At 65.8% G+C, this 110618-nt stretch carries 111 protein-coding genes and 2 pseudogenes; 62 read left to right on the top strand and 51 right to left on the bottom strand.

The genetic code is table 11. The annotated features are described in order from the left end of the window. Nucleotides 1-335, bottom strand: a pseudogene (locus tag AC27VE_RS14015) (MFS transporter); the annotation flags it as partial. A 203-nt stretch (nucleotides 336-538) separates the two neighbouring features. Between AC27VE_RS14015 and AC27VE_RS14010 the strand changes: the two are divergent. Then, nucleotides 539-1702, top strand: coding sequence for an ABC transporter substrate-binding protein (locus tag AC27VE_RS14010; RefSeq protein ID WP_488704201.1), 1164 nt, complete (start codon nucleotides 539-541; stop codon nucleotides 1700-1702). Nucleotides 1703-1747: 45 nt separating this feature from the next. On the opposite strand, the gene AC27VE_RS14005 is transcribed toward AC27VE_RS14010, so the two are convergent. Next, nucleotides 1748-3208 carry a glutamate-cysteine ligase family protein gene (locus tag AC27VE_RS14005; protein WP_488704202.1) on the bottom strand — a complete coding sequence of 487 codons (1461 nt, stop codon included), beginning with the start codon at nucleotides 3206-3208 and terminating at the stop codon, nucleotides 1748-1750. A 276-nt stretch (nucleotides 3209-3484) separates the two neighbouring features. On the opposite strand from AC27VE_RS14005, the gene AC27VE_RS14000 reads away from it, so the two are divergent. The 5 genes from AC27VE_RS14000 (at nucleotide 3485) to AC27VE_RS13980 (ending at nucleotide 8151) form a co-directional block, all read left to right on the top strand. Beyond that, a complete protein-coding gene (locus tag AC27VE_RS14000) occupies nucleotides 3485-3928 on the top strand; it encodes a type III secretion system chaperone (protein ID WP_488704200.1) in 444 nt (147 codons plus the stop codon). Nucleotides 3929-4161: 233 nt separating this feature from the next. After that, nucleotides 4162-5214 carry a hypothetical protein gene (locus AC27VE_RS13995; RefSeq protein ID WP_488704199.1) on the top strand — a complete coding sequence of 351 codons (1053 nt, stop codon included), beginning with the start codon at nucleotides 4162-4164 and terminating at the stop codon, nucleotides 5212-5214. A gap of 80 nt (nucleotides 5215-5294) precedes the next feature. Beyond that, entirely contained in the window at nucleotides 5295-5756 is a 462-nt protein-coding gene (locus AC27VE_RS13990) for a type III secretion system chaperone (protein WP_488704198.1), read from the top strand. Between the two features lie 21 nt (nucleotides 5757-5777). Beyond that, complete coding sequence (locus tag AC27VE_RS13985; protein ID WP_488704197.1) at nucleotides 5778-7043, top strand: hypothetical protein; 1266 nt, start codon at nucleotides 5778-5780, stop codon at nucleotides 7041-7043. A gap of 121 nt (nucleotides 7044-7164) precedes the next feature. Continuing rightward, a complete protein-coding gene (locus AC27VE_RS13980; protein WP_488704196.1) occupies nucleotides 7165-8151 on the top strand; it encodes a hypothetical protein in 987 nt (328 codons plus the stop codon). 172 nt (nucleotides 8152-8323) lie between these two features. On the opposite strand, the gene AC27VE_RS13975 is transcribed toward AC27VE_RS13980, so the two are convergent. The 8 genes from AC27VE_RS13975 to sctW are packed head-to-tail and all read right to left on the bottom strand — an operon-like array spanning nucleotide 8324 to nucleotide 14626. Then, complete coding sequence (locus AC27VE_RS13975) at nucleotides 8324-8575, bottom strand: EscF/YscF/HrpA family type III secretion system needle major subunit (protein WP_488704195.1); 252 nt, start codon at nucleotides 8573-8575, stop codon at nucleotides 8324-8326. Between the two features lie 40 nt (nucleotides 8576-8615). Further along, complete coding sequence (locus AC27VE_RS13970) at nucleotides 8616-8873, bottom strand: hypothetical protein (RefSeq protein WP_488704194.1); 258 nt, start codon at nucleotides 8871-8873, stop codon at nucleotides 8616-8618. A gap of 33 nt (nucleotides 8874-8906) precedes the next feature. After that, entirely contained in the window at nucleotides 8907-10229 is a 1323-nt protein-coding gene (gene sctD, locus AC27VE_RS13965) for a type III secretion system inner membrane ring subunit SctD (protein WP_488704193.1), read from the bottom strand. Then, on the bottom strand, nucleotides 10226-12319 hold the full coding sequence (gene sctV / locus AC27VE_RS13960) for a type III secretion system export apparatus subunit SctV (RefSeq protein WP_488704192.1): 2094 nt from the start codon (nucleotides 12317-12319) through the stop codon (nucleotides 10226-10228). Before sctV ends, sctD begins: the two co-directional genes overlap by 4 nt. Then, nucleotides 12312-12680 carry a type III secretion apparatus assembly chaperone SctY gene (sctY, locus tag AC27VE_RS13955; protein WP_488704191.1) on the bottom strand — a complete coding sequence of 123 codons (369 nt, stop codon included), beginning with the start codon at nucleotides 12678-12680 and terminating at the stop codon, nucleotides 12312-12314. The genes sctV and sctY overlap by 8 nt, the downstream gene beginning before the upstream one ends. After that, a complete protein-coding gene (gene sctX / locus AC27VE_RS13950) occupies nucleotides 12677-13075 on the bottom strand; it encodes a type III secretion apparatus assembly protein SctX (RefSeq protein WP_488704190.1) in 399 nt (132 codons plus the stop codon). The genes sctY and sctX overlap by 4 nt, the downstream gene beginning before the upstream one ends. A gap of 37 nt (nucleotides 13076-13112) precedes the next feature. Next, the gene (locus tag AC27VE_RS13945) at nucleotides 13113-13481 is read right to left on the bottom strand and encodes a hypothetical protein (RefSeq protein WP_488704189.1); all 369 of its coding nucleotides are present in this window, start codon (nucleotides 13479-13481) and stop codon (nucleotides 13113-13115) included. Further along, nucleotides 13478-14626, bottom strand: coding sequence for a type III secretion system gatekeeper subunit SctW (gene sctW / locus AC27VE_RS13940; protein WP_488704188.1), 1149 nt, complete (start codon nucleotides 14624-14626; stop codon nucleotides 13478-13480). The genes AC27VE_RS13945 and sctW overlap by 4 nt, the downstream gene beginning before the upstream one ends. Before the next feature lie 174 nt (nucleotides 14627-14800). Here sctW and AC27VE_RS13935 point away from each other — a divergent pair, with 174 nt between their 5' ends. The 23 genes from AC27VE_RS13935 (at nucleotide 14801) to sctC (ending at nucleotide 34104) form a co-directional block, all read left to right on the top strand. Next, nucleotides 14801-17500, top strand: coding sequence for an inositol phosphate phosphatase SopB (locus AC27VE_RS13935; protein ID WP_488704187.1), 2700 nt, complete (start codon nucleotides 14801-14803; stop codon nucleotides 17498-17500). Nucleotides 17501-17544: 44 nt separating this feature from the next. Next, nucleotides 17545-18015 carry a type III secretion system chaperone gene (locus AC27VE_RS13930; protein WP_488704186.1) on the top strand — a complete coding sequence of 157 codons (471 nt, stop codon included), beginning with the start codon at nucleotides 17545-17547 and terminating at the stop codon, nucleotides 18013-18015. A gap of 108 nt (nucleotides 18016-18123) precedes the next feature. Continuing rightward, entirely contained in the window at nucleotides 18124-18717 is a 594-nt protein-coding gene (locus AC27VE_RS13925; RefSeq protein WP_488704185.1) for a hypothetical protein, read from the top strand. A 1-nt stretch (nucleotide 18718) separates the two neighbouring features. Beyond that, on the top strand, nucleotides 18719-19024 hold the full coding sequence (locus AC27VE_RS13920) for a hypothetical protein (protein WP_488704184.1): 306 nt from the start codon (nucleotides 18719-18721) through the stop codon (nucleotides 19022-19024). A 43-nt stretch (nucleotides 19025-19067) separates the two neighbouring features. Further along, complete coding sequence (locus AC27VE_RS13915) at nucleotides 19068-19568, top strand: SycD/LcrH family type III secretion system chaperone (protein ID WP_488704183.1); 501 nt, start codon at nucleotides 19068-19070, stop codon at nucleotides 19566-19568. Between the two features lie 10 nt (nucleotides 19569-19578). Further along, nucleotides 19579-20481 carry a hypothetical protein gene (locus tag AC27VE_RS13910; protein WP_488704182.1) on the top strand — a complete coding sequence of 301 codons (903 nt, stop codon included), beginning with the start codon at nucleotides 19579-19581 and terminating at the stop codon, nucleotides 20479-20481. 35 nt (nucleotides 20482-20516) lie between these two features. After that, entirely contained in the window at nucleotides 20517-21746 is a 1230-nt protein-coding gene (gene sctE, locus AC27VE_RS13905) for a type III secretion system translocon subunit SseC family protein (RefSeq protein ID WP_488704181.1), read from the top strand. Nucleotides 21747-21774: 28 nt separating this feature from the next. Next, nucleotides 21775-22260: a SycD/LcrH family type III secretion system chaperone gene (locus tag AC27VE_RS13900; protein ID WP_488704180.1), complete on the top strand. Its 486-nt coding sequence runs from the start codon at nucleotides 21775-21777 to the stop codon at nucleotides 22258-22260. Between the two features lie 4 nt (nucleotides 22261-22264). Further along, nucleotides 22265-22678, top strand: coding sequence for a hypothetical protein (locus AC27VE_RS13895; RefSeq protein WP_488704179.1), 414 nt, complete (start codon nucleotides 22265-22267; stop codon nucleotides 22676-22678). A gap of 17 nt (nucleotides 22679-22695) precedes the next feature. Continuing rightward, nucleotides 22696-23130 carry a type III secretion system inner rod subunit SctI gene (sctI, locus tag AC27VE_RS13890; RefSeq protein ID WP_488704178.1) on the top strand — a complete coding sequence of 145 codons (435 nt, stop codon included), beginning with the start codon at nucleotides 22696-22698 and terminating at the stop codon, nucleotides 23128-23130. Continuing rightward, on the top strand, nucleotides 23130-23984 hold the full coding sequence (gene sctJ / locus AC27VE_RS13885) for a type III secretion system inner membrane ring lipoprotein SctJ (protein WP_488704177.1): 855 nt from the start codon (nucleotides 23130-23132) through the stop codon (nucleotides 23982-23984). Before sctI ends, sctJ begins: the two co-directional genes overlap by 1 nt. Beyond that, nucleotides 23981-24631 (top strand): SctK family type III secretion system sorting platform protein, encoded by a 651-nt coding sequence (locus AC27VE_RS13880; protein WP_488704176.1) that lies wholly within the window; start codon nucleotides 23981-23983, stop codon nucleotides 24629-24631. The genes sctJ and AC27VE_RS13880 overlap by 4 nt, the downstream gene beginning before the upstream one ends. After that, nucleotides 24601-25239 (top strand): HrpE/YscL family type III secretion apparatus protein, encoded by a 639-nt coding sequence (locus tag AC27VE_RS13875; protein WP_488704175.1) that lies wholly within the window; start codon nucleotides 24601-24603, stop codon nucleotides 25237-25239. Before AC27VE_RS13880 ends, AC27VE_RS13875 begins: the two co-directional genes overlap by 31 nt. Continuing rightward, nucleotides 25236-26609 (top strand): type III secretion system ATPase SctN, encoded by a 1374-nt coding sequence (sctN, locus tag AC27VE_RS13870; RefSeq protein WP_488704174.1) that lies wholly within the window; start codon nucleotides 25236-25238, stop codon nucleotides 26607-26609. Before AC27VE_RS13875 ends, sctN begins: the two co-directional genes overlap by 4 nt. 13 nt (nucleotides 26610-26622) lie before the next feature. Continuing rightward, the gene (sctO, locus tag AC27VE_RS13865) at nucleotides 26623-27141 is read left to right on the top strand and encodes a type III secretion system stalk subunit SctO (protein WP_488704173.1); all 519 of its coding nucleotides are present in this window, start codon (nucleotides 26623-26625) and stop codon (nucleotides 27139-27141) included. Further along, entirely contained in the window at nucleotides 27128-27703 is a 576-nt protein-coding gene (locus AC27VE_RS13860; protein ID WP_488704172.1) for a hypothetical protein, read from the top strand. Before sctO ends, AC27VE_RS13860 begins: the two co-directional genes overlap by 14 nt. Nucleotides 27704-27709: 6 nt before the next feature. After that, on the top strand, nucleotides 27710-28882 hold the full coding sequence (gene sctQ / locus AC27VE_RS13855) for a type III secretion system cytoplasmic ring protein SctQ (RefSeq protein ID WP_488704171.1): 1173 nt from the start codon (nucleotides 27710-27712) through the stop codon (nucleotides 28880-28882). Continuing rightward, on the top strand, nucleotides 28879-29571 hold the full coding sequence (gene sctR, locus AC27VE_RS13850) for a type III secretion system export apparatus subunit SctR (protein ID WP_488704170.1): 693 nt from the start codon (nucleotides 28879-28881) through the stop codon (nucleotides 29569-29571). The genes sctQ and sctR overlap by 4 nt, the downstream gene beginning before the upstream one ends. Before the next feature lie 9 nt (nucleotides 29572-29580). Beyond that, nucleotides 29581-29847: a type III secretion system export apparatus subunit SctS gene (sctS, locus tag AC27VE_RS13845; protein ID WP_488704169.1), complete on the top strand. Its 267-nt coding sequence runs from the start codon at nucleotides 29581-29583 to the stop codon at nucleotides 29845-29847. A 19-nt stretch (nucleotides 29848-29866) separates the two neighbouring features. Then, entirely contained in the window at nucleotides 29867-30667 is an 801-nt protein-coding gene (gene sctT, locus AC27VE_RS13840) for a type III secretion system export apparatus subunit SctT (protein WP_488704168.1), read from the top strand. Beyond that, nucleotides 30664-31725, top strand: coding sequence for a type III secretion system export apparatus subunit SctU (gene sctU / locus AC27VE_RS13835; protein ID WP_488704167.1), 1062 nt, complete (start codon nucleotides 30664-30666; stop codon nucleotides 31723-31725). The genes sctT and sctU overlap by 4 nt, the downstream gene beginning before the upstream one ends. Beyond that, nucleotides 31718-32128 (top strand): type III secretion system chaperone family protein, encoded by a 411-nt coding sequence (locus tag AC27VE_RS13830; protein WP_488704166.1) that lies wholly within the window; start codon nucleotides 31718-31720, stop codon nucleotides 32126-32128. The genes sctU and AC27VE_RS13830 overlap by 8 nt, the downstream gene beginning before the upstream one ends. Further along, nucleotides 32125-34104 (top strand): type III secretion system outer membrane ring subunit SctC, encoded by a 1980-nt coding sequence (gene sctC, locus AC27VE_RS13825; RefSeq protein WP_488704165.1) that lies wholly within the window; start codon nucleotides 32125-32127, stop codon nucleotides 34102-34104. The genes AC27VE_RS13830 and sctC overlap by 4 nt, the downstream gene beginning before the upstream one ends. 35 nt (nucleotides 34105-34139) lie before the next feature. On the opposite strand, the gene AC27VE_RS13820 is transcribed toward sctC, so the two are convergent. The 6 genes from AC27VE_RS13820 to AC27VE_RS13795 all read right to left on the bottom strand — a co-directional run bounded on the left by AC27VE_RS13820 (nucleotide 34140) and on the right by AC27VE_RS13795 (nucleotide 41092). Continuing rightward, nucleotides 34140-34745 (bottom strand): RNA polymerase sigma factor, encoded by a 606-nt coding sequence (locus tag AC27VE_RS13820; RefSeq protein WP_488704164.1) that lies wholly within the window; start codon nucleotides 34743-34745, stop codon nucleotides 34140-34142. Between the two features lie 339 nt (nucleotides 34746-35084). Continuing rightward, the gene (locus AC27VE_RS13815; protein ID WP_488704163.1) at nucleotides 35085-35756 is read right to left on the bottom strand and encodes a response regulator; all 672 of its coding nucleotides are present in this window, start codon (nucleotides 35754-35756) and stop codon (nucleotides 35085-35087) included. Between the two features lie 522 nt (nucleotides 35757-36278). Further along, a complete protein-coding gene (locus AC27VE_RS13810; RefSeq protein WP_488704162.1) occupies nucleotides 36279-37499 on the bottom strand; it encodes an ABC transporter substrate-binding protein in 1221 nt (406 codons plus the stop codon). Then, nucleotides 37496-39502: a SpoIIE family protein phosphatase gene (locus AC27VE_RS13805; protein WP_488704161.1), complete on the bottom strand. Its 2007-nt coding sequence runs from the start codon at nucleotides 39500-39502 to the stop codon at nucleotides 37496-37498. Before AC27VE_RS13805 ends, AC27VE_RS13810 begins: the two co-directional genes overlap by 4 nt. 8 nt (nucleotides 39503-39510) lie before the next feature. Further along, a complete protein-coding gene (gene alr / locus AC27VE_RS13800; RefSeq protein ID WP_488704160.1) occupies nucleotides 39511-40620 on the bottom strand; it encodes an alanine racemase in 1110 nt (369 codons plus the stop codon). Nucleotides 40621-40678: 58 nt separating this feature from the next. After that, nucleotides 40679-41092, bottom strand: coding sequence for an ATP-binding protein (locus AC27VE_RS13795; protein WP_488704159.1), 414 nt, complete (start codon nucleotides 41090-41092; stop codon nucleotides 40679-40681). Nucleotides 41093-41267: 175 nt separating this feature from the next. Here AC27VE_RS13795 and AC27VE_RS13790 point away from each other — a divergent pair, with 175 nt between their 5' ends. From AC27VE_RS13790 to AC27VE_RS13765, 6 genes are all read left to right on the top strand, one after another. Then, nucleotides 41268-41633, top strand: a complete 366-nt coding sequence (locus AC27VE_RS13790; protein WP_488704158.1) for an STAS domain-containing protein — start codon at nucleotides 41268-41270, stop codon at nucleotides 41631-41633. 1 nt (nucleotide 41634) lies between these two features. Next, nucleotides 41635-43779 (top strand): hypothetical protein, encoded by a 2145-nt coding sequence (locus tag AC27VE_RS13785; RefSeq protein WP_488704157.1) that lies wholly within the window; start codon nucleotides 41635-41637, stop codon nucleotides 43777-43779. Then, a complete protein-coding gene (locus AC27VE_RS13780; protein ID WP_488704156.1) occupies nucleotides 43776-45197 on the top strand; it encodes a hypothetical protein in 1422 nt (473 codons plus the stop codon). Before AC27VE_RS13785 ends, AC27VE_RS13780 begins: the two co-directional genes overlap by 4 nt. 115 nt (nucleotides 45198-45312) lie before the next feature. Beyond that, entirely contained in the window at nucleotides 45313-47388 is a 2076-nt protein-coding gene (locus tag AC27VE_RS13775) for a hypothetical protein (protein ID WP_488704155.1), read from the top strand. Between the two features lie 42 nt (nucleotides 47389-47430). Continuing rightward, the gene (locus tag AC27VE_RS13770) at nucleotides 47431-47895 is read left to right on the top strand and encodes a type III secretion system chaperone (RefSeq protein WP_488704154.1); all 465 of its coding nucleotides are present in this window, start codon (nucleotides 47431-47433) and stop codon (nucleotides 47893-47895) included. A 28-nt stretch (nucleotides 47896-47923) separates the two neighbouring features. After that, complete coding sequence (locus AC27VE_RS13765) at nucleotides 47924-48313, top strand: type III secretion system chaperone (protein ID WP_488704153.1); 390 nt, start codon at nucleotides 47924-47926, stop codon at nucleotides 48311-48313. A gap of 342 nt (nucleotides 48314-48655) precedes the next feature. Here AC27VE_RS13765 and AC27VE_RS13760 read toward each other — a convergent pair whose 3' ends face one another. Together AC27VE_RS13760 and AC27VE_RS13755 are read right to left on the bottom strand one after the other, a co-directional pair. Continuing rightward, nucleotides 48656-49675, bottom strand: a complete 1020-nt coding sequence (locus AC27VE_RS13760; RefSeq protein WP_488704152.1) for a glycosyltransferase family 9 protein — start codon at nucleotides 49673-49675, stop codon at nucleotides 48656-48658. Between the two features lie 237 nt (nucleotides 49676-49912). Then, a complete protein-coding gene (locus tag AC27VE_RS13755; protein ID WP_488704151.1) occupies nucleotides 49913-50134 on the bottom strand; it encodes a hypothetical protein in 222 nt (73 codons plus the stop codon). Between the two features lie 172 nt (nucleotides 50135-50306). On the opposite strand from AC27VE_RS13755, the gene AC27VE_RS13750 reads away from it, so the two are divergent. Both AC27VE_RS13750 and AC27VE_RS13745 read left to right on the top strand, forming a co-directional pair. Further along, a complete protein-coding gene (locus tag AC27VE_RS13750) occupies nucleotides 50307-51335 on the top strand; it encodes a MerR family transcriptional regulator (protein ID WP_488704150.1) in 1029 nt (342 codons plus the stop codon). Between the two features lie 166 nt (nucleotides 51336-51501). Further along, nucleotides 51502-52500: a tripartite tricarboxylate transporter substrate binding protein gene (locus AC27VE_RS13745; RefSeq protein ID WP_488704149.1), complete on the top strand. Its 999-nt coding sequence runs from the start codon at nucleotides 51502-51504 to the stop codon at nucleotides 52498-52500. Between the two features lie 57 nt (nucleotides 52501-52557). Here the strand turns inward: AC27VE_RS13745 and AC27VE_RS13740 are convergent, their stop codons facing one another. After that, nucleotides 52558-53160, bottom strand: a complete 603-nt coding sequence (locus tag AC27VE_RS13740) for a hypothetical protein (RefSeq protein WP_427960488.1) — start codon at nucleotides 53158-53160, stop codon at nucleotides 52558-52560. 160 nt (nucleotides 53161-53320) lie between these two features. Between AC27VE_RS13740 and AC27VE_RS13735 the strand changes: the two genes are divergently transcribed. Both AC27VE_RS13735 and AC27VE_RS13730 read left to right on the top strand, forming a co-directional pair. Beyond that, nucleotides 53321-54148, top strand: a complete 828-nt coding sequence (locus AC27VE_RS13735; RefSeq protein ID WP_427960486.1) for a YggS family pyridoxal phosphate-dependent enzyme — start codon at nucleotides 53321-53323, stop codon at nucleotides 54146-54148. Nucleotides 54149-54210: 62 nt separating this feature from the next. Continuing rightward, nucleotides 54211-54912 (top strand): glutamine amidotransferase, encoded by a 702-nt coding sequence (locus AC27VE_RS13730; RefSeq protein WP_488704148.1) that lies wholly within the window; start codon nucleotides 54211-54213, stop codon nucleotides 54910-54912. A 74-nt stretch (nucleotides 54913-54986) separates the two neighbouring features. On the opposite strand, the gene AC27VE_RS13725 is transcribed toward AC27VE_RS13730, so the two are convergent. After that, on the bottom strand, nucleotides 54987-57251 hold the full coding sequence (locus AC27VE_RS13725; protein ID WP_427960482.1) for an Orn/Lys/Arg family decarboxylase: 2265 nt from the start codon (nucleotides 57249-57251) through the stop codon (nucleotides 54987-54989). 207 nt (nucleotides 57252-57458) lie between these two features. Beyond that, nucleotides 57459-58754 carry a MocR-like B6 salvage transcription factor PtsJ gene (gene ptsJ / locus AC27VE_RS13720; protein ID WP_488704147.1) on the bottom strand — a complete coding sequence of 432 codons (1296 nt, stop codon included), beginning with the start codon at nucleotides 58752-58754 and terminating at the stop codon, nucleotides 57459-57461. Nucleotides 58755-59070: 316 nt separating this feature from the next. Between ptsJ and bamE the strand changes: the two genes are divergently transcribed. Next, nucleotides 59071-59397 carry an outer membrane protein assembly factor BamE domain-containing protein gene (gene bamE / locus AC27VE_RS13715; protein ID WP_488704146.1) on the top strand — a complete coding sequence of 109 codons (327 nt, stop codon included), beginning with the start codon at nucleotides 59071-59073 and terminating at the stop codon, nucleotides 59395-59397. Between the two features lie 28 nt (nucleotides 59398-59425). Here the strand turns inward: bamE and AC27VE_RS13710 are convergent, their stop codons facing one another. From AC27VE_RS13710 to AC27VE_RS13695, 4 genes are all read right to left on the bottom strand, one after another. Further along, nucleotides 59426-60337 (bottom strand): DNA/RNA non-specific endonuclease, encoded by a 912-nt coding sequence (locus AC27VE_RS13710; protein WP_488704145.1) that lies wholly within the window; start codon nucleotides 60335-60337, stop codon nucleotides 59426-59428. Between the two features lie 81 nt (nucleotides 60338-60418). Continuing rightward, on the bottom strand, nucleotides 60419-61021 hold the full coding sequence (locus tag AC27VE_RS13705; RefSeq protein ID WP_006227829.1) for a LysE/ArgO family amino acid transporter: 603 nt from the start codon (nucleotides 61019-61021) through the stop codon (nucleotides 60419-60421). 111 nt (nucleotides 61022-61132) lie between these two features. After that, a complete protein-coding gene (locus AC27VE_RS13700; RefSeq protein ID WP_488704144.1) occupies nucleotides 61133-61384 on the bottom strand; it encodes a hypothetical protein in 252 nt (83 codons plus the stop codon). Nucleotides 61385-61588: 204 nt separating this feature from the next. Further along, nucleotides 61589-61813: an HP1242/YdcH family protein gene (locus tag AC27VE_RS13695; protein WP_427960500.1), complete on the bottom strand. Its 225-nt coding sequence runs from the start codon at nucleotides 61811-61813 to the stop codon at nucleotides 61589-61591. Nucleotides 61814-62064: 251 nt separating this feature from the next. Between AC27VE_RS13695 and AC27VE_RS13690 the strand changes: the two genes are divergently transcribed. Next, entirely contained in the window at nucleotides 62065-63213 is a 1149-nt protein-coding gene (locus AC27VE_RS13690; protein WP_488704143.1) for a sterol desaturase family protein, read from the top strand. Between the two features lie 39 nt (nucleotides 63214-63252). Here AC27VE_RS13690 and AC27VE_RS13685 read toward each other — a convergent pair whose 3' ends face one another. From AC27VE_RS13685 to AC27VE_RS13660, 6 genes are all read right to left on the bottom strand, one after another. Further along, nucleotides 63253-63981 carry an anti-sigma factor gene (locus AC27VE_RS13685; protein ID WP_488704142.1) on the bottom strand — a complete coding sequence of 243 codons (729 nt, stop codon included), beginning with the start codon at nucleotides 63979-63981 and terminating at the stop codon, nucleotides 63253-63255. Next, a complete protein-coding gene (locus tag AC27VE_RS13680; protein WP_035214233.1) occupies nucleotides 63978-64547 on the bottom strand; it encodes a sigma-70 family RNA polymerase sigma factor in 570 nt (189 codons plus the stop codon). The genes AC27VE_RS13685 and AC27VE_RS13680 overlap by 4 nt, the downstream gene beginning before the upstream one ends. 130 nt (nucleotides 64548-64677) lie before the next feature. Further along, nucleotides 64678-65241 carry a DUF3455 domain-containing protein gene (locus AC27VE_RS13675; RefSeq protein WP_315138304.1) on the bottom strand — a complete coding sequence of 188 codons (564 nt, stop codon included), beginning with the start codon at nucleotides 65239-65241 and terminating at the stop codon, nucleotides 64678-64680. A gap of 139 nt (nucleotides 65242-65380) precedes the next feature. Next, complete coding sequence (gene ycaC, locus AC27VE_RS13670) at nucleotides 65381-66007, bottom strand: isochorismate family cysteine hydrolase YcaC (RefSeq protein ID WP_006227836.1); 627 nt, start codon at nucleotides 66005-66007, stop codon at nucleotides 65381-65383. A gap of 129 nt (nucleotides 66008-66136) precedes the next feature. Continuing rightward, entirely contained in the window at nucleotides 66137-67108 is a 972-nt protein-coding gene (locus AC27VE_RS13665) for a LysR substrate-binding domain-containing protein (protein ID WP_488704141.1), read from the bottom strand. Nucleotides 67109-67215: 107 nt separating this feature from the next. After that, nucleotides 67216-68181: an AraC family transcriptional regulator gene (locus AC27VE_RS13660; RefSeq protein WP_035214235.1), complete on the bottom strand. Its 966-nt coding sequence runs from the start codon at nucleotides 68179-68181 to the stop codon at nucleotides 67216-67218. A gap of 314 nt (nucleotides 68182-68495) precedes the next feature. On the opposite strand from AC27VE_RS13660, the gene AC27VE_RS13655 reads away from it, so the two are divergent. From AC27VE_RS13655 to AC27VE_RS13645, 3 genes and pseudogenes are all read left to right on the top strand, one after another. After that, nucleotides 68496-69542, top strand: a complete 1047-nt coding sequence (locus AC27VE_RS13655; RefSeq protein WP_006227839.1) for an aldo/keto reductase — start codon at nucleotides 68496-68498, stop codon at nucleotides 69540-69542. A gap of 165 nt (nucleotides 69543-69707) precedes the next feature. Further along, the gene (locus AC27VE_RS13650) at nucleotides 69708-70937 is read left to right on the top strand and encodes an SMI1/KNR4 family protein (protein WP_488704140.1); all 1230 of its coding nucleotides are present in this window, start codon (nucleotides 69708-69710) and stop codon (nucleotides 70935-70937) included. A gap of 31 nt (nucleotides 70938-70968) precedes the next feature. After that, nucleotides 70969-71767, top strand: a pseudogene (locus tag AC27VE_RS13645) (YoaK family protein); the annotation flags it as partial. Here AC27VE_RS13645 and AC27VE_RS13640 read toward each other — a convergent pair. From AC27VE_RS13640 to AC27VE_RS13630, 3 genes are all read right to left on the bottom strand, one after another. Then, nucleotides 71736-72506: a hypothetical protein gene (locus AC27VE_RS13640; protein ID WP_427960449.1), complete on the bottom strand. Its 771-nt coding sequence runs from the start codon at nucleotides 72504-72506 to the stop codon at nucleotides 71736-71738. The pseudogene AC27VE_RS13645 and the gene AC27VE_RS13640 overlap by 32 nt on opposite strands. A 7-nt stretch (nucleotides 72507-72513) precedes the next feature. After that, a complete protein-coding gene (locus AC27VE_RS13635) occupies nucleotides 72514-73251 on the bottom strand; it encodes a tetratricopeptide repeat protein (RefSeq protein WP_488704139.1) in 738 nt (245 codons plus the stop codon). A 120-nt stretch (nucleotides 73252-73371) separates the two neighbouring features. Continuing rightward, the gene (locus tag AC27VE_RS13630) at nucleotides 73372-73920 is read right to left on the bottom strand and encodes a fasciclin domain-containing protein (RefSeq protein ID WP_315138293.1); all 549 of its coding nucleotides are present in this window, start codon (nucleotides 73918-73920) and stop codon (nucleotides 73372-73374) included. Nucleotides 73921-74216: 296 nt separating this feature from the next. On the opposite strand from AC27VE_RS13630, the gene AC27VE_RS13625 reads away from it, so the two are divergent. After that, the gene (locus tag AC27VE_RS13625; protein ID WP_006227844.1) at nucleotides 74217-74870 is read left to right on the top strand and encodes a thiopurine S-methyltransferase; all 654 of its coding nucleotides are present in this window, start codon (nucleotides 74217-74219) and stop codon (nucleotides 74868-74870) included. Nucleotides 74871-74939: 69 nt separating this feature from the next. Here the strand turns inward: AC27VE_RS13625 and AC27VE_RS13620 are convergent, their stop codons facing one another. The 6 genes from AC27VE_RS13620 to AC27VE_RS13595 all read right to left on the bottom strand — a co-directional run bounded on the left by AC27VE_RS13620 (nucleotide 74940) and on the right by AC27VE_RS13595 (nucleotide 81407). Then, nucleotides 74940-75707, bottom strand: a complete 768-nt coding sequence (locus AC27VE_RS13620) for an SDR family oxidoreductase (protein WP_006227845.1) — start codon at nucleotides 75705-75707, stop codon at nucleotides 74940-74942. Further along, entirely contained in the window at nucleotides 75704-76699 is a 996-nt protein-coding gene (locus tag AC27VE_RS13615; protein ID WP_488704138.1) for an NAD(P)H-quinone oxidoreductase, read from the bottom strand. Before AC27VE_RS13615 ends, AC27VE_RS13620 begins: the two co-directional genes overlap by 4 nt. Before the next feature lie 19 nt (nucleotides 76700-76718). Then, nucleotides 76719-77423 carry an ABC transporter ATP-binding protein gene (locus AC27VE_RS13610; RefSeq protein ID WP_006227847.1) on the bottom strand — a complete coding sequence of 235 codons (705 nt, stop codon included), beginning with the start codon at nucleotides 77421-77423 and terminating at the stop codon, nucleotides 76719-76721. Then, on the bottom strand, nucleotides 77416-79197 hold the full coding sequence (locus tag AC27VE_RS13605; protein ID WP_088591292.1) for a branched-chain amino acid ABC transporter ATP-binding protein/permease: 1782 nt from the start codon (nucleotides 79195-79197) through the stop codon (nucleotides 77416-77418). The genes AC27VE_RS13610 and AC27VE_RS13605 overlap by 8 nt, the downstream gene beginning before the upstream one ends. A gap of 22 nt (nucleotides 79198-79219) precedes the next feature. Further along, nucleotides 79220-80086: a branched-chain amino acid ABC transporter permease gene (locus AC27VE_RS13600; protein WP_006227849.1), complete on the bottom strand. Its 867-nt coding sequence runs from the start codon at nucleotides 80084-80086 to the stop codon at nucleotides 79220-79222. Between the two features lie 121 nt (nucleotides 80087-80207). Further along, nucleotides 80208-81407, bottom strand: a complete 1200-nt coding sequence (locus AC27VE_RS13595; protein WP_006227850.1) for an ABC transporter substrate-binding protein — start codon at nucleotides 81405-81407, stop codon at nucleotides 80208-80210. A gap of 332 nt (nucleotides 81408-81739) precedes the next feature. Here AC27VE_RS13595 and AC27VE_RS13590 point away from each other — a divergent pair, with 332 nt between their 5' ends. The 3 genes from AC27VE_RS13590 to kce are packed head-to-tail and all read left to right on the top strand — an operon-like array spanning nucleotide 81740 to nucleotide 84406. Continuing rightward, nucleotides 81740-82522, top strand: coding sequence for an SDR family oxidoreductase (locus tag AC27VE_RS13590; protein WP_006227851.1), 783 nt, complete (start codon nucleotides 81740-81742; stop codon nucleotides 82520-82522). Then, nucleotides 82522-83478, top strand: coding sequence for a 3-hydroxyacyl-CoA dehydrogenase (locus AC27VE_RS13585; RefSeq protein WP_088591291.1), 957 nt, complete (start codon nucleotides 82522-82524; stop codon nucleotides 83476-83478). The genes AC27VE_RS13590 and AC27VE_RS13585 overlap by 1 nt, the downstream gene beginning before the upstream one ends. Further along, on the top strand, nucleotides 83471-84406 hold the full coding sequence (kce, locus tag AC27VE_RS13580; protein WP_280027986.1) for a 3,5-dioxohexanoate:acetyl-CoA acetone transferase: 936 nt from the start codon (nucleotides 83471-83473) through the stop codon (nucleotides 84404-84406). The genes AC27VE_RS13585 and kce overlap by 8 nt, the downstream gene beginning before the upstream one ends. Before the next feature lie 37 nt (nucleotides 84407-84443). On the opposite strand, the gene AC27VE_RS13575 is transcribed toward kce, so the two are convergent. Beyond that, nucleotides 84444-85514, bottom strand: coding sequence for a glycerol dehydrogenase (locus tag AC27VE_RS13575; RefSeq protein ID WP_488704137.1), 1071 nt, complete (start codon nucleotides 85512-85514; stop codon nucleotides 84444-84446). Nucleotides 85515-85523: 9 nt separating this feature from the next. Further along, nucleotides 85524-86228: a GntR family transcriptional regulator gene (locus AC27VE_RS13570; RefSeq protein ID WP_006227855.1), complete on the bottom strand. Its 705-nt coding sequence runs from the start codon at nucleotides 86226-86228 to the stop codon at nucleotides 85524-85526. Between the two features lie 124 nt (nucleotides 86229-86352). On the opposite strand from AC27VE_RS13570, the gene AC27VE_RS13565 reads away from it, so the two are divergent. The 4 genes from AC27VE_RS13565 to AC27VE_RS13550 are packed head-to-tail and all read left to right on the top strand — an operon-like array spanning nucleotide 86353 to nucleotide 90664. Next, complete coding sequence (locus AC27VE_RS13565; RefSeq protein WP_088591288.1) at nucleotides 86353-87210, top strand: transketolase; 858 nt, start codon at nucleotides 86353-86355, stop codon at nucleotides 87208-87210. Further along, nucleotides 87211-88209 (top strand): transketolase family protein, encoded by a 999-nt coding sequence (locus tag AC27VE_RS13560; protein WP_427960432.1) that lies wholly within the window; start codon nucleotides 87211-87213, stop codon nucleotides 88207-88209. A gap of 14 nt (nucleotides 88210-88223) precedes the next feature. Further along, the gene (locus AC27VE_RS13555; RefSeq protein ID WP_006227858.1) at nucleotides 88224-89027 is read left to right on the top strand and encodes a shikimate dehydrogenase family protein; all 804 of its coding nucleotides are present in this window, start codon (nucleotides 88224-88226) and stop codon (nucleotides 89025-89027) included. 35 nt (nucleotides 89028-89062) lie between these two features. Continuing rightward, on the top strand, nucleotides 89063-90664 hold the full coding sequence (locus AC27VE_RS13550) for a GMC family oxidoreductase (RefSeq protein WP_488704136.1): 1602 nt from the start codon (nucleotides 89063-89065) through the stop codon (nucleotides 90662-90664). 197 nt (nucleotides 90665-90861) lie between these two features. On the opposite strand, the gene AC27VE_RS13545 is transcribed toward AC27VE_RS13550, so the two are convergent. Genes AC27VE_RS13545 through AC27VE_RS13525 form a run of 5 tightly spaced genes read right to left on the bottom strand, consistent with a single transcriptional unit; the run spans nucleotide 90862 to nucleotide 95683 of the window. Continuing rightward, nucleotides 90862-91875: a proline racemase family protein gene (locus AC27VE_RS13545; RefSeq protein ID WP_006227860.1), complete on the bottom strand. Its 1014-nt coding sequence runs from the start codon at nucleotides 91873-91875 to the stop codon at nucleotides 90862-90864. A 53-nt stretch (nucleotides 91876-91928) separates the two neighbouring features. Continuing rightward, nucleotides 91929-92720 carry an ABC transporter permease gene (locus AC27VE_RS13540; protein ID WP_006227861.1) on the bottom strand — a complete coding sequence of 264 codons (792 nt, stop codon included), beginning with the start codon at nucleotides 92718-92720 and terminating at the stop codon, nucleotides 91929-91931. Further along, nucleotides 92717-93565, bottom strand: a complete 849-nt coding sequence (locus tag AC27VE_RS13535; protein WP_280027979.1) for an ABC transporter permease — start codon at nucleotides 93563-93565, stop codon at nucleotides 92717-92719. Before AC27VE_RS13535 ends, AC27VE_RS13540 begins: the two co-directional genes overlap by 4 nt. After that, nucleotides 93562-94614, bottom strand: coding sequence for an ABC transporter ATP-binding protein (locus AC27VE_RS13530; protein WP_427957458.1), 1053 nt, complete (start codon nucleotides 94612-94614; stop codon nucleotides 93562-93564). The genes AC27VE_RS13535 and AC27VE_RS13530 overlap by 4 nt, the downstream gene beginning before the upstream one ends. 16 nt (nucleotides 94615-94630) lie before the next feature. Next, complete coding sequence (locus tag AC27VE_RS13525) at nucleotides 94631-95683, bottom strand: ABC transporter substrate-binding protein (protein WP_427957457.1); 1053 nt, start codon at nucleotides 95681-95683, stop codon at nucleotides 94631-94633. A gap of 154 nt (nucleotides 95684-95837) precedes the next feature. Here AC27VE_RS13525 and AC27VE_RS13520 point away from each other — a divergent pair, with 154 nt between their 5' ends. The 6 genes from AC27VE_RS13520 to AC27VE_RS13495 all read left to right on the top strand — a co-directional run bounded on the left by AC27VE_RS13520 (nucleotide 95838) and on the right by AC27VE_RS13495 (nucleotide 101004). Next, on the top strand, nucleotides 95838-96920 hold the full coding sequence (locus AC27VE_RS13520; protein ID WP_488704135.1) for a GlxA family transcriptional regulator: 1083 nt from the start codon (nucleotides 95838-95840) through the stop codon (nucleotides 96918-96920). A 25-nt stretch (nucleotides 96921-96945) separates the two neighbouring features. Then, a complete protein-coding gene (locus tag AC27VE_RS13515) occupies nucleotides 96946-97656 on the top strand; it encodes a glutathione S-transferase (protein ID WP_488704134.1) in 711 nt (236 codons plus the stop codon). A gap of 517 nt (nucleotides 97657-98173) precedes the next feature. Next, entirely contained in the window at nucleotides 98174-99658 is a 1485-nt protein-coding gene (locus AC27VE_RS13510; protein WP_488704133.1) for a methyl-accepting chemotaxis protein, read from the top strand. Nucleotides 99659-99769: 111 nt separating this feature from the next. After that, the gene (locus tag AC27VE_RS13505) at nucleotides 99770-99994 is read left to right on the top strand and encodes a DUF1653 domain-containing protein (protein WP_488704132.1); all 225 of its coding nucleotides are present in this window, start codon (nucleotides 99770-99772) and stop codon (nucleotides 99992-99994) included. 5 nt (nucleotides 99995-99999) lie between these two features. Then, nucleotides 100000-100617, top strand: coding sequence for a 3'-5' exonuclease (locus AC27VE_RS13500; RefSeq protein WP_315138255.1), 618 nt, complete (start codon nucleotides 100000-100002; stop codon nucleotides 100615-100617). Nucleotides 100618-100644: 27 nt separating this feature from the next. Further along, nucleotides 100645-101004 (top strand): nucleotide pyrophosphohydrolase, encoded by a 360-nt coding sequence (locus tag AC27VE_RS13495; protein WP_488704131.1) that lies wholly within the window; start codon nucleotides 100645-100647, stop codon nucleotides 101002-101004. A 3-nt stretch (nucleotides 101005-101007) separates the two neighbouring features. Here AC27VE_RS13495 and AC27VE_RS13490 read toward each other — a convergent pair whose 3' ends face one another. Next, entirely contained in the window at nucleotides 101008-101298 is a 291-nt protein-coding gene (locus tag AC27VE_RS13490; protein ID WP_088591279.1) for an antibiotic biosynthesis monooxygenase family protein, read from the bottom strand. Between the two features lie 97 nt (nucleotides 101299-101395). On the opposite strand from AC27VE_RS13490, the gene AC27VE_RS13485 reads away from it, so the two are divergent. From AC27VE_RS13485 to AC27VE_RS13475, 3 genes are all read left to right on the top strand, one after another. Further along, nucleotides 101396-101791: a hypothetical protein gene (locus AC27VE_RS13485; protein WP_488704130.1), complete on the top strand. Its 396-nt coding sequence runs from the start codon at nucleotides 101396-101398 to the stop codon at nucleotides 101789-101791. A gap of 388 nt (nucleotides 101792-102179) precedes the next feature. Next, the gene (locus AC27VE_RS13480) at nucleotides 102180-102656 is read left to right on the top strand and encodes a hypothetical protein (protein ID WP_488704129.1); all 477 of its coding nucleotides are present in this window, start codon (nucleotides 102180-102182) and stop codon (nucleotides 102654-102656) included. Nucleotides 102657-102700: 44 nt separating this feature from the next. Continuing rightward, entirely contained in the window at nucleotides 102701-103396 is a 696-nt protein-coding gene (locus tag AC27VE_RS13475; protein WP_488704128.1) for a hypothetical protein, read from the top strand. A 19-nt stretch (nucleotides 103397-103415) separates the two neighbouring features. Here AC27VE_RS13475 and AC27VE_RS13470 read toward each other — a convergent pair whose 3' ends face one another. Together AC27VE_RS13470 and AC27VE_RS13465 are read right to left on the bottom strand one after the other, a co-directional pair. Beyond that, complete coding sequence (locus AC27VE_RS13470; RefSeq protein WP_427955783.1) at nucleotides 103416-105827, bottom strand: DUF3772 domain-containing protein; 2412 nt, start codon at nucleotides 105825-105827, stop codon at nucleotides 103416-103418. 225 nt (nucleotides 105828-106052) lie between these two features. Next, on the bottom strand, nucleotides 106053-106979 hold the full coding sequence (locus AC27VE_RS13465) for a LysR family transcriptional regulator (protein WP_427955781.1): 927 nt from the start codon (nucleotides 106977-106979) through the stop codon (nucleotides 106053-106055). A 249-nt stretch (nucleotides 106980-107228) separates the two neighbouring features. On the opposite strand from AC27VE_RS13465, the gene scpC reads away from it, so the two are divergent. Continuing rightward, nucleotides 107229-108746 carry a succinyl-CoA:acetate CoA-transferase ScpC gene (gene scpC / locus AC27VE_RS13460; protein WP_424624305.1) on the top strand — a complete coding sequence of 506 codons (1518 nt, stop codon included), beginning with the start codon at nucleotides 107229-107231 and terminating at the stop codon, nucleotides 108744-108746. A 128-nt stretch (nucleotides 108747-108874) separates the two neighbouring features. Here the strand turns inward: scpC and AC27VE_RS13455 are convergent, their stop codons facing one another. Then, nucleotides 108875-109828 carry a LysR substrate-binding domain-containing protein gene (locus AC27VE_RS13455; protein ID WP_488704127.1) on the bottom strand — a complete coding sequence of 318 codons (954 nt, stop codon included), beginning with the start codon at nucleotides 109826-109828 and terminating at the stop codon, nucleotides 108875-108877. Nucleotides 109829-110618: the final 790 nt, after the last annotated feature.

Raw genomic sequence — 110618 nt, 5'->3', positions numbered from 1 at the left:
TCGCGGCCATCGAGCAGATGGACGGCCGCACCGCCCAGATGCGCGGTCGCCTGCACGCTGTCGTGTAGATGCTGGGCCAGGCCGAAGTACTGGCCCAGCGGCTTGCCCAGGCGCACCCCGTTTTCGATGCGTCCGCCGATCTGCCGCGCGGCCACTTCCAGGCGGTCGGCGGTCATGTCGGTGATCTGGCGGTTCAAGGCCGACAGGCTGAGCACGCCGATGAGCGCCTGCGCCAGCAGCAGCATGGCCAGGCAGCCCAGCGTCATCGGCAGCGCGGGCCGGGCGCGCGTCTTGCGCCACAGCCGGCGCAGCAGGTGTCGCGCGCGCCTCAGCATGACATGACCGCGCGCGCGAGCATGTGAGGGCAGGGGAGGTGAGAAGTGGCGGGCATGGTGTCGTTCGTCCGTATCGTCGTTTCGCATGTCTGGATTTGAGTGACGGTTTGACGAATCCGGGTTCCGTCCGCGCAGCGGAGCGCCAGGGAACCGGGGCGAACCAGGCGTGACTCAGAGGGCCTCGCCCCTTCTTCGGACCGAAAATGATCCTGCGCTTCCTGCTTGCCGCGCTGCTCTGCCTGCCCCATCCCGCCTGGCCTCAGAATGGGCCGCGAGACCAGGGCGGGTCGCCGCAGACCGCCTTTTTCCCAACCGAGCCCGTGGCCAAGGCGAACGGCGCAAGATGGCGCATCGGCTACTACGAAAGCGGCGACTACGACGACTACCCGCGGATATTGCGCGCGATCGCCGCCGGGCTGGAGGAGCTGGGCTGGATCAGCATGCCGGCGATTCCGCAGAACCTGGGTGGCCGCGAGCTCTGGCAGTTCCTGTCGCGCAACGCGCGCAGCCAGACCATCGAGTTCGTCGGCGACGCCTATTGGAAGCCGGCCAATTTCGACGAGGCCTCGCGTCCGGCCGTCAGGCATCAGGTGGGCGTGCGCCTGGTCCAGGGCCAGGACATCGATCTGGTCATCGCCATGGGCACCTGGGCCGGGCAGGACATGACCGCGCTGGGCGCGCCAGTGCCCACCATCGTCGCGTCCACCAGCGACGCGGTCGGCTCGCGCATCGTCGCCAGCGCCCAGGACAGCGGGCTGGAGAACATGCACGCGCGCGTTCAGCCGGAGCGCTATCAGCGGCAGCTGCGGCTGTTCCACGAGATCGTCGGCTTCCGCAAGCTGGGCCTGGTCTACGAGGACAGCCCTTCGGGACGAAGCTACGCAGCGGTCGACGCGGTGCGGCAGATCGCGATGGAGAAGGGTTTTTCCGTGCACGCCTGCGACGCGCGTTCCAGCGGCGTCAGCGCGCGCGAGGCCACCGCCAATGTCCTGCATTGCTACCAGGAACTGGAAGGGCGCGTGGATGCCGTGTATGTCACCGTGAGCTGGGGGCTGACGCCGGCGGCCGCGGCGCAGCTAGGGCGGATCCTGCGCGAGGCGAAGATCCCTAGCTTCTCCATGCTCGGCTCCGAGGAAGTGCGCGCCGGCCTGTTGATGAGCCTGGCGCAGGCGGATTACTCCTACGTCGGGCGCTTCCATGCGGAGACCATGGCCCGCATTTTCAACGGTGCCAAGCCGCGCCAATTGACCCAGGTGTGGGTGGATCCGGCCAAGATCGCGCTGAATCTGGAAACGGCCCGCCTCATCGGCTTCGAGCCCACGGTGGACATGCTGCTGGCGGCGGACGAGGTCTACGAGACGCGCTGAGCGCCGGTCCGCCGCGAGATCCGGCGGCAGGCGCGCGGCCTGTGGTCAGGACGGGATGTCCAGGGCGCGCCAGCGCGCCAGCAGGGCGAGGCGGGCGGCGGCGTCGCCGCCGGAACGCCACAGCCGCAGCATGCGGTCGGCGCCGGTGCTGCGCGTGGCCACGCAATGGCGCGCATAGGCCAGCCAGGGCCGGTCCTCGGACGCCAATCCATCGTGGGCGACCTGGACCACGTCTCGCGCCAAGGCATGGACGGCATCGTCGGCCAGCGCATCGCGGATGGCGGCCTGGCGCAGGGCGCGCAATCTGTGCCAGCCCCAGTCGCGCATCAGCGCTTCGGCCTGGGCCAGATTGCGCAGCAGGCCCAGCTGCAGCGCCGAGGGCGCCAGAGGCGCGCTGCGCGCGATGCCGGCGCCGGCTTCGTCGGCCAGCTGACGGTCCGGAAACACCGCGCCGGGCGCGCGGCCTTCGATGTAGCCTTGCGCGCCCAGGCGCTCGAACAGGATCTCCAGGCCACCCGGCCGGTCCCACATTTCGAGCAGCTCGCGCAGGTCCAGCGGCGCGTCGAGTCGGTAGCGCCAGCGCGCGTCCAGGAAGTGGGCGAACTGCGAATAGACGAAGTGCGCGCCCTCGGGCGCCAGCAACGATTCCCGGCCCGTCGCGCCGTCGCGCGCGGACCAGCGCGGCGCCGCAAGAAAGCGGGCCAGGCAGGGCCCGCCGCGCAGATAGAGTGGCGTGGCGCGCTTGTAGTCCTGCGGCGACGTGGCCGGCAGCGCGCGACTGGCGGTGGCCGGGCCGAACATCCAGCGGAAATGGTCGCCCAGGTCTTCGAACGGCTGGGGCGGCAGCTGCTGCAGGTAATGATCGCCGGCGTAGCGCGCGTGGCGGAACATGCGGTCCCACATGGTCAGCCGGTTTTCCTTCAGGCCGGTTTCACGGCCGGCCTGCAGCGGGCTGTTGGCGAACAGCGCGATGGCCGCGGGCGCCAGGCCCAGGATCACGTTCAGGGCGCGGCAGGCCAGCGCCGTCGGCACCGAGGTGCAGGGGCTGTTCTGCGCCTTGGCGTCGATGCCCACGCGATGCAGCCATCCGCGATGGCTCACCAGCTCGTCGTAGATGGGGCGCGGCGCGCGTACCTGGCGATACCAATCGGCATCCAGCGTGCAGGCAGGATGTTCCGATGCATTGAGCAGCACGGCATCCTCGGCGGCCAGCGCGGCCTGGACGTCGGCAAGTTCCCGCCATACCTGGCCGGCCAGCCGGTCCAGGCCGCCGGCCATGCCGGCGACCGGCGCGAACGAGGTTTCCAGCAGATTGAAGCCATTGTCCACGCCGCTGACGCCATGCGCGCCGAGCACCGCCATGCCGCGTCCATCCTGCTCCAAGATGCGCACCGTTTCGGCCCGGCCGCGTTTCAGGTGGGCCAGCGTGTTGAAGTACCTGGCGACGGGGTGGCTCAGGCCGGAGCCGCGGTGCGCGACGACCATTTCCATTTCCAGGCCGAGCATGGCGCCGGGCGCCGGTCTGGACGGCCCGTCCGTGTCGACGGGCGGCGTCTTGGTCCTGGGCGGGCAGGGGAAGGCGTGGATCATCGGGTGGCCTGTTCGGAGTGTCAGCACCTTGTGTCGCATCGCGCGGGCCGGAGTTCCCGATGCCATCGCGCGCGCGGGAAGGAACCGGAGCGCCGCCGGGGTTACACAGCGGCGGCATTTACTCAACGGCTCGCGTCGCCCAGGCGCGCGGACCTTGCCGACGAGTCCCTTCCCTTCTTACGGAGCTGCTCCATGGATGTGCATACCCTTGTTTCCCTGCTTGGCGAGCGTACCGGAACGCCGCTGGCCCTGGCCGAAGACGGAACCCTGACGCTCATGTTCGAGAACGACGTGGAAGTCACGATGGAGTACGACGATGACCTGAACGTGCTTCAGCTCTATGCGGTGATCGGCGAGGATCCCCTTGACGACGATATCCGCCTGGCGCTGTACGGCACCCTGCTGGAAGCCAACATGGCCGCGGGCGGCATCTCGGGCGGTACCCTGGCGCTGGATGACGACAGCGGCGAACTGCTGCTGACGCGCGAGATCGACCTGGCCGTGGCGGACCTGGACCATCTGGCCAACGCCACGGAAGCCATGGCCGAAACCGCCGTGCAATGGCGCGACATCCTGGATACGCCCCTGCAGGGCGAGGGCGAGGACGAGTACAGCGAAACCGACGCCACGGCCTGATCGCGAACCGCGCGAGCGGGGAGGCGGACCCTTCGCCGTCCCTCAACGTGTCGCGCGCGACGGCAGGCGGGAACTGCTGGCGCCTGGGCGGTCACTCAGGAAATGCGTATACGACAGTTGCGCAACGGAAAGCCGCCATGGACGCCTTGGCTCGACGCGCGGCGCCGGTTTTTCTTTCCCTGTCGGAACACCGGGTTCAGACGAGTGGATGACCCGACCATAGAGACGAAAAAATGACGAACATATCGACTTTGCATGCCGCCCAACTGATGGCGCGCGATGACAATCAGAGCTTCGCCGCGACGCCGATGGGCACGCTGGGGAATCTGAAGTTCCAGCTGAGCGGAGGCACCCAGGCGCGAAGCCCCGAAGGCGCTTTCAGAAAGTTCATCATGGCGCTGAAGAAGGCTCCCAGCGTGATCTTCAGTTCGGCCGCGGAGCGTGCCGCGATTCGAGAGAAGGGGCAGGAACTGCACGCGATGAAGCGTTGCGGCCATCTCTTCGGTAAGCTCACCGCGGACATGGCCGAGCCCAGGAATGCGGCCAGCGTGGCAAAGACGCTGGCCCGCATGGGCGCGTCGGTGCAGCAGGGCCAGGGCGCGAAGGCGGCCTGGGGGCCGATGCTGGAAAAAACGCTGGGCCTTGTCACGGATCAGGACCGGCAGGACGTCCTGGCCGGGGTGCTGGCGATGAAGGATGCCTGCGCCAAGCCCGGCGGCGTCGCGCTGACCAACGCCGGCATGATGATCCTGGGCCACATCGAGCGCACGCTGGTGACCGAGGGCGGTGCGAAGGGCGCCGGCCAGGCCGGAACCGCTGGCGCCGCATCCGCCGTGGCCAACACGCTCGCCAACAGCGCGACGCAAAAGTTGCCCGCCGTCAAGTTCACCCAGACGGATACCGGTTCGCCCGTGATGCCGTCGAAGCCGTCCCCGCTTAACCTGTCCCAATCCGCCGTGACGCCTCCGCCGATTCCGCCGCGCCCGCCCGGCTTTGTTCCCACGCCGCGCATGAAACCGGCGGGCCCCTCGCCGACGGTTCCCCCGCGTCCGGCCAGCCATACTTCCACGCCGACGGTCAAGTCCACTGACGCCAAGCCGTCCGGCGCGGAAACCGTGCTCCAGAAATCGGTCCCCAGCCAGAAGTCGCGGGTCGCGGATATCGTCAGGCAGATCACCGAGGCGGCCCTGAAGGAACAGGAAAAGGCCGCCTCCTCGGGAATCAAGACGCCCGGTAGCGTCGCTCCCCGCGCCGGCGTCAGCGCGACGCCCGTTCGCGTGAAGTAGCGGGCCAGCCTCGCCAGGGGAAGCCCTGGCGGGGCTGCCGGCGCCTATCGCTATACACAACCCAACCGGAGTGACGCCGCATGGACGTGCACACCCTAGTCTCCCTGCTCGGCGACCGCGCCGGGCTTCCCTTGAGCCTGAGCGAAGCAGGCACGCTGGCGCTGCAATTCGAGAACGACGTGATCCTGAACCTGGAGCATGCGTCCTCCGAAGGCGCGCTGCATCTCTATGTCATCGTGGGAGAGGACCCTTATGACGACGAAGAGCGCCTCGCCCTGTATGGCGACATGCTGGAGGCGAATCTTTTCTGCCACGACACGGGTGGCGGCTCGCTGGGGCTGGACGACGCGACGGGCGAGATCCTGCTGACCCGTCGCGTCGAGCTGGTGGTGGCCGACGTGGGCTACCTGTCTGAAGCCATTGAAACGCTGGTGGCCGCTGCCATGCAATGGAAATCCAAGATAGCCGGCGCGGCGATGTCGGACGAGGCGGTCGCGCTGGCGGGCCCGGCGGAGCCACTTCCTTTCACCATGCGTGCCTGAGCGTTGTAAGGAGATCAAGCAATGACCGGAATTTCCACCCTGCATGCGGCCTCGCTGTTGCGCCGGCATGACATGAAACTGGATTCCCATGGCGTGATGGGCACGCTGGGAAACCTGAAGTTCGCCACTGTCGGCGGCACGGCGCCGTCCCGGCGCGCGCGCTTCCTCGACAGGATCCAGACCCGCCTGGGAGGGCTGAAGGATGTGCTGTTCAGTACGCCGGAGCGGCGCGCGGAGATACGCGCACGAGGCGAGGCGCTGCGCGCCGAGAAGCGTTGCGGCCACTTGTTCGGCAAGCTGACGGCGCCCATGGCCGACAGCGCCAATGTCGCCAGCGTGGACAAGACGCTGCGCCGCATGACGGGCATGATGTCGGCTCAGGACGTAGATGGGAAATGGCGCGGGCCGTTGCAGGACGGGCTCAAGAAGGTCAATGCGAAGGACCTGGAGGCGATGCGGGACGGCCTGCTGGATCTGGAGCAGGCCTATCCGGTCTCGGTTGGCCTGCCGCCGGACAATGTCCGCGCTCTGCTCGTCTTGCTCAAGAGCACGCTCTTCCACGATGAGGCCACGACCGCCGGGGCCAGTCTCGTCCCCACGAAGGCGACTACGGAGCCATCGGTATCAGCGTCCACACCCACGTCCATACCCACGCCCAAGCCCATATCCGCACAGGCGCCGGGCGCGCCGGGCGATGGCGCCGGGCCGAATCCACCGCAGTCGCTGATTCCGCCGCCGCCGCCGCCGCCTCCTCCTTCCTTCGCGAAGTCTTCGGCGCAGAAGCCGGAGTCGTTCTCGGGACCGGACCAGGCGGCTGCCGAAAGAAGCCACAACGATGTGCTAGCGGACGCCATCCGCAATCCGCAGCTGCGCAAGGCCACGCCGTCTCCGGACGAGGCGGGCGCGAAGCGTAGCCATGCGGACGCGCTCCTGGACGCCATCCGCAATCCCCAGCTCAAGTCCCACGAGCAGACGGACGAAATCGTCAAGAAGATCGTCGAGAAGGACAAGGCAAAGGTAGACGTGGCCAAGGACAAGGCGCTCACGCCCGAGCAGAAGAAGTTCGGCGGCCTGCATGGCGGGCTGATGGACGAGATCAAGGGCAGCGAAGGCCTCAGCCCTTCCCAGCTGAAGGCGCGTACCAAGAAGAGCATCATCGGCAGTCCGGAGATTCAGGTGTCGAAAGCCCCTTCCGGGCCCAAGCCCGAAAGCGCATCCGCGAAGCGTGAGGAACTGGGATCGCCGGTCGCTTCGGCCATCCGGCCGGGGACGACGCGCGTTTCCTGAGGGCCGCCGCGCCTGCCCGCGGGCGCGGCGTCTTTTCCTGAATCCATGTCCTGAACCACCCGCCATGTTCTTCCGGCCTCGCGGCCGGGCGGGCATGGCGCACTTTCATTGGAGCGCTCCAGTGCGTATCGATTCGGCCCTTCTTTCGAAAACCTTTTCCGAGACATTGCACAAGGCCGGCGATGCGCCGTTGGGCAAGATCGGCTCGCTGCACTATTCCCGGGCGCAGGATCCGGCTCCGCGCACCGAAGGCGGGTTCAGGAAGTGGGTGCTGGCCAAGCTGTCCCCGCTGCGGGAGGTGGCGTTGTCGCCACAGGCGCGGGCCGAAAGCCAGGTCTGCCGGCAGACCAGGACGCTCAATCGCGACGTCGGCAATCTGCTGGCGCTGATGACCCGGCCTGGCGGTCAGGAACGCGGCGTGGGCGAGGTCGCGGACCAGGCGGCCGTCGTGCTCAAGCACGCCTCCGCCTTGTCCCGCAAGACGGGACGCAACGAGCTCGAGATGCTCGACCAGGTCCTGAAGCGGCACGTCCAGGAGCTGGGCAATCCCAAGCACGGGCTGGGCGACGTATTCGCGGAGCTGGGGAGTGGCATGATGCAAAACCGCGGGCTGGCGGGCGCCTTGCGGGAACGCAGTCCGGCGCTGGCTGACGGGCTCATGACGGCGCTGGCCAGGCACTTGCAGACGAACGTCAACGGCGCGCTGGCGAAGACGCTGTTCAAGGAGCCGCTGCAAGAGCTGTGCGGCCGGATGGAAGACAAGAAGCACCTGTCCAGGCAAATGCTCCTGAACGGCACGCTGGACAAGCTGAACGATGCGATGGGCCAGAAGATCGGCGATATCAGCGATGCGGACTTCCTGGTCCTTGCGGTCAAGGACATGAGCCGCGCGGAGCAGCGCGACCTGCGCCGCAATCTGCTGGAGCCGGGAGTCCTGTCTGAATCTGAGGCGTTCAGGAACATGATCGATACCGCGATTCCGCCCGCCAAGGACCCTCGGGGCAGCCCGCAGGAGTGGCGCGATCGTTCCACGGCGATGCTCCAGGCGCTGGAGTCGGCCCTGGCGTCAACCCAGCCGTCATGGGCGCGCGCCTCGGGCACCCAATAGGGCGGAGCGGCTGACGGACGGGCTCGAAAGGTCCAGCTCCAGGACGGCGCGCGGATATTCATGCGCAACGCGGACGGCTGCTGCTCGCGCTGCTGGCCGACCCTGAGGCATCCAGCCTGCCAGTCGTGCGCGGCGCGGAGCCCGTTGCCGGGATGCGCCGCGTGCGCTGGTCTCAGCCCGACTTCTGCACCACGGACTTGAGCGAATCCGCCAGTTGCTTGGTGATGGTGCTCTGGATGTCCACCATGATGCTCCATTGCTGGACCTGTTGCTGCATCTGCAGCATCTGCGTGGAAGTGAGGGCGCCATCGGTGTTGTCGGCCATGGACGCCATGGTCGATCGCAGTTTGGATTCAAAGGCGGAGACGCCCGTGGAGATCGTATCGTTGATGTAGCCGTAGCTGACGGAGTTGGTCGATGCCATGCCGTGTCCTTTGTCTAGACGTGGTGGAGAAAGCCGCGATTCAATGCAGAAGCGTCTTCGCGGGGGGAACATCGGCGCTTGTCGGGTAACGGGCAAGCACCGTGATCGCGCAGGCGGCAGCTGTCGCGGCCGCCTCGCACAACAGGAAATCCGCGCGGTCGGGGCCACCGGCGGCCTGCCTCCGGAACAGCGCTTCGATTTCTTTCAGATTTTTTATCAGCGTCAGCTGCAGTGCCGGCCCTTGCGGGCCGGCCAGTCGTTCTTCCAGGTCGGTGATGTGTAACGCAGGAGCGGCCATGGGCTGCCTCGTGAGTGAGTAAGTGAGTGCGCATCAGCGGCTGACGACGGCGTAGGTCGGTCCGTCGAACGTTACCTTGCCGTTGTCGATCGAGACCAGGCGGTACTGCCTGTAGGTGCCGCCGGGAACGAGCTTGGTGCCGTCGCCCAGGACGACGAAGGGTTGCGCGCCACCCATGACGCTGCGGATCGTGAACGGCACCGTGGTGGCGACGGCGCGGCGCGGCGCCGCCATGGGAGCCGCGGGCAGCATGGCAGCGACTCTGAAGTGGGTCGGATTGAACTCCTCGATCACGCGCGCCAGGCGGCGGGCCTGTTCGGGTTCGTCAGGCGGCGCGATCTCCAGCCGCGCGCCGTTCCATTTTGCTTGTGGCTCGGGCAGGCCGGCCTGCGTGGCGGCGGCCGCCAGCCGCTGGCTGACTTCGTCGGCAAGCAGCACCGCGCCCAGGTCCAGCCTGACGCCCGGCAGCGCCGCGCGCAGCATGTCGCCGCTGCGGGCGCGCTGCTCGGCGTCCGGCGCGATGCCCTGGATGGCGAGCACGCCGTCGCCCTGATAACGGGCGTCGTAACGGATCGGGTAGGCCTGCAGCACGCTGAGGGCGGTGGCGCGCAGGTCGGCTTCATTGCTCAGCCGCAGCGCGGGCATGGGCCAGATCCGCGCCATGGCTGTCGCCACCTGTTCCTGCTCGGCCGCGTCGTGCAGCCAGCCCGTGATGATGATGGAGTGGTCCGGACGCCGGCCGATCGTCAGGCGCTCGGCCAGGCTCTGCTGCTCAAGCACCCGCCGGATGGCGGGCAGCGATTCCTCGATGGCCTGGCGCATGGGATCGGCGGCGGCCAGGACGGTCGGCAGGGGCTGGGTGATGTAGACGATGCCGGACACGCAGAGCAGCAGCATCAGCGCCATGCCGGCGTAGACGTATAGCGCCTCGCGGCTCTTGCGCGCGGGCCGGGGCGGCAGGATGGGTTCCGGACTGGCCGCCCGAGTGGCGGGGCTCGGCGCGGCGTCGGGCGAGTCGCCCGCCGGCTCGGGGGGGGGCTCGTCTTCGGCCGGCGCTTCATCCTGTGCGGGCGGTTCGATCCAGGGCGCGTCCGAGGTGTCCAGGGTCAGCCATACCGGGCCCAGCCGGGCGGGCTCGCCCGGCTGGCGGCGTTCCGGGGCGCCGCCAGCCTCCGGCGTCAGGGTCCAGCCCGTCGCGTCACTGTGAATCCGCGCGGCGCGCGCGGCGATGCCATCATCGGCGAGCACGATGTCGCAGTCCGGATCGGCGCCGATCGACGCCTCCGCGCCGATCGGCGCGCTGGCGCGGCGGTGCAGGCCAGACAGGACGCGCAGCTCCAGGCCGGCGGCGTTCACAGGTCCACTCTCGCCAGCGGCTGCACATTGATCTCCTGGGTCAGCTCCTGGTAGCTGAGCACGGGCAGCTCATACAGGTCCTGCTCGATCATCTTGCGCAGGTAGCGCCGGATATCCATGGACGTGAGCAGCACCGGCTTCTGCACAGCGTTGCCCAGGTCGCCCACGGTGCGCTTGATGTTCTCCAGCAGCGCCTTGCTGGCAGCGGGATCCAGCGCCAGATAGCTGCCCGCCGAGGTCTGGCGGATGGCGCCGCGCAGGGTTTCCTCGACATTCGGCGCCAGCAGGTAGGCCGGCAGGATGTTCTGCCCGCTCGAATGCTTGTGGCTGATGTGGCGCTTGAGCGCGATGCGGACATACTCGGCCAGCAGCACCGAGTCCTTTTCCTTCTGGCCCCATTCGATCAGCGCTTCCAGCACGCCGCGCAGGTTGCGCACCGAGATGTCCTCGGATACCAGGCGCTGCAGGATCTCGGCGATCTTCTGCACTGGCATGATGCGGCCGGCTTCCTTGACCAGTTCCGGGAAGCGCTCTTCCATCGCGGTCAGCAGGAAGCGCGTTTCCTGGATGCCGATGAAGTCCGACGAGTATTTCTTCAGCATGAAGGCCAAGTGCCAGGCCAGGATCTGGTTGCTGTCCAGCGTCGGCACGCCAGCTTCCCGAAGCGTGTCCGCCAGCGTCTCGCTGACCCACAGGGTGGACAGGTCGGGCAGGAATTTCTTGTCGGTCTCGAACGGCACCTGCAGCGCCTGCAGGCGCGCCTCGGTATCGCGGGCCAGCACATGGCCGGGCCGCAGCCTGCCCTGTGACACGGGCACCTCCGACAGCAGGATGGTGTAGTGCTCTTCCGGCAGGGTTTCGTTGAAGCGCAGCTGGATGCCGGGAAAGGGCACGCCCAGGTCGAAATACAGCGCCCGGCGGATCTTCATGAGTTCGGCGTTGAGCGTCTCCGCGTTGAAGCTGCGCTGCAATCCGGCCGCCACGTCCAGCATGAGCGGCACCGAGGGCGCGAACTCGGCGCTGCCGTCGGTCTTGGGCTTTTCAGGCTTCTGGCCGTCCGGCGCCAGGGACGAGATCTCGGTAATCACGCCGGTTTTCTCATCCACGACCTTGCGGGTGGAGCGCAGCAGCACCAGGCCCACCGTGCCCACCGCCAGCGCCAGTGCCGCGAAAACCAGGGTCGGCATGCCGGGGATCAGGCCCATGCCCATGGCGATTGCGGCGGCGATGACCAGCGCGCGTGGTTGCGCCAGCACCTGGGAGCCGATGTCCCGGCCGACGTTGGACGGCCCGTCGCCGGTCTGCACGCGCGTCACGATGATGCCGGCGCAGATGGCGATGAACAGCGCGGGTATTTGCGCGATCAGCCCGTCGCCGATGGTCAGGATCGAATACACCTGCACCGCGTTGCCGGCGGTCATGCCGCGTTGCAGCGTGCCGATTAGGATGCCACCCAGCAGGTTGACGGCCACGATGATGAGACCGGCGATGGCGTCGCCCTTCACGAACTTCATCGCGCCGTCCATGGCGCCGTAGAGCTGGCTTTCCTTCTCGACCACGGAGCGGCGCTGGCGGGCCTGGTCCATGTCGATGGTGCCCGCGCGCAGGTCGGCGTCGATCGACATCTGCTTGCCGGGCATGGCGTCCAGCGAGAAGCGCGCCGCGACCTCGGCCACGCGCTCCGCGCCCTTGGTGATGACCACGAACTGCACGATGGTCAGGATCAGGAACACTACCAGGCCCACTATCAGGTTACCGCCGACCACGAAGTTGCCGAAGGTCTCGATGATGTGGCCGGCGTCCCCCTGCAGCAGGATGAGCCGCGTGGTGGCGATGGAGATGCCCAGCCGGAAAAGCGTCGTGATCAGCAGCACCGACGGAAACGACGAGAACGCCAGCGGCGACGGCAGGTACATGGCCACCATCAGCAGCGTCGCCGAGATGGTCATGTTGATGCCGATGAGCGCGTCCACCGCCAGGGTCGGCAGCGGCAGGATCATCATGAAGATGATGGCCACGATCATCACCGCCAGGATGATGTCGTTGCGGCTGGTCAGCGCAGCGATGCCGCGGTTGAGCAGGTCATGCATGATCCGCCTCCAGGGCCGGGGCAGCCTGCTGGCGCAGCGCGACGAAGGCGCGCATCGCCGCCCTGGCTTCTTCGTGGCGCTCCAGGGCCAGCAGGCAATCCGAGCGCAGTAGGTGGAACACGGCCGTGGGCGGCGCCTTCATGGCCAGCGCGTCCAGCGTGGCCAGCGCCGCCTTGGGCTTGCCGCTGCGCAGCAGGGCCAGCGCCAGTGCGCAGCGGTTGCGGCTGTCGGAGGCCTTGGCGGCCTCCAGCGCGTGCAGCAGGGCCGAGGCCCGCTCCGGACGGTTGTTTTCCAGATAGATGAACGCGAGCAGCGAAATGAGTTCGCGGCTCTCTTCGCTGAGCATGGCGGGCGTGTTCATCCCTGCAGCAGCGCATTGCGGTACATCGCCACCAGATCCCGCAGGCGGGTCTCGTCGCGCAGGGTGCGTTCCGCGCGCTGCACCGTGGCGGCCGCGTCGCTGTCGACCAGCCGCAAGCCCGCCAGATCGGCGCAGGCGCGTTGCAGACTCTTGTTGAAACGGACCGGGGTCAGCGCGTCGTTGTCGGCGATGTCAGGCCGCAGGTGGGCCGTGATGAAAGAAGACAGGTTTGGCTTGGCCAGCAGGACTTCGAGATTGTTCCTGGCGGCCTCTTCCAGCGGCGCGATCTCGCGCAGCTCGGGCAGCGTTTCGCGGATGCTCGCGCGCGCCTGGTAGCTGATGCCGCTCAGGCCGAGGTCGAGGCTGAGCGAATTGTTGAAGGAAAGGCTGGCCATGGATAGTCCTGTGGACGGGCGGTTGCGGTGCGGGGAATCAGAGCGTCTGCAGCCATTGGCGCAGGTCGGAACAGGCCCGCACGCCGCGCGGACCCGAGAATTCAGCGCGTGGAATACGGCTCAGCGCGACCAGCCAGCGCTGATGGTCGCGCTCGCGCAGCGCCAGCTGCACGGTGTCTTCGCGCAGATGGAACAGGTGCGCCTGCTTGCAGGCGCGCTCAAAGACGTCCAGGCCGTCGTAGCCCAGCGGATGCAGGATGAAGACGAGAACGGCGTCCTCCCGGTTCTGCACGCCCAAGTACTGCTGGTTCGCCAGCGCGGCCAGCCATTCGCCGTTGTGGTTCAGCCTGCAGTCGGACAGCCCGAGCTCGCGGGAAAAATCCAGCAGATTCAATTCCAGGTTCATTCGTCGTCCTCTTTGGCGATGATGATGTCCAGCGCTGCCTGGTTGGCGTCCAGCACGGCGTTGCGCGTTTCCTGGTCCGGGTAGGAATGGACCGGGAACTGCCGGAAGATGTCTCGCACGGACTTGAGGAAGTCGATCTGGTCGGGCAGTCGGTCGACGGCGCGTTTCGCGGCCAACCCCTCTATAGTGTGGGCGTCTACCCATCGGCTGTCCGTGATGGACACGATGTCCGTCAGCAGGGGATCCCTGACCACGGCCGTGTAGCCGCGGCTGTTCATGGCGCTGGCGATTTCGCCGCAGTCTTCCAGCGCGGTGATCATGACTTCCAGCTTGTACAGGTCGGACACCAGCGCGCTCAGGCGCGATATCTGCGTCGACGGCTCCGCGGCGGCCAGGTCCGCGCCCAGCGCGCTGGTCAGCTGCCGGATTGCCTTCTCGATGTTGTCGCCGCCAAACCGCTCCAGGCTGATGGCCAGCGTTTGCGACAGCGAGGATTCGCCCAGAACGACGTCGCGGTAGGTGTCCAGGAACGTGCCCACGCCTTCGGCGGTCCGCGCGTAGTCGGCGGCAGCGGGCAGGGCGTTCAGGCCGGCCCGGATGCTCGGGCCGTGGTCCGACTCGAGATCGGCGATGGCCGTGCGCAGCCGTTCCAGCGTGCTGTCGAGCGCCTGTTCGCGCTCGCCCTGGCGCAGCGCGTATTGCAATGCCAGGTATTGCTGGCTCACGTCCCGGTACGACTGCGTGACGAGTTTCCTGGGGCCCTCGCGGCCGGCCAGCAGGTGCTTGGTTAGTTCGACCAGCTTGGCATGCACATCGGGTTCGTGCGATTGCTGCATCGCGTCCACAACTTCGTCCGCGTGCACGACGCGGCGTGCACGCTCGGGCGCGAACTTGCGCTCGGTATGGTGCTTTTCCTCGATCTTGTGAGCCATGTGCAGGCTCAGTTCCTCGGCCGCGTCGGTCAGGCTGAAGGCGTCGGCGTCGATGGATGGCGAAGCGCCCGAAGGCGCAACCTGGCCTGCCTGGCCTGGCGTCTGGGATGGGCGCAGCTTCTGGTCCAGGTCGGCCCGCTTGGCGACGGCGGCGCCGCTGGCCAAGCCGGGCTGCGTCGTTGGCATCCTCGGCTGGTTTTGCAGTGTAGGCATATCGGATCCCGTCAAACAGGCCGGCGTCCATGCCGCAGCATGGCAATCGGCATACGGGAGCTGTAGTAACGGTTCGGGCCGGCGAGTTCCCGGTCCTTGCATGGAACCTTCCGCGCCCGAGCGGTTACACAGTCGCCCTGTGGCCATGCCGGCCGAGTCGCGAGGTGAGTCCCAATGAATCTGGGCATTGAACAGTTCCGTGGCATAGGCACGGGCCGCTACGATCTTGACCGGAGCGTGACGCTGTCCCGGGATGGGGGCCTGCAGCGCGGGGAATCCGTGCTGGCGCAGCGCGTGAAAGGCTGGGCTAACAAGCTGGCGTGCCACTTCGGGGGGCAGGAGCCCAGGGCGGGGGGCGGGGCATCGGAGCAGGTGCTCGGCCAGTTGCGACAGACGCTCGAGCGATCGATAGGAGAGGTGTCGACGCGCTACGCCATGGCGGGCGCGGGCATCAAGGAAGGGCGCCCCTTGACGTCGCGACAGATCACGCGCGCGCTGGCGATCGCGGATCAGTACCGGCTGGGCGCCGTGCGCGCGAACGAAAGCAGGCTCTCCGCCGCATGCGGGAAGATCGGGGACCCCGAGGTAAGGCAGGCGTTTGCCAGGCTGGTGCGCACGGACCCGGGGTATGGGTCCGGCAGGATGTCGGACGCCGACATGGCGGCGCTGGGCCAGCGGGCGGATGACAAGGTTGCGACCTCGCGCGAGCAACGGGCGCAACAGCGCTTTCCGGGCTTGGAGGGCTATGCCCGCGCCAACGGGATCGTATTCGCAGAGACGGCCGGCAAGCCTCTGGAAAGCCTGCCGCGCGGCATGCTGACCGAGGCAAGCGTCCAGCAATCGGGCTGCGGCTCGGCCTTGACGCCGGAAAATGTGAAGCAGGTCCTGGCGTCGCTGGGCCGGGCGTCGGAGCTGCTGGGCAAGACGGCCTGGCGCCAGGAAGATCTGCAGGCGCTGCATGGGGCCCTGTCGGCCAACCGGGATCAGCTCGAGACGCTCAGGGACAGCATCGCGCAGGCGGAGATCGGCGCGGGAAAGACGGTATCCGAACCCAGCCTGACCTCGGCGGTGCTGAAGGACCTGAAAGCGCTCAAGGGGCTGGTGGAGCGCAAGATGGACGGCGTCGTTGCCATGGCCATGACCAATCCCTTGTCCCGACGGGCGGTGCTGGAAAGCAATCTGCAATGGGCGAGCATCGGCGCCCGCATCATGGCGTCCGTGTCCGAGGCGGAACCCAATCCGGCCATGAACGCACGAGCCTCGGACATCCCGAGATCCCACGCTGGCGACAGCCGCAAGAGCGCGCTCGACGACCTGAGAATGAAATGGCAGGCGCGTCAGGAAGTGGCGCAACGAAAGCTGCGCGATTGCGGCATCTTTTCCGACCAGATCGCCGCGCCGAAGGGCAAGAAGGACTTCACCCATCCCGTCGTTGCGGGCAAGGCCGACATCCTGAAAACGCTGCGGCAGGACTTGAAGTCCGCCGGCCTGAGCGAGCAGCGGATCGCCGAGCTCACGTCCAAGAAGGCCCTGGCGGGCCTGCAGCGCGACCTGCTGGCCGATGCCGGGCAGTGGCAGCAGACGTCGCGCAGCATGGTGTTGAACCGCAATGGCGTGATCCGCAGCTATGAAAGCGTCATCACCCCGGCCAATCTGATCCAGGCGCCCCTGGCGCGACGCTACGAGAACGCGATGGTCAGCTCGAAGGTAACCGACGGCGCGGACGGCGTGCGCAACCTGAAGATCAGCGAGCTACGGGGCGGCGACGGTGCGCGGCTGGCGCATATCGTCGGCCACGGCGTACTGGACATGTGGGACATCCAGGATGGCGATGCGCGCCACGCTGCCAACGCCGCGGGCGCGCGGCAGGTGCTGGAGGCCGCAGTGACCGGCAACGCCGCCTTCATGGTCCGGATGGCGCAATCGTCGCAGACGCCGCCGCAGCTCACGCACGTCAGCGTCAGCTTGATCACGCCGGACAGCATCCGCCATCTGCCGCTGATCCGGAATCTCAATCCGAAATTCGACGAGCTGACCTTCACGCGCAATCAGTTCAGGGCTTTCGACGACGCGGCCGGCCAGGGCAAGCTGAGCATCAGCGGCTCCGGTCCGGGCGTGGCTGGCGGCATCGAGGCCGGCGTGGACATCAACGCCATCACCTTTTCCTTCGGCATCAACAAGCTGGCGACCTCGCCCTTCCTGGGGATGATCGGCGGCGTGTGGCGCAACGTGCAGGAGCACAACACGCGGAACATGATCAAGCTGATCGGCGACCTGGGCGCGCCGGGCAGCAGCGGCGTGGATCTGCGCGGCGCCGCCCCGGGAGGTTTCATCGGCAGGGCGATCGACAGGGTGTCGGAACAGCTGGATTCGCCGGACCTGCCGCCCGGGGATCGGGCCCGCCTGACGGACCTGATCGTAGACCTGCGCGAGCAGACCCAACTGGTCAGAAGCATGTTCCTGGACCGTGCGCACGAAAAGGCCGAAGGCGACTCGGCCAAAATGGGGCGCGAGATTGTCTTCCTGCAGACGCTGGCCGACCAGGCGTTGCAGCGGGCGGGCGTGGACGACATGGCGGCGACCGTGTCCAAGGGCTGCAAGTCCGACAAGGATCGGGGCGGCGTGCTGGACATGGAGATCAAGGCCAAGCTGGCGTTGCGGGACCTGGGCGGCGATCTGCGCCATGACCGACCCATGGACGAGCAGGACCGCGGCATCTATCTGCAGGTCGCCGCGCAGTCCGGCCAACTGGAGAACCAGGCGCGCAACGCGGGCCTGGCGGGCAGCAAGGAGACACCGCACATGCGGGACCGCATCGGCGGCCTGCAGGCGATGCAGTATCTGTCGGGCCTGGGCGCCTTCGCCCAGGCTTGAGCGGCCGCGCGGCGGCGATTCGTGATTTTGGAAAGGAAAGCGACATGCATACGTTCAGGGAGCTGGTGGCCCGGCTGGGCACGGGACTGGCAATACCGGACATGGAAGCGGACGAGGACGGCTATGTGGCGTTGGACATGGACGGCCACATCATCCATCTCCAGGACGATGCCGGCGCGGGAGCGATCGTCGTTTATGCGGTGCTGCAGGAGATCGAGGATGCGCGGCTGCTGGAGGTCTGCGCGCGCCTGCTGACGGCCAACGCCTTCTGGCGCGAGACCGGCGGCGCGACGCTGGCGCTGGACGAGGCGTCGGGGCATGTGCTGCTGTGCCGCGCCGTGCCGCTGAACGGGCTGGATCTGGCGGGGCTGGAAACGGCTCTGGGGGATTTCGCCGACGTAGCCGCGCTCTGGAGTCGGTGGCTGGCCGCCGTGAACGAGGGCGGCGCGCTGTATGACGGCGAGGGCAGCGTGGCGGTCCGTGATTTCGCGTCCTTCGACGCGGGATTGGCCTGAACCCGGGCTGAGCGGGGACGTCGCGAAATTTTCGTTCTCCGGATGGAACCATGAGGCGTTCCCAGCCACCCAGCGAAGTCCACTTTTCTTTTTCAACGAGGTCATGCCATGGCTGTCGCCGTAATGAGTGCTTCCCCCGTCAGCCAGGCGCTGCTGTCCGGTGACATAGAAACCGCGCTGCTGGCGGTGCAGACCAACCGAACGCAATTGCTGGACAGGCAGCTCAGCTCGCAGATCCAGGCGGTACAGCAGAAGAATGAGCAGGCCGCGAAGCTGAACGCGGTCATGGCGGCCATCAACACCGCGATGGCCCAGTATCCCAAGGATGGCGATAGCGACTCCACGATCCCGGATTGGGATCAAACCAAGGTCGAGAAGTACGAAATGCCGCTGAACCAGGCATTGCGGGATGCGGGAATCACCGAGATTCCCTCCTGGAGTTCAGGCTGGGGCCAGCTGCCGAACGGCCAGGCCAATATCTCGGGCAAGGCCGTGTTTCACGGCGATCGAAATCTGGGTGACATGAAGGGCATGCAGAGCTTCATCCAGGGAAAGCTGGATTCGCTCAACAGCACGCAGCAGATGGACATGATGGCCCTGCAATCGCTGAGCAACAAGCGCAACGAGTCCTTCGACGTGATGACCAACTTCATCAAGAAGATGCAGGACGGCCGGTCCAGCATCGTGAGCAACATGCGCTGACATGAAAAAGACATCCCAACAGATCCTGGACGAATCGCGCGCCCTGCTGGAGCAGATCGAGCGGCAATCCAGCGATCAGGAATCCGCGCTGCGCGCGCTGGGGCTCACGGGCGGGCTGGGCGGCATCGACACGGCCGGCCTGCTTACCGAAAGCCAGCGCCAGCATGCCCAGGCCTTGTTCGACGCCGACATGGCGGAGGTGCGCCAGGATGTCGAAAGCGAGAGGGTGCGTCTGGAGCAGGGCGGCGCCATGTCGGGACGGACAGGGGCGCCGCCCTCCAGGCCGGGGCGCAGGAAGATGATCTGAGATGCCGCGCCAGCGCACTTGTCAATATTCATGGAAATCAGCAATGACTCTTCATATCGCAGACGATGAACCGATGAGCTGGGAAACGCTGTCGGCCAATACCCGGGCCTTCGGCGAATACCTCAAGGGCGGCGGAACCCTGGGCGCGCTGCGCGGGATCAGCGACCGCGAGAACGAGGCGCTGTACGCGTTCGGGCGCCAGCACTACGACCGGCAGCAGTATGCCGATGCCTTCAAGCTGTTCTCGATGCTCGTGGCGAACGACAATCTGGAGCCGCGCTACGTGATGGCGCTGGGCGCGGCCGGACAGATGATGGGGCGGCATCGGGACGCCCTGACGCAGTACATGGCGGCGTCGGCCTTGATGATGGGGCATCCGCAACCCGTGTTCCACAGCGCCCAGTGCCTGATCGAGCTGGGGCGCGCGGACATGGCGCTCGAGACGCTGGAACTGGCCCTGTCGCTATGCGTCGAGGACGAGCACGCGCCTTTCGCCGGGCATATTCAACAATTGATCGAGCGCCTGCAGGGCGACCGCAGCTGAGGAGTCTTTCATGCCTATCGTCATCAATCCTTCGGGTCCCAATCTTGTCGGGCCGGCGCCGGCGTCCGAGGAAAGCGAGCCCTCCGTGCGGCGGCGCAAGACTCCGTCATTGATGGCCGAGGCGGTGCAGGCCGCGCCCGGAAAGGAAATTGCCGACGTCGGCGGACTGCCCGCGCCCAAGGCCGGCAAGGCGCTTGAGAAAGAGGTTCTCGAGCTGCTGAATTCGCTGGTCGAGCAATACCCCGATGCGGCGGCGGCGGATCTGGATCAGGTGATGCGCCTTTTCTACATGATCCAGCAGTCCAGCAAGGAAACCCGGCGCCAGAATGCGACCGCCGCGACGAGAGCCGGGTTCGATGCCGGGATGAGCGCGGCGGCGAGCATCCGTTCCGGTGCCGACGAGCGCCGGGCCGGCGCCCGGATATCGGCCGGAGCGTCGATCGCCGGCGGCGTCCTGCAGGTGGGCGGGGGCGTGGCGGGCGGCACGCTGGGCATCAAGGGCGCGCGGGAAAGCAAGATGGCGACCGACGCGCAGACCAGGTTGAAGGCGGCCGGCAGCGACAAGACGTCGGCCGAATACACCACGGCGAAAGCGGAATTCGCCGTTCACAGTGAAAGATCGGCAACGCTGAGCGCGAAAAGCCAGGGGTTCATCACCTCGGCGCCGGGCAGCGCGCAGGCCGTGTCCGGCGCGGGCCAGATGGCCGCGGCGGACAAGGAATACGAAGCCAGCAATATCGATGCCCAGAAGATGAAGTGGGAGGCCGTGCGCGCGGCCTTGGAAAGCGCCGCCGATGCCGCGCGCGAAGACATGAAGGGCAAGGACGACATCATGCGCGATCTGCGCGACAAGCTCAGCGCCATCCAGCTGTCGAGGATCGAGACCAACAGCCGCATCGCGCGCAACATCTGAGCGCGCCAGCCATCACTAGGGACGATAAAGCCATCATGCAGACTACGAGCGTCGCAAATCCGAACCTGGCCGGTGTTCCGGCATGGACAGACGGTTCCGCCTCCGAGGCCACGGGAGCGGCCACGACAGGCTCGGTCCAATCCGGCGCCGAGGAGATGTCCGGCGAGGATCTGGCCCGGCTAATCGCCAAGGGATTGAAAGAGGCCGTCAGCGGCGGGGATGGCGCCTTCAACGCCAATGGCGCGCCGATGCTTGGGTTCGTCAAGTCGTTTTCCATGAATGACATGGTGGATCTGCTGCGCGTGATGCAGAGCAAGAACCAGGAAGTCCAGATGCAGACCGCGAAAGAGGGCATCCAGAATGACCTGACGAAGAAGGAGCAGAACAACGCCACGCAGCTCAAGAAGATCGATGAGTGGATCGAGAAATGCCAGGAAGCCAAGAATCAGAGCGCGCTCAGCAAGATCTTCGGCTGGATAGGAAAGATCGTCGCCGTCGTGGCCTCCGCGCTGTTCCTGGCCGTGGCGACCGGTTTGACAGGGCTGACTGCGGGCCTGGCGGGTCCCATGATCGCGCTGGCCACCCTGGCCTTGATCGGTTCGAGCATGGCGCTGGCGGACCAGATTTCCCGGGAATGCGGCGGACCGGAAATCAGCCTGACGAACCTGGTCACCACCATGGTGGCCAAGACGCTGGAAGCCTGCGGCGTCGATGCCGATACGGCCGAGCGCATCGGCAAGATCGCGGCCGGCGCGGTGGCCATCATGCTCCCGGTTGTGCTGGTGGTGGATCCGGGCATGCTGGGTGCCATGGCGGTGGGCATCGCCGAGTTGGCGGGCGCCGACGCCAACCAGACAGCGCTGGCAGCCATGATCGTGACGATCGCCACGGCCCTGACCGTGGGTATCGTCAGCGGCATTATGACCGGTGGCGCCTCGACCGCCGGCACGGCGGCCAAGATCGCCACCACCATCATCGGCGCCAGCTCTGCCGTCGTGCAGGGCTCCATGGGCATCGCCAAGGGCATTAACGACCTGACGGTCGCCGATTTGCAGCATGACGCCGAGTACGCCAGGGCCGAGGAACAGAGGTTGCTCGCCATCTCCCTCGCGCTGCAAAGCAGTCTTGAAGAGAGCACGGACAGTCTCAAGAAAATAGTCGAATTGCTCGACGAAGGCGCGCAGATAGTCTCGCAGATGCTGAAGGACGGCGCCGACAGCATGGTTCAGGTGGCGGCCAACATCGGCAAGCGCCAGCCGATCTGAGCGCTTCGATAATACAAGGGAGAACATCATGAATCAGGACGACCGGGAAGAACAGACCCGAGGAGAATTCGGGTCCCATGTGTACCAATCGCTTGCCGGCTTGCCGTCTTCCCAGCGGTTCAGCGGCGAGCAGCTGGAGGTGATCTACGGCATGGCCTACGCCCACGTGGTGCAGAAGCAGTACCGGCAGGCCCTGCCCATCTTCTCTTTCCTGGCGCAGTACGGGCCGACCCGCAAGCACTACTGGGCGGGCATGGCGCTGTGCCTGCACATGATCGGCCGTCATGAAGAGGCGGAATCCATCTACGGATTGAACGACCTGCTGTTCCCGGCGTCGCCGGATTCGGCGCTGCACATGGCCGAATGCCAGATCTCCGCCGGCAGGCTGGACCAGGCCCGTGACACCCTGGCCGCTGTCTTGCGGCGCACGCAAGGCGATGCCTCGCATGACAACCTTTGCCAGCGCGCGCAGGCCCTGATGAAGCTGACGGGCAGCATGGCCGCGGCGGCGTGAGGCGATGGAGCAGCTGTTCGGAATGAAGGCGCGGGAACGCGCGCACGGCGTGGCGCTTGCCGCTGACGCGGCGCATCTGTTGACCGAGGTGGGCTTCCTGGCCGCCGCGATGGGCGACATGGCCAACGCCGAGCCGATCTTCAGGGCGTTGCGGCTGTTCAGGCCTGACCGGGCCTATCCCCGGATCGGCCTGGCCGTGGCCTTGATGAACGCGGGCGAGGCCGAGGCCGCCGCGCGCGCGCTGGAGCGGGAGGCCGATGCGATGGACGAAGATGAAGCGGGGCTGCTGGATGTATGGCGCGGCGTGGCCCTGCAGGTCGCCGGGCGGCAGGCGGAGAGCGTAAAGCTTCTGCGCCGCATCGCGGGGAACGGGACGCGGGCCGCCGAGCTGGCCGAGGGGCTGCTGGGTCTGGGTTGACAGCAACAGGAGCGGGCATGGAAATCGAAATTGTGGGTCAGGCGCTCGCGGCGACGGGCGCGACGCAAGTCGAGCCGGCGCGGTCGCCGGCCTCGACGCGCGCCATGGAGCAGTTCGCCGCCGCCTTCGGGGCAGGCGCCGGCGACGATGCCAAGGCGCCGGCCGTGGATGCCGCGCCGACCTCGTTCCTGGAAAGGACGCTGGTCGCGGCCGACGCGGCGCCGACGCTGGGCAGCCAGATCCTGAATGGACTGCGCGGGGGCGTCGCCGGGTTCTCGGACAAATGGACCGGCTTGGCCGCCAGGCTGAATGCGGTGGCCGAACAGCCGGAGCTGGGCAATCTGCTGCGCCTGCAGGCCGACATGCTGCAACTGTCGGTGCAGTACGAAGTCGTGGGCAAGGCGGTGACCAGGAGCGCGCAGAACCTGGACACATTGGTCAGAATGAACTGATGAGCCTGCACACGCATGAACTCCAGAGACTCGGCGCGCGCCAGGGCTACCGGCGCGCTGGCCTGATAGGCTGCCTGTTGCTGTTGCTGGCGATGCTGGCGGCCTGCGGCGCGCGGGTGGACCTGCTGGCCGCGGTGCCCGAGGGCGAGGCCAATGAAGTGTTGTCGGTGCTGCTGGACGCCGGCATCGCCGCGCAGAAGAGCGCCGGCAAGGCCGGCGTCGCCATCAGCGTCCAGGCGGATCAGGTGGCCCAGGCACTGGCGGTGCTGCGCGGCAAGGGCCTGCCGCGCGAGCGCTTCGACGGCATGGGGCAGATCTTCCGCAAGGAAGGTCTGGTCTCATCGCCGCTGGAAGAGCGCGCGCGCTACATCTATGCGCTGTCGCAGGAGCTGGCCAACACGCTGTCGCAGATGGATGGCGTCATCACCGCCCGCGTGCATGTGGTGCTGCCCGAACGCGGCGGGGTCGGCGAGGAGGCGACCCCGTCCACCGCCGCTGTGTTCATCAAGACTCAGCCGGGCTACGCGCTGGACGCTTTGCTGCCGCAGATACGCAGGCTGGTGATACACGCCATTCCCGGGTTGAGCGAGGACAAGGTGTCCGTGGCGCTGATCAACGCGCAGCCCGCCACCACCCGCGCTCAGGCGCCGATGGCCACGGGCGAAGAAGGCCGGAGCGCCCCGCCGCTCCTGTTCGGCGCCCTGGTGGGGGTGGGCGCCGCGTTGTTGCTGGCGCTGCTCGCGGCGAGCGGCTGGTTTGCATGGCGCCGGGCGCCGCAGGCGCTGCGCGACAGGCTGAAGCCGGGCAGGCGCACCGAGCCGGCCAGGACTGAACCGGGCGGGCCCGCGGCATGAGCGTCGATCCGAGACTGGTCGGCCGGATGCTGAGTTTCTTTCAGCTTCCCAGCGAGACCCTGCATCCTTCGCGACAGCCCGACTTCGCCGACGGGGCGAACCTCGTCGTGCTGCAGTCGCATCCCAAAGCCCGGGCGGCCTTGCACCGGCATTGGTCCAGGCAGATCCTCAAGGGCTTGGGGCCGGCCACGGCGCTGGCCGGCGATGTCAACCGGCGAGAGCTGGCCGTGGCGTTGCTGCCGACCGCCAGCCTGGACGGGCTGGCGCTGCGCACCGGAGCCTTGCTGTGCGGCCCGAGGCTGCGCCGCAGCATCCTGGGCGCGGAGGTCCGGGCGCTGCGGCAGGCGTTCGGCGACGAGGTCATGGCCTTCGTGCGCGAAGCCGAGGCCCTGCATCCCGGGCTGCCGGACTCGCGGGACTGGAACCTGGACGAAGTGCTGCGCTCGGCCTGCGAGCTGGGCCGGCGCACCGTGCTGGCTTCGCTCAAGGGCGCGGGACCCGCGATCCTTCGGCGCGTGGAGCTGAAGATGCCCAGGGTGTCAGAAGGCGAAGCGCCGCTGTCGCCGGAGGCCGCGCTGGAACTGGCACTGCGCATCATCGAGAAAATGGACCCAGAATGGCTTTCATCATTCCCGCAGACCCGTTGACGCCGCGTCGGTTGGCCGGTTCCGTGGCGCCCGGCGCGCGCATCCTGCGGGCCGCCGAGTACGCCTCGCTGGGTGATGCGCAGGCGCTGATCGCGGCGGCGGCGCGGCAGGCGGACGGCATCGTGGCCGACGCGCGCGCCGCCTACGAGACCGAGCGCGAGCGCGGCTACGCAGACGGCTGCGAACAGGCCCAGCTCAAGGCCGCCCAGCACATGCTGGAGGCCGCCGGGCGGACCGTGGAGTATTTCGCCGGCGTGGAGTCGGCGGTCATCGACGTGGTGATGCAGGCGGTGCGCAAGCTGATCGCCGGTTTCGACGACCGCGAGCGCGTAGGCGCCGTGGTGCACGGGGCGCTGTCGGTGGTGCGCAATCAGAAGCAGGTCACGCTGCGCATGCATCCGGACGATGTGCCCATCGCCGAGGAACGCATGAACGACTGGCTGGCGGGCTTTCCCCGCATGGGCTATGTGGACGTGGTGGCCGATGCGCGTCTGGCGCCGGGAGCTTGCATCGTGGAAAGCGAGATCGGCCTGGTCGAGGCCAGCCTGGAACGCCAGCTGGCGGCGCTGCGGCAGGCCTTCGAGCGCGTGCTGGGGAGCCGCGTATGAAGCCGGATCCGGATCCGGTGCCGGGGACCGGCGCACGGCGCGCGCGCGAGTTCAGCTACATCACGGAAATGATGGGCATGGCGCTGCAGGACACGCCGGTCCTGCATGTTCGCGGCCGGGTGACGCAGGTGATCGGCACGATCATCAAGGCGGTGGTGCCGGCCGTCAAGGTGGGCGAGGTCTGCCTGTTGCGCAACCCGGGCGAGGACTTCGAGATGAAGGGCGAGGTGGTGGGTTTCGTGAAGGACGCCGCGCTGCTGACGCCGGTGGGCGACATGCATGGCATTTCTTCGTCGACCGAGGTCATCCCCACCGGCCGCTCGCACATGGTGCCGGTGGGCGCGGGCCTGCTGGGGCGCGTGCTCGACGGACTGGGGCGGCCGCTGGACGCAGACCGGCTTGGGCCGCTGGAGGTCAGCAAGTTCTATCCCGTGTTCGCGGACGCGCCGGATCCGCTGACCCGCCGCATCATCCACGAGCCGCTGGAGTTGGGCGTGCGCGCGTTGGACGGACTGCTGACCTGTGGCGAGGGGCAGCGCATGGGCATTTTTGCGGCCGCGGGCGGCGGCAAGTCCACCTTGATGGGCATGCTGGTCAAGGGCGCGGCCGTGGATGTCACCGTGGTCGCCCTGATCGGCGAGCGCGGCCGCGAGGTGCGCGAGTTCCTGGAGCACGAGCTGGGCGAGGACGGGCGGCAGCGCAGCGTGATCGTCTGCGCCACCAGCGACAAGTCCTCGATGGAGCGCGCCAAGGCGGCCTATGTGGCCACGGCCATCGCGGAGTACTTCCGCGACCAGGGCAAGAAGGTGCTGTTCCTGATGGATTCGGTGACGCGCTTCGCGCGCGCACAGCGCGAGATCGGCCTGGCCGCCGGCGAGCCTCCGACGCGTCGGGGCTATCCGCCTTCCGTGTTCGCGACCCTGCCCAGGTTGATGGAACGGGTGGGGATGAACGACAAGGGCTCGATCACCGCGCTGTACACCGTGCTGGTCGAAGGCGACGACATGACCGAGCCGGTGGCGGACGAAACCCGCTCCATCCTGGACGGGCACATCGTGCTGTCGCGCAAGCTGGCCGCCAGCAACCACTATCCGGCCATCGATGTGCTGGCCTCGGCCAGCCGGGTGATGAACGCCGTGGTGCGTCCCGAGCACAAGGCCGCCGCCGGCCGGATCCGCGAGCTGATGGCCAAGTACCAGGAGGTGGAGCTGCTGGTGAAGATCGGCGAGTACAAGCCCGGCGGCGATGCCGCGACCGACGAGGCGCTGCGCAAGATCGACGCCATACGCGGTTTCCTGCGCCAGCGCACGGAAGAACGCTCGACCCTGGCGGAAGCGATTGGCGGCATGACGGACATCGCGGAGCAATGAGGGATGGCTTCCCATGAAGAAACTGTTCGACGAACTGCTCAGGATCAAGCGCTTCCGGGAGGAGCTGGCCGAGCTTGGGGTGGGCCGCGCTCGGCGTCGGATGGCGCAGGCCTCCCGGATCCGCGGGCAGGCCGAGGAGGCGCTGGAGCGGTACCGGGGCGAGGCGCGCAGGCGCGAGGACGGCATGTACGGTGACCTGTGCAGCCGGGTGGTGCGCGTGCGCGAGATCGACGAGGTGCTGCAGCAGGTGGCGGGGCTAAAGGAAGGCGAGCGGCGGCGGGACGCGGAGCGCGAAGACGCGCTCAGGAAGGAAGCTGAAGCGCAGGAAGCGCTGGACGGGGCGCGGCTGGCGCACCAACGCGCGCTGCGCCAGTGCGACAAGTTCGTGGACCTGGCCGACGTGTACAAGGCCGAGGCGCGCAAGGAGCAGGAAAACAAGGAGGACGCGGAGGTCGAGGAAGCTGCCTCGACCGCATGGCGGCCGCGCGAATGGGACGAGGAATTCGAGGAGACTGCGGATGAGCACGGATAGACGGATTGGCTTGGAGATCGGCCTGTCGCAGGGCGGCGCGGGCTGGGACGCGCAAAAGGGCGGCGATGCCGAGCGCCGCCGCGACGCGGATGACGCCGACAGCCGGGCCTTCGCGCGCGCCTTGAAGGGCGTTGCCGACGAGTCCCTGCAGGCGGCGCGGATCGCAGCCCCATTGACGCCCTTCGGGCTGTTCGGCGCGGCGTCGCCGCAGCAGAGCGCCGAACCGCAGGCGTCTTCCGGGCTGGAGGAATCGCTGCGCCTGGCGGCCCGGCGCTTGCTGGTCTCCGACCAGGACGGTAGCGGCCGGCGCGAGGTCAGGGTTGAACTGGACGAGGGCTTCATGGAAGGGGTGAGCGTATCGCTGTTCGAGGATGGCGGCGCGCTGGCGGTTCTGTTCTGCTGCGCGACCGAGAGCGCGCAGCGGCGCGTGTCCGCGCTGGCGCAGGGCCTGGCGGACGGGCTGGCCGCCAGCCTGCGGCGGTTGGTCCGGATCAATCTGCAGGACCGTGACGGCGTCGATGTCCATCCCGGCGAGTGGATGGCGGATGGTTCGGCTCCCTGAGCGCCCATGGACGCCATCGCCATGAACCGACCCGTCGAGATGCCGCTGTCCCTGCTGCGCCTGGATCGCCAGACGGCGCGCGCTTACACGCAGATCGCGCGCCTGGGCGGGAGCTTCCAGGTGATCCTGCCCGCCGCGGGCCCGGGCGGCGCCCTGCCGGAAACCCGCTGGGAGGTGGGCTTCCGCCAGGAGATGGAGGAAACGCTGCGCGCCTCGGCCCGGGTGGTCGTGACGCTAGAGTGGGCCGGCGCGCGCCTGCGCTGCTGCCTGCCGCCGGCCGGCATGCGCGCCTGGCTGTCCGCGCGCATGCCGGACCTGGACTTGGATGAGCTGCCCGAGCCGCTGTACGCGGCCGCCGTTGAGGCGCTGGTGGACGAGGTGCTGGATGCCGCCGGCGCGCTGGGCAACGGCCCGGCGCGGCTGGTGGACCTGGCGCTGGACGGCGACGCGGCGGCTGGCCTGGAGCACGAGTGGATGCTGCGCCTACGCAATGCCGAGTCCGGCATGACGGGCTTTTTGATCCTGTCCTGCGACGGGCTGGGGCTGATGCTGCTGGCCGGCGCGCTGGGCCAGCGCCTGTCGGCGCCGCAGACGCTGGATCCGGCAGCGGTGCCGGTACGCATGCGCGCCGAGGTCGGTGCCTGCACGCTGTCCCTGGCGGAGCTGCGCGGCCTGGCCGAGGGCGATGTCGTGTTCCTCGACGAGCATCGGGTAGACGGCCAGGGTCAGCTCTGGATGCGGCTCGATACCCGGTGGGGCCTGGGCCTGCGTGCGCAGGACGGAAAACTGGTGGTGGCGCAAGCCTGGGAGAAGATCATGAGCGATGAATCGGCGATCGTCAGCGATGAGGACGGCGTGTTCCCTGCGGACGCCGGCGCGCCGGCGCCGCGGGATGCGCAAGAGGATGCCGGTGCGGACGGGGACGGAGAGGGCCTGGAGGCGCGCGTGGACTTCGGCCAGGTGCCGGTGCGGCTGGGCTTCGACCTGGGGGAGCGCCTGATCACCCTGGACCGGCTGCGCACTCTGGCCTCGGGCGAGGTGTTCGAGCTGGACCGCCCGGTGGCGGACGGCTGCGTGCGCATCCGCGCCAATGGCATGGACGTGGGACTGGGCGAGCTGGTCGAGGTGGACGGCAACATTGGCGTGAGGCTGAAGTCCCTGAGGCTGGTCGGATCATGAGCGGCTACGATCCCATCACCCTGGCGCTGGCGCTGTCCATGGTGGCGCTGGTGCCGCTGGCCGTGGTGATGACGACCTCGTTCCTGAAGATCAGCGTGGTGCTGGTGCTGGTGCGCAATGCGCTGGGTATCCAGCAGGCGCCGCCGAACATGGCGCTCTATGGACTGGCGGTGATCCTGTCGGCGTATGTCATGGCGCCGGTGGGCTACCAGATCTCGGCGGAATTGCGCGCGGCCGCCTCCGCGCCGGCGACGAAGGCGGGCGCGGCAGGGACGCCGGGCGTCCAGGCCGGCAGCTCGCTGGAGAATTTCCTGGGCGTCGCCGAGCGCGCCGCCGAACCCATGCGCGGCTTCATGCTGAAGAACAGCCGCGCGGAGCAGCGCGATTTCTTCGTGCGCACCGCGCGCCAGCTCTGGGGCGCCGAGCAGGCGGCCGCGCTGCGCGCAACGGACCTGATCGTGCTGGTGCCGGCGTTTCTGCTGTCCGAGCTGACCGTGGCGTTCCAGGTGGGCTTCCTGCTGTATCTGCCCTTCGTCATCATCGACCTGATCGTGTCCAACATCCTCATGGCCATGGGGATGATGATGGTGTCTCCCGTGACCATCTCCATGCCGCTCAAGCTGTTCCTGTTCGTCATGGTGGACGGCTGGAGCCGCCTGATCCAGGGCCTGGTTTTGTCCTACGCCTAGGAGCCTGGCATGAGCACGAGCGATCTCGTTTCCTACATGACGCAATCCTTGTACCTGGTGCTGTGGTTGTCGCTGCCGCCGATTGCCGCCGCGGCGATCATCGGCACCTTGTTCTCCCTGTTCCAGGCCCTGACCCAGATCCAGGAGCAGACGCTGTCCTTCGCCATCAAGATGGTCGTGGTGTTCGGTGTCATCCTGCTCACGGCGCGCTGGGTGGGGACGGAGCTATACAACTTCACAGTCAGCACATTCAGCGCGTTCGTGCATATCCGCTGAAACGCTGGAAGGGAACCACATGGCCGCCGGCGTCACTTACGAGGAAGCAAAAATACTGTTGGGAACGCTGGCTATGACGCAACCGCGCATCCTTGGCCTGTGCCTGATGCTGCCGCTGTTCAACCGCAGCCTGCTGCCCGGCCTGCTGCGCTACGGCGTGGCGGCGGCGATGGGGCTGGTGCTGGTGCCCGCGCTGGCGGCGGACTACGCCAGCTGGAGCGGTGGGATCGGCGAGACGCTGCTGATCGTGGCGAAGGAAGCGTTCGTCGGCATGGCGATGGGTTTCATCGTGGCGCTGCCGTTCTGGATCTTCGAGGCGGCGGGCTTCGTCATCGACAACCAGCGCGGGGCCAGCCTGGGCGCGACGCTGAACCCGGGCACGGGCAATGAGTCCTCGCCGATGGGCATCCTGTTCAACCAGGCCTTCATGGTCTTCTTCATGATTAGCGGCGGCTGGTTTCTGCTGGTGACCCTGATCGTGAACAGCTTCCAGGTCTGGAGCATCTGGACCTGGTGGCCGGCGCTGCGCCCGTCCTCGGTGCCGCTGTTGCTGGACCTGCTCGACATACTGATGCGGATGACCCTGCTGTATGCCGCCCCGGCGGTGGTCGCGATGTTCCTGGCCGAGGTCGGGCTGGCGCTGGTGAGCCGCTTCGCGCCGCAGTTGCAGGTCTTCTTCCTGGCCATGCCGATCAAGAGCGCGCTGGCGCTGCTGGTGCTGATCCTTTACATGAAGGTGCTGTTCGGCTACGCCTGGGAGAGCGTGGCGGGCGTGAACGACGTTCTGCCGTTCCTGCAGCGGGAATGGGCGCCGCAATGAGCGGCGAGAAAACCGAACCGCCCAGCCAGAAGCGGCTGCGGGACTCGCGCAAGAAGGGCGATGTTGCGTACAGCAAGGACTTCACCCAGACCGTGCTGGTGCTGGCGCTGTTCGGCTACACGCTGGGCAACGCCGGCGCGATCTTCGAGGCGCTGGGCAGGATCATCCTGACGCCGGCCAATTTCACCAGCATCCCCTTCGGGGCTGCCATCAACACGGTGCTCGACATCCTGCTGCAGGAGCTGATCGCCATCAGCCTGCCGTACCTGGGCATCGTGATCGGCATGGGCATATTCGCCGACGCCATGCAGGTGGGGCTGGTGCTGGCGTTCCAGAAGCTGCTGCCGTCGGCCAAGAAGATCAACGTCATGGCGAATCTCAAGAACATCTTCTCCAGGAAGAACCTGGTGGAGTTCCTGAAATCCACAGCCAAGATCGTGTTCCTGTCGATCCTGGTCACGCAGGTGATCAAGGACGCGATGCCCGAGTTGATGAAGATCCCGCACAGCGGCCTGGCCGGAATGGGGGCCGCGATGGGCAGCATGATGCGCACGCTGGTGGTGAACATCGCCGTGGTGTACTTCGTCATCTCGGTGGCGGACCTGGGCTGGCAACGCATGCAATACCGCAAGGGGCTGATGATGTCCAAAGAGGAAGTGAAGCAGGAATACAAGGAGATGGAGGGCGATCCGCACATCAAACACGCCCGCAAGCACCTGCACCAGGAAATGGCGATGAACGACACGGTGCAAAACACCCGCAAGGCCTCCGTCGTGGTGACCAACCCGACGCACCTGGCCATCGCGCTCTTCTACGAGGAAGGCAAGGTGCCGCTGCCGGTGGTGCTGGCTAAGGGCGAGGGCGCACTCGCCGCCGCCATGGTGAAGGCCGCGCGCGAGGAAGGCATTCCCGTCATGCAGAACATTCCGCTGGCGCGCGCGCTGATGGCGCAGGGCAGCGTAGACCAATACATACCCGCCGAGCTCGTCGTGCCCACGGCGGAACTGCTGCGCCTGTTGCGCCAGCTGAACGACCAAGGAACCCATGACCATGGATAGCCAGCCCATACACCCGCTCATCGCACATTGCATGAGCGCCTATGCCATTCCCGAAAGCGCGCGGGTCCACGACGCCGGCATCTCCATCACGGTGGACGGGGTCTACAGCCTGCGGCTCGTGCCGCTGGCGCAGGGATGGCTGGGGGTGAAGAGCCGGCTGTGTCCCTTGCCCCCGCCGGGCGACGACAGGGACGATCTGATGTTGCGTTGCGGCGGGTTCGCGTTCGGCATGCTGCGCAACTCCCCCGGCTCGATGGCGATCGACGCCACGGGGGAAAGCCTGCTGCTGCAGATGATGCTGCGACCCGATTGCCGGGCCGAGGACTTTGCGGGTCTGCTGGGGGACTTCGTCAACGCCTTGTCGGCGTGGCGCGGCATTACCCGGCTGGGAGGATCATTGTGAAACGACTGATCGCGGCGGGGGCCTGCGCGCTGGTCCCCGTGGCGTCCGCATGGTGCGCGCCCTCCTGGCCTAACGCGGCCTACAGCTACTACGCCAAGGGCGAAAGCGTGCAGGACGTGCTGCGCGACTTCGCCGGCGGCTTCAGCCTTGCCCTGCAGATGACGCCGAACCTGCAAGGCTCCGTCAGCGGCAAGTTCAACGCCTCCAATCCCACCGACTTCATGGACAAGCTGGGCGGAGTCTATGGCTTCAACTGGTTCGTGTATGCCGGCACGCTGTTCGTCAGCCGCGCCAGCGACATGGCTACGCGCACGGTCAGCGCCATGGGTGGGTCCATCGGCAACCTGCGCCAGGCGCTGACGCAGCTGGGCGTGCTGGACGCGCGTTTCGGCTGGGGCGAGCTGCCCGATCAGGGCGTCGCGCTGGTCTCCGGGCCCCCCGGCTATGTCGACCTGGTCGAGCGCACCGTCGCGGCCCTGCCGGTCGGGGCCAGCGGGCAGCAGGTCGCAGTGTTCCGCCTCAAGCACGCATCGGTGAATGACCGCGTCATCAGCTACCGGAACCAGCAGGTGGCCACGCCGGGACTGGCGACGGTCCTGCGCAACCTGATCCAGGGCAGCGGCGGCACCGGCGGCAATGTCGCCTTGGCGGAGATCGCGGCGCCGCTGCGGGACAATCCGCCGCGCGTGCTGGAGCCCGAGGGGACGAAAGGCGACGCCGCGCTGGCGGCCAGGATCGCCGCCGGCGAAGCGCTGCGGGGCGCCAGGACGCGCGAGCCGTCGATCCAGGCCGATACGCGTCTGAACGCGATCGTGGTGCAGGACATTCCCGACCGGATTCCGGTCTACCGGCAGCTGATCGAACAGCTGGATGTGCCCAGCACCCTGGTGGAGATCGAGGCGATGATCGTGGATGTGAATTCCGAGGCGATCAACGAGCTGGGCGTCACCTGGGGCGCCAACGTCGGCCGGTCCAGCATCGGCTATGGCGATCTGGCGCTGAAACCGTCGGGCGGCTTGCCGCTGGACAGCGCGGCCAAGCTCAGTCCGGGCACGCTCGGGCTGAGCCTGGGAACGTCGCTTGCGGCAAGGGTGCGGGCCCTGCAGAGCAGGGGCGCCGCGAACATCTTGTCGCAGCCGTCCATCCTCACGGCCGACAACCTGGGGGCGATGATAGACCTGTCCGAGACTTTCTATATCTCGCTGCGCGGCGAACGGGTCGCGACGGTCACGCCGGTTACGGTCGGCACGTCGCTGCGTGTGACGCCGCGCTACATCGCGGCGGCCCAGGGCGGGCAGGTGGAATTGACCGTGGACATCGAGGACGGCAGCGTCCAGAGCGAGGTGAAGATAGACGGTTTGCCGACCGTGCGCAAGAGCAACATCAGCACGCTGGCCGTCGTGGGGGACCAGCAGACCCTGCTGATCGGCGGGTACAACAGCAGCCAGAACACGGAGCAGGTCGACAAGGTGCCACTGCTTGGCGATATTCCTTTACTGGGAGCGCTGTTTTCCAGCAAGTCCAAGACCGTGCAACGGCGCGAGCGACTGTTCCTGATCCGGCCGAGGCTGGTGTCCATCAACGGAGTCTCGGTGGCGGAACCCGCCAATATCGTGACCGCGGCGAATCCTTCGTTCGGCGTGGCCGTAGCCGCGCCCTGGGACGAGAAGCCGGCCGCATCGGCTGCCCAGTTCCTGGAGCAGATACAAGGCGGCAGCGGCTTGCGGGCTGTCGATGGCAGGAGCGCGGTGATCCGGGATCCGCGGGCCGCCGACGTTGCGCCGTCATGGCCCGCCGCGCCGGCCCCTTCGGCGCCGCTGGCCATTCCGGTGCCCCTGGCGCAGGAACCCAAGCCGCCGAGCCCGCCGCTGGACGGCGGCGCCATCCCCGCCACGCGGCCTTCGAAGCCGCCCGCCGGCGCATCGCGGGACTCGTCCGGCCGGGACTGGAACGCGCCCTGGTATAGCGGCGCTTGATGATCGGGTTGCGGGGCTTGCGCCCCGCAGCCGCTTCAGAAGGGCAACACCGCCCCTTGCTCTTCCATGCGTTGCCGCAGGGCCGCGCGGGCCCGCGACAGGCGGCTGCGAACGGTGCCCAGCGGCACGTGCAGGATGTCGGCGATCTGCTCGTACGAGAGGTTCTCCATGCCCGCCAGGTTGAGGATCTGGCGCATGTTCTCTGGCAGCGATTCCAGCGCCGAGGTCAGCACCGTCATGATTTCGCGCTGCGCGGCGATCTGCTCGGGATTGGGCTGCAGACAGGCGTGGTGCGTGAGCGCGGTCTCGCAGACGAAGTTGTAGCGCTGCTCGGGCGCGCGCGACAGGTAGTTGCGCACCAGGTTCAAGGCAATGCCATACAGCCAGGTCGAGAGCTTCGAGTCGCCGCGGAAGTCGGCATAGGCGTTCGAGGCTTCGATGAACGCCTGCTGCGCGATGTCCGCCGCGTCAGCCTCGTTGCCGATGCGGCGGGTGACGAAGCGGCGCAGGCGGCTGCCATGCTCGCAGACCAGTTCGTTGAAGACGCTGTTCATCGACACGGGCGGCAGCGTCGCGTGGGGGGCAGCCTTGGCGGCCCGGTCAGACTGGGACGTCGTTGCGGAGTTCGTGAGAGTGTGCATGTGGGTCGGTCTTCCTGACAGCGCCCGGCATGGCTCACGGAGCCGGGCTTACCGTTGACCGAACTCATTGCGCAGGCGAAAGGCTCCCCGGGCTTCGGCGGCTTGCGCCGAGGCCGGGCGTCGCGATGAAAGCGGTCGGGTGGCTGGTGACCGGCTCGTAGGCCTGCAGCTGAAAGGGCCGTCGAGTTCCACCAGCACGATCAATCCAAAGCTTGTGGATGGAAACTCTACCGAGGGACCTCTAGGCGACCAATACGACGTTCATCGTATTTTTTTGCCTAGTTGCGGCCGCGGGAACCGGCCGGCGGAACATGCGCCATGACGGGGCGGAAATGCACCCTATTGAATGCCGAGACGCACCGCGTAGGCGACCAGCTCGGCGGTGTTGTGGACCTCCAGCTTGCGCATCAGGTTCTCGCGATGCTTGCGCACCGTGAGCGGGCTGATGTACAGGCGCCGCGCCACTTCCGTGCCTGTCGCTCCGGTCGCGATCAAGGCCAGGATCTGCCGTTCACGGCGGGTCAGCGATTCCGCCGGCGCGGCGGGTGAGGCGGGCGGCGCATCGACGGACGCAGGGGCGCGCGGGGCGGCGGGCGTCGCGCGCTTGAGCGCCACCGTGTTGACTGCGTCTAGCAGCGTCTGCGTCTCGCCCTGCTTGAGCAGATAGGCTTCCACGCCGGTGGCGAGGACCGCGTCGCGCGTGTGCGTATCTTGGTTGGCGGTCATGACGATGATGTGCAGGTCAGGATGCGCGTCGCGCAGCGCGCGTATCCAGCGCGATCCGGTGACGCCGGGCATGCCTAGGTCCAGCACCAGCAGGTCGATCTCGTGGGCCGCCAGCTGTGTCAGAACGCTTTCCGCGCAAATGGCCTCTGCGACCACCTGAACCAGGTGCTCCATCGAACGCTGCGAGAGAACGAGCTTGACGCCTTCGCGCACCAGGTGATGGTCATCGGCCACCAGGATCCGCAGGCGGGAACAACGGACGTGCTGATCGAGCGGAAAATTCATTTTCTACCTCCGTGATGCGACAGGCGATCGGCCATCGGCGATGCGAACAAATACAGCTTGTGCCGGGAGGGGCCCTGTGCGCGCGGGCGGGCGCAACTCTTACTGCCAGGGGGCGAGAGCGTGGCGTTCTTCTGATTGCTTTGCGGAACTGCGGTGAAACACTCTGTGGTTGCAAGGCATGTTGTACGCGGCCGGGCAACGACCGCGCACCTGGTGGCCGCGCGCGGCGCGCGGCGGGCAGTGGTCAGCAGCGCTGGGAGTTATCGGCTGCCGCCGGTGTATTGCGTATCGGGGAAATCCCTAGGGCGGGATCCAGGTCGGGCATCCGGGCAGGCGGGGGCGCGTCTGCGGGCCGCGAAGGCGGGCAGCGCGCGGGCTGTTGTCTTGGGATCATCGCCTAGTCAATCCTGTCGTCGAGATGCGCAGAATTTCCATCACGGTATGGAACGGATAGTAGGAGCGGCGGCAATTTTTAGAAACATTATTTCCACGAATTGCTATGGATAGAAACGTTGTTGTTTCTCAATGTTGGGTAAACGTCACAAATTGTGGACGCTCAGGCTCGCTCGCAAGTTCAAAAATGTCATCCGCCGCCAGCAGCAGTTCCATGGGCGGGTCGAAACCGATGAGGCGCATGGTCTTGAAGTTGAGCGCGATCCTGGCGGGCTCCCGCCAGAGCTGGCTGATGTGGCGCGGCGTTTGGCCGCGCAGGATGCGGGCGATGACGTCGGCATGGTAGCGGCCCGCGGCGGCATAGTCCGCGCGCGCCATGCTCAGGAGCAGGCCGTTCTGTACTCCCTCCGCGCCCAGCATGGCGAAGCTGGGAATGCGCCTCGCGCGCAGCAGCGCCGCCAGGCGGCGCGTGATGTCGGCGGTCAGTCCCGAACTGACCGTCACGTACATGGCCTCGACCGTCGCGGCCAGGCGCTTGTAGCAGGTCAGGACGTTCAGTTGCGCCTGCTGCGCGCCGATGCCCGAGGTCCTGGCCTGACAATGCACCACGCGAAAGCCGCGCTCGCCGGCGACGCGCTGCAGGGCGTCCAGCGCGGCATAGCCACGGCCCTCGGCGGTGTCCTCGTAGACCACGCCCAGCGTCTTGAAGGGAACGATGCTGTTGAACAGGCGTATCTGCTGTTCATAGCGTTCCGGCTCGACCCGGGCATGCAGGTTCTCGCGTCCGCTGTCGGTCGCGCTGGCGACGATGCCGGCGCCCACCGGGTCGCTGGCCGAGCCCACCACGGTGGGTACCGGCGGGCCGATGGCCGCCAAGTCCTGTCCGGCCCAGGTGCCCATCGCGATCATCAGGTCCACGTCTGCCTTGCGCGTCAGCCGGTCCAGGATCGCCAGCCGCATCGCGGGCCGCGCGCTGGCATCGAAGTCGCCGGGCTGCCACCATGCGTCGCGCACGAAGCTCAGCGTATCGCTGCGCGCGTGGGCGGCGATGTAGTTCCAGGTCTGCCTGCCGTCCAGGCCCGCGGGGATGTCGCCGATGGTCAGCCAGCCCAGTTGCTGCAGTCCCTGTACCAGCGCCGCCAGCGTGCGCGGGTACTCCTGGTAGTCGCCGCTCTGTACGTAACCGATGCGCCAGCGGCGCCCGCCCGGCCCGGGCAGGGGTTGCAATGCATTGGCGGGCTGGGCGCCGGAGGTTTGCGCCGGCGCGGACTGGAAGCCAGGCCCGTCCTGGGCGGCGGCGGGCGCGGTGAGCAGCAGGGCGGCGAGGATCAGGGGAGCGAGCGGATTCATCGTATGCGGGTGGCGACCAGGGTGATGTCATCGGATTGTTCGGCCGCGCGGGCGTGCGCCTTGACGTCCGCCAGCACGGCTTCCAGGATCGGCTGGCAGTCCTGCGCCCGCGCGGCCTTCAGGCAGGTCTGCAGGCGCGTCTCGCCGTATTGCAGCGATTCGGGATTCATGGCTTCCGTGACGCCGTCGGTGTAGGTCAGCAGCAGATTGCCGGACTGCAGGCGGGCCGAAAAGCTACGGTAAGGAATGCCCGCCTGTATGCCGCAAGCGGGGCCGCTGCGGCCCGCCAGGGGCCAGATGTCGCCGTCCGCGACGCAGAGCAGCGGCGGCGGGTGGCCCGCGTTGACCCAGCGCAGTTGGCGCGTGGCCGGATCGATCGTGGCGACGATCAGCGTGACGAACATGAGCCGGGGATTATTCTGCGACAGTCTGTCGTTGACCCGGGCCGCGATCATGGCCGGGTCGCTTTCGTCCTCGGCGACCGTGCGGATCAGGGTTCGGGTGACCGCCATGAACAGCGCGGCCGGGACGCCTTTCCCGGACACGTCCCCGATCACCACGCAGAGTTGGCCGTCCCGCATGGGGAAGTAGTCGTAGAGATCGCCGCCCACCTCCTTGGCGGGCACCATCAGGGCATGCAGGTCGATGCGCCGGTCCGTGGCGTCGGGCAGCGGGGCGGGCAACAGGCCCAACTGTATGTCGCGGGCGATGTTCAGTTCGCTTTCGAAGCGCTCGCGTGCGGTCGTTTCCGACAGCAGTTGGCGCACGTTCTGGGACAGCCGGTCGGCCATGTGCAGGAACGATGCCGCGAGGCGGCCGGTTTCGTCACGGTTACGCCGTGGCAGCGCCTTGATCTCGGGCGGGACGGGCTGGGGGCGGGCGAGATCCTGGCCGGCCAGCTGCAACGCATAGCGCGCCAGCTGGTTCAAGGGCCGCGCGAGGCGCGCGGCCAGCAGCCATGCCAGCGTCAGCGCCAGCGCCAGCGTGGCGGCGAAGGCCGCGGCTTGGCGCTGCATCAGGCGCTGGGCCGGCGACTTCAGGTCCTGTTCGGGCACGGCGCCGACCAGCGTCCATTTCAAGGGGGCGAAGTACGAAGTTTCGATCAACCAGGCGCCATGCTCATTGGCGTAGGGGACGCGGCCCGGGAGATTGGCGTCGTCCTGGCGGCGCAACAGCGCGGCCAGCGGGCTGCCGGTGCGCAGGTCCGGGCTGGAGAGAATGCCGGCGAATCGCGGGGGCGCCGGCGCGATGGCCCGGCCCTGGTCGTCCAGGATCATGACGAAGCCGGATTGCGCCAGCGTCAGCCGGGACAGCGCTTCCTTCAACGCCTGCTCCATCTGTTCGCGGCGCCACCGGGCGCGTTGCAGCGCGCCTTGCGTGCCGTCGTCGACCACCAGCACCCATTGCCACGGGAAAAACTGCATGAAGTAGGCATAGCGGGTTTCGCCGCCCCGGTAGCCGCCGTCCGGCCAGCGGAACAAGGTGTAGTCCAGGCTCGTCGCGCGGTCGCGGGCCAGCATGGCGGCGGCGAACGCATGTCCCTTGATGTCCTTCAATCCGGACAGGTCCGCGTCGATCAGTTCATGCCGGTTGGAGGCCAGCACGTGGAGCCCGGAGTCGTAGACGAATACGTCGTAGGGAGTGTCCAGGCTCATGCGGTTGATCCAGGCCCGCGCCAGGCCGCGCGCGGCGCCTTCGCCGACGACGCCCCGGCGGGCGAGATCGGCATAGGCTTCGGCCATGGCCTGCAGGGTCTGGCCCATGCGCCGCAGGTCCTGCTTGCCGCCCGAAACGATTTCTACCTTTTCCTGCAGCAGCGTGGCCCAGCGGCTGTCCAGGTCGCGCCGCAGCAGGTCCATGACGTTGCCGATGGCGTGCTGCTCGCCGGCGGCGACGGTCGCGGTGACGTCGCGCTGCGTGACCAGCATCATGGTGGTCGTCAGGCTGAGCAGGATGGCGACGACCAGGAGGAAGATCTTGCTGCGCAAGGACGACAGGAGCATGGCCGGGTTCAGCGTAGTTGGACCGCGAGGCGAGGGTCGAGCGCGGTGAACAACTGCGCGGCCACCGTGCCGGCTTCGCGCGCCACGCGTTCCGCCGACAGGCCGTGGTCGCCCCACAGCGTGACGGGCGAGCCGACGCCGGCGGCCGGGATGGCGGACAGGTCGACGGCGAGGGTGTCCATGCCCACGCGACCCAGCACGCGGGACGGGAATGTTCCGACCCGGACGGGTGTGCCGGTGCGCGCGTTTCGGGGATAGCCGTCGGCATAGCCGGCGGCCACGATGCCGATGCGCATGGGCGCGGGCGCGATGAAGTCGCCGCCGTAGCCGACGGTGGCGCCCGCTTCCAGGCGGCGCACCACGGTGATGGCCGAATACAGGGCCATCACCGGACGCAGGCCGAGCGCGGCGGCGTCGGCTTGCGGTAAGGGGCTGGCGCCGTAGAGCGCCAGGCCGGGCCGGATCCAGTCTTCTGACGGCGTGCCGCGTCCGGCCGTCAGCAGCGCGGCCGAGTTGCTGCGGCTGACCGGGCCGGGCAGGCCGCTGATGGCCAGGTCGAAGGCGCGGTCGCACAGGTAGCGCTTGTCGGGCGCCTCCGCATTCGCGTAGTGCAGCAGATGGCCGACGAGCGACGCGCGCCCCTGGGCGACCAGGGACTGGGCGCGGCGATAGGCGTCGCGATAGTCGCGGGCATCGAAGCCGGCGTGGGCCAGGTCGCCCGACCAGCGCAGCCAGATCGCCGGCGGCCGCACAGCGCGGGCGGAGGCAAGCCATTCCAACTGGTCCATGGCGCCGACGACGAGGTCGACCGGCATGCCGGGGAGATGGCCGGCCTCGTGCCTGTCGTACAGTCCGCCCAGGACCAGGATGCGGCCGTGCCAGCCCAACGCCGCCGCGCGCCGGGCTTCCGCGACGTCGCGCACGGCCAGGCCGTCCGCCGCGGCCAGCGCCGTCAGCAGATGGGCCTGGCCATGTCCGTAGGCATCGGCCTTGGCCACGGCCCAGACTCGCGGCGGCCGCCTGCCGCGCGCATGGCGCAGGCGGCTCAGGTTGTGCGCCAGCGCCGACGGGTCGATGACGATACGCAGCGGGCGCGCGGTGTTTGGCCGGGGGAGCATGTCGGTGCACATGGCGCATACGTGACCGTGGCGCGGCAATGGTTCCGAGGCAGGGGCCTCAGCGCCCGGGCTGGAAGAACAGCGTGAGCTCGTTCTGGCCGTGACGGCGCCGGTAGCGCATCGCGCGCGTGTAATGGCGCATCAGGCGCAAGCCTTGCCCGCCCGGCCGGGCCTGGTCCAGCGACAGGGCATGGGGGCGTGGCTGCGCGGCGAGCGGATCGAACGGCGGACCGTTGTCGATGATGCGCAGGGCCGCGACGCCGCAGCCGCGTGCGAAGCGCAGGCGCACGAGTCCGGCCGGGTTGCGCGACGACGAGGCGAGTCCGTACTTGAGGATGTTGGTCAGCGCTTCTTCCAGGACGAGCGTCGCCGCCAGCGAGTCCAGGGCGGGCCAGCGGTCGCGCAGGCACAGTCCGGTCAACCAGGTGACGGCGTCGGCCAGCGCATCGTCGGACGGAACCAGCGCAAGCACGGAGGGGCATCGGGCGTCGATCTGCATGGGGAGGCGGCAAGGGATGGAGCAGCCTGTGTGGCCGCCAGGCGGCAAAGAGTTCACCGCTGCGCCGGTTCGCGAGGAACCGCGCGGGCCGTGGGCGTTACTCATGCCTGGAGCGTCCCTAATCGGCATGGCAGGAGGAAGGCACGACATGAACCTGTTCGTGGAGCACATTGACGACGCGCTGGTGGTCTGTCCCAGGGGACAGCTCAACAGCGCCAACGCGGCGGAATTCGAGGCCGATGTCCTCGCGCGCCTGGCGACGGAACCCGCGCGGCTGATACTGGATCTGGCGGGGCTGGACTACATATCGAGCGCGGGACTGCGCGTGGTGCTGGTGGCCGCCCAGAAGGCCCGGGAACAGGGGAGCGTGCTGATCCTGTGTGGCCTGAGCGGCGCCGTGCACGAGGTGTTCGAGGTCAGCGGTTTCGTGGATATTCTGCCGATACGCGAGGACAGGACCTGCGCGTTGAATGTCAAGGCGCAGGCGCACGCGCACGCCGCGCCTGGGATCTGACATGCAGCCGCTCAAGCGCACGCTGTTCAAGCTCGCCGCCAGGGACTACGGCGATGCGCCGCTGGGCTGCGTCGGCAATCTTCGGCGACGGGGTGCCGGGCTGAGCGCGCGGCGCGGTGTGTCGCCGTCAGCGCGCGCGGCGACGGCGACGGCGCCCGCAGGCTGGGGGCAATGGGCGCGCGGCGTCTGTTGGCGCCTGCTGGCGTGCTGCGCGCCGCCCTCGCTGCGAACCCGCCACCAGATGCGTGAACTCAGCCGGGCCACGGCCGACCTGCTGGGCGCCATGACGATGAAGCGCGGCGCCGATGCGGGCCGGCTGGGACGTTCCGCGCTGCGCGACGCCTGCGCCCGGCTGGATGCGGTGCTGCCCGGGAACCAGCGCGACAGCGCGGATATCGAGGCTGTGGTCGCGCCCATGCTGCGGCGCCACCTGCGGCGCCTGACGGATTTCGACCGGCAGAAGATCGGAACGGGCGCCCTCGTGGACCTGAGCGACGGGGCATGGCCCGATCTGGCCGAACACGCTTTCGCGAAGCAGCTCATGGCCTGCGTCGAGAAGACGTATGCCAGCCAGGTCTGCGTTCCGGCGTTGGGGACGGCCATGCGAGATTGGGCCGGCGCGGGCGTCGGACGGGCCTCGCCGGATGAAGCCGCGAGCCGTTTCAGGCATGCCTTTGGCGGCTTCAGGAAGACGCGCCTGCCGCTGCAGCAGATGATGTTGCTGGCCTTGAAGGACATGCCGGCCCCGGCTCTGGATGCGCTGCGCAGGGGCTGTTCCGTGGCGGTCGGCACGGATAAGGATTTGATCCATGCGCGGGCGTGCCTGGGCATGGCGACGGAGCAGGAGATCGTGTGCCGCAAGGCCCTGGCGCCCCATGCGCGGCGGGCATTGCTCGGCGCGCTCCGACAGGATGATTCGGCAACGGCGGGAAAGCAGGGCGCGCGGGCCTGGAGCGAGGCCTTGCGCAAGCAGCTCGTGGCCGCGGATGTCACGGATTTCTCCGAGGATCGGGAGCTGGATTCGCAGCGCGCGTTCTCGGTCCTGGCCGCGCATGAACTAGCATGCCTCAAACAGGGCGACGGGGATTGGATCATCCATCACCTGGATACGCCGGTGCTGCAGCGCATGTTTGCCATGGGGGCGGCGGCGGATCTGGATGCGGCCGTCAGGGATCAGATCGATACGCCGACACTGCCGCCCGGCTTGGCCGTCGAGGCGTCCGGCGTGGACGGCGCGATCGAGCGGGAACTGATGCGCCGGAAAGACAGCCTGGCGGCGCTGCAGGGCATGGCGAATGCCGTAGAGGCCGGCGGGCGGGGGATTCCTCCTCTTTCCTTGGCCGATCGGCTGCGGGCCGTGACCGGGATGCTCTCGCTGGCTGCCGCGCATGAGCAAGGCGCCGATCTGGCGTCGGGCGACGCCGCCGAGCAGCGCATGCGGTTGACCCTGCAACGCCTGTTGGACGAGGCGTTGTGGGCATGCCAGCAAGGGCCGCGAGGTGGCCGGCGCGAACTGGGCGCCCAGGACGCGGGGTTGTGGCCCAGGGCGGTGCTGACCGCCGTCATGGACCTGGCCGGTCCAGCGGGGCGCTACGGCTGGGACGTGGACCGCGCCGAGCTGCAGGCGGTCTTGCCCCTGCGCATCCTGGAGGCGCGGGGCGACGCGGTCGACCATTTGCGCGTCCATTTCGAGCAGCTTGGGCGCGCGCGCCTGCCTGAATCCGGCCCGTTGCTGGACGCCTGGGCACGCGCGGTCGTCCTGGCGATCGAATGGATGCGCCTGCAGCATCGGGAACGGCCCAGGTTCGGTGCGGATGAGCGCCTCCAGGCCTGCGCCGCCCTGGTCGATGCGGCGGCTGGCGACCGGTGGTCGCGGCGCGCGCCGCCGGGTCAGACGGCGCTCTGGCACATGGCGTCCCTGCTGGATTGCTGCGTGACGGCGCTGGGCGTCGCGACGGACGCCGATGTGGGGCCAGACGGCGCCGCGTTGATCGAACGCCTGAACCTGCTTGCGACGCTGCTGGCAACGACGTTGGATCGCTGCGGCAGCCCGGCGCGGCCAGGGGATAGAGAGGGGCAAGCTCCCGATCCCTTGCTGCAGGCGGAATTCGAGCGCGCCATCCTGCACCTTGAGGAAGCCAAATGACGAAATCGACCGGCGAGTCCAGCCTGAGCTCCTGGAACCAACTTTTCATGTTGTACAGGCGCGGGTCGGAACGGGCGGGCGTCTGCGATAAGGGCTTCCCCTATATCGTGCCCAACCCGCCTCCGAAGGTGGACGCGCGGGTGAGCCCGGACAGGATGACGCCGTATCAACACCTGTTGCAGCAGGTCAAGCGGGCGTCGCATGATGTGGCCGCGCTGATGGTGGAGCGCGATGTCGGTTCCGATGAGAAGACCGCGTCCAGCCTGAGCTTGTCCACGGTGAAAACCTGTTTGCAGCATGTCGAGTTCTGGTCCGGCCAGACACTTGGACAGGACTGGCCGGCGTTGCCGGGCCACGAGGGGAAAGTGCGCATTGCGCCTAGCCGTGGGGCGCTTTCTCCGGGGCCATTCGATTGGATACAGGCCATGGTGCAGAAGAAAATATCCGATGCTTGTGCGGAGCTCCCCGCCGGTGCGGACCTGTCCGCGAAACGGGCGATCGTCACGCAGTTGGGCAGCGATACCGCGATGCTGCTGGAATCCCTGGGCGGCGAGTACGCCGAGGTGGTGCGGCAGCTGTTCCGCCTGGAAGCGGCGCGGCTGGCTTTCGCGCAGACGCTGGGCGCAAGCGGTTTCGCCTGCTTCGAGCGCATGAGCAATCCGTTGCGGGACGGATACCGGCTGTTGATGGACGGAGAAGACGGCGGTCGCTGCAATCCCGCGCTGTATGAAGACGAAAGGGGCTACATGTCGGCGATGATGGGCGCTTTCACGCAGATGCTGGAAAAGGTGCGGGTGGGGACGCCGCTGGATGGCGAACTGTTCGAGCAGTATCACGGCCACGCGGTGGCGGGCGTGCAGGACCTGACAGGCGCGCCCTTGCACGCGCATTACCGGGATGGCCTGGCAGTGTGCTACGGCGTGGACTTCGGCGAGGATGAGCAGGGCGCTGCGCGTCGCCAGGAATGGGAAGCGCGCTTCGATGGCTATCCGGGCAGCGCGAAATGGAGCGTGCTGCAGCAGGGGACGGACGGGCTGTATGTCGTTACAGCCCGGCAATCGCGGATGCAGTGCCGGGAGAAAGCGGATCAGATCTTCCGCGCGCACTATGAACGGATGTCCGGGTTGTCCGGCCTGGCCGGCGAAGCGCGCGACTTGCGCGTGCGGGAGTCGATCGCCGAGTGTTGCCTGGCGCTGGAGCAGCATCACCTGTACTCGGATGGCAACCTGCGCACCATCGCTTTCCTGGTCATGAACCATCTGCTGTTGGAGGCGAACATGCTGCCCGTGGTGCCGGACGATCCCAATTATCTTGATGTCTGCAGCGTCGCCGAAACGGCTCAGCTGATCTCGATATGGCACAAGCGCTTCCAGGACCTGCAGGACGATGGTGCGGAGCAGGACAGCGGCGTTTCATAGGCGCGGGTCGCGCGGCGGCACGGCAAGGAACTCTCGGCGGCCAATCGCCACGTAACGGAAGTCGTCGGGCCGGCAGGCGGGCCCGCCATATGGGAAGCGCATCCACGGAGGAGCCATGTCTGTTCAGGTCCAAGGGGGTTCAGGTCGCATCCAGGCCAGTCTGCTTGCGAGGGCGGACAGTTCTGCATCGAACTTCACCAAGGCGATCTGCCGGGGCCTGAGCCGGGCGATCGCGCGCGCCGGCGGCGAGCCGGCGCCGCAGTTCGGCCAGCGCTACGCGAAAGGCGACGGGCGCGCGATCCAGGGCGGGGTGGCGGGCTATCGCGTCATCGGCGACAAGTTCAAGGGCGTGGAGCCCGGATTTGTCGCCAAGCGCGACTGGAGCGAGAGCGATTCCTCCAAGCTGCTGGATCCGGCGCACAAGTTTCACGCCAGCGCCCAGCGGGCGCTGGTGCGATGGCTGGAGGCGAGCGCCATGTCTCATTCTCTCGTTCCGGACGAGGGCGGCGGACACTGGAAGTCCGCGATGAGGAGCGGACCGGGGATGGAGGGCGGGAGCGGCCGCCCCGCCGCGCAGGCGCCGCAGCAATCCGTTTTGCGCGCCGCCTCGCGGGGCGATGCGCCCCGGCGTCCCGGCAACGAGGCGATGCAGGCCCTGTTGCATGCGGCGCTGGCGCGCATGGCGGGCCCTGCGGCCGGTGGCGCGTACGCGAACGCGCATGTTGATGCAGCGCGGGCGCTGCTGGAACACCCGACGGGCGCCTTGGCTGGGCTGGGCGCCAGCGGCGCGACGCCTGGCTTCAAGCAGGCGTTGGCCTCGGCCATGATCCTGTCGGGCGCCGCCGCATCTGAGGGGAGTGCCGAGCTTGTCGAGCATGGAAGGGCGCTGTCCGCCTATCTGCGCAACGAAGTCATGACCGTCCAGCCCAAGTTCGAGAAGAAGCATTACATCAAGCTCGATTACTACGAGGCCGACAAGTTCATGGGGAAATACCAGATACCCACGGACAAGGCCAAGGACATGCTGCACCGCTGGTTCACTGGCGCCTCGGCCAAGGCGCGCAATGAGGGGGCCGTGCGCGAGGCGTTGGCCAACGATCTGATGCGCAGCTTGGGCATCCAGAGCCAAAAGTTGAAACTGGTGGAGGGCGTCTACGCGGACGGTACGCCCAAGCTCATGCTGGACGGCACGCATGTGGACGGCTTCAGCGACTTCGACGGCAGGCCGGAAAAGGGCGAGCGCTATCTGAAGGATGGCGTGCTGGTGCGCAATCAGAAGCGGCCGGGCGATCCGGATGGCGTATTCAAGGGGCCGCCCAGACTGGACCTCGAAATGAGCGAGCTGGGCCGCAACAAGATCCTGCTGCTGTTGATGGCCGACCGCGACGCGCTCGGCTCGACGGGCGGCAACAAGGGGTATGTGGGAAACAGCTTCATCGGCATTGATCCGGGACATGCGCTGGAAGGCGGCCTGTTGGGCCGCAGGGGCGATATCCGCAGCGATTTTTCGTTCATCCAGCCTGGCCTGGTGCCGTCCCTGGGCTACAAGAACTTTTCCATGTTCGACCAGAGCACGCTGGCCGAGAAAATGGAGGGCGTACGCATGATTGCAAACCTGGCCCGCAGCAAGGCCGATACGGGCATCTTCGACGCGTATGCCAGGGTGTTCGGCTCGAATCGCTCGGCCGAAGCCAATTTCGCGCGCGACCTCAACAAGACCAAGCAGCTGTATGAAGGCCGGCGCGATGGCATCCTGCGGATTTTCCAGGAGCGGCTGGCCGTGGACGCGTTCCAGTTCGGCGTGCCGGCGGGCAGCGGACATTTGGCGCGGCGCGACGCTTGCCTGAACCTGCTGGATTGCCTGGAGAAGCTGACTTCGCCGACGGTCATGGCCACGCGCAGCGGTATCGGGCTGGCGTATCCGCAGATCGCGGACCCCGGCCAGCGCAGGGAGTGGCACGTGCGGCAGGATGCGCAATCGGGCGAGCTGGTGTTTTCATGCTCGGGCGCGCCGAAGGAGATCGCCGCGGCGCTGAGTGGGCTGGAAGCATTTCCTGGCTACCAGGGCGGCGCCGGGCAGGGCCGTCTTGAGGCCGATGGCGGTGCGCTGATATTCCGCGTGCCGCGCGACGGGCTGCCGGCCATCGCCGAGGAGTTCAGCTACGAGGCTGTCGCCCGGCACAAGCATTGACGGGCGACAACCTCTGTCGCCGCACCGTAAAGGAATTCCTCCATGCCTGCATCTCATCTCGCCAAACTGCATGCCATCGCCAAGGCGTTGGGCGCGGACCCGTCGATCTTCGATGAAGACGGCTCAGCCGTCCTGCAGCTCGACGATGTCCCCATCCTCCTTCAGTACTACGCCGACGGCTTGGATCAGGTCCTGGTGCTGGCCGCTGACCTCGGCGTCGTGGCGCCGGAGGATGGCGCGCGCATCCATCCTTTGCTGCTGGCCGCGAACTCGTCCTGGCGCGCGCTCGCGGGCGGCGTCCTGACGCTGGACGAGGCGCGGAGCATGGCGATGCTGGTCCTGCGGATGGATGTGGTCGCGCTTGACGATGAGGCATTGGCGCAAAGGCTGTACGCCTTCTTCAGCGCGGCGCTGGACTGGGCGGCCCGGCTGACACCTGAAGTCGATGGCGCGGGATCCCGGCAGGTCGAGACCGCAGCGGAGTTCGGGCCCGCGGGCTTTGCTTGAACCGTCCTGTAGATGAACCGGGGCAGACATGAGCCGCGATACTTTCCATATCCTGGTCAATGCCTATTGCGCGCGGACCGGACAGCCCTTCGTCGACGCCGACGCGGAGCATTGCATGCTGTCGCCGCCGCATGGACGGCAGGCGGTGATATTGGCGTGGGACGCCGCGCAGGAAGAAGTGTTGCTGATCGCGCAGGTGGGCGAGCGTCCCGCGAGGCTGGACGAGCAGGGCGCCATGGCGTTGCTGTCGGACGCCTATCTTGGGCAGAACCTAGGCGGTGCCGCCGCCGGCATCGATTCGGACAGCGGAGCCCTGGTATTGTGGCGCCGGTTGCCGGCCTACGGCCTGACGGCCGATGCGCTGGAAAGTGCCATCCAGCGCACGCTGTCTGCCGCGCAAGCCTGCCTGGCGGCCTGAGCTGAGCGGCAATGCACGCGCAAGTGATGCGCCTGGGCCGCACGGCCTCGGCGCCACGGGAAACCGGGTTTAGAAGCTCTGCCGGCGCTATCGCTCCAGAGAGGAGCCTGTCCAAGTATCCGTCCGCGCCTTGTTCCTGGCCGTACGGATGTCGTCGAGAGTGCGCTTCGGCATGAGCCACAGTAGAATCTCTTGACGCTGGCGTTAGTGCCTTTCTAATTTGGGAGCAGAGGATCGTGAGTTCGAATCCCACCGCCCCGACCAATACATGAAAGGCCGTTAGTGATAGCAATCACTGACGGCCTTTTGTCGTTCGGGAAGCCGGGCGGCGGCGTAAGGCGCTTAGCGGGTCGCGTCGGGCAGCCGAGACCAGATCGCCTCAGCTACGACCGACGGCGAGATGCCGTCCATGCCTGGGCCACCAGACGGTTCAAGTGGGTGCAAACAGGGGGCGTAACGCATGACGGGGCTGCATCCGAACAGTCCAATCGTCGGGACGTTATGGGCCACTGCGATATGCATGCCCATGCTGTCATTGGTGGCAAAGGCCAGGGTGCGTGCGATAAGCGCCTGGCTTACGCAAATGTCCGTGGCGTCTTGCGTGATGTCGAGCACGCGGATCGATGGCGGCAAGGCCGCGCGGATCTCTTGCGCGATGTGCCGTACATCGCTGGCACCGCACAGCAGAAACGCCAGCTGAGGGTCGCGCTCGTGCAGGATTCGGGCGACCTGCGCAAAGGCCTGCGCCGCATAACGCCGCTTTTCCGCAGAGGCGTTCAAACCAAAGCCGACCATCCGCGGGAGCCCTTGCGTGAGGCGCGCGGCGGCAGTGATGGCATCCGGAGCGATTTCGAGCGAGGGATAGCAGGCCTCGTACGGGCAGCCCACCTTGCGCAACATCGCCGGCAGCCAGGTGTGGGTATCGGGATGCGGCGTGCCCTTGCGGCGCACCCAAACCTGTTCCGTAAGCCAACGCGAAAAATGCGGATGATGCCAGCGCAGAAAGCCGACGCGCCGCGGGATGCCAGCCAGACGGGCGGCGGCCGCCACATGCGAGCGGAACGTAAACAGGAAAAGCGCGTCGTAGGATCCGGCCGCCAATACGCTGCTTATTTGCGCGATGCGCGTTCGGCCCTGCAACTTGCTGGCTTCTTTCAGCGGGACGACTTCTTTTACATAGGGCTGGGCCCGGAACAGCGCCAACGATGACTCCTGCTGCGTCATCAGCAGCGTGACGGGAGCTCCTGCGTAGTCGGCCAGGGCACGCACGAAAACCATATTGAGGATGCCATCGCCAATTCCCCCGGAAATGTAAATGGCTAGATTGCTTGGCGCACATCCATCCACCGTCGACCCGTCCATATCGCTTGCCTGTGTAAGAGGATGACACCACTACGCCGGCTTGAACCGTACACCCTTAGGTGTCTGTTTGGCGGCAAATGCTGTTGCTGGGCAACGGCGTGCTCTGTGTTGGATTCATGCATGGAATATTGATCCAACGGGCGTGGATTGTCGCTGATTTTCTACGCGCCCAGCCCGGCCTGGCGCGTATTCCGCAGATAAGGGAACAACGGGTTTTCCCGGGATGCGGTTTCGAAGCTATTCGCTTATGTGGTTGAACTGGACCGATTCCGGCGCGATGCCGCCCTGGCGAAGCCGACTGTCAAGATCTTCCTGCGCGCCGTCCCCGCTCTTCATTGAGGGCAGTTCCAGCCAATTCGCCAGCTCCCGCTTTGCCTGCGTCGTTTCCGAGATACTGCCGTTGACGAGCGCCACACTTTCTCCGCCGTCAAGTTTTCGATAGGTGATTTGCGTTTTCATCTTCTCTCCTAAGGCGCCGGGCGCGTGGTTATGCTTACGTCCGCCACGAGTATTGGGGACGTTGCACGGTTTCCATGCTCAGCAAGTATTGTTCCGCGCCCGCGGAGCAACGCTTGACCCTCACGTAACGTCATGTCCGACAGTTCGTTTTGCGCCATCAACGGAGGAATTCATGCGGCTGAAAGTAGGAGAACTGGCTCGGCGTAGCGGATTGACCGTCCGCACGCTGCACCACTATCACGCGATCGGTTTGCTGACGCCTTCGGCGCGCGCCGACAACGGCTACCGGCTATACGGCCGCGACGATATCGCCCGACTGCACCAGATTCAGGCACTGCGTCGTTTCGGCTTGCCCTTGGCGGAAATCGGCGCCTACCTGGACCAGCCCGCCACGCCCTTGGACGCGATCATTTCGAAACAGATCGCGATGCTCGATCGCCAGATTCAGCAGGCCGCGAGGCTGCGCGAACGCCTGGCGCAACTGCAACGCCAGTTGGCGGACGGCACGGAGCCCGAGCTGGTCGATTGGCTATCGACTTTGGAGATGATGAGCATGTACGACAAGTATTTTTCGCCGGATGAGCTGGCCCGTCTGCCGATGTACACCCGCAGCCCCGAGGGGGACGCGGATTGGATCGCGCTGATCGGGCAAGTGCGGCAGCAGATGGAGCAAGGCGCCGCGCCGGACGATGCCCGGCCACTAGAACTGGCGCAGCGCTGGATGACGCTGCTGCTGCGAGACACCAACGGCGATCCCCGTCTGCTGGTGAAGCTGAACCAGATGCACGAGCAGGAGCCCGCGATGCAGGCGCACATCGGCATTTCGCCTGCGATGCGCGACTATGTGTTGCGCGCCTTCTCGGAAGGCAAGCTGCGCTGCTACGAAAAATATCTAACGGCTGAAGAAGCGCGATTCATGCGGGCGCATTACTACGACCGTATCGGCGAATGGCCGACGCTGATCGCGCAGGTCCGCGATGCCATCGACGCCGGCCAGGCGCCGGACTCCGCCGTCGGGCTTGAACTTGCGCGGCAATGGATGGCGCTCTTTTGCACGTACGCCGGCAACGATCCCGCCACACACGCAAAGTTCCGACAGGCGCTGATGACCGACCCGGACCTGACGGCGGGCACCTGGGCCGATGATGCGACGCTGGCGTTCATGCGACGGGCGATGGGCGCGTTGGCGGCGGCGCGTTGACCTCGGCCTGCGCGGGATAAGGCATACTGCGCGACGCCAGGCGCAACCCTGCGCGCGAGACGCTTTCGGCGTGTCGCGCGCCGCGTCCGATGGCGTTGCGCTGCCAGCGCAGAGATAAAAAAGGTCGCGCCGTTCGATGCGCGACGTCGTCAACGAGGAGAGAGGGATGACGAAGCAGTCCAGGATTCATGCTGTGTGCCGCCAGGTCGGCAGGGCGTTGTTGCCGGCCGCTCTGGCGGCGGGCTTGATTGCCGCGCCGGCCGCACATGCCGACGAGTATCCGTCGCAGCCGATCAAGCTGATCGTGCCGTTCGCGGCAGGCGGCGGCAACGACGGGATTGCGCGGCTGCTGGGGCAGTTGCTGTCAGACGGTCTGAAGCAGCCCGTGGTGGTCGAGAACCGTCCCGGGGCGGGCGGCAAGCTGGGCGTGGAGCAGGGCCTGCGGGCTGCCCCGGACGGCTATACCTTGACCTTGATTTCCAATAGCTATTCGGTCAACCCCAGCCTGTACAAGCTGCCGTTCGATCCGGTGGGCGACATGACGCCGATCGGGATGATTGCGCGCGCGCCGTTCTTCGTGTCCGTCAATCCCAAGGTGCCGGTGGAGACCTTGGGTGAACTCGTCGCGCTGGCCAAGAAGAAACCCGGTGTGCTGACGTATGCGTCGTCGGGTACGGGCGGCATTTCGCACCTTGCGACCGAGGCCTTCCTGAAGACGGCGGGGATTTCCATGATCCACGTCCCGTACAAGGGGTCGGCGCCGGCATTGACCGATACGGTATCCGGCCAGGTCGATGCGATGCTGACGACCGCGGGCTCGACCTTGCCGTATCGCGCGGACAACCGCCTGAAAGTGCTGGCGGTGACGCTGCCCCAGCGCGTCTCGTCGGCGCCGGATATTCCGACGGTACGCGAAGCAGGTGTGCCGTATGACGTGACGGTGTGGTACGGCATTATTGCGCCCAAGGGCGTGCCGCCCGCCATCCAGGCCCAGCTCAATGCGGCAATCAATGCTGCCGTCGTGCTGCCCGAGATGGCGGATCGATTGAAGGCGACGGGCGAGGCGGCCGCGCCAGGCAGCCCCGAGGACTTCCGCGACCAGATCGTGAAAGAGATCTCGCTTTGGGGCGATGTGGTGCGTGAGGCGGGCGTTACCGTCAACTGATGCGTGAGCCGGGCGCGGCCTTAAATGCCGCCGCCTTGGTCCGCAAACGCCGATTCCCTACTGGGCAGTCTCAAAAACGTAAGTCTGGCCGGACCCCTGGGACGGGTTGTACAGGGGGCACCATCCGTTTACCGGGGCAACGGTGCAGTACCGATTCTGCCCGTACACCTGGGCGACTTTCCAGGTTTGCGTGTTGTCGGTGCGTTCAAGCAGATACTGCATCCGCACCCCCCGTTCTTTCTTGTCCCGTTCATCGATGTTCATCGTATAACCCGGGGTAGGCGGCGTGGTGTTTCGGACGTGAGCCACGACGAACGCGCGGGTGTCGGATTGGACATCGACGTTCACCACCTCGCGCTCGTAGCTTTGCGTGTCGCATTTTTCTTCGCCTGCCCGATTGGCCGAGAGCGCTTGCGTCGACAGCTCGCCCAGCGTCGAGCGGAACGGGCGGTACAACTCGGCCAATTCCTTGCAGACGGAGGCCGCGTATCGCTCTTCCTCGTCGCGGACGTGCCACCAGGACTTCACGGCGGCGTCGGGGGTGTTGGCCGCGATCTTCAATTGCGGCGTGGCTGCCTGCAGGCGGTTCCAAGGCGATTCTTCTTTGGAGCAGCCGGCCAACACAATGGCCAGCGCCACCAGCAATGCAGGTTTTGTCACAACTACGGGTCCGGTAATGTAGGGTGGCGTCATGATACCGCTTTCGAAATAAGCCCTCGGCACTGCCCACGCTTTACGGAGCTGCCGAGGCGGTTTTCGCGCAAGGGGGATCGTGTTAATCTTTGTCCTATGACAATGTTGTGTCGCCGAGGCTCAAACCGTGAACGCTGAAAAAACCGCCGATATCTCCCAGACGCAGCCGCTGCACGACCTGCACAACCGCTGGCCGGAAGCGGAATCGGTCGAGGATTTCCGCCATAACCTGGCGGCGGTACATGCGCGCATCGCGGCGGCGTGCGGCCGGGTAGGGCGTGATCCCGCCAGCGTGCGCCTGTTGCCCGTCAGCAAGACCAAGCCCGAGGCCAGCATCCGGCTGGCCCATGCTGCCGGCTGCCGCTTGCTGGGTGAGAACAAGCCGCAGGAGGCATTCCGCAAGTGGGAGGCCACGCAGGACCTGCATGATCTGCAATGGTCCGTGATCGGCCACTTGCAGACCAACAAGGCCAAGCTGGTGGCGCGCTTTGCCAGCGAATTCCAGGCGCTGGACAGCCTGCGGGTGGCCGAGGCACTGGAGCGGCGCTTGCAGGCCGAAGGCCGCGCGCTGGACGTGTTCGTGCAGGTGAACACGTCGGGCGAGGCCAGCAAGTACGGCCTGCATCCCGACGATGTGCCGGCCTTCCTGCGTGCGCTGCCCGGGTTCCCGGCATTGCGCGTGCGCGGACTGATGACGCTGGCGCTGTTCTCGGCCGAGGCCGAACGGGTGCGCCAGTGTTTTGTCCTGTTGCGCAATCTGCGCGATCAACTGCGGCAGGACGCGCCTGCGGGCATATCGCTGGACGAGCTGTCGATGGGCATGTCCGGCGATTTCGAGATCGCCATTGAAGAGGGCGCGACCGTCGTGCGGGTGGGCCAGGCGATCTTTGGCGCACGGGCCCTGCCCGACAGCCACTATTGGCCGACTGCGCAAGACGACGGCGCCGATTCGTGAGCGCTGCCGGCTGCCCTTGATGCGCCTGGCGCGCAACCTTCTTTTGTTTGAAAGGTCCCGACATGACCCGAAGTGCCGTTGCGATCCGTCATCTTCATTTTGAAGACCTGGGCACGCTGGAGCCGCTGCTGCGCGAGCGCGGCTACGACGTGCGTTACGTCGATGCGACCACGCAGGAATTGCGGGCGCTTGATGCGCTGGCGCCCGACCTGCTGATCGTGCTGGGCGGGCCGATCGGCGCGTTCGACGACGCCACCTATCCGTTCGTCAAAGACGAACTGGCCTTGGTGCAGCGCCGCCTGGCCGCGGGCGCGCCGATCCTGGGCATCTGCCTGGGCGCGCAGTTGATGGCCCGCGCGCTGGGCGCCCGGGTCTATCCGCTGGACGTCAAGGAAATCGGTTTCGGACCGCTGCAGTTAAGCGAGGAGGGGCGCGAATCCCCGCTGGCGCTATTGGGCGACACGCCGGTGCTGCATTGGCATGGCAACCAGTTCGACATTCCCGCGGGGGCCTCGCGGTTGGCCGGGACGTCGATCGGGCAAAACCAGGCGTTCTCGCTGGGCAACGCCGTGCTGGGGCTGCAATTCCATCTGGAGGCCGATACCCGCTTGATGGAACGCTGGCTGGTCGGCCATGCCTGCGAACTGGGGCAGGCAGGCATCGACCCGCGCACGCTGCGGGCCCAGGCGGAGGAGGTGCAAGCGCGTCTGGCCGGTGCGTCGCGCGCGGTGTTCCAGGCGTGGCTGGATGGGATAGAAGGCTAGGCCGGCAGATAGTCGCGGCCGCGGCGGCGGGCTTGGTCGCCGCCGCAAGCTGGCGATAACCGCGTGACGCGCACTCAGGCCACGCAGTCCACGTAATAGCGCAAGTTCCCGTCGTCGTCCCGCAGCTCCACGAATCCGTGGATGTCGGTGCCGAAGCCCGGGCAGGACCGGTTGAGCTCGCGCGAGAACTTCAGGTAATCGACGATGCTCCGGTTGAAGACCTCGCCCGGGATCAGCAACGGAATGCCGGGCGGGTAAGGGGTGATCAGGCTGGTGGTGATGCGGCCTTCCAGGTGGTCGATTTCGACGCGCTCGGTCTTGCGATTGGCGATGTGCGCATAGGCGTCGCTGGGCTTCATGGCGGGCACCGCTTCCTTCGTGTACATCTCGGTCGTCAGGCGCGCGATGTCGCTCTTGGCGTAGATCCGGTGCACGTGCTGGCACAGGTCGCGCAGGCCCATTTCCTCGTAGCGCGGATACTTCCGGCAGAACTCCGGCAGGATGCGCCACATCGGCACGTTGCGGGCGTAGTCGTCCTTGAACTGCTGCAACGCCGTTACCAGCGAACTCCAGCGGCCCTTCGTGATGCCGATGGTGAACATGATGAAGAAGCTGTAGAGGCCCGTCTTCTCGATGATCACGCCGTGTTCGGCCAGAAACTTGGTCACGATGGACGCCGGGATTCCGTCGGCGGCGAAACGGCCGTCCATGTCCACCCCGGGCGTGACGATCGTGGACTTGATGGGGTCGAGCATGTTGAAGCCGCTGGCAAGCGGCCCGAAGCCGTGCCACGCGTCATCGTCGCCCTCGTCCGAAATAATCCACTGCGCCGCGCTGCCGATGCCTTCCGCTTCAAGTTCGTCCGGTCCCCACACCGTGAACCACCAATCGTCCGCCGTGAATTGTTCGCCGACCTGCCGCATCGCGCGCCGGAAATCCAGCGCTTCGATGATGCTCTCTTCGACCAGGGTTTGGCCGCCGGGCTGCTCCATCATCGCTGCCGCCACGTCGCAACTGGCGATGATGGCGTACTGCGGCGACGTGGAGGTGTGCATCAGGTAGGCCTCGTTGAACAAGTGGCGGTCAAGCCTGCGCGTGGCCGAGTCCTGCACCAGGATGTGGCTGGCCTGGCTGATGCCCGCCAGCAGCTTGTGCGTGGATTGCGTGGAGTACACGATGGAGTCGCGCGGCCGCGCGCGCTTCTTGCCCATGGCGTGATACGTGCCGTAGAACGGATGGAAGGCGGCGTGCGGGATCCATGCTTCGTCGAAGTGCAGGGCTTCCACGTAGCCGTCGAGCGCGGACTTGATGATCTCGGTGTCGTAGAGGATGCCGTCGTAGGTGGATTGCGTCAGCACCATCACGCGCGGCTGGACCTGGTCGGCATCCACCCCCGCCAATAGCGGATGGGCGCGGATCTTCGCCTTGATGGACTCGCGCGAGAACTCGTCCCTGGGGATCGGCCCGATGATGCCCAGGTGGTTGCGCGTGGGCCGCAGGAAGACGGGAATGGCCCCGGTAAGCACGATGCCGTGCAGGATGGACTTGTGGCAGTTGCGGTCCACCACCACCACGTCGCCTGGCGCCACCAGATGCTGCCAGACGATCTTGTTGCTGGTGCTGGTGCCGTTGGTCACAAAGAAGCAGTGGTCGGCGTTGAAGATGCGCGCGGCATTGCGTTCGCTGGCGCCGATGGCGCCGTTGTGGTCCAGCAGTTGGCCAAGTTCCTCCACCGCGTTGCAGACGTCGGCGCGCAGCATGTTCTCACCGAAGAACTGGTGGAAGACCTGGCCGACAGGACTTTTCAGGAAGGCGACGCCGCCCGAGTGGCCGGGGCAGTGCCAGGAATACGAACCGTCTTCCGCGTAGTCCAGCAGCGCTTTCAGGAAGGGCGGTTTAATGCCGTCCAGATAATTCCTGGCTTCACGGATGAGGTGGCGCGCGACGAATTCGGGCGTGTCCTCGAACATGTGGATGACGCCGTGCAACTCGCGCAGGATGTCGTTCGGCATGTGGCGAACCGATTTGGTTTCGCCATAGATATAGATCGGCACATCCACGTTGCGGCGGCGGACCTCGCTGATGAACAGGCGGATGTTCTGCAGCGCCGGGGCGTCTTCGGCGTCGGGCGTGAATTCTTCGTCGTCGATCGACAGGATGAAGGAACTGGCCCGGCTCTGCTGTTGCGCGAACTGGCTGAGGTCATGGTAGCTGGTGGCGCCCACTACCTCGAAGCCCTCGGTCTTGATCGCTTCGGCAAGCGCCCGGATGCCCAGTCCGGAGGTGTTCTCTGAACGGAAGTCCTCGTCGATGATGACGATGGGGAAGATGAAGCGCATGGTCGGTCCTGTATCGAGGCGACGCCAACGGCGTGGCGGTCAGCGGCTCGGGACAGCGAAGACGGGCAATCCCAAAGCCTTGTGGGGGACAAAGGCGGGATGGGACGGGGGCGCCGGCTCAAGTTCCTATCATGTCCTGGATTATTATTATATATGTCCTAGGACAAAGCTCGGGCGCAGGCGGCGCTCACGTCTTGCCAACGGCGGTTAACCCAGGCTGTGCTTGAGGTCTTGGGCAAGCCGGGCGCATTGCGCCGGCTCGATGTTCGAGATCGTGATACGCAGGCCTTTGACCGCGTCCTGGACGGAGAAGGCGTCTCCGTGGCGGACCAGCCAGCCTTGACGGGCCAGCGCCAGGGCAATGGCCTGGTCGTCGGTCTGCAGCGGCACCCAAAGGTTGAGGCCGTCGCCTTGCGCCAGGAAATCGATGTCTTGGGCGAGCAGGGCGTCTTCCAGTGCCTTCCGGCGGCGAACGTAGTCGGCTCGGGCCTGCGTAAGCAGCGCGACCGTTTCGGGCTGTGTGAGCTGGACTTCGACAATGTCCTGCAGCAGGTGGCTGACCCAATTGGTGCCGGTGGCCAGGCGCAGGCGCAGTTGCCGGGACGTGGCGGTATCGCTTGCTACCGCAGCGAGCCGGACATCAGGGCCCAGCGCCTTGCTGAAGGAACGGATCAACGCCCAGCGGTAGGCATTGTCGGGAATCGGCGAATGGTAGGGCGCGTTGGACAGCAGGGCGAAGTGGTCGTCCACGATCACCATGACGTCCGGATGCCTGGCCAGCAGGCGCGATAGTGCGCGTGCCCGTTTGTCGCTCAGGTTGCAGCCGGTGGGATTGTGCGCCCGCGGCGTGATGATGACGGCTTGAGCGCCTTTGGCCAGAGCCGCCTCCAGCCCGTCGGCCTGCATGCCTTGCGCATCGACGGGAACGCCGACGGTTTGAAGCCCGATGGTCCGCAGTGTGTTGATGCTGCTGAGGAAGCAAGGGTTTTCAACGGCCACCTTGTCGCCGGCGACCAGATAGGCGCCCAGCAGCCGCTCGATGGCGTCCACCGCGCCGTGCGTCAGGTCGATCTCGAAACGGGCAGGGGCATCGGGCTGGAACCATGTGCGCAGGTGGTCTTCCAGCCCCGCATTGATGATGGGCTCGCCATACAGCCGGGTTTTGTAGGGACGCAGGCGGAGCGCGGCGTTGGCGTCCGGCAGCCAGGCCGGGTTCGGGTTGCCGCTGGCGAAATCGGTCAGCGGGGAATTGGCCAGGGTGCCTTCCTGTTCGCCGGCCTGGAATGGGTCGCGGATGATCGTGCCCAGGCGTCCTTGCGTCACGGCAATGCCCGCGGTGACAAGCCGCCGGTAGGCGGCGGCGACCGTATTGCGGTTCACGCCCAGGTCCACCGCCAGATCCCGCACGGGCGGCAGGGATGCACCCGCGGATAACTGCCGGGACAGCGCCAGGGTGCGCACGCAGTCGTAGATCTCCGCTGCGGTCTTGCCGTGAATTTTCATATCGTCCTGGGACAGTTCTTGGAATCAGGCAGGCCAGAAACCATTTCGTCCTGTCTGGCGCGCCTGGGCTGATTTTGCCATAGCGCGTTTGGACGCCGGTACGGTGCATGGGGTTTGCGGGCGAGGCCGGTCCGCCAATTCGGGTGTGGCACGGCGTCGCCGCGCGCAACCGGTTGCGCCCTGGTGTACTGCGACCGGGCTCATTCGGGAGTACGCCTGTCGTGCTCACGGGCTGAGGTATCCTGTGATGCATCGCCGATGCGCACCCCGCGCGGCCCCGCCGCGCGGCTTAACCCGAAGAGGTCATTGCATGAGAATGCCATTGCTGTTCTTGGCCGCCGTCGTGGCCGGTTGCGCCAGTTCCGGTCCCGATGCCGGCAATGCGGTCGACCCGGCGAAAGTGCAGGCGATCAAGATCGATGTCACGACCTACGATGAACTCGTCCGGGACTTCGGGCCGCCGCTGTCCCAGCATTTCGACCCGGAAGGCAAGCTCACGGCAACATGGTTCTACGTCAACACCGGGGCGTATGACGCGATTCAAGATCAGCAGAAATTGACGGTCATGTTCAATAAGGACCGCACCGTCAGGGCGTATGACAACACGTCGGGAATCAAGGGCGGGACCATGCCCGGCCGGTAGACCCCGGGGCGGAAGCCGGCCGGTGTCTCTAGCCGGCCGATGGATTCAACAGATGCATCCCGGTCCGTCTCACAAACTCTTCATACGTGATCGGCGGGCCTTCCTTTGTGCTGGCGCTGTTGGCCTGCCAGTGCACCCACGAGCGTCCCGTCGTGGCGTCGTACACGAGCTTGAAGAGATGGCTGGGCACCGCCACACCGGATCCGATCGTCTTGGGCTTATCGCCGTAGACCGGGCCGGTGAAGATGTAGACATCGCCCGGGGCGCGCATGACGTACTTGCGCGTGTCTTGCTCAATGCGGCTCCACGCCCCGCTGTTGTGTATCTGGTCCTGGGGCACCATGTTGGCCAGCGAGAAGCTCTGCGCCATGGTGTCCTTGGAATACATGTCGGCGGCGGGCGCCATGTGGCCACGCGAATAGCCGGATCCCCGGTAGTCGTCCAGGTTGGCGCGTTCCGCGCTGGGCAGGCGCGCTTCGGCGTAGAACTTGTCGGTTCGCTGCAAGCCTTGGGCCTGGGTCAGCATTTTCCGGTTCAGCCGTTCGGCGACGAATACCGACGTCCTGGTCTGGCCGTTGTGCAGGATGGCGAAGCCGGAAAAGCAAAGTTCGCGCAAATTCTGACGCGCGGGGACCGCAGGCAGGTTACCTCGTGGAAAGAACTGCGGACATTCCGCAAATCGCGTCTGGGTTAGCGCGCCGTTTTGCACCGCGACGGGCGCGTAGGTCTCCTGGGCGGGCCATCCCAATCGGTCCAGGATGGCTTGCGGCGTGAACTGCGCCGGCCATTGCGGTTTCAGGACATAAGTGGCTGCGCCGAAACTCGCCAGCGACGAGAGAAGGAGGGCTCGCAGGAATCGATAGGCACGATTACCCGCTTTGGATTGGGACCGGGCTGCCGGGCGTCTTTTGGTTGAAGCTGTTTTTTTCGCGCGAGTCATGCTGCCTGTGTGTTGCTGCAGGCCGGCGCCTTGGTGAGGCCGGCACGTCATCGGATTGTAGATGACGCGTCGCGTGGCCCCTTACAGCACCAGCTTGAAGCCGATGGCCAGCATCGCGACCCCGACACAGCCGTCCAGTACGCGCCAGGCTTTGGGGTTGGCGAAGAAGGGCCGCAACAAGCGCGCGCCGTAGCCCAGGGTGAAGAAGAATACGAACGACGCCGACATGGCGCCCAGCGCGAACGCGGTCTTGGCGCCTTCGTATTGGCTGGAGATCGACCCCAGCAGCACCACGGTGTCCAGATAAACGTGCGGGTTCAGCCACGTGAAGGCCAGGCAGGTGGCCAGCGTGGCGGCCAGGCCCGCCGTCTGTTTGGTGGAGGGCGACAGGCTGTCGTGTTGCGTGCGGAACGCCGAGCGCAGGCTGCGCGCGGCGTAGACGAACAGGAACAGGGCGCCGCCATAGCGCATGGCGGGTTCCAGCCAGGGCAGGGTGTCGACGGCCAGTCCGAACCCGGCCACGCCGGCGGCAATCAGGATCGCGTCCGACACCGCGCAGGTCAGACAGATGGCGAAGACGTATTCCTGGCGGAGCCCCTGGCGCAGGACGAACGCGTTTTGCGCACCGATCGCGAGGATCAGGCCAAGACTGAGCAGGAAGCCGGGAATGAAGGCGGTTGTCATGGATCACCCTGTAAAAGGGCGACAGACTAGCCGTTGCGGGAAGGTTAGAAAAACTAAATAGCCTAAACCAAGTTCAGTTTTGCTTAATAGACGGCGCCATGCGTGCGCTGCTTAATGCGGGCGTGCCGCAACCAGGGAAGCATTCAACGTCTGCAACTGGGTTTGCAGGGATTCCAGCAGCAGCTGGATCTGTTCGGAGGTCAGCGCGTAGACCCGACCTCGGCTCGCTTCGTCCGGGGATTGAGCGGCTTGCGTGATGGAGTCCAGGCGGACCAGGAGCGAATCGTATTCCACGACGGGCATCATCGCCCAGCCTGTCACCGGCAAGACCGGCTCGCCATTTTTGAAATCTTTGTCCAGCATCTTGACGTTCCTCTTCCGGGTTTCAGGCGGGAGCCCGTCCGGGAGCAGATTTTAGGCGTTCAGCTTAGTGTAAGCAATGGGCGGACGCCGCGATAGCTGCCCGGTGGCGGCCCGGCCTGTATCGAGATGCGGTTCGAACGGACGGTGGCGTACTTCCGTTTCTGAAATGCGAAGCACGCAACCGTCGTCAACGGTGCAGGCGGCTCAGCCGCCGCCTTGGTCCGCCGCACGCAGCAAACCGTACAGCTTGTCCTTCAACTGCAGCTTTTCCTTTTTCAGCACCTCGATGTTGGTGCCGGCACTCGGCACGATGCCGTCTTCCATATTCTTGATTTCCTGGTCCAGATCGTTATGACGTTGGAACAGCGCCGAGAAATGCGCATTCTCGGATTTCAGCTGGGTAATGAGTTGGCGATATTCAGGGAACATTGGGGCCTCTCTTGGATACCAGTTGACGGGACCGGTGTCGCGCCAGGCACGACGCGCATCGGCGTCAATTCCATGACACGCCAACGCCCGCGCCTTGTCAACCGCGGAACCCGCCGCCACACGCCCGACATTGACGCCACGCAAGGCGTCGCGCGGCGGCAGCAACTCTGTCGCGCATGCTCACGTTTCATTACATGGGTGTTTCCGCCCGGCGATACACTCGCTTCCCCGTGGTCAGCCATAAAAGTGACATGAAACAGCGCGTGCCTATCTATCGGCAGGTCTTTGAACTCTTCCGACAGGACGGACGTATCCACGCCGGCACAGGGATGATGAGCGGCGTGATCGCGCTCTTCCTGGCGATCCTGTCTGTACTGGGCGTGCTGGCCTTCCACTTTCCGGCCTATCTGACCACCCCGGAACTGCGCGCGTTCTACTCCGTGGACGCCATGCGCACCTTGCTGTTCGGCGCACTGCTTGTCTCGGGCTCGATCGCGCTGGCCAATACCGTGTTAGGCCGCCAGCGCTGGTTGAACATCACCGCCTTCGTGCTGGTCTGCTGCGCCGTGGCGGCCGGCGGCAGCCAGGTCGTGGTGACGACGACCAATACCGGCAATCACCCCTATCTGGGTCTGGACTGGTTCATCCTGGATCTGCTGGCGTCCAGCACGGTCTTCATCATTTTCGAGAAGCTCACGCCGCTCTACCCGGGCCAGCCGGTGTTCCGAGGCGAGTGGCAGGTGGACATGAAGCACTTCCTGTTCAACCACCTGTCGGTGGGAGCGGTGCTGCTGTGCATCAACTTCTTCATCCACCGCCTGTTTTCGTGGGCGGCCTACGAGCCGCTGCAAGCCGCGATCCAGTCCATGCCGTATCTGCTGGAGCTGTTCGTGGCGGTGCTGGTGGCCGACCTGGCGCAGTACGCGGCGCACCGGATGTATCACGAGGTGCCGGTCATGTGGCGCTTCCATGCGGTGCATCACAGCACGCGCACGCTGGACTGGCTGGCGGGCTCGCGCCTGCATATCGTCGAACTGCTGATCACGCGCGTCGCCGTGCTGGGCGTGTTGTTCGTGCTGGGCTTTTCGAAGTCGGTGCTGGACGCCTACATCATCATCGTCGGTTTCCAGGCGGTGCTGATCCATTCGAACGTGAAGCTGCCGTGGGGATGGCTGCGCTACATCATCGTGACGCCCGACTTCCATCACTGGCACCACTCGTCGGACACGGAAGCAATCGACAAGAACTACGCTGCGCATTTTTCGTTCATCGACTACATCTTCGGCACCGCCGTGCGCGGCGTCGGCAAGCGCCTGCCCGAGAATTACGGCATCCTGGATAACGACATGCCGGGCTCCTTCCTGGCGCAGCAGGCGTATCCCTTCCTGCGCAAGAAGTAAGCGCTTGCGCGTCCGGGCTGCTGCGCCCGGACCGCACTTCTACAGCATCTTGACCGCGCGCCCGATGAACTGGATGGGGCCCGTGGGCTTACCGATCGGCGAACCCGTCTTGGGTTCCAGCGTCAGCTCGAAAAGCTGGTTGGGCTCCAGCGGCGGCAGCTTGTCCAGCGGGATGCGAACCGCCTCGCCGGGCTTGATCAGGCCCAACGACACGGGGCCGGCCCAACCGTCGGCCTTGGTCCAGAATTCCAGCGCGCGGTCCGCCGGGACTTCGGTGGCGGCGAGCGGCACCAGTTGCACGGCGTTCTGGCCGGCCTGAGCCTGCACCACCCAGCCCGGCGCCTGCGATTGCGGCGCCACCAGCACCACCACATATTGCGCGGGCCCCGGGGCGGGTGCTGGCTGCAGCGCCAGCGTGCTGCCCAGGATCAGCACTGCGGCCATGCCGCCGGCGGCCAGACTGCGCCAGAAGAACAGGCTGTCCCAAAGGCCGGACGTGGTGCGGGCGGCGGAGCGCTGGCGTTGGGCGTTTTCCGCATCAAGCGTGCGCGTGATGCGCGACCAAAGATTGGCTGGCGGTTCCACGGGGGTGGACAGGTTCGCAAGCGGCAGCAGCCGTTCTTCCCAGCGGGCGATGGCATCGCGCAACTTGGCATCGTGCGGCAGGCGGGCTTGTACCTCGCGGCGCGCCTGGGCAGACAAGGTGCCCAGCACATATTCGCCCGCCAGGTCGTCCAGGCTATCGGGGGATTCGTGGGCGGCGGTCATGCCAGGCACTCCTTGAGCGCTTGCAGGCTGCGCTTGATCCAGGCTTTGACGGTGCCAAGCGGCGCCCCCAGGCGCTGGGCGATCTCGCTGTGGGACAGCCCTTCCACATACGCATGCAGTACGCAGTTGCGGCGCACGGGTTCCAATTGTTCCAGGCACGGGCCGATCTGGCCGGCGCTGGCGCGCCAGTCGAAGGCGTCGCGCGTGTCGTGCCAGGCTTCGATGGCGTCTCGGGCGTCCAGGGCAGCGGCCGTATCTTCATCGACGCCGGTCTCGCGCGCGGTGTCGCGCAGCGCGTTCAGCGCCAGGTTGCGGGTGATGCTGTAGACCCAGCCGCGCCCCGACCCGCGAGACGCGTCGAAACTGCCCGCCTGGTTCCAGATCCTGACGAAAGCGTCATGCACAATGTCCTCGGCCCAAGCGCGGTCGCGCAGCAGTCGTTGGGCCACGCCCAGCAGGCGCGGGCCTTCTTGCCGGTAAAGGGCTTCCAGTGCGGGCCGGCGGCCGGCGGCGCACTCCTTGATGGCAGCTTCGTAATCGAAATCCGGGGTCAGGCGGTTCGGCATGCGAGAGCGGGAGCGGGAAGTGGTCGGCCGTGCGGACAAGGTACGCACGGTGGTCGGTTGCGCCATCTTACCGGACTCTCTTGACGCCGCCCGGGCCCGTCGCCGCATGCGGCCGGCCCGGGCGGGGCTGTTAGTTTGCCTTCCAGAAGATGTAGTCGGCCTGGTATTGCACCTGGCTCTTCTGGCCCAGCGTGGCCGGCGTGCACGGCGTCTTGGGCGCCACACCGCCCTTGAGCGCCACGCGCTGGATATACGTCACGCCCGTCAGCGCGCCGGCTCCCACCGCAGGGTTGGCCTTCACCAATTGATAGGGCAGGTTGCCGTCGCCCGAGGGCGCCACCGCCACTTGCGTGCCGGTCAGCTTGGACCCATCCATGGCTTCCCAGGTGGCCGGAGGACCGTAGTAGGTGCCCACTTGCTTGCCCTGGCGGTCGTTCAAGACCGCCTTGGGGCCGGCGAAGACCCATTCGGTCTGGCTTTTCATGTCGGCCTTGGCGCGGCACTCATAGGTGATTTCGCCCACGCCTACGGTTTCCCAGGCCACCTTGTTGCCCGCGGGCACCTGGACGCTGGCGGGAAGGTCGGTCTGCGAATAGGCCATGGACTTGGCGCTCATCGAGCCGCAAGCGGCAAGGAGCGACACGGCGAACAGGCCGGCAACGGTGGGAATGCGATTCGAACGTTGGGTCTTCATGAGTGGTCTCCAGCGGCGTGAAAGCGCCTGTAGACGGCGCGCACGATGCGCGCCGGTACAGGTACTACACGCGGGAGACCCCATTGGATGCAGGGCGGACGCAATTATTTTGCGTCCGCCCTGAGGGGCAGGGGCGTGATTACTTGGCCGACCGGTTGGCCGAGTAAGAAGCCATCAGGTTGCGGTAGTCGGGGATGTGGTTGGCGAACAGCGTGCCCAGGCCCTCGACGTCATTGCGCCAGTCGCGATGCAGTTCGCATGCCACGCCGAACCACGACATCAGTTGGGCGCCCGCTTGCTCCATGCGGCTCCAGGCGGCGTTGCGGGTGACTTCGTTGAAGGTGCCCGAGGCATCCGTCACGACGAAGACGTCAAAGCCTTCTTCCAGGGCCGACAAGGCGGGGAATGCGACGCACACTTCGGTGACCACGCCGGCGATGATCAGCTGCTTCTTGCCGGTGGCCTTGACGGCCTTGACGAAGTCTTCGTTGTCCCAGGCGTTGATGTTGCCGGGGCGGGCGATATAGGGCGCCTTGGGGAATTTGTCTTTCAGTTCCTGGACCAGCGGGCCGTTGGGGCCGTCTTCGAAACTGGTGGTCAGGATCGTGGGCAGCTTGAAGTATTCCGCCAGATCTGCCAGGGCCAGCACGTTGTTCTTGAACTGGTCGGGTTGGAAATCGCGCACCAGGGAAAGCAGGCCGGCCTGGTGGTCAACCAGCAGGACGGCGGCTTCGTTCTTGTCCAGCTTCACATAGGGTTTGGTCATGGTTTGCTCCGTTATGTCGTCAGGTCGTGGTGCGCGGTGTTGGCGCGGGGTTGAACACGTGAGTGCATGAACAGAATTCTAAATACAAGCCAATAACCGCGGTAGACGGGATTTTCGCGTCTCAGCGTTCTATAAATCGGACGATGCGAGGCCGCTTTTCAGGAAGGGAATGTGGTGGCGTTGCTGGGTCTCGTATTCGCGCCGGGCGCTTTCACGGTACTCCGCATTCATGAAATCCAGAAGTTCGCGCACGGCCGGCAACAAACCTCGCCGCGAGGGGAATACGGCATGGACGGCGCCCGGCTCCGGATACCACGGCGCCCCGACCGGCACCAGCGTGCCCGCATCCAGTTCGTCGCGGATCATCATCAAGGGCAGGGCCGCGACGCCCACGCCGCGCAGCGTGGCTTGCTTGAGCGCCAGCATGTCGTCCGTGACCAGGCGGGGGGTGAACGGCACGTTCTGCCGGGCGCCGTCGGGGCCATCCAGGCGCCACTGGCATTCGCGCTGCTCGGTGCCCAGCGCCAGCGTGGGCAGTTGGCTGATCTGGCTGAGGTCGGCACCGGCGGGCAGCGTGCGCGCAAGCGCCGGGCTGGCCGCGAGGGTCTGGCAACTGGTGCCCAGGTGCTTCATCACCAGGTCGCTGCTTTCGATGGGCCCGAAGCGCACGCGCACGGCCAGGTCAAACCCCTCGCGCAGCACGTCGACCGGGCGGGAGAAACTCTTCAAGTACACGTGCACCTTGGGACACTTTTCCATGAAGCGCGCCACGACATCGCCCAGGAAGTAATAGATCAGCGCGGGCGGCGCGCTCATGCGGATCGTGCCTTGCGGCTCGGCATGGGTGCGGTCGATAACGTCTTGTGCGGCTTCGGCGCCGGCCAGCATCGACAGGCATTGGTCGAAGTATTCCTGGCCCAGTTCGGTCACGGCGAAGGTGCGAGTGGACCGCTGGATCAGGCGCACGCCCAGACGGTCTTCAAGCAGGGCGATGCGGCGGCTGAGGCGGGACTTGGGAATGTCCATGGCGCGCCCGGCCGGCGCGAAGCCGCCGTTCCTGACGACCTGGACAAAGTAATAGAGATCATTCAAGTCGTGCATGGACTTTCCGCTGTTCTGATAATGGGACGTAGCGGGGAGCATATAACGCCCGCCACGTCCCCAGGCGGAAAGCCTGCGGGCAACGCCGCTTGCCGACGCTCGCCGGATCAGGCCGGCGCGCCGGCCGATTCCTCTTTCCAGCGCTGCTTGTCGCGCAGCGGCGGCGTGCCGAACAGGCGGCTGTATTCGCGGCTGAACTGCGACGAACTCTCATACCCCACGGCGTGCGCGGCCAACGCGACGCCGGCGTCGTCGCTCAGCATCAGCCGGCGCGCTTCCTGCAGCCGAAGGTGCTTCTGGTATTGCAGCGGGCTCATCGCGGTGGCCTGCTTGAAATGGTGATGCAGCGACGACACGCTCATGTGCACGTCGCGGGCGATCTCCTCCACGCGCAGCGGCTGGGCGTAGTTGTCCCGCAGGATGCGGATGGCCTTGGCCACACGGTTGAGCTGGCTGTCCTGCAGCACCGTCTGGCGCAGCACCACGCCCTGGCCGTTCATCAGCAGGCGGTAGAGCAGTTCGCGCTTGACCATGGGCGCCAGGATGGGGATGTCGCGCGGGGTGTCCAGCAGCCTCAGCAGCCGCAGCACGACGTCCAGCAGGGACCCGCCCAGCGGATTGACGCACAGCGCGCGCGACGCTTCGGCCGGCAGCAGCGGCGGCAGGTTCTCGTCGCTGATCAGTTCCGCGATCTCTTCCGGGTTCAGATCCAGGCGCAGGCCCAGATAAGGCAGGGTGGGGCTCGCGACCGACACCTTGGCCACCACGGGCAGGTCCACCGACGAGATCAGGTAATGGAAGGGGTCGTACTCATAGGACTCGTCGCCGATCAGCAAGCGCTTGGACCCTTGGGCAATGACCGCCAGCGCGGCTTTTTGCAAGCCGGGTTTGGCGCCGGTGGGCTGGGACAGGCGGTGCAGGTACAGGCCCTCGATGGGCGTATCCAGCGACCCCTCCAAATCCCCCGTCATCCGGTCCAGCGTGCAAAGCAGCTCGCGTCGCGCCGGCTCGTAGGCGATGTCCAGGGGGGCGGCGCTGGCGAAATCTCCGGGTCGAACGGTAGTAATAGGCATGGAGGCTCCTGAAGGCGTGCCGCCCGCGCGGGCGGCCGGCGGAGCAGAGGATTAAGCGGGCTCCAGTGTATGCCCAGCAACGGCGGGCTGGACAGTCGTGATTTCGGGGTGTGGAGAAATGGGCAAAAAGTTTGGAGGATCGGGCGCATGCCTGATCCTCTGCCGCTACTGCCAGAGAATCAGGCAAAAAAGGGGCAGGATCAAGCAGCGCGCGGGCGGCCTTCCGGACGCATACTGTCTCCACCCCGGCAAGCCAGCGTCCGGCGCCCCACCCCGGGGCGCGCAGGCCGGCTGCCCCCAGAAGGAGTGCAATCATGCGGTACAAGAAATTTGGCAGCACCGGCCTGTTCGTCTCGGAACTCTGCCTGGGCACGATGACTTTCGGCGGCGAAGGCGAGCTGTGGAGCAAGATCGGCGCCCTGCAACAAGAGGACGCGAACCGGCTGGTGGGCCGGGCATTGGATGCGGGCGTCAATTTCATCGACACGGCGGACGTGTACTCCGAAGGCAGGTCGGAAATGATCACCGGACAGGCGTTGCGTGACCTGAAGGTGGCGCGCGACGACGTGGTCATCGCCACCAAGGTCTTCGGCCAGACCGGCGCCGGCGTGAATGCGCGCGGCAATTCGCGCTCGCACATCCTGGACAGCGTGAAGAAGAGTTTGTCGCGCCTTCAGCTGGACCATATCGACCTGTACCAGATCCATGGGTTCGACCCGGCGACGCCGGTCGAGGAAACCGTGCGTGCCCTGGACACCCTGGTGCAGCACGGCCATGTGCGCTACGTGGGCGTTTCCAACTGGGCCGCCTGGCAGATCATGAAGGCGCTGGGCATCGCCGAACGCCTGGGACTGGCGCGGTTCGAATCGCTGCAGGCCTATTACACGATCGCGGGCCGCGATCTGGAACGCGAACTGGTCCCCATGCTGCAAAGCGAAGGGGTGGGCCTGATGGTGTGGAGCCCGCTGGCTGGCGGCCTGCTCAGCGGCAAGTACGGCCGCGACGGGTCGGCAGAAGCCGGTAGCCGCCGCGCCGCGTTCGACTTCCCGCCGGTCGACCGCGACCGCGCCTATGACAGCATCGACGTTCTGAAAACGGTGGCTGATGCGCGCGGCGTGTCAGTCGCGCAGGTGGCCTTGGCCTGGTTGCTGCACCAGCAGGTGGTGACCAGCGTCATCATCGGCGCCAAGCGTGTCGATCAGTTGGACGACAACCTGGCCGCCACCGGCATCAAGCTGACGCAGGACGAACTGGCCGCGCTGGACAAGGTCAGTGCGCTGCCGCCCGAATATCCCGGCTGGATGCACGTGCGCCAAGGCGAATTCCGGCGCAAGCAACTGGCCGAATCGGGCGCGGCATAAGCCGCGGCGGCGTTCAGGGCTGGACCGGGGACCAGGCGTCGACAAACGTCTCCAGGTCCAGCTTTGCCGCCATTTGCATTGGCGTGGCAAGCGTCGCGGCGGGGGCGGCATCTGCGTGGTAGTGGGCTAGTAGAATCTTTGCAGCGGCAACTCCGAAGATTTCCCATGAGCGACTCCTTTTCCCCCGATGAATCCCGCGCGCTGCGCGAGCATGGCATTGCGCTGTTCGCGGATCGCGTCCTGATCGCCGTGCAGCCGCCCTTGGCTGAGACGCGCATCGCAGAAATTGAAGCGGCCTGCGCCGGCCCCTTGCCAGACGCGCTGCGCGACTTGTGGCGCCTGACTGCGGGCGGCGAACTGGCCTACGATCTGCGCGCAACAATGGACGGCAATGAAGAGGCGCTGAGCTGGGCCGAATTGTTCTATGACGGCAGCGACCACTACCGCGATCTGCAAGGGTGGATCGAACACGAACAAGCCTGCGCCGAAGAGGCTGCCGACGAAGACGGCGAAGCCTGGAACGGCACGCTGCGCTATCTGCCCATCGGCGGCTTCGAGTATTGCGACCGCATCTATGTCACCGTCGAGCCCGGCCCGCGCGCGGGCAGCATCGTGGCGTGGAAGAAAGGCTTGCCGGGCTGGACCCATGCCTTGCAGCAGGACGGCATCGCAACCATCGCGCCGGACCTCCACGCGGCATTCGCCGCGCTATGCCTTGAGACGGACCCGGACCAAGACGAGGACAGCCCCGGCGTGCGCGTGCTGGAGTATCTGGACGAGCGCGTGTCGGACCACGGCATGCCGCAGGCCCTGGCGGACAAGGTGACCGCGTTCTACCTGCGCGCGCGGGTGGACTGGCGCGGCCCGCTGGCGGCCGGCACGCTGCTTGCGTCACCGCATCTGGCCGGCCTGGCCTTGCAACATGCGCTGGCCCAGGATGATGCCGCGCTGGTGCAGCAATTGGCCGGGCAGGGCATGTCGTTTGATTTGCCCCTGCGCGGCAGCGCCAAGCCGGTCGAGGTCGCATTGATGCAGCATGCCTATGCGGCGACCAACGCCCTGCTGCAGGCCGGCGCCCCTGTCAGCCCCACGGCGATCCATCGACTGGACTGCAAACCGTCTCCCGAACTGATTCAGGGCCTGCTCGCCCACGGCGCCGTCGCCGATGCGCTGGGCGTGGCGCGCTGCGTGGCCTGCGGGTCGCCCGAGGCCGCGCGCCTGGTCGCCCACGCTTGCGGAGCAGGCATTGAAACCGCTTACGCCGACGTGCGGGATTCCATGGCCAATAGCTACGAGGAAGACCTACGCCGTGTGCGTGCGGGCAAACTGGGCCATTATCTAGGGGCCGAGGGCCTGGCCGAGCGCGTCGCCAACCTTCGGAATTTCTCGCTGTGACGTTCAACGATCCTGTTTTGAAGGAACAAGGGTGGCCATTCCGTATTTGCGGCGGTTGACGGCCGTCAGCCGCAGTCCGCAAGCCAACCGGCATCTTGCCTACTTCCTGACCTTCACCGCCGGGGCGGTCAATGCCGGCGGTTTCCTGGCCGTTCAGCAATACACCTCGCACATGTCGGGCATCGTTTCGATGATGGCCGACCACATGGCGTTGGGCGGCATGATCGTGGTGCTGCAGGGCCTGGCCGCATTGCTCTCCTTCCTGGCCGGCGCGGCCAGTTCCGCGTTCCTGATCAATTTCGGCCGACGCTCCCACCTGGCCAGCGAATACGCCTTGCCGCTGTTGCTCGAAGCCGTGCTGCTGCTGGGCTTCGGGCTGCTGGGCGCCAACCTGGAGACCTTGCGCTGGTTCTACGTGCCGGGCACGGTCATGCTGCTGTGCTACATCATGGGCCTGCAAAACGCGATGATCACCAAGGTGTCGCGCTCCGAGATCCGCACGACGCACGTGACGGGCATGGTGACCGACATCGGCATCGAACTGGGCAAGCTGTTTTACTGGAACGTGGCCAAGGGCGATGCCCAGACCATGCCGCCCGTGCGGGCAGACCGCGCGAAGCTGATCGTGCTGAGCCTGATGGTGACGCTGTTCTTCGTGGGCGGCGTGACGGGCGCCTATTCGTTCTTCCACTTCGGCTTCGGGTCAACCTGGCCGTTGGCGCTGCTACTGACGCTGCTGGCGGTGGTGCCGATCGCAGACGACATCCGCAGCTTCATCCACCGCGCCTAGCCACAGCGCTATCGCTTCGCTTTGCCCGCGGTGGAGTAGGCCAGGAAGACTTGCAGCGCCGCCAGCGTTTCGTAGTGCAGCCGTTTCAGCCTTGCGTCCTTGACGGGGTCGATCACCGCATAACCCTTCGCGTCCACCGGATAGGGCTCACCCAGCAAGCGGGCCATGTCGATCTGGTAGTAGCTGGCATCGCCATACGGCCGTTTGCCGTCGATGTACGGCATCGGCCAGAAGCGTTCGCCTTCGCGCAGCACGGCCTGCAATGACTTCGCATCCACCTCGCGCCAGACCGCGGCACGCAGCAACGTCAGATGCGCCTGTTGCAGCGTGAAGCCGCCTTGCGCGTCGACACCGCTTTCCGGAAAGTCGAACGCCTCTTTCATTTCGGCCGGCACGGTGTAGCGCCCGGGCCGCAGCATGCCTAGAGACTCCACGTAGCGGGGCAGCAGACGGCACACTTCCGCCAGGCGGCGAATGGCCAGCGCATCGTCCGTGGTCTTGAGCGCGTTGCGTGCGATGGCCAATGTGTCGGCGCCACCCAGCAGCGGTTGCTCGAAATCGACGGTGGGCGCACCGGATTCGACGGGCATCCACAGCACGCGTAGCAGGCGTACCAGGGCCGCGTGCTGGCCGGTATAGGCCAGGGTGCCGGAAGGCGCCGCATACACTTGTTGGATGATCGCGTCCCGTTCGGGCGAGGCAATGGCGCGCAATGGGGCAACGGTCAGGCCGGCCAGGGCCAGCAGCAGCGTCCGGCGTGTTATCGGATTTCCGGTCATCGGGAGCTCACTTCGGCATGCTGTTCAATTCGGACTCGGCCAGCGGGTATCCGGGTTGTAGGCGCAGCGCGGCTTCATAGGATAAGCGGGCGTCGCTTACACGGCCAAGCCTGCGCTGCAGGTTGCCCATATTGGTCAGGATCAGCGCACTGGCGGGTTTGGCCGCAACGGCCTTCTGATAGGCTTGAAGTGCTTCCGCTTCGCGGTCCAAGGCGTCCAGCAACGAGGCCTGCAGGTTGTAGCCGATGCTCCAGTCGGGAAAGCGCCGGGTCAGTTCCTGCGTGGTGGCCAACGCGTTGGGCAGGTCGGACCGTTCGGCTTGTGCGCCGGCCTTGTTGATGTAGGCCCACTTGTTGTCGGGGTTGAGCTTGAGGGACTGGTCGATCAGGTCCTGTGCGGCGGCAGGATTGCCTTGCTGGCTTTGCAGCTTGCCCAGGAACAGCAGGACATCCGCATTGCGCGGGTCCTGGCGCGCCATCTCTTCGCCCAGGCGCTGCGCTTGCTGGCGGTCGCCGGCGCGCAATGCCGCGGACACCTGCGCGTTCAATTCCTGCATGGCGGGCGGCAACTGCTGAATGCGGGCGCGCAAGGCCTCGTTGTCGGCCTGCAGTTCGGTTTGGTAGGCATGGTCCAACTGTGAGGCCGTCTGCGCCCGGGCGGCGGGCGGCGCCAGGGTCAGCGCCAGCGCAAGCAGCGGCGAATACAACAGTACGGACGGAAAACGGCGGCGCAAGATCGCAAGCATGGAGGCGGCGGTTCCGAATGGAGGGGGACAGGTCAGGTCCCTACGATACCGGAACCGCGGCCGGCGGCAAAAGGCCCGGCGGGATGGCCGGGCCTTCGCTCTGCCGGTTTGCCGACGCAATCACTTCGGCATCAGCACCGTATCGATGACGTGGATCACGCCGTTGGACTGGTAGACGTCATAGGTGCTGATGGTGGACACGCCTCCTTTCTCGTCCTTCAGGGTCAGGTTGTGCTTGCCGTTCATCATCACCCACAGCTTGCCGCCGCTGGCGGTGGTCAGTTCCGTAGAGCCGCCGCCCTTCTTGACCTTGGCGGCCAGCGCGTCGAAATCCAACTTTCCGGGCACCACGTGATAGGTCAGGATCTTGGTCAGCGTCGCCTTGTTTTCAGGCTTGACCAAGGTATCGACCGTGCCGGCCGGCAGTTTGCCGAACGCGGCGTTGGTCGGGGCGAACACCGTGAACGGGCCCTTGCCCTGCAGCGTGTCCACCAGGCCTGCGGCCTTTACCGCCGCGACCAGCGTGGTGTGGTCCGCGGAATTCACCGCGTTGGCCACGATGTTCTTCGAGGGCATCATCGCCTGTCCGCCGACCATGACATCGGCGGCATACGTGGGCGACAGGGTCAGGGCAGAGCAGGCGATGGCAATCGAGGCTAGCAATTTCATGACGATCTCCTTTTGTGTGGCCGTCATGAGCAGATACGGGGCTGGCTCGCGATTGGATGCGTTTTTTCCTCTAGGTGTAAACCCGGATCGGACGGCGTGGCGCAAAGCGCGGCCCTGCCGCGCGCCCATCGGCTTTACCCGGGTCGGGGCACTACAATGCCGGGCACCGGATTGCGCGGAATCAAGCGCGCCGGCGGCGATACCCGCTACGCTGGGTGCGCCAAGGCGTCCGGGCCCCGGCCGGCCCGGTAGAAGCGATGAGCTTGCAACCGAAATACAGGAGGAGCAGACAACGTATGGACGCAGAATTCTGGTTGGAACGCTGGCGCGAAGGGCGCACGCACTTTCATCAAACCCGGATCACGCCGCTCTTGCAGAAGTACTGGCCCACGCTGGCCGTACCGAAGGGTGGACGGGTGTTGGTGCCGCTTGCCGGAAAGTCGCTGGACATGGTCTGGCTGGCGGCGCAGGGCCACTCGGTGTTGGGAGTCGAACTCTCCCAGCTCGCGGTGGACCAGTTCTTCGAAGAGAACGAGCTTCGACCCGCCACGCACGAATCCGTCTACGGCAAGCACTACGTGTCGGGCAACATCGAAATCATCTGCGGCGACATCTTCAAGCTGGATGCCCAAGTGCTGTCGCACTGCGTGGGCGTCTATGACCGCGCCGCGCTGGTCGCCTTGCCCGAAGCCATGCGCGCCCAGTACGTGCGCCATGTCTATGGGCAGTTGTCGCCCGCCTGCCGGGGCCTGCTGATCACGCTGGACTACCCGCAGGAAGAAATGGCCGGGCCGCCGTTCTCGGTGGTGGACAGTGAAGTCCAGGCGATCTTCGCAGGCGTCTCGCCCGCGGTGATCATCGACCGCCGCGACATCCTGGACAAGGAGCCCAAGTTCCAGAGCGCCGGCGTCAGCCGTCTGGACACGGTGGTCTACCGCCTGGGCGTGTAGGATGGGTGAAGCGCGAGAGTCCTTAAGCTAGAACTCGGCTATTGATCGCGCGCAACCCATCATCTCCCATCAAGTCATCAGCCACCCACCGGCCACGTCCAGCACTTGGCCGGTGACGAACCGGGCCTGATCGGACGCGAAGAACAGGCAGGCGTCGGCCACTTCCTCTGGCGTGCCCAACCGGCGTAGCGCAGTCACCTGGGCCACGGCGTCATTGATGGCTTTCGGCACGCTTTTCAGCAGCGGCGTGCTGATGCGGCCCGGTGCCAGCGCGTTCACCGTCACGTCGTATTCGCCCAGTTCCGCGGCCCAATGGCGGGTCAGGCCGATCAGGCCGGCCTTGGTGGCCGCGTAGTGCGCCGCCACGATGTCGCAGTAGGCCTTGCCGGCCACCGACGACATATTGATCACGCGTCCCTGGCGCTGCTTGACCATGTGCGGCGTGGCCAGGTGCGTCATGTAGAACACGCTGTTCAGGTTCACCGACACCACGTTGTCCCATTCCCCGGGCGGCATCTCCCAGACCTTCAGCGCGCGGCCGTCCGTCTTGGGCGAGATGCCCACGTTGTTCACGAGAATCGTGGCTGCGCCCAGTTCGGACGTGATGCGATCGTAGGCTGCCTGGCATTGGTCGAAATGTGCCACGTCGGCGTGCACGAACGCGACCTGGTGGCCATGCTTACGTAGCTCCTTCTCGAACGCCTGGCCCGCCTGCGAATTGAAATCGACGAGGCCGACCCGGCCGCCTTCGGCCAGGAAACCCTCGACGATGGCCGAGCCGATGCCGCCCACCGCGCCAGTGACGATGGCGACCTGGTCCTGGAAGCGGCCGCTCATGCCTGCACCTTCAGCATGATCTTGCCGATGTGCTTGCTGCTTTCCATCAGCGCATGCGCCTGGGCTGCCTCGGCCAGCGGGAACACTTTATGGATCAAGGGCAGGCATTGCCCTTGCTCCATCAGCGGCACGACCTTGCTGGCGAGCGACCGCGCAATGTCGCCCTTGTCGTCGTCCGAGCGCGGACGCAGCGTCGACCCCGTGAATTGCAGCCGCTTGGTCATGATCGGCAGTGCGTCGATTTCGGCCTTGCTGCCTTCCAGGAAGGCGATCTGCACCAGCCGGCCATTGACGGCCAGCAGGCGGATGTTCTTGTTGATGTAGGCGCCGCCCACCATGTCCAGGATCACGTCCACGCCGGCGCCGCCGGAGGCCTGGCGGACCTCGGCTTCGAAGTCCGCATCCCGGTACAGCACGGCGTGATGCGCGCCGGCCTTCAGGCAGGCATCCGCCTTGTCCTGGTTGCCGACGGTGGTCCAGACCTCGGCGCCGAAGGCGCGGGCCAGTTGGATGGCCGTCAGGCCAATGCCGCTGGACCCGCCATGCACCAGGAACTTCTCGCCGGCCGACAAGCGGGCGCGGTCGAACACGTTGGTCCAGACCGTGAAGTAGTTTTCGGGGATGGCGGCGGCGGACAGCAAGTCCATGCCGCGCGGCACGGGCAGGCAGTGGCGTTCGTCGGCCAGGCAATACTGGGCGTAGCCGCCACCCGGCGTCAGTGCGCACACGGCGTCGCCAGCCTTCCAGGCCGTGACGTCCGGGCCGACGGCGATGATGGTGCCGGAGACTTCCAGCCCCAGATAGGGGGAAGCGCCCGGCGGCGGCGGATACGAGCCCGAGCGTTGCAGCACGTCGGGGCGGTTCACGCCGGCGTAGGCCACTTCGATCAAGACTTGGCGGCCGGTGGGAGCGGCCATGTCGCGCTCGGCGACGTGCATGCAATCGGGCGCGCCGCCCTTGCCGTGGTCGATGAATGTGCAGCGTAGAGTCATAAGAAACGGGTCCTGGTCATCAATGGCCCAGATAGGCCTTTTTCACGTGAGGGTCGCTAAGCAGTTCGGCGCCGGTCCCGGTGCGCACGATGGCGCCGTTCTCCAGCACGTAGCCGCGGTCGGCAAGACGCAGGGTGCGGAACACGTTCTGTTCCACCAGCAGCACCGTCACGCCGTGCGAGGTGACGTCGCGGATGATGTCGAACATCTGCTGCACCAGCAGCGGAGACAGGCCCAGCGAGGGTTCGTCGAATACCAGCAGCTTCGGGTCGGCCATCATGCCGCGCGCGATCGCCACCATCTGTTGTTCTCCGCCGGACAACGAGCCGGCGTACTGCGTCAGCCGTTCTTTGACGCGCGGGAAAATGCGCAGCACTTCATCCAGCTTGCGCTGCACGATGGGGCGCGCGGCGCGCTTGTAGGAACCCATCAGCAGATTGTCGCGGACGGTAAAGTGCGGGAACAGCTGGCGGCCTTCGGGAATCATGGTGATCCCGGCGTCCACGATGTCATAGGGGTTGCGGTTGGTCAGGTCGTGGCCTTCGAATTCGACCTTGCCCTGCATGGCGGGGATCACGCCGCACAGGGTCTTGAGCGTCGTCGTCTTGCCGGCGCCGTTGGCGCCGATCAGGGTGACGATCTCGCCCGCATTGACCTCGAAGTTCAGGCCGTTCAGCACCTGGCTCTTGCCATAGCCCGACGACAGATTCGTCACCTTAAGCATCCTGATACTCCTTGCCCAAATAGGCTTCGATGACGGCGGGGTTCTCGACCACGTCCTTGGGCGCGCCGCTGACCAGCACCGCGCCTTCGTTCAGGACGATGATGCGGTCGGACAGCGCCATCGTGGCCTGCATCATGTGTTCGATCAGCAGCACCGATACGCCCGAGTCGCGGATGCGGCGGATCATCTGGATGGACTTCTCGATGTCGGTGGGGTTCAGCCCCGCCATCACTTCGTCCAGCAGCAGGATGCGCGGCTTGATGGCCAGCGCGCGGGCGATTTCCAGCCGCTTCATGCCGCCCACCGTCAGGCTGCGCGCTTCGGTATTCAGATACTTGACCAGGTCCGTCTGCTCGGCCACCTTCAGCGCGATCTGCTCGGCCTCATCGCGGCTGGACGTGCGGATGAAGGCGCCCAGCATGATGTTCTCAAGCACCGTCAGACCGGTGAACGGCTTGGCGATCTGGAAAGTGCGGCCCAGGCCCTTGTGCGCATACTCGTCCGGCGTCCTGCAGGTGACCCAGTTGCCGTCCGCGTCCAGCATCGAAATGCCGCCCTTGTCCGGCGACAAAAAGCCCGACAGCAGATTGAACACCGTGGTCTTGCCGGCGCCGTTCGGCCCGATCATGCCCAGGATCTCGTTCTGGTTCAGCGTCAGCGACACATCATTGGTGGCGCGCAGGCCGCCAAAGCTCTTGAACAGCTTGTCGGCCTTCAGCACCGGCTGCTCGGAACGGGTGGCGTTGTGCAACCGAAGTTCGTCGGCCAGCTTGAGCTTCTTGCGGGGCGAACCCAGATAGGGCAGGCGCGCCAGCCCGCGTTCGATGGCGGGGCCGAACGCGCCGGCCAGGCCGCGCGGAATGGTCAACACCACCGCCACCAGGATCAGGCCATAGATCAGCCCGTGCATGCCGTTACCCACGCTGGACAACCAGCCGCGCGCAAGTTCCGCGATCGGCAGCACCAGGAAGGTGCCCGCGATCGGACCGGCCACGGTGCCCAAACCTCCGATCAACGCGAACATGGCGACCTGGATCGACAGCTCCAGCGAGAACGCCGAACTGGGATCCACGAAGGTCAGGTACGTGATGTGGAAGGTGCCGATGATGCTGGTCAGCATGGCCGACACGACCGCGGCGATGATCTTCACGCGCACCGTGGGGATGCCCACGGCAAGCGCGGCGTCTTCGCGTTCCCGGATGGCGATCAGGTAATGGCCGATACGCGACTTGCGGATGTACCACGACACCCACGTCACGAACAGGAATAGCCCGAACGCGATGATCACGTAGTTGAGCTTTTCGCGGAACACGATCCACGCCCAGCCGATGTTCAGCGGCAGGCTGATGCCGCTGGAGCCGCCCGTCCAGCTTTCTTCGTGGATGACCAGCAGCCGCACCACTTCCAGGATGGCGATGGTGGCCAGCGCGAAGAACGGCCCGCGCAGGCGCAGCGTGGGATAGCTGATCAGGATGGCGACGCCGGCCGAGATGACCGCGCCAGCCAGCATGCCGAACCACGGCGAAATGCCGAAGTTCTGCGTCAGCAGTGTGGCCGTGTAGCCGCCGATGCCGTAGAAGACGGCGTGGCCCAGCGACAGCTGGCCCGCGTAGCCGCCCACGATGTTCCACGCGACGGACAAGGACGAAAAAACGAACAGCAGGACGAAAAGGTTGGTCCAGAAGGGCGTGCCCATGACGGCGGGCACGATGAACATGACGATCAGCAAAATCAGGCTGACGTAGGCTTTGGGGCTTCGAAAGTCGGGAAACACGTCTCGCTCCTTGTGGCTCTGATCACTCTGTTCCAACGCCGAACAGGCCGTTCGGACGCAGGACAAGGATCAAGAGGAAGATCCCGAAATACACGACCTCTTTCAGGTCGGGGGCGATGTAATAGCCGGCCAGCGTATCCACGATGCCGATGATCATGGAGCCGGCGACGGCGCCGTACAGGCTGCCCAGGCCGCCCAGCACCACGATCACGAACGCCGTCAGCACGAAGTACGTGCCCACGGTCGGAAACACCGGATACTGCGGCGCCAGCAGGCCCGCGGCGATGCCGACGAATGCCGTGCCCAGGCCGAAGGCGATGGCGTAGACGTTGTTGACGTTCACGCCCATCAGGGTGGCGGCATAGCGATGCTGGGCCACGGCGCGAAGCGCGCGTCCCAGATAGGTGCGGTGCATGAATAGATGCAGCAGCACCGCCAGGCTGATGCCGACCACGAACGTGATCAACTGGCCCGTCACCATCGAGTAGTTGCCCACGTCGATGGCATTCGTGCCCAGTTCCACCGGCGCGCGATACACGTTGGCGCCGAAGATCACCAGCGCAAGGTTGAGCAGAATGGTGGATACGCCCACCGTGGCGAAAATCTGGATGTGCTGGTCGGCGTTGAGCAGCGGCTGGATGATGCCTTTCTGCGTCAGCGCACCCAGCGCGAACAGGATGACGGCAACCGGAACCAGGCCCACGTACGGATGGACGCCGAATTGCGCCGCGATCAGATAGACCAGGTACATGCCGATCATCAGGAATTCGCCGTGCGCGAAGTTCACGACGCGCACGACCCCGAAGATCAGCGTCAGCCCCAGGCTGATGATGGTGTACGCGCCGCCCAGCAACAGGCCGTTGATGACCAGTTGAATGAATATATCCATGGTGCAACCTCTTAGAGCGGGATGCGGCCCCGGCACGGCCGCGGTGAAAGCGGCCGCGCCGGAGCGCGCAATTCCCGGGAAACGTCAGGCGCCCCCGAGCGCCTGATCACTGGCGTCGCGCTTACTTCTTGAAGACCGGCTTGCCAAGTGCGAGGTTGCTGGGTGCGATGGTGACGAGCTTGCCGTCCTGCCACTGCATCACGTAGAACGTGGAGGCGTTGTTCTGGCCGTCTTCGCCGAAGTCGAAGGCCCAGCCGTTGGCCGTCTGGCCGGCCGGCTTCTTGTAGGCCATGACCGCGGCGCGAATCTTGTCCTTGTCGGTGGACTTGGCGTTGCCGATGGCTTCGAAGAAGGCCTTGGCGCCCACGTAGTTGGTCAGGCTGTGGCCTGATTGCGGGTCGCTCTTGTAGGTGGCCTTGTAGGCTTCCAGGAACTTGTCCAGGCCCGGCGCGCCAGCCGGATTGATGGACGACTGCGGGAAGTCAAGGTCGAACACGCCGTTCATGTCGGCGCCGACCGCCTTGGCCGTATCGGCCAGCGAATAGCCGCCGCCTGCGCCAATCACGACCTTGGGCTTGAAGCCCGCGGCGCGCGCCTGGCTGAAGAACAGGATGGCGTCGTTCTGATAGGCCGTCTGGAGCACCACGTCCACCTTGGCGCCCTTCAGGCGCAGGATCAGGGACGACAGGTCTACCGTCTTGGCCGAGTAGGGCAGCACTTCAGCAACCGTGTAGCCCAGTTCCTGGGCACGCTTCTTTTCGGTGGCGGCCACGTCCGTGCCGTAAGGCCCGTCTTCGTGGATGATGCCGATCTTGATGTCCTTGGGGTTCAACCCCATGCCCGGGGCGATCGTGTCATGCAGCGCATTGACCACCGACACGCCGTACAGCGCCGTATTGGGGTTGCTGCGGAACAGGTACTTGTAGCCGCGCGTGGTGATCTTGTGGGCGGTGGCGCCCAGTTCGAAATACGGCACGCCCGCCAGTTCCGTCACGGGCGAGGCCGCGTACGAAATGCCGGAGGCGTAGCTGCCGAACACGCCGACCACGTTGGCCGAGATCAGGCGCTTGGTTTCCGACACGGCCTGCGTGGGGTCCACGGCGTCCGCCTTGACGATTTCGATCTTCTCGCCGTTCACGCCGCCTGCGGCGTTGATCTCGTTGACGGCCAGCTCCAGACCGCGATAGCTCTCTTGTCCCAGGAGCGCAAGCGCGCCGCTGAACGGGAAGAGGGCGCCCACTTTCATGTCGGCCGCTGCGGTGCCGCTTGCCAGTGCGCCGCACACGCCTAGCGCCAGAATAATCTTATTGAACTTGAACACGGTCTACGCTCCTTTGTCGGTATGGGATGCGGACTGTTTTTAGTGGTGTCCGTCTTTTTTAAATATATGATATATGTGCCGGCCAGGTACAAAAACCCCGCCTTGGATTCTAGTTGGGGCCGCAACTAGCCGAATCGGGGAATTCCCTAAAGCCGCATGAATAAAGCCTCAGCGGCCGATAAGGGGCGAAATGAACCGCAATATTCCGTCAGGCGGGCGTACCTGTCGGATGGTCGCCAGCGTTACTGAAAGTACGAGAAACTAGCCGGCCTAATCATATATCCTATATCATCAAGCGCGCGCTTTTCCATAAAAACCCAGGAGACAGAAGCATGTTCGAGGAAGTCGATTTCGCCGGAAAACGGGTCCTGATCACCGCGGGCGCGGATGGTCTGGGCCTGGAGATGGCCAAGGTGTTCCATCATGCGGGTGCCACGGTGTTCGTGTGCGATGTGAACGAAGCGCGCCTGGCCGCGCTGCCGGCCGAATTGCCGGGCGTGCATACCGCGGTTGCGGACGTATCCGACGAGGACAGCGTGGGCGCGCTTTTCGCCGCGGTCAAGCAGAAGTTGGGCGGGCTGGACATCCTGATCAACAACGCGGGCGTGGCGGGGCCCACCGGTTACGTTGAAACCCTGTCCAAGGCGGACTGGGACCGCACGTTGGCCGTGAACATCACCGGCCAGTTCCTGTGCGCGCGCCAGGCCATCGGCCTGCTGAAGGCATCCAAGGCGGGCGTGATGATCAACCTGTCTTCCGCCGCCGGTCACCTGGGCTTTGCGGGGCGGTCGGTGTATTCCGCGTCCAAGTGGGCGGTGATCGGGTTCACCAAGTCGCTGGCGATCGAACTGGGGCCGCATGGCATTCGGGTCAACGCCATCCTGCCGGGCGCCGTCGAAGGCCCGCGCATCCGTGCCGTCATCGCAGCCAAGGCCGATACGTTGGGCCGTCCGGTGGACGAGATCGCCGCGCAGTACGAAAACCAGGCCGTGCTGGGCCGCATGGTTACGGCGCGCGACATCGCCAACATGGTGCTGTTCAACGCCAGCGAAGCCGCCCGCAGCGTCACGGGCCAGGCCATCGTGGTGGATGGCTTCACGCAGAAGCTCTACTGATGGGTACCGGCTCCCCGGCGCGTTGCGCCGCCATCATCGGAACGGGCCTGATCGGCCAGGGCTGGGCCATCGTGTTCGCCCGCAAGGGCTGGGACGTGCGACTGTACGACGTCAATGCGGCCATGCTGGCCGAAGCGCGTTCGCTGATCCTGCAGCAACTGCGCGAACTGGAAACCCAGGGCCTGTTGGAAGACGCCAGCGGCATCATCGAGCGGGTGCACGTGGCCGGCAGCCTGGCCGACGCGGTCAAAGGCGCCAGCTACATACAAGAGAACTCGCCGGAAAAGGTCGAGATCAAGCGCGCGCTGTTTACGGAACTGGACGCCGTGGCCGAACCCGACGCGGTGATCGGCAGTTCGACCTCCAGCATCCCCGCCAGCCAATTCACCGAACACCTGCCCGGACGGCATCGCTGCCTGGTTGCGCACCCGGTCAACCCGCCTTATCTGATTCCTGTCGTGGAGCTATGCCCCGCGCCCTGGACCAGTCCGCAGGCGCTGGATGCCGCCCGCGAGGCCATGACGGCCATCGGCCAGAAACCGGTACTGGTCCGCCGCGAAATCGAAGGCTTCATCCTTAACCGCCTGCAGGGCGCCTTGCTGCACGAGGCGTTCCGGCTGGCCAAAGCAGGCATCGCCAGCGCCGAAGACATCGACGTGACCGTGAAGGACGGCCTGGGCTTGCGCTGGTCGTTCATGGGGCCGTTCGAGACGATCGACCTGAATGCGCCGGGCGGCATTGCTGACTACTGCGCGCGGTACGGTGGCCTGTACGAGTCCATCGGTGCCGACCAGGGCGAATGCGTGGCCTGGGACGGCGCGTTGGTCGCCGCGCTGGAGGACGAACGCCGCGGCTTGCTGCCGCAGGAAGACCTTGCCAAGCGCCGCTTCTGGCGCGATGAAAAGCTGATGCGCCTGATGCGCCACAAACAAGAGAACGGAGACAACAATGGCTAAGCCCAAACAGAAAGTCGTCATTACCTGCGCCGTGACGGGCGCCATCCATACGCCCAGCATGTCGCCGCACCTGCCGGTCACCGCCGATGAAATCGCGGAAGCCGCCATCGGCGCGGCCAAGGCCGGCGCGGCGGTGCTGCACCTGCACGCGCGCGATCCGCAGACGGGCAAGCCGTCTCAGGATCCCGCGCTGTTCAAGCCGTTCCTTGAGCGGATCAAGAACGAGACCGATGCCATCATCAACATCACCACCGGCGGCAGCCCGCACATGACGGTGGAAGAGCGCATGCGCCCGGCTACGACCTTCCAGCCCGAACTGGCTTCGCTGAACATGGGGTCGATGAACTTCGGCCTGTTCCCGATGCTGGACCGCTTCCAGGACTTCAAGCATGACTGGGAACGGGAACACCTGGAGAACAGCCGCTCGCTGATCTTCCGCAATACCTATCAAGACATCGAATCCATCCTGACGCTCGGCAACGCCAACGGCACGCGCTTCGAATTCGAGTGCTACGACATCAGCCACCTCTACAACCTGGCGCACTTCGTCGACCGCGGGCTGGTGAAGTCGCCGCCGTTCATCCAATCCGTGTTCGGCATCCTGGGCGGCATCGGCCCGCACCCGGAAGACCTGATGCACATGAAGCGCACGGCAGACCGGCTGTTCGGCAACGACTACGAATGGTCGATCCTGGGCGCGGGCCGCAACCAGATGCCGCTGGCGACCATCGGTGCCGCGATGGGCTCCAACGTGCGCGTGGGCCTGGAAGACTCGCTGTGGATCGGCCCGGGGCAGTTGGCGGAGTCCAACCGCGTGCAGGTCGAGCGCATCCGCTCCATCCTCGAGGCGCTGAACCTGGAGGTGGCGACGCCCGACGAAGCGCGCGCCAAGCTGGGCCTGAAGGGCCGGGAAAACGTGAAGTTCTGATCAGGGAGGCAGGCCGGCGCGGGTGCGCCGGCCGCGTTCAAGCGTGGCGGCGCAGCGCGTCGGCAAGCGTGGCGACGTCCAGCTCGCGATCGAAATTGGCGGCATGGCGTGCCTTCAAGGTCAGTTCCGCCGCCAGGGTCAAGTCCGCGTCGCCAGGGGTATCGGCGGCGCCCAGTTCGCGCAGCGTGGTGGGCAGGCCCACTTGGGCGTACCACTGGGTCAGGTCGGCCAGCATGCCGTCGTTGCGCTGTTCCAGGTCCAGTTGCACCAGCAGGCCGACTGCGACCTGCAGGCCATGCAATGCCGTCGCCACGCCGCCGATCTTAGGCAGCCCGCGCGTGAGCGCGTGGGCGATGGACAGGCCGCCGCTTTCAAAACCGAGACCGCTCATGAGGATCATCGCTTCCACCACGCGCTCGAACGCCGGCGTGGGCTGGCCGGTGCCCGCGGCCGCCACGGCATCCACGCCATCGGCCAGCAGGGTGCGCAGGCAGCCATCGGCGATCAGTTGCGCCGACAGCAGCGGCGCGCCGTCGTACATGTTCTTGCCGCCGTTGCGTTGGCATTGCTCGGCTTCGAACTTCTTAGAAATGGCGTCGCCCAGGCCGGCGCGGAAGAAGTGCACCGGCGCGGTGGCGATGATGGCGGTGTCTACCAGCACGACCGTGGGATTGAACAGCATGTGTTCGACGGCCAGGAGGTTGTGATGTTCGTCGTACAGCACATAGTTCTTGCTGGTGGGCGCGTCGTTGGATGCCACCGTGGGCACCGTGATCAGATGGCAGTGGGCCGACTTCGCCACCGCCTTGCCCGCATCCAGCGACTTGCCGCCACCCACCGCCACCACCATGTCGATGCCGGCGTCCGAGGCTTGCGCGCGCAATTGCGCGATCAGTTCGGGCGTCAGGTCGCCGTCGACGATCAGCGGCGTCAGCGCTACACCGTGTTCAGCGCCCAAGGCGTCGATTCTTGGACCCAGCACGCCATGGACGTAGCGGTCGATGACCAGGGCGGCGCGGCGCCCGAACAAGGCGGCGTACTGGCCCAAGGTGGCCAGGGCGCCCGCTCCCTGTATGTAGCGGCTGGGAGCGCCAAAAATCTTCAGCATGAAGTCTTCCTATTTACGTGGCACGGGAGGGCGGTAGTCGAGCTCTTTCTCGCGCTCGACCAACCAGTCAATCATGATCTTGCCGCCCCAGACCAGGTCGGCCTGGATGGCGCTGCGCGCCGCTTCGGAGTCCCGCGCTTCCAGCGCTTCCAGCACGGCTTCGTGGCGATGCTCGTTTTCGGAATAGTCCAGGCCGGCCGTCTTGATGTGGAAGACCTTCAGGATGGGGCCCGTGATGACCCAGAACGATTCCACCGTGCTGCGCAGGATGGGCTTGTTGCTGGCTTCCAGGATGCCGAAGTGGAACTTGCGGTTCAGGTAGCTGGCGCGCTTGGGGTCCGTCGACGTGCAGGAGATGAAGTCCCGCTGCAAGGCGACCAGATTGTCCAGCTGCTTGCGCGTGATGTTCTGCGCGGCCTCGGCCGCGCCCATGCCTTCCAGATGGAAACGGATCTGCTGGATCTCGCGCAGCTTTTCCGAATTCACGTAGGGCACATAGACCGCCGTGGCGGCCTGCATCTCCAGGCCCTGCTCGCTGATCAGGCGGAAGATGGCCTCGCGTACGGGCGTGATGGACACGCCCATTTCTTGGGCCAGTTCGCCAATGATCAGGCGTTCTCCGGGTTCGTACTGCCCGTTGATCAGGGCATTGCGGATTTCGTTGTAGACCCTGACGGAGAGGTTCTCTTTCTTTACCGGTTTGAGGCTGGGCATGACGTTTCGGGCTTGCTGTATTGAGGGAACGGGTGAATCCGGAATGAATTCTAGCCCGCCATAGCCAATTCAAGCTCAATGGGTATATTATATATCATATATCCTAACGAAGAAAGGACGCGCCATGCGCCATCACCAGGAGGCCCCCACCGAGGGGGAAGTCAGGATGCTGCGGGAGAAAGCCCGCCATATCCGGCTGGAGACAATCAGACTTATCGAAATCGCGAAGGTCGGGCACTACAGCTCGGTCTTCTCGTGCGCGGAAATCTTCGCGTCGCTGTATTACGACGTGATGCGGCTGCGCCCGGGCGAGCCCCACTGGCCCGACCGCGACCGCTTCCTGATGGGCAAGGGCCATGCCGCCGTGGGGCTGTTTCCGGTGCTGGCCGACCACGGCTTCATCGACCGCGAATTGCTGGACGGCTACACCCGGTTGGGCAGCCCTCTGGGCGATCACCCTGACATGAGCAAGGTGCCGGGCGTGGATTTCAGCTCGGGCTCGATCGGGCATGCGCTGTCCAACGGCGTGGGCATGGCGGTGGGCGGGCGCATGAGCCAGCGCGACTTCAATGTCTTCGTGATGCTGGGCGATGGCGAAATGCAGGAAGGGCAGGTCTGGGAAGCGGCATTGTTCGCCGCGCATAACCGCTTGTCGCGCTTGATCGCCATCGTCGACCGCAACGGCTACCAGCTGGATGGGAAGGTGGACGACGTGATGGGCGTGGAGTCGCTCAAGGAGAAGTGGCTGGCGTTCGGCTGGGACGTCCATGAAGTCGATGGCCACAACCTGCTGGAATTGACGGCGCTGCTGCGCCGCCTGCGTGCGGACGACGCGCGCGAGAGGCCAGCGTGCGTGATTGCCAAGACCATCAAGGGCAAAGGCGTGTCCTACATGGAAACCGAGCCGGGTTGGCACCTGGGCTATCTGGCGCCGCAAGATGCGCAAAGCGCCGTCGACGAAATCCTCTCCCGCGAGATCTGAATGGCACAGGCACAAGTCCTCTCCCCCGACTCCTGGCAGTACCGCGCCCTGAATGCGGTGAACCCCGGGCTGTCTTATCTTTCCGATGCGCTGATCGAACTGGCGCAGGCCGGGCACCCGGTGGTGGCCGGCTCGGCCGACCTGCAATATTCCAACGGCCTGAACCGCTTTGCCCAGGCCTACCCGGACCGCTACGTGCAGTTCGGCATTTCCGAGCAGAACATGGTGTCGGCGGCGGCCGGCCTGGCCACCACCGGCATGATGCCGTTCGTGGCCACCTTCGCCTCGTTTCTGGGGCTGCTGTGCTGCGAACAGATCCGCATGGACGTGGCATACACCAAGCTGCCGGTCCGGCTGATCGGCCACCATACCGGCATCAGCCTGGGCTTTTACGGCACCTCGCATCACGCCACTGAAGACATCTCGACGATGCGCGCGCTGGCCGGCCTGACGGTCGTCTCGCCCGCGGACGGCCCGCAGCTGGCGTCCGCCATCAAGGCCTCGGTCGACTGGCCCGAACCCATCTACTTCCGCATCGGGCGGGGCCGCGATCCGCAGGTGTACGAAGACGGCGCGCCGTTCGAATTCGGCCGCGCGATCGTGCATTCGACGGGCAGCGACCTGAACATCATCGCTTGCGGGATCACGCTGCATGCCGCGTTGGCCGCGGCAGAACAGCTGCGCCAGGAAGGATTGTCGGTCGGCGTGATCGACATGCCGACCATCAAGCCGCTGGACCGCGACGCCGTGCTGGCGGCGGCGGGGCAGGCGCGCCTGATGATGACGGTGGAAGAACACAATGTGCTGGGCGGGCTGGGTTCGGCCGTGGCTGAAGTGCTGGCGGATGCCGGCACGGGCACCCGACTGCGCCGCCACGGCATCTATGATGAATACAGCCTGATCGCCCCGCCCACCACGCTGTACGCCCACTACAAGCTGGACGCTGCCGGCATCGGCGAAGTGGCCCGCGAAGTGATCAAAACCTCAAATAAAGCCTGACCCCGGAGAACACGATGAAGGAAATCAGCGGAAACACGCGCCTGTTCGGCATCCTGGCCGACCCGATCCATCATGTGAAGACGCCCCAGCGCATGAACGAGCTGTTCGCCAAGATCGGGTTCGACGGCGTGTGCGTGCCGTTCCATGCGCGGCCCGACAATCTGGCAGCCGTGGTCGACGGCCTGCGGCGCCTGGAGAACCTGGGGGGCGTCATCATCACCATGCCGCACAAGACCGCCATCCTGGACTTGGTCGATGAGGTCACGCCGGTCGCTCGCAAGATCGGCGCGGCGAACGTGGTGCGCCGCGACGCGGACGGCAGGCTGGTGGCGCATATGCTGGACGGCGAAGGCTTCGTGCGCGGCCTGCTGACGGCGGGTGTGCCCGTGCAGGGGAAAAGCGCCTATCTGGCGGGCGCCGGCGGCGCAGCCAATGCCATCGGTTTTGCGCTGATCCAGGCAGGCGTGTCGCGGCTGACCATCGCCAATCGCACGCCGGCCAAGGCCGAAGACCTGAAGGCCCGCATCCTGTCGCTGCATCCGGACGCCAAGATCACGATCGGCACGCCCGACCCGGCCGGCCATGACCTGGTCGTCAACGGCACGTCGCTGGGCATGAAGGAAGGCGATGCGTTGCCGCTCGATACCAGCCGCCTGACGCCGGACCAACTGGTGTGCGAAGTCATCATGCAGCCCAAGGACACGGCGCTGTTGCTGGCCGCCCAGGCCAAGGGCTGCAAGGTGCATTACGGCGCGCCGATGCTGGCCTGCCAGATCGAGCTGATGGCCGAGATGCTGGGCGTGGTTCCCGCGAAATAGCATGCAGCCGATATCAGGACGGGGTAGATAAAAAGATGGGCGACTACGATTTCATTATTGCGGGCGGCGGCACGGCGGGTTGCATCCTGGCCAACCGGCTCACCGCCGACGGCAAGCATCGCGTCCTGATGCTGGAGGCCGGCTTCGAGGCCCGCAGCATGTGGATCTCGATCCCGGCGGGCTTTTCCAAGCTGCTGGTGAACCCAGACTACAACTGGCGCTTTGCGACCGAGCCCGAAGACAACGTCCACGGCCGCACCATCGCCGTGCCGCGCGGCAAGGGCGTGGGCGGATCCACCTTGATCAACGGCATGATCTACGTGCGCGGACAGCCGCAGGACTACGACGGCTGGGAAGCCGCGGGTGCGACGGGTTGGGGGCATGCGCAGGCTGAACGGCTGTTCCGCAAGATCGAGCATTACGAACCCGGCGGCGAAAGCCGGGGCAAGAACGGGCCGATGCATCTGGAGGAAGTCGCCGAACGCTTTCCGGTGTCCGACGCTTTCCTGCGCGCCGCGCAAGAGGATGGCCAGCCGCTGAACGCCGACTACAACAGCGGCAATCAGGAAGGCGTGGGCTACTACCAGGTGCTGCAGCATCGGGGCAGGCGCTGGAGCGTGGTGGACGGCTATATGAAGCCCGCCGCCGGTCGCCAGAATCTGAAGGTGGAATGCGGCGCGCATGTGACGCGGCTGGAGTTCGAAGGCAAGCGCTGCGTGGGCGTGACGTATCGCCAGAACGGCCAGGAGCACACCGTACGGGCGCGCCGCGAAACGGTGCTGTGCCTGGGGGCTGTGCAGTCGCCGCAGTTGCTGGAACTGTCCGGCGTGGGCGATCCGGCGCGGCTGCAATCCTTCAACATCCCGCTGGTGCACGCGCAGGCGCAGGTCGGTGAAAACTATATCGACCACTTCGCGACGCGCATGAATTGGCGCGTGAAGAATGCCGTGACCTTGAACGAAATGTCGCGCGGCTGGCGCTTGGCGCAACAGGTCGCTCGCTACTACACCCGCCACACCGGCATCTTGACGCTGGGCACGGGGCTCGTCCACGGCTTCGTCAAGAGCGCGCCTGACCTGCCGACGCCCGACGTGCAGTTCTTCTTCGTGCATGCCAGCTATGCCAACGCGGCCGAACGCATCCTGGACCGCCATCCGGGCATGACGATCGGCGTGGCGCAGTTGCGCCCGGAATCGGTGGGCAGCATCCACATCAAGTCCGCCGATCCCTTGGCGGGCCCGTCGATCCGCCCGAACTTCCTGTCGGCGCAGATCGATCGCGACAGCCTCGTCGGCGGCATGAAAGTGGCGCGCCGCATCGTGGGACAACCGGCCATGCAACGGTTCATCGAGGCCGAAGTCAGCCCCGGTGCCGCCGTGGAAAGCGACGAGCAATGGCTGGACTTCGCGCGGCGCAACGGCCAGACGATCTATCACCCGATCGGCACCTGCCGCATGGGCTCGGACGCCGCCGCCGTGACCGACGTACGCTTGCGCGTGAACGGCCTGACGGGGTTGCGCGTGGTGGACGCGTCGGTGATGCCGAAGATGGTCTCCGGCAACACGCAGGCCGCCGTCATGATGGTGGCCGAGCGCGGCGCCGAAATGATCCTGGAGGACGCCGCTCAGGCATCCTGAGCGATCGTAGGATGGGTGAAGCGCGAGAGTTCTTAAGCAAGAATACTGCTGCCGAGCGCGCGTAACCCATCAAGCGGCGGTGATTTCTTGGCAACTTTAGCGACAGAGCAACCGCTGTCTGATGGGTTACGCGCGCTGAACGCGAGAGTCCTTGCCTAAGAACCCCCGCGCTTCACCCATCCTACGGCCTGCCGGGTTCAGCGGATCAGGAAGCCCGCGCCGACCGGGTCGTTGCGGTCGATCACCCAGCGCGCGGTGCCCAGGATGCTGGCGGTGCCCTTGACGGTGGGCCGGACGGCGCGCGTGCCGTTCAGGTCTACCTCGCCCAGCAGGCAGCCTTCAAACGTGCCGCTGCCCAGCAGGCCTTCGGATTTGATCGGCTGGTTCAGGCCCATCTTTCCGCGCGCCTCGAACATGGCCATCATGGCGCTGGTGCCCGTGCCGCCGGGCGACCGGTCCAGCTGGCCGGCGCTGAACACGTGCACGTTCTTGTAGAACGCGCCTTCGATCGTCGGCTGATGCCAGAACGTGATGAAGTTCAGATTGTTGATGTGCGCTTCGGTTGGGTGCTGGATGCGATGGCGCGCGTTCAACTGGTCACGCACGATCAGGCCCATGCGCGACAGCTCGGTGCCGTTGTCCGGCGAGATCCGCAGGTCGCAACCTGACAGGTCCACGATGCCGAAGTAGTTGCCGCCCCAGACGATGTCGGCGGACAGCTTGCCGTAGCCTGGCAGTTCCACCGGAATGTCCTGCGCCGCCACGTAGGCCGGCACGTTCTCGAAGCGAGTCCACAGCACGTTGTCGCCTTCGGATGCCACTTCCGACACGACCAGGCCGGCCGTGGTTTCAAAGCGAATCTTGGTGATGCCGTCCTTGCCGCGCGCCACCAGGCCATTGGCCACCATCGCCATGCTGACCGCGATCGTGCCGTGGCCGCACATGTGGGAATACTCGGTGCCGTCGATGTAGATCAGGCCGGCGTCGAATTCGGGACTGGACGGCGGCGTGAGGAATACGCCGAACATGTCCTTGTGGCCGCGCGGTTCGCGCATCAGCGCTTGACGCAGCCAGTCGTAGTTCTGCTCCAGGAAAGCCCGCTTTTCCAGGATGGTGGATCCGGCGGGGTAGGGGATGCCGCTATGCACGATGCACAGGGGCTCGCCTTCGGTATGGGTATAGATGACATCGAACGCGTCTTGCTTGCGCATGACTGTGGCTCCAGACAAAAGTAGGATGAGGGGAAAACCCGGGAGTCGAGAAACTATTTGCCGCGTTCGGACAGCATGTCCAGCCCGACGGTCAAATCAAGAATGACGATGGCGATCACCGCAACCACGATCGTGGCGCCCGATACGGCTGCGATGGTCGGATCTATCGTGTACTGCACGTAGTTGAAAAGCTTCACGGGGATGGTGTTCAGGTCCGCCGTGGTGTTGAAGATGGAAAGCTCCACGTTGATCCATGACGAGATGAACGCGAAGATGGAACCGGTCACGATGCCCGGCCGGATCTGCGGCAGCACCACCAGGAAGAACGTGGTCCAGGGGTTGGCGCCCAGGTCCGCGGAAGCCTCTTCCAGCGCACGCTGCTCCGGCGTCAGCAGGGTCAGTGTTGAACGCAGCACGAACGGCGCGATGATGACGATGTGTCCGATCAACAGCGACAGGAAGCTGCGCGTCAGGCCGAAATACGCGCCGTACTGCAGCAGCGCCGCGCCCAGCACGATGTGCGGCAGCACCAGCGGCGACATCAGTACCGACGTCAGCGCCGCCTTGCCCGGGAATTCGTAGCGCGCCACCGCCAGCGCGGCCGGCACGGTCAGCACGACGGCGGCAACGGTCGCCGCCAGCGCCAGCACCGTGCTGGTGGTGAACGCGGCGACGTAGCCGGCTTCCACCAGCAAGGTGCGGTACCACTCCAGCGTCCAGCCCTGGGGCGGGAACGCCAGGTACGGCGTGGCCGTGAACGACGAGCCCAGGATCACCACCAGCGGCAGGGCCAGGTAGGCCAGGACGGCCAGCGCGATCAGGCGGATCAGATTGCGGGCGATCATCGCGCGGCTCCAGGCAGGGTGGCGGCGCGGTTCGCCAGCGCAACCAGGATCAGGGTGAAAACCAGCAGCACCATGCTCAGCGCGCCGCCGTAATGGAAATCGAAGACCGAGCTGTATTGCTGGAAGATCAGCATGGACAAGACCGAGATCCGTCCGCCGGACAGCAACGCAGGTGTCACATACGCGCTGACCGCCAATGTGAAGACGATGATGGCGCCCGACACCACGCCGGGCAGCGTCAGCGGCCAAGTGATGTGGAAGAACGTCGCCGCCGGGCTTGCGCCCAGGTCTGCGGACGCCTGCTCGCAGGCCGGGTCCACCCGGGCCAGCGCATTGCCCACCGCCAGCACCACGAAAGGCAGCAGTACGTAGACCATGCCGATCAGGATGCCCAGCTCGGTGCCGATGAAGCGCACCGGACGGTCGGCCGCGCCGACGCCAACCAGCGCCTGGTTGACCAGGCCGTTACGGCCCAGCAGCACCATCCAGCCGAACGCGCGCACGATGTTGCTGGTGAACAGCGGCACCACCAGCAGGATCACGCAGAAGCGACGCCAGGCCTGCCAGCGCACCACGCGCACCAGGTACCACGCCAGCGGGTAGCCCAGGATCACGCATACGACGGTGGTGAAGAAGGCCAGCCGGAAGGTCACCAGGATCACATCCCAGTGATATTGGTCGGCCAGCACGCGCAGGTACTGTTGCAAGGTCAGCGTCACGCCGTCTGGCCCGCCCGTGATGCTGGCCAACGCCACCACCGCCAACGGCGCCAGGAAGAAGGCCGCAAAGAACAGCACGGGGGCCGCCAGCAGCAGGCCGGGCGAGAGCCAGGCGCGCCGGTTCATGGCTGTTCACCGATCAGGTGCAGGTGCTCCGGCGCGAAGGCCAGGTGCACCGTCGTGCCCGGCCGCAGCTCGGCAGGCGCAATGCCGCCATGACGCGCCACCACCGACTGGCCGCCGATGTCCACGTGGATCATGCTGTGGCTGCCCACGTTGATGACGTCCGTGACCGCGCCGGTCAGCGTGTGCGCGGACGCTTCGGCGCTCAGTCGCAAGTCTTCGGGCCGCAGCACCGCCACGCCGCGCGCGGGCGCCGGCTTGCCGCCCAGCGGCACGCGCAGGCCCTGGGCCTCCAGCTGCAGCGTGCCGCCTTCTGTCGCGGTGTAGGCCATGAAGTTCGCGTCGCCGATGAACTCCGCCACGAAGCGCGTGGCGGGCTGGCGATAGATGTCCGTGCCTGCGCCCACCTGTTCGATGCGCCCCGCATGCATGACGACGACCCGGTCGGCCATGGTCATCGCTTCTTCCTGATCGTGAGTGACGAAGATGAAGGCGATACCCAGCTTGGCTTGCAGGTGCTTGAGCTCCAGCTGCATGCGCTTGCGCAGCTTCAGGTCCAGCGCGGACAACGGTTCGTCCAGCAACAACAACTTGGGCTGGTTGACGATGGCGCGCGCCAGCGCCACCCGTTGTTGCTGGCCGCCGGACATCTCGCGGGGGTAGCGCGGGCCGAAGTCCGCCAGCCCCACCATGTCCAGCGCCGCGCGGGCGCGCTCGGCGGCCTCGGCCTTTGATGCGCCCTGGCGCCGCGGGCCATAGGCCACGTTCTCCAGCACGGTCATGTGCGGAAACAGCGCATAGTTCTGGAACACCGTGTTTAGCGGACGATGGTGCGCGGCTAGCCGGCTGATGTCTTGGCCGTCGATCAGGATGCGGCCCGATTCAGGCTTCAGGAAGCCGGCGATCGAGCGCAGCAAGGTGGTCTTGCCGCAGCCGCTGGGCCCCAGCAGGGCGACGAATTCCCCCTGCTGGATGTCCAGGTCGATGTGGTCCAGCGCCTGGTAGGCGCCAAAGCGCATCGACACGCCTTCGATGGTGAGCAAAGCGGACATGATTGATCCCTGGACCCTAGCGCTTGCGGGCAACCTGGCGGTTCCACGCGTCGGTGACTTCGGCGCGGCGGCTGTTGATGAGGTTCCAGTCGAAGAGGCTCAGGTTTTTCACCGAGCCCTCGGCGCCCCACGGCAGCTTGCGGGCCACGTCCTTGGGCACCTGCACGTCCTTGACCGCCGGCCCCAAGTACAGGCGCGTGGCCAGACAAGCCGCGGCGTCTGGCGTCAACGCGGTATCGATGAACTTCTTGGCGGCCGCCGCATTAGGCGCGCCCTTGACCAGATGCAGGCGGGCGTCCGTGGCCCACGCGCCTTCCTTGGGCACGGCGAAGCCGATAGGCAGGCCCTTGTCGATCAAGTCCCACGCGCCCACGTTGAAGTGCGCGCCGATGATGGCCTCGCCGCTTTGATAGGCGTTGCTGGCCGCGCCCGAGCTGTCGAAGAACAAGGCGGTGTCCAGGGTGGCCAGCTTGGCGTACAGCGGCGTCAGGTTGGACGGGTCGATGGCCCAGACGCGCGCCAGGAAGAAAATGAACGGCACGCCGGACGAATTCGCGGGCGAGGGCACGGCGACGGCGCCGGCATACTCGGGCTTCCACAAGTCCTTCCAGCTGGTCGGCGCCTGCGGCACTTCCTTGGTGTTGTAGGTGATGCCCAGCGAGTAATAACCCGTGCTGACGGCATAGGCCGCATCGCCGTTGCGGTATACGCCCTGGTCGATGACGTTCTTCAGGTTGGGGATGGCCGCGGGGTCCAGCGTGTCCAGCACGCCAGCCTGGGCGGCCAGTTCGCTGATGCCGCCGTCCATCCAGGCCACGTCGATCGTAGGCGCATTCTTCTGCTGCTGCAGCTTGGCCAGCGTGGTGGTCGATGTGCCGACTTCCGGCACGACCGTCACGCCGGTGGCCTTGGTGTAGGGATCGGCGACGCAGGCGCGGAACGCGTCGCCCCAGTTGCCGCCGTACCAGGCGACGGTGATCTTCTGCTGTTGCGCCATCGCCTGCGTGGCCAGCAATAGCCCGGCGCCCAGCAAAGCGGCGCGGACTGCGCTGCGGGTAGGTGTTGCCATGTCGGATTCCCCTTGTCGATTTATCGGCTTGTCGCGGGTGTCGCTGGAGCAGGGTGCTCCAGAACGGAGCCGTGACGTTGCCATACCTGCATCTTGGGCGATCCCCGGGAAAACGAGCTTGAAGGCGCGGGACAAAAACTTGAATAATTGCGTCATGACTGACGTCGAAATCACCGCCTTCGCCACTTCCCCCTATGAGGACGCCGCACAAGGCCTGCCCCCGGGGAAACCCGCACTGACCATCGGTATCGTGCTGATGGACCAGTTCACGCTGGCCGCCTTCGCCGGTCTGGTGGACGTGCTGCGCCTGGCCGGCGACCACGGCGGACGCAGCCGGCAGATCCATACGGCATGGCGCGTCATGAGTTGGGACGGCAAGCCGCGCTGCTCCAGCGCCGGCTTGACCATCGACGTGGCCGACAGCCTGCCCGACGACCCCGCCCAGTTCGATTACGTTGCCGTGTGCGGGGGCAACGACTACATCAACGGCCGCATGCCCGAGCCGCTGCGCGACTGGCTAAGGCTGGCGGCGGCGCTGCGGGTGCGCTTGCTGGGCATCTGCACCGGTACCTTCGCGCTGGCGCAAGCCGACGTGATCGGGCCCCGCACGGTATGCGTGCATTGGAATGTGCTGGATGCGTTCCGCGAGCGTTTTCCGCAGACCCGCGCGGTGGTGGACCGCCTGTTCGTGGACGAGGGTGACCTGATCTCTTGCGCGGGGTCCACTGCGGCGATCGACCTCGGCCTGTATCTGGTGGCCCGCCATTGCGGGCGCGACAAAGCCCAGCAGGCGATGCGGCACATGATGCTGCAGGGCGTGCGCCCAGGCCGGGTGCCGCAGGCGCATTTCCGCACCGACCTGTCCGGCATCCAGGACCTGCGCGTGCGCCAGGCTGCGCACTTCATCGAGCAGCGCATCGACAACCCCCCGCCGCTGGACGCCATCGCGCGCTATGTCGGGGTCGGGCGGCGGCAGTTGGAGCGCGCATTCCGCCTGGCCACGGGCATGTCGCCCATGGCATTCCAGCGGCAACTTCGGCTGGAATATGGAAGCTGGTTGTTGCTCAATAATCCTTGCAGCATCACGCAGATTGCGTTGGACTGCGGTTTTGCGGACGGCGCGCACTTCTCGCGCGACTTCCGGGCGCACTTCGGATTATCCCCGCGCCAGTATCAACAGGCCCGAGGCCAGCAGGCTATCGGGCAAGAGGGCGGTGTCAGCGTATTTCCTGCCTAGCCTTCGCTTACCCCAAGGAGACGGCATGACGTATGACCTCTGGTATTGGGACGGTATTCCCGGGCGTGGCGAGTTTGTGCGCCTGGCGCTGGAAGCGGGGGGCATCCCCTATCGCGAACGCGCGCGCGAACCCGGTGCCTCGGAAAATTCGCTGATCGAAGACATGCAGTCGCCGCGTAAGCATCCGCCTTTCGCGCCGCCTTATCTTGTGGCCGGCAGCATGACGCTGGGCCAGACCGCCAATATCCTGCTGTTCCTGGGAGAAAAGCACGGGCTGGCGCCGGAATCGCTGGAAGGACGCCTTTGGGTGAACCAGCTTCAGCTGACCATCGCCGATATGGTGACCGAGGCGCACGATACGCATCACCCCATTTCCGCCAACGATTATTACGAAGACCAGAAAGAAGAGGCTGCGCGCCGGGCCCGTAGTTTCCGGGAAGAGCGCATACCGAAATTCCTGGCGTATTTCGAACGCGGGCTCGGCGGGCCGACGGCGTGGCTAGCCGGCGGCAAGCGCTGGACCTACGTCGACCTGTCGTTGTTCCATCTGGTTGACGGCCTGCTCTACGCGTTCCCGAAACGCATGGGGACGGTAGCATCGGATTATCCGAACGTGATGGCCTTGCACGCGCGCGTGGCGTCGCTGCCCGCGTTGCAGCCCTATTTCGATAGCGGCAGGCGTTTGCCTTTTGGCGAGTGCATCTTCCGCCAGTATCGCGAACTGGACGCCGCCTGACGACCGAGTCATCGGCTCCTGGGGGGATGAGTTAACGGCCGCGCCGACGATTTTCGAACGGCCTTGATGCCACCCGCATTTTCATTTGCTTATTAATAAAGGGGTCATCGACCGCCTCTTTAATAAACGATACGCGTCAATCAGCCGAAAAATAGATGGCGGATTGGTATTAACCCTGAAGTGCGTAATAAGCACAGGCTGATTGCGCAGTTGAAACGTCGCTGAATGATTATCCGATGCGATAGCGAACTCCGATTTTTTTCTGCAAAGCGGCCGGTAATAGGTTGAGAATCGATCATTTTTAGGATTAAATATTTTCGACTGGATACATTCTCGATTTTTTAATTTTGGTCCAGGCCTGCCGTTACCGCAGTGGCGACGGACTACCAGGTAGCAAGTGCATGCGGCGCGGCGTGCACTGACTGAGTTTGGGACGCGCCAAGCAGTTCTGATTCAGAGATTCCGCTTGTCGACCGTTGTCAGAAACTTCGTCCCATCCTTGGCAGGAGAAGCCACCATGCAATGGATCACCCTAAGTCGCCTGTTCCGCGGCGAACGCGGCATGCAGAAGGCGGATTTGTACGGCCAGATCTCGGCTATCCATAAAGCGCAGGCCGTCATCGAATTTGATCTGGAAGGCCACATCCTGATGGCCAATCAGAATTTCCTGGACACCATGGGTTATTCCCTGGATGAGATCCTGGGACAGCACCACCGCATGTTCATCGATCCGGATGAGCGCGAATCTGCCGAGTATCTCGCTTTTTGGGAAAAGCTCGGGCAGGGCGCTTATGACGCGGGCCGTTACCGCCGCGTTCGTCGCGATGGCCGGGATGTCTGGCTGCAAGCGTCCTATAACCCCATCTTCGATAAGCGCGGTCGGCCGCTCAAAGTCGTCAAGTACGCCACTGATATTACCGACCAGCAGCAGCGCCAGGCGGACACTGAAGGCCAATTGGCGGCAATCTCCAAGGTGCAGGCGATTATCGAGTTCGAATTGGACGGCACGATCATCCGCGCCAATGACTTGTTCCTGAATGCCGTGGGCTATCACGCCTCTGAGGTAGAAGGCCGGCATCACAGCATGTTCGTGCGGCCCGAAGAGGCGCGCTCGGCCGCCTACCAGGAATTCTGGCGCAAGCTGCGCAGCGGCGAACATGACACGGGCCAGTACCTGCGAATCGGCAAGGGCGGGCGCCAGGTGTGGATCGAAGCCAGCTATAACCCGATCCTCGACGCGGAAGGCCGGCCTTTTAAGGTCGTGAAATACGCCACCGACATCACCAAGCGCTTCACCGCCGCGCAGACCCTGCGGGTAGCCGTGCAGGGCCTGACCGAAAACGCCGAGCGCGCCAGCCAGGCCAACGCCCTGGCGCTGGACGCCAGCAAGGTCGCCGAGCAGGGCGGCAAGACGGTTAAGGGCGTGGTGCAGACGATGGGGGCCATCACCGATAGCTCGCGGCGCATTTCCGAGATCATCGGCGTGATGGACGGCATTGCCTTCCAGACGAACATCCTGGCGCTGAACGCCGCCGTGGAAGCCGCCCGCGCCGGCACGCATGGCAAGGGTTTCGCGGTGGTCGCGGCCGAAGTCCGCAGCCTGGCGCAAAACAGCGCCGCCGCTGCGAAAGAGATCAAGGGGCTGATCACGACCTCCGTCGAGCAGATAGAAAGCGGCGCCGGTCAGGTGCAGTCGGCCGGCACCACGATGGAAGACATCGTGGCCTCATCGCGCCGCGTCACTGAAATCATGGCGGAAGTAGTGAACGTGTCGTTGGCGCAATCGGCCAAACTGGCGGATGTCACCGAAGACATTACGCAGATGACGGCAGAAGCCGCCCAGACCTTGCGGGCCACCCAGGAAGCCGCGGATGCGCAGGCTGCGCGCAAAGACCATCGGCATGTCGGGGTGGTCAAGCCCGTGACGGCGGCCGTGCGGGCCAGGCAGGCGGCCAATACGCCGCTGCCGCCCAAGCCGGTGCTGGAGTACGTGCGCTACTGACGTCCGGGCGGGCAGGGGCCCGCGCGAGTGCGCTATAAAGACGGTATTGTCTGAATCCCAGGCCTGGGCCGGATCGTTTCCGCCCGGGCCGCATTATTTGCGGCACCGTCCATGACCGAATCCGAAGCCCTCGCCCTTGCCTCGCACCGCCACTACAAGGGCGGTCTCTACCTGTATGTGGGCACCGCCCGTCATTCCGAGACCGAAGAGTCCATAGTGGTGTACGAACACCTGTGGCCGCACGCGCGCGGCTTGTGGGTGCGGCCCGCCACGCTGTTCTTTGGCCAATTGGCCGACGGTTCGCCGCGCTTCGCGCCGTTGCACCCGACGGAGTAAATACGGTGACGTTCTTCAACCGGCGGCCTCGCGCCAGCGGCGCGACGTCCCGCACGACCGTCAACCGGACGCAAGCCTCGGCTGCGCTGGATTCGGCCTTGCAGGCGCTACGCGGCCCGTTCATCGTGGCCGACTTGGAAACCACCGGCCTGTCCACCGCCACGTGCGAAATCCTGGAGTTCGCGGCTGTCCGGGTCGAAGCGTCCGGCATGCTGGCCCGTGAATACACACAAGTGGTTCGCACGAGGTCGCCCGTGCCGTCTTTCATCACGCGGCTGACCGGCATTACCCAGGCGGAAATCGACCGCCATGGCGTGCCGGTGGTGCAGGCGTTTTCGTCCTTCCTGGAATTCGTAGAGGACTTGCCGGTGTTCTTCCACAATGCGTCGTTCGACCGGCGCTTTCTGGGCGCAGCGGCTGACCAGACCGGCCTGCCGTTTGCAAATCCCACGCATTGCACGCTGGCGCTGGCGCGGCGCGCCTGGCCTGAACTGCCGTCGCACAAGCTCGAGATCCTGGCGCGTCATGTGGGCGCCTCGGACCCCACTCACCGCGCGTTGGCCGACGTGCGCACGACGGTGGCCGTCGCGCTGGCAGCCAGTTCACGCCTGGCTGCGGCCTGACGCGGCGCCTGTTATCTGGAAAATTCGATGTCCGACCTGGAACAGATCAAACTCGCGGTGCGGGCCTTTACGGCGGAAAGAGCGTGGCAGCCCTTTCATTCGCCCAAGAACCTGGCCATGGCGCTGTCCGGCGAAGCCGGCGAGCTGGTGTCCCTGTTCCAATGGCTGACCGAGGCCGAATCGCGCAATATGGCACCGGAACGCCTGGTGGATGCTGCCGATGAAATTGCGGATGTGCAGATGTATCTGGTGGCGCTGGCGGATCAGCTGGGCATCGACATCGCCGATGCCGTGGCGCGCAAGATGGTGAAGAACGCGCAGAAATATCCGGCGGACCGTTTTGCCGGCAGCGCCCGCAAGTACGACGATCCGCCTGAAGAGATCTGACGGTCAGATGACTTTCTGTTCGTGATGGACCTGGGGCGGCTCGACGAAGAAGCCAGCTACCAGCTTGCGCCATTCCTGGAAATCGGGCGATTCCCGGAAATCCACCATGTGGTTCTCGACGGTTTCCCACTCGACGACCAGCGTGTAGCGCTGCGGCTGTTCAATGCTGCGGTACAGCTCCATCCCGTGGCATCCACGGGCGCGCAGAAACAGCGGCTTGGCCTGTGCGACGCCTGCCTCGAACAGCGCTTCCTGTCCTTCGCGGACATGAATGCTGGCAATCTCCTGGATCATGACGGTGTCTCCAAATAATTGGGGCCGGGTTAGGCCCGACCGGCCGGAGTAGTATGGCTGAAAATTCCAATTCCATCCTGTCCGATTTCCTCGAGCCGTGACCTTGACTCGTCTCATTGCCGTTCGCCTGCTGTGGTACGCAGGCATTGCCGTTATCGCCATCATGGCGCTGGCGCTCAATACGCAGTTCAGTGTGGTTGTGCTGCTATCGGCCATCGCCATCTACCTCCCCTTGTCGGTACTGTGCTTGCCGCTGATGGCATGGCTGTGCTGGAGCCGCGGCTTGCGTGCCCCGGTCATCGGCATGGCGCCCGCATGGCCTGTCTGGCTGGCCGGCGGTTTAGGCATCGTGCTGTTGGCCAGCTATCACGTGCTGGCGGACCTGGATCTGGCGGAATGCGGCTTCCTGCTGGTTCTCGTCGCGGGCGATCTCTGGCTGCTCCGCCGGGAAGCCGCGCAGTTTTTCAACCTGGTGCCTGCTCGTTCTGGCTGACAGTAAGCCTAAAGGCCATCAACGGCTTGCCTACCGGCGTGCGCGCTAGGCACCTTGTCCGAGCCCCAGACACCTCGCCCCATCCTTAAAGTTGAGCCCCCTTGCGCCACGCAGGGTTCCGCTGCCTTTTTCATCGTCCATACGCATGGCGAGGCGCTCGCGCGCTCGTCTGTTCCGCTTGCCGATTGACAGGCAGGCCTCGTCCACAAAGACCCGGTCGCCCGTTTAACCGATATCGACATGCCTAGGACGGAGCAATCATTCCGTACCAATACATAAGTCCCACGCCACTCGTCTATGTGCGGGCACGGGGGAGGGACGTAGCGGTCCGCGCCGGTCGGCCACCGGCACCTGTGCATCCGCATGAAGCGGATCAGGAGGAGCTCAAATGAAAAAGCTCGCAACAGTCGCAGCCATGACCTTGTTTGCCGCATCGGCCTATGCCAGTGGGCCGGGCATGCCTTCCGTGTCGATCACCGGCCATGCCGGCACGATCAATGGCACGGCGTCATCCGTCTCCACTGGCAGTTCGGTGGTGGCCACGCAAGTCAATGGCTACGGGTCTTCCAGCCAGACGTCGTTTGGTGAAACGGGCGGCGTCGCGCAAGTCGGTGGCACGTTCAATCGGGACGGCACACAAGTCGTCACCAGCACGCGCCAGTACGCCACCAGCGAGTCGTACGGCAACGTGACGGGCAACGCACCCATCATGGTGGGCGACAGCATCGCCAATGGCGGCGCGTCGTTCGGCAAGACCGATACGGCCGCGTCGGCGACGGGGACATTCGTTGCCGGCAATATCGGCGCGTTTGGGTCGATCGGCGGTGTGGGCGGGGTGGGCCACATCTCTGGCTTCAATCACTGACCCAATTATCCGGACGGCTTCGGCCGTCCGGTCGAGGGGACATCATGAAAACCATAGTGCTTGCAATCTCCCTGTCGCTGGTGGCGTGCACGGCCGCGGCGCAGACCAGTAACTCCAGTTCCACGACCTCCGCGTCATCGGGGTCGACCAATGCCGGCAACAACCAGGGCATCACGCTGAATTCCAATAACAGCGGTTCCAGCACCGTGAAGACGGTTCCGCCGGTGGGGGGCCAAAGCTTCTATGGTTCGTTCTCGTCGGACAGCTGCATGGTGTCGGCAGGCGGCGGCGGCTCCGTGGTGGGCTTCGGCATGAACGTCGCCATACCGATCGAAGACCAGAAATGCAGCCTGCGGCGCAACTTCGAGCGCACGATGCAGGCGGCCGCCTCCACCAAGGACGCGGACCGCTCGCGCCGGCTGGAGACCGCGGCCATCGACATCCTGTGCCAGACCGACGACCGCACCAAGGCGGCGCTGGTGGCGCAAGGGCTCTGCACCAATCCGGCGCTGACGACGGCCGATCATCGTTTCGATACGACTGCGGTTGCGCAGTCCTCGCCCACGACGGCCACCGTCGCGGTGCCGCCCGCGCCGGTGCAAGGCCAGACCCAGGCGCCAGCGCCGGCAGTGCAGGGGTATCCGGTGCAAGCCGTTCAAACCACCGCGCTGGCGTCGCCGCCCTTGCGCAACCCGCGGCTTGAGCGGCAGCAGTTCGCCGACCTGTACTCGCCCGGCTGACGCCTCGGGGGAAGCCGGTTCAGGAGGTAGAAGCGGGCGGCAGGATGGCGGCGGGCGCAGCCACCGCCGCCGGCTGCGGCGCCGAAGCCAGCAGCATGGTGGGGGGCGAAGACACTTCCAGGCCGGCGTCGTTCAGGCGCTTGAGCACCGTGAACAGCATCGCGCTGCGCACGCCGTAAGACGCGCGCGGCGACGAGACATAGCCCTTGGCATTGAAGATCAGGTTGCCGCCTTCGATGCCGTCCAAAAACACGTTGGGCGCGGGCGTGTCCAACACGTCCTCATGGTCGGCAAAGGCTTGCAGGATCAGCTCGCGCACTTGCTCGGCGTCCGTCGACAGCGGCAGGGGCAGCTTGATCTGCACCAGCCCCAGGGGGTTCGATCGGGTCACGTTGCGCACCGTCTTGGTCACGAACTCTGAGTTCGGGACAATCACCGTGGACCGGTCGCCCATCTGGATTTCAGTGGCGCGGACATTGATGCGCAGGATGTCGCCCTCGACGCCGCCCAGCGATACCCAGTCGCCCACCTTGACCGGGCGTTCCGCCAGCAGGATCAGGCCCGACACGAAGTTCTGCACCACCGCTTGCAGGCCGAAACCGATACCCACCGACAGCGCACTGGCGATCCACGCCACACGCTCCAGGCCGATGCCGGCCGCCGACAACGACAGCGCCACCGCCAGCACGAAGCCGGCGTATCCGAACAAGGTGGCGGCCGACAGCTGCATGCCCGGATCGAGTTCCGTGGTCGGCAGGTAGCGGTTCGCCAACCAGCGCTTGAGCATCTTCACGCTCAGCAGCGACAGGCCCAGCACCAACAGCGCTTGCAGCACCGCGCCGGGACGGATCTGCGCCTCACCGATAGCCAGGCCCTTGCGCAGTTGATCGAAGCGCTGAAGCAGGTCGGCCGGCCCTTCGCCGAAGGGCGCCAGCAGCAGGATCACAGCCAGCAAACCGACGGCCACGCGGCCCACGCCGGACAGCAGCACGGCGGCCTGGTCGCGCAGGCTGGGGCCGTCGTTCTCGCCTTCACGATGCGACGTGCCCAGCAGCGTGCTGAAGCCGTCCTCGATCAGCGTCGACACCAGGTAGGCGGAAGCCAGCACGATCAGCGTCCACAGCACCTGCTTGGTCAGGAAGGCGCCGAATGCTACATACCCCGCCAACAGGCTGGCCAGGCCCAGGACCAGCACGGCCCACACCGTGCCCAGCACCAGCGAAACCCAGAAGGGCGCCGGCGCGTCGTTTTCCTGGATGCTCAGGCGGCGCAGCCTGCGGCAGATGGCCAGCACGATGGCCATCGTGGTCATGATGATCACGGCGACGATGCCGGTCAGCGTGATGGTTGTCGTCAGGCTGGCGTTCAGCAATACCGGCAGGCGCTCGGCCAGCCAGATCATCACGACCAGTGTGCCCAGTAGATTGGGCAGCCAGTTCAGGCGCGTCGCCACGGCATCGCTGATGGGCGGCAGGCGCCAGGACGGGCGGTGCGTCGACAACAGCGCGTTGCCCAGACCCGAGACATAGCCACCGAAACAGACGGTCGCCACCAGCGTGGCCAGCAGCGCCCCGGTGTTGTCGGACAGCTGCGAATTCCAATCCAGGCCGGCATGGATCAATAGCGCGATCACCCCAGGTGTGGCCACCGATAGCGTCAACTGCGCCACGGCCAGGAACGAGCGCCGCAGCCGGCCGGGAGGCACCCGGGTTGCGGTCAGGCGCAGGAACATCCGGCCGATCCAGATGCGCAGCGCGATCGTCAGCGCCGCCGCGGCAACCAGCAGCAGCCATCCCCATTTCGGCGTCTGTCCGATGGCGGTGGAAAGGTCGTCGCCCAGGGCTTCAAGGCGTTCCAGGTCGCGGGGGAATTCCTCATGGAACTCCACCCAGAACTGTTTGGACAGGAACGAATTGCGCCGCTCTCCCAGGCGCGCCTGGAACTGTGTGCGGCGCTGCGCCGAAATCTGTTCCGCCGTCTGGGCGGCATCTACCGACAGCAGGCGGGCCAGCTTGATCTGCGCATCCAGCGCGCGGCTGCTCTTTTCCAGCTGCATGCGCTGGGCGGCCACGTCGGGCGCTTCCTTGGCGCCCTCGGGCGGCGTGCCCAGCTCGCTTAACCGCGCGGTCAGGCTGGTCAACTGGGGGGCGAGCGCCTCGCTGGCCGCGTCGGCCTTGGACTGGATGTCCAGCGCGTCGCTGCGCTGTTTGACGAGCGTGGCGTCGTCGGTCTCGTCGGCGACGCGTTTGCGGATGTCGTCGATCTGCTTGCGGGCGGCCGCCAGCAGCGTCTCGGTTTCCGCAGGATTGGCAGGCGGCGCCGCGAAGGCGGGCATTACACAGAGCGCCAACAACAACGCCGCGACAAGCGCGGCGAGATGGGCGGTTAAGCGCCGGGGGAGTAAGAGCGGGAAGGTGCGGATCGGGTTCATATTCTTGTGCGAGACACTCGCGTCGAGGCGGCAGCATAACAAGCCGCGGACCACTCCGTTGCAACAAAAACTAGTGCTGCGTCCCTTATTTTTCAGATGAGATTCGAGGCCGCCTCCCGTCGGCGCCCAGGGGGCGGAAACAGGGCCGCATCGGATGCGCGGAATGCGCGGGCAGCCAGATGCGCCTAGGCACGCAATCCACGTTTACTACCCCAACGTTTGGAATCAACTCGGACGCGCCAGCACGCCTCGAGGGAGGGATTTTTTGGGCTTGCCCAGTACGGCGTCACATACGTCCAGCCAGGCGCGCGCGGCAAAGGACAGATAGCCGGATTGCAGCCAGATGTGGCCCACCTCCCATTGCATGCCGGACTTGGCCAATTTCGCCGTGCTGAGTCCCCGCGTTTTCATGCGTTGCATCAGCGGCTCGGGCAGCAGCGCCACGCCCAAGCCGGCGGAGGCCATCGCAACCAGAAAGTCCCAATGCGCGCTCTGCGCGGCAATGCTGGGCTGAAAGCCCGCGTCCGCAAAAGCCTGGCGCAGGCGCCGGGTAACGGCGAAGTCGTCAGTGGGGATCAGTAGCCGCGCGTCGCGCAGGGCGCTCAAGGGCAGGGACGTTTTGCCGGCCCACGGGGCATCCGGCGGGCCGATGACCCAGATGGGATAGCTGCCGAACAACTGGGCGGCAAGTCCGCCGTCGGGCGCGACAGGCAGGATGGTGGCGCCCACCTCCAGCTCGCCGCTGGCGACCAGGCCTTCGACGGCCTGGCCCGTGCCCTCGCGCAAGGTCAGGTGGATGCCGGGGTGAAGCTCCCGGAAGCGCTTGACCACCGGCGTGAACAGCAGGTTGATCATCGGGGGGATGCCGACCTCCAGCGCGCCGCGGTCCAGATCGGCGGTCTGGCGCAGTTCTTCCGACAGTTGCCGCATCGTTTCCAGCACCTGCAGGCCGCGCTGGTACATGACCCGCCCGGTATCCGTCGGCCGCGCGGTGTGGCCGTCGCGGATCAGCAGCGGCGTGCCGGCTTCTTCTTCCAACTGCCGAATCATCTTGCTCACCGTCGATTGCGTGACGAACAGGGCTTTGGCCGCCTGCGTGAAGCTGGCATGCCTGACCGTTTCGACGAAATAGCGCAACGCACGCACGTCCATGGCTTGGAAACTCCCTAGGCGCGTTGTGCGCAAAAACGTCAAACGATGAAAAAAACGACTGATTTGAATGATTTTAAGTCATTACGAGATTTAAGCAGGCCTTCCTATACTGCCGAAAATTCATCCCGGTGCAGGCCTTGAGCCCGTGCCGGGATATCGGGAAACGCCGCGAAAGACGGCGCCCGGGCGCTGAATGGCGGCCTCGCCGCGCCCGGCCGCAAGCCGTTGGCCTTTAAATTTGGAGACACCATGCATCTCGACCGTATCCGCCACCCTGGGCTGCGCGCCAAGATCACATCCGCCGATCAGGCGGCATTGCTGGTTGAAGACGGCATGACCGTCGGAATGAGCGGTTTCACGCGCGCCGGGGACTGTAAGTCCGTGCCGGCGGCGCTGGCTGCGCGCGCCGAGCGCGAGCCGTTGTCGATCACGCTGATCACCGGCGCGTCGCTGGGCCACGATACCGACAAGATGCTGGCCCAGGCCAATGCGCTGTCGCGCCGCATGCCGTTCCAGGTCGACACCACCCTGCGCCGCAAGATCAATCAAGGCGAAATCGCCTTCATCGACCAGCATTTGTCCGAAACGGTCGAACAGCTGCGCGCCGGCCATATCGGGCCGATCAACGTCGCCATCATCGAAGCCGCCGCGATTACGGAATCGGGCGCCATCGTGCCGACGATGTCGGTCGGAAACTCGGCCTCGTTCGCGCAGCAGGCCGACAAGATCATCATCGAATTGAACGTGGGCGTGCCCGCCGCCATTGAAGGCCTGCACGACATCTATGTGCCCGCGGACCGCCCGGCGCGTCAGCCGATCGGTCTGGTGTCAGTGGACCAGCGTATCGGCCAGCCCTTCATTGAAGTGGACCCGGCCAAGATCGCCGCCATCGTCATCACGCACGAGCCCGACAGCCCCTCCAACGCCTTGCCGCCCGACGACGACACCAACGCCATCGCGGGGCATATCAATACGTTCCTGCGCGGAGAGGTGGACGCGGGCCGCCTGACCAACGCGTTGCTGCCGCTGCAGGCTGGTATCGGCACCATCGCCAACGCCGTGCTGCACGGCTTCGAGTCGTCGGACTTCGATAATCTGACGATGTACTCCGAAGTGCTGCAGGACAGCGCCATCGAACTGCTGGACCAGGGCAAACTCGCCTTCGCGTCGGCCTCGTCCATCACGGTGTCCAAACCCGTGTACGACAAGATCCTGGCCAATATTGACCACTATCGCGAACGCATCGTGCTGCGTCCGCAGGAAATCAGCAACGCGCCCGAGATCGTCCGCCGCCTGGGCATCATCGGAATCAATACGGCGCTGGAATTCGACATCTACGGCAACGTGAACTCCACGCATGTGGGCGGCACGCACATGATGAACGGCATCGGCGGCTCGGGTGACTTCGCGCGCAACGCCCATCTGGCGATCTTCGTGTCGAAATCGATGGCCAAGAACGGCGACATCTCCAGCGTGGTCCCGATGGTGTCCCACGTGGACCACACCGAACACGATGTGGATGTGCTCGTGACCGAGTGCGGCCTGGCGGACTTGCGCGGCCTGGCGCCGCGCGAACGCGCTCGCGCCATCATCCAGAACTGCGTGCATCCTTCCTACCGCGACGCCCTGCAGGACTATTTCGACCGCGCCTGCCAACGCGGCGGGCAGACGCCCCATCTGCTGGAAGAGGCGTTCTCGTGGCACCAACGCTTCAATGAAACGGATTCGATGCAGCCGGCGAAGTCGCCCGCGCGCAAGGCGGCCTGAGGGCACGCAACGTTGACTGCCGCCGTCGCGGCGTCCGCCAGGCTATTCGAGCGAAGCGAATCCTGGCCTGCGGGGAGTGCTCCCGCCGGGCGCCGTGTTTGGGTAGGGGTAAAGGAGCGAAAGCTGCTTTACCTTTTTTTTCGCGTTGAGTTCGCGGGCAAGGCGTCAGGTTCCGCAGGCGTAGTGACGAGCGCGCAGCGCGAAAGCTCCAGCTCGTCGCGCAGCCATTGCTTTAACGCCACCAATGGTGCCCATTCCCGCAGGCTCGGCGGATAGACCAGGTGGTAGGTCTGCGCCTGTTCATATTGCACGCTCATGGGCGATATCCTCACCAGGCGCCCGGCGCAGAGGGCGTCGGCCGCCAGCAGTTCGCGGCCCAACGTAATGCCCAAGCCTTGTTCAGCCGCCTGCAACATCATCCCCGCATCGTTGAACGTGGCCACCGGCATGACCGGCGTGCGCAGGCCCGCCGCATTGAACCAGTGCTGCCACATTTCGCGTTCGCCCAGCAGCGGTTGGCGGGCCAGTGTCTCCGGGGAATTGTCTTCCAGCTTTGCCGCCGTTTCGGGCGACGCCAGCGCAATCAGTGGCAATGGCATATCGAACAAGGGCTCGGACTCCACACCTGCCCAGGGTCCACGGCCGAACCGCAGCGCAGCGTGAAAGCCGTCGCGCACGAGGTCCACCACTTGTTGGGACGTCTCGATCTCCAGCGACAGCCCCGGATTCCGCACACGCCACCGCGCCATGCGGGGCAGCAGCCAGCGCTGCGCAAAAGAGGGCAGTACCGACACGCGTAACCGTTGTTCGCTGCCGGTCGCGGCGGCAGCCGCCGCCATCACGCCTTCGTCCAGTACCGCTAGCGCGCTCTGCACGCTGCATAGCAGCGCAGCGCCCGCGCTATTCAAAACGATCCCGCGCCCGCTGCGTTCAAACAGCGGAAAGCCCAGCTGTTCCTCCAGCCCCTTGATCTGCTGGCTGACCGCGCTATGCGTCAGATGCAGCCGGTCGGCAGCGGCGCGCAGGTTCTGCAACTCGGCGACGGCGCGGAAGGCGGGCAGGGTGTTCAGGGGTAAACGCATAGGAAAATTCGCAGAAGGCCAGTATTTGGTTAGCTTAGCTGACCAATACGCGGAAAACAATTCGATTTTCACCCGCTTCCTGGGCGACTACGCTTACCAAAACGTCGAAATTCCAGGAGTCCATCATGTCTGCCCAAACTTGCACCTCACCGTCACCCTCGTTTCGGCCGCTACGGCAGCCCGTGCAACCGGCACCGTCGCCGACCTCGGCCGTCAGAAGCGCCCCAACGGAAAGTGGGGCTGTCGACGGCGCGTCGCCGCGCGGCTGGCTCGGCAAGCTCTGGGCCGCTTACTGCAGACGGCGTGAAGCGTCCCGGCTACGCAACCTGGCCGTCGACATGGACCCGCATATCCTCCAAGACGTGGGCGCGCCGAGCTGGCTCGTCAACGAAACTACCCTGCAACGCGACCTGGCACGCTTGAAGCACACGGACTACATGCGTTGGTAGCTTCCTTCGCGACGCGAAGGGCATCGAGCGGGCGCCGGTTCTCCCTGGGTTGGGGGCCGGCGCTTCGACTTTGGTAAACCGGTGTTGATCACGCCTCTATATATAGAGAGAAGGGCGTCCGCAGAGAGGGGGGTGTAGCCTCTATATATAGAGAGGTTCCAAGTTCCCGCGCCATGGCTGGCGAAATTGGGGAAGGTTTTGCTTCCGGAGCATGACAGCGCCAAAACTTGTGCTATAGTCTCGCTCCTTCGCAGTTCAGACGTTTTTTGAACCGCGAAGCCAAGCAAGCACAACAGGTGAAACCGGGGCAACCCAGCCAAACCTGCCGCGAAGAGTTCAGG

This window comes from Achromobacter sp. 18P8.1.1 (genome assembly GCF_057799415.1).
This window is presented reverse-complemented; position numbering and strand designations above follow the sequence as displayed.

Coding starts and splice junctions, on each gene's coding strand:
- AC27VE_RS14010 (WP_488704201.1), top strand. CDS start 539: ATGATCCTGCGCTTCCTGCTTGCCGCGCTGCTCTGCCTGCCCCATCCC.
- AC27VE_RS14005 (WP_488704202.1), bottom strand. CDS start 3,208: ATGCTCGGCCTGGAAATGGAAATGGTCGTCGCGCACCGCGGCTCCGGC.
- AC27VE_RS14000 (WP_488704200.1), top strand. CDS start 3,485: ATGGATGTGCATACCCTTGTTTCCCTGCTTGGCGAGCGTACCGGAACG.
- AC27VE_RS13995 (WP_488704199.1), top strand. CDS start 4,162: ATGACGAACATATCGACTTTGCATGCCGCCCAACTGATGGCGCGCGAT.
- AC27VE_RS13990 (WP_488704198.1), top strand. CDS start 5,295: ATGGACGTGCACACCCTAGTCTCCCTGCTCGGCGACCGCGCCGGGCTT.
- AC27VE_RS13985 (WP_488704197.1), top strand. CDS start 5,778: ATGACCGGAATTTCCACCCTGCATGCGGCCTCGCTGTTGCGCCGGCAT.
- AC27VE_RS13975 (WP_488704195.1), bottom strand. CDS start 8,575: ATGGCATCGACCAACTCCGTCAGCTACGGCTACATCAACGATACGATC.
- AC27VE_RS13970 (WP_488704194.1), bottom strand. CDS start 8,873: ATGGCCGCTCCTGCGTTACACATCACCGACCTGGAAGAACGACTGGCC.
- sctV (WP_488704192.1), bottom strand. CDS start 12,319: ATGCATGACCTGCTCAACCGCGGCATCGCTGCGCTGACCAGCCGCAAC.
- sctY (WP_488704191.1), bottom strand. CDS start 12,680: ATGAACACGCCCGCCATGCTCAGCGAAGAGAGCCGCGAACTCATTTCG.
- sctX (WP_488704190.1), bottom strand. CDS start 13,075: ATGGCCAGCCTTTCCTTCAACAATTCGCTCAGCCTCGACCTCGGCCTG.
- AC27VE_RS13945 (WP_488704189.1), bottom strand. CDS start 13,481: ATGAACCTGGAATTGAATCTGCTGGATTTTTCCCGCGAGCTCGGGCTG.
- sctW (WP_488704188.1), bottom strand. CDS start 14,626: ATGCCTACACTGCAAAACCAGCCGAGGATGCCAACGACGCAGCCCGGC.
- AC27VE_RS13935 (WP_488704187.1), top strand. CDS start 14,801: ATGAATCTGGGCATTGAACAGTTCCGTGGCATAGGCACGGGCCGCTAC.
- AC27VE_RS13930 (WP_488704186.1), top strand. CDS start 17,545: ATGCATACGTTCAGGGAGCTGGTGGCCCGGCTGGGCACGGGACTGGCA.
- AC27VE_RS13925 (WP_488704185.1), top strand. CDS start 18,124: ATGGCTGTCGCCGTAATGAGTGCTTCCCCCGTCAGCCAGGCGCTGCTG.
- AC27VE_RS13920 (WP_488704184.1), top strand. CDS start 18,719: ATGAAAAAGACATCCCAACAGATCCTGGACGAATCGCGCGCCCTGCTG.
- AC27VE_RS13915 (WP_488704183.1), top strand. CDS start 19,068: ATGACTCTTCATATCGCAGACGATGAACCGATGAGCTGGGAAACGCTG.
- AC27VE_RS13910 (WP_488704182.1), top strand. CDS start 19,579: ATGCCTATCGTCATCAATCCTTCGGGTCCCAATCTTGTCGGGCCGGCG.
- sctE (WP_488704181.1), top strand. CDS start 20,517: ATGCAGACTACGAGCGTCGCAAATCCGAACCTGGCCGGTGTTCCGGCA.
- AC27VE_RS13900 (WP_488704180.1), top strand. CDS start 21,775: ATGAATCAGGACGACCGGGAAGAACAGACCCGAGGAGAATTCGGGTCC.
- AC27VE_RS13895 (WP_488704179.1), top strand. CDS start 22,265: ATGGAGCAGCTGTTCGGAATGAAGGCGCGGGAACGCGCGCACGGCGTG.
- sctI (WP_488704178.1), top strand. CDS start 22,696: ATGGAAATCGAAATTGTGGGTCAGGCGCTCGCGGCGACGGGCGCGACG.
- sctJ (WP_488704177.1), top strand. CDS start 23,130: ATGAGCCTGCACACGCATGAACTCCAGAGACTCGGCGCGCGCCAGGGC.
- AC27VE_RS13880 (WP_488704176.1), top strand. CDS start 23,981: ATGAGCGTCGATCCGAGACTGGTCGGCCGGATGCTGAGTTTCTTTCAG.
- AC27VE_RS13875 (WP_488704175.1), top strand. CDS start 24,601: ATGGCTTTCATCATTCCCGCAGACCCGTTGACGCCGCGTCGGTTGGCC.
- sctN (WP_488704174.1), top strand. CDS start 25,236: ATGAAGCCGGATCCGGATCCGGTGCCGGGGACCGGCGCACGGCGCGCG.
- sctO (WP_488704173.1), top strand. CDS start 26,623: ATGAAGAAACTGTTCGACGAACTGCTCAGGATCAAGCGCTTCCGGGAG.
- AC27VE_RS13860 (WP_488704172.1), top strand. CDS start 27,128: ATGAGCACGGATAGACGGATTGGCTTGGAGATCGGCCTGTCGCAGGGC.
- sctQ (WP_488704171.1), top strand. CDS start 27,710: ATGGACGCCATCGCCATGAACCGACCCGTCGAGATGCCGCTGTCCCTG.
- sctR (WP_488704170.1), top strand. CDS start 28,879: ATGAGCGGCTACGATCCCATCACCCTGGCGCTGGCGCTGTCCATGGTG.
- sctS (WP_488704169.1), top strand. CDS start 29,581: ATGAGCACGAGCGATCTCGTTTCCTACATGACGCAATCCTTGTACCTG.
- sctT (WP_488704168.1), top strand. CDS start 29,867: ATGGCCGCCGGCGTCACTTACGAGGAAGCAAAAATACTGTTGGGAACG.
- sctU (WP_488704167.1), top strand. CDS start 30,664: ATGAGCGGCGAGAAAACCGAACCGCCCAGCCAGAAGCGGCTGCGGGAC.
- AC27VE_RS13830 (WP_488704166.1), top strand. CDS start 31,718: ATGGATAGCCAGCCCATACACCCGCTCATCGCACATTGCATGAGCGCC.
- AC27VE_RS13820 (WP_488704164.1), bottom strand. CDS start 34,745: ATGCACACTCTCACGAACTCCGCAACGACGTCCCAGTCTGACCGGGCC.
- AC27VE_RS13815 (WP_488704163.1), bottom strand. CDS start 35,756: ATGAATTTTCCGCTCGATCAGCACGTCCGTTGTTCCCGCCTGCGGATC.
- AC27VE_RS13810 (WP_488704162.1), bottom strand. CDS start 37,499: ATGAATCCGCTCGCTCCCCTGATCCTCGCCGCCCTGCTGCTCACCGCG.
- AC27VE_RS13805 (WP_488704161.1), bottom strand. CDS start 39,502: ATGCTCCTGTCGTCCTTGCGCAGCAAGATCTTCCTCCTGGTCGTCGCC.
- alr (WP_488704160.1), bottom strand. CDS start 40,620: ATGCTCCCCCGGCCAAACACCGCGCGCCCGCTGCGTATCGTCATCGAC.
- AC27VE_RS13790 (WP_488704158.1), top strand. CDS start 41,268: ATGAACCTGTTCGTGGAGCACATTGACGACGCGCTGGTGGTCTGTCCC.
- AC27VE_RS13785 (WP_488704157.1), top strand. CDS start 41,635: ATGCAGCCGCTCAAGCGCACGCTGTTCAAGCTCGCCGCCAGGGACTAC.
- AC27VE_RS13780 (WP_488704156.1), top strand. CDS start 43,776: ATGACGAAATCGACCGGCGAGTCCAGCCTGAGCTCCTGGAACCAACTT.
- AC27VE_RS13775 (WP_488704155.1), top strand. CDS start 45,313: ATGTCTGTTCAGGTCCAAGGGGGTTCAGGTCGCATCCAGGCCAGTCTG.
- AC27VE_RS13770 (WP_488704154.1), top strand. CDS start 47,431: ATGCCTGCATCTCATCTCGCCAAACTGCATGCCATCGCCAAGGCGTTG.
- AC27VE_RS13765 (WP_488704153.1), top strand. CDS start 47,924: ATGAGCCGCGATACTTTCCATATCCTGGTCAATGCCTATTGCGCGCGG.
- AC27VE_RS13760 (WP_488704152.1), bottom strand. CDS start 49,675: ATGGACGGGTCGACGGTGGATGGATGTGCGCCAAGCAATCTAGCCATT.
- AC27VE_RS13755 (WP_488704151.1), bottom strand. CDS start 50,134: ATGAAAACGCAAATCACCTATCGAAAACTTGACGGCGGAGAAAGTGTG.
- AC27VE_RS13750 (WP_488704150.1), top strand. CDS start 50,307: ATGCGGCTGAAAGTAGGAGAACTGGCTCGGCGTAGCGGATTGACCGTC.
- AC27VE_RS13745 (WP_488704149.1), top strand. CDS start 51,502: ATGACGAAGCAGTCCAGGATTCATGCTGTGTGCCGCCAGGTCGGCAGG.
- AC27VE_RS13730 (WP_488704148.1), top strand. CDS start 54,211: ATGACCCGAAGTGCCGTTGCGATCCGTCATCTTCATTTTGAAGACCTG.
- AC27VE_RS13725 (WP_427960482.1), bottom strand. CDS start 57,251: ATGCGCTTCATCTTCCCCATCGTCATCATCGACGAGGACTTCCGTTCA.
- ptsJ (WP_488704147.1), bottom strand. CDS start 58,754: ATGAAAATTCACGGCAAGACCGCAGCGGAGATCTACGACTGCGTGCGC.
- bamE (WP_488704146.1), top strand. CDS start 59,071: ATGCCATTGCTGTTCTTGGCCGCCGTCGTGGCCGGTTGCGCCAGTTCC.
- AC27VE_RS13710 (WP_488704145.1), bottom strand. CDS start 60,337: ATGACTCGCGCGAAAAAAACAGCTTCAACCAAAAGACGCCCGGCAGCC.
- AC27VE_RS13705 (WP_006227829.1), bottom strand. CDS start 61,021: ATGACAACCGCCTTCATTCCCGGCTTCCTGCTCAGTCTTGGCCTGATC.
- AC27VE_RS13700 (WP_488704144.1), bottom strand. CDS start 61,384: ATGCTGGACAAAGATTTCAAAAATGGCGAGCCGGTCTTGCCGGTGACA.
- AC27VE_RS13695 (WP_427960500.1), bottom strand. CDS start 61,813: ATGTTCCCTGAATATCGCCAACTCATTACCCAGCTGAAATCCGAGAAT.
- AC27VE_RS13690 (WP_488704143.1), top strand. CDS start 62,065: ATGAAACAGCGCGTGCCTATCTATCGGCAGGTCTTTGAACTCTTCCGA.
- AC27VE_RS13685 (WP_488704142.1), bottom strand. CDS start 63,981: ATGACCGCCGCCCACGAATCCCCCGATAGCCTGGACGACCTGGCGGGC.
- AC27VE_RS13680 (WP_035214233.1), bottom strand. CDS start 64,547: ATGCCGAACCGCCTGACCCCGGATTTCGATTACGAAGCTGCCATCAAG.
- AC27VE_RS13675 (WP_315138304.1), bottom strand. CDS start 65,241: ATGAAGACCCAACGTTCGAATCGCATTCCCACCGTTGCCGGCCTGTTC.
- ycaC (WP_006227836.1), bottom strand. CDS start 66,007: ATGACCAAACCCTATGTGAAGCTGGACAAGAACGAAGCCGCCGTCCTG.
- AC27VE_RS13665 (WP_488704141.1), bottom strand. CDS start 67,108: ATGCACGACTTGAATGATCTCTATTACTTTGTCCAGGTCGTCAGGAAC.
- AC27VE_RS13660 (WP_035214235.1), bottom strand. CDS start 68,181: ATGCCTATTACTACCGTTCGACCCGGAGATTTCGCCAGCGCCGCCCCC.
- AC27VE_RS13655 (WP_006227839.1), top strand. CDS start 68,496: ATGCGGTACAAGAAATTTGGCAGCACCGGCCTGTTCGTCTCGGAACTC.
- AC27VE_RS13650 (WP_488704140.1), top strand. CDS start 69,708: ATGAGCGACTCCTTTTCCCCCGATGAATCCCGCGCGCTGCGCGAGCAT.
- AC27VE_RS13640 (WP_427960449.1), bottom strand. CDS start 72,506: ATGACCGGAAATCCGATAACACGCCGGACGCTGCTGCTGGCCCTGGCC.
- AC27VE_RS13635 (WP_488704139.1), bottom strand. CDS start 73,251: ATGCTTGCGATCTTGCGCCGCCGTTTTCCGTCCGTACTGTTGTATTCG.
- AC27VE_RS13630 (WP_315138293.1), bottom strand. CDS start 73,920: ATGAAATTGCTAGCCTCGATTGCCATCGCCTGCTCTGCCCTGACCCTG.
- AC27VE_RS13625 (WP_006227844.1), top strand. CDS start 74,217: ATGGACGCAGAATTCTGGTTGGAACGCTGGCGCGAAGGGCGCACGCAC.
- AC27VE_RS13620 (WP_006227845.1), bottom strand. CDS start 75,707: ATGAGCGGCCGCTTCCAGGACCAGGTCGCCATCGTCACTGGCGCGGTG.
- AC27VE_RS13615 (WP_488704138.1), bottom strand. CDS start 76,699: ATGACTCTACGCTGCACATTCATCGACCACGGCAAGGGCGGCGCGCCC.
- AC27VE_RS13610 (WP_006227847.1), bottom strand. CDS start 77,423: ATGCTTAAGGTGACGAATCTGTCGTCGGGCTATGGCAAGAGCCAGGTG.
- AC27VE_RS13600 (WP_006227849.1), bottom strand. CDS start 80,086: ATGGATATATTCATTCAACTGGTCATCAACGGCCTGTTGCTGGGCGGC.
- AC27VE_RS13590 (WP_006227851.1), top strand. CDS start 81,740: ATGTTCGAGGAAGTCGATTTCGCCGGAAAACGGGTCCTGATCACCGCG.
- AC27VE_RS13585 (WP_088591291.1), top strand. CDS start 82,522: ATGGGTACCGGCTCCCCGGCGCGTTGCGCCGCCATCATCGGAACGGGC.
- kce (WP_280027986.1), top strand. CDS start 83,471: ATGGCTAAGCCCAAACAGAAAGTCGTCATTACCTGCGCCGTGACGGGC.
- AC27VE_RS13575 (WP_488704137.1), bottom strand. CDS start 85,514: ATGCTGAAGATTTTTGGCGCTCCCAGCCGCTACATACAGGGAGCGGGC.
- AC27VE_RS13570 (WP_006227855.1), bottom strand. CDS start 86,228: ATGCCCAGCCTCAAACCGGTAAAGAAAGAGAACCTCTCCGTCAGGGTC.
- AC27VE_RS13565 (WP_088591288.1), top strand. CDS start 86,353: ATGCGCCATCACCAGGAGGCCCCCACCGAGGGGGAAGTCAGGATGCTG.
- AC27VE_RS13560 (WP_427960432.1), top strand. CDS start 87,211: ATGGCACAGGCACAAGTCCTCTCCCCCGACTCCTGGCAGTACCGCGCC.
- AC27VE_RS13555 (WP_006227858.1), top strand. CDS start 88,224: ATGAAGGAAATCAGCGGAAACACGCGCCTGTTCGGCATCCTGGCCGAC.
- AC27VE_RS13550 (WP_488704136.1), top strand. CDS start 89,063: ATGGGCGACTACGATTTCATTATTGCGGGCGGCGGCACGGCGGGTTGC.
- AC27VE_RS13545 (WP_006227860.1), bottom strand. CDS start 91,875: ATGCGCAAGCAAGACGCGTTCGATGTCATCTATACCCATACCGAAGGC.
- AC27VE_RS13540 (WP_006227861.1), bottom strand. CDS start 92,720: ATGATCGCCCGCAATCTGATCCGCCTGATCGCGCTGGCCGTCCTGGCC.
- AC27VE_RS13535 (WP_280027979.1), bottom strand. CDS start 93,565: ATGAACCGGCGCGCCTGGCTCTCGCCCGGCCTGCTGCTGGCGGCCCCC.
- AC27VE_RS13530 (WP_427957458.1), bottom strand. CDS start 94,614: ATGTCCGCTTTGCTCACCATCGAAGGCGTGTCGATGCGCTTTGGCGCC.
- AC27VE_RS13525 (WP_427957457.1), bottom strand. CDS start 95,683: ATGGCAACACCTACCCGCAGCGCAGTCCGCGCCGCTTTGCTGGGCGCC.
- AC27VE_RS13520 (WP_488704135.1), top strand. CDS start 95,838: ATGACTGACGTCGAAATCACCGCCTTCGCCACTTCCCCCTATGAGGAC.
- AC27VE_RS13515 (WP_488704134.1), top strand. CDS start 96,946: ATGACGTATGACCTCTGGTATTGGGACGGTATTCCCGGGCGTGGCGAG.
- AC27VE_RS13510 (WP_488704133.1), top strand. CDS start 98,174: ATGCAATGGATCACCCTAAGTCGCCTGTTCCGCGGCGAACGCGGCATG.
- AC27VE_RS13505 (WP_488704132.1), top strand. CDS start 99,770: ATGACCGAATCCGAAGCCCTCGCCCTTGCCTCGCACCGCCACTACAAG.
- AC27VE_RS13495 (WP_488704131.1), top strand. CDS start 100,645: ATGTCCGACCTGGAACAGATCAAACTCGCGGTGCGGGCCTTTACGGCG.
- AC27VE_RS13490 (WP_088591279.1), bottom strand. CDS start 101,298: ATGATCCAGGAGATTGCCAGCATTCATGTCCGCGAAGGACAGGAAGCG.
- AC27VE_RS13480 (WP_488704129.1), top strand. CDS start 102,180: ATGAAAAAGCTCGCAACAGTCGCAGCCATGACCTTGTTTGCCGCATCG.
- AC27VE_RS13475 (WP_488704128.1), top strand. CDS start 102,701: ATGAAAACCATAGTGCTTGCAATCTCCCTGTCGCTGGTGGCGTGCACG.
- AC27VE_RS13470 (WP_427955783.1), bottom strand. CDS start 105,827: ATGAACCCGATCCGCACCTTCCCGCTCTTACTCCCCCGGCGCTTAACC.
- AC27VE_RS13465 (WP_427955781.1), bottom strand. CDS start 106,979: ATGGACGTGCGTGCGTTGCGCTATTTCGTCGAAACGGTCAGGCATGCC.
- scpC (WP_424624305.1), top strand. CDS start 107,229: ATGCATCTCGACCGTATCCGCCACCCTGGGCTGCGCGCCAAGATCACA.
- AC27VE_RS13455 (WP_488704127.1), bottom strand. CDS start 109,828: ATGCGTTTACCCCTGAACACCCTGCCCGCCTTCCGCGCCGTCGCCGAG.